Below are 80,898 nucleotides of genomic sequence, written 5' to 3' on the forward strand. Positions count from 1 at the left end.
GCGGACCGGGCGACGAGCGGCGCGCACAGGCGCTGGTCGTCTGGCTGCTGGAGCAGGCTGCCGTGGCCGGGCACTCCGCCCTGGAGGCGCCCGCGCTGCGCGCCGCGCTGGCCCAGCGCGGCGTCCCCGATCCGGACGAGGCCCTCCAGACCGCGCTCGCCGACGGTGCCGTCCTGGTCTTCCAGGACGCGATCGACACACCGGGCCGGGCCAGGCCCGCGTCCGACGACGAGGAGGAGGAAGTGCCGGTCCGCGTCCTGCTCGGGCTCGACCGGTTCGCGATGGCCGAGGAGAGCGTCGCCGACGGCCTGGCACGGCTGCTCAACACCTTCGATGCGGCGGCCGGTCCGGACACCGCGACCGAAGACGACGGCGAGCCCCGGGACCGCGACGCGGATGCTGAGCCCGCCGCCGATGACGCCCCGCAGGACGGCGCCGAGGAGCCTGTCGCCGAGGACGCGCAGAGCCCGGAGGAGTCCAGGGAGGACGGGCCTGAGGGTGCGGCGGCGCGTCCGGTGCGGCCGTCCGCGGCGGACTGGGAGGGCGCCGCAGCGGCCGCCCCGTCGCCGTCGGCCGCGGAGCTGATCCGGACCGCGGCCCGCAGCGGGCTCGTCGTGCACACCGGTGCCGAGGCGGCCCGCGCCGAGCCCGCGGCCCTGGTCGCCGCGGCCCGCGCGCTGGGCCTGCGGGCCTACGGCGCGACGCACAGCGCGAACGGCCGCGAACGGCTGGCCGGGCAGCTCGCGGAATACACCGCGCAGCCGGCCGCCCAGGACGCCGAAGCCCCCGGAGCGGCGGCGGTCACCGTCGCCGGGCTGCTCTCCGGCCAGGAAGGCCCCGGCAGGGACGCGGACGGCGCCCTGGCCCTCGATCTGCTGGTCGTGCTCGATGCGCCGCAGCTGGATCTGGAGACGGCGGCGATGCTCATCGAGTCGCTGACCGACGGGTCGCGGCTGGTGCTCAGCGGCGACCCCGGAGTCCTGTGGTCCGCCGGACCCGGCCGCCTCTTCGCCGACCTCCTCGCGGCCCGCTGCTGTCCGCAAGTGGCCTCCCGCACCCCGGACTTCGGCCCGATCGGCGAGCTGGTCTCGGGGATCGGCATCGGCGAGCTGAGCCAGGTCGATGCGCCCGGCAAGGAGGTCGTGATCGTCCCCGTACGTGACGCGCCGGAGGCGGTGCACCGTACGGTGCAGCTGGTCGCCGACTCGGTGCCGCGGGCGCTCGGCGTCCCCCCGGAGCAGACGCAGGTCATCACCGTCGGCCACGGCGGCTCGGCCGGCACCCGCGCGCTCAACGCCGCGCTCAAGGAACGCCTCAATCCCGGCCCCGGCCGCTTCGGCGGATTCGACCCGGGCGACCGCGTCGCCTACTCCCCCGCCCCCGGCCGCACCCTGCCCGGCACGGTCACCGGCGCGGACCAGGACGGCCTGCGGCTCGACTGCGGCGGCAGTGCCGTCGTGGTGCCCCGCGAACGGGTCGGGTCCGGCGCGGTACGGCACGGCTGGGCGCTCACCGCTCATCAGGCGGCCGGGATGCGCTGGCCCGCCGCGGTGGTGGTGCTGCCGGGCGACGCCGCGCGCGGCCTGACCCGGTCCTGGGTCTACACCGCGTTCAGCCGCGGCGAGCGCCACCTGTCGATCGTGCAGGGGGTGGACCAGGCATTGCCCAAGGCGGTCGCCGAGGTACCGGTCAAGGAGCGCACGACCCGGCTGCGCACCCTGCTCCAGATGCAGAGCGTCCAGGCGGCGGCCGACGCGGCAGCCGCCGGCTGAGCCCCGCCCGGCCCGCCACCGGGCCGGACACGCCGCTGCCCCGGTGTGTCGGAGGACGAATCCTCCGACGCACCGGGGCAGCGGTACGAGGTTCGGCTACCGGTTCCGGCACAAGGCGGGCGACGGCTCACGGCCGCGGCTCCCGGGGGCGCGCCCGGCCCGCCCACCCTCAGCCGGTGCTCAGCGGCCCCGCTCCAGGGGCTGCGCCGGGTCCTCTTCCTCGTCCAGCTCCTCGTCGAAGACCGCGCTGACATCGAAGCGGCAGACCACCTGCTGCGGGTCGATGTCGTCGAACGGCGCGGACAGCCACTCACCAGGTTCCGCGAGGTCATCGGTGGCCGCGACCCAGAGCGTGGAATCGCCCTCCTCCAGGCCGAACTCCTTGTGCCGGGAGGCGATCTCGTCCGGCTCGAACTCGCCGAACAGCACGCCGAGCGCGGCATACACGCTGGTGCCGACCACCGCGGCCGCCGAGCCCGACTCACCACCGCCGGCCGCCGTGTCGTCCACGGCCTCCGGATCGAGATCGGCGATGCGCTGTGCCTGATGCAACAGCCGCTGCGGCTGGGCGACCGCGTAGTCCCGCCGGATCAGAACGCTCAGCGCGCTGGGTTCCTCCGGCCCGTTGTAGGAGGGGAGATGGTCGCTCCCGGGAATCTCGAAGGGCGTGACCTCGTCGTAGGTGTCGTAGAGAAGCTCGTCGTAGACCTCGGCCGCAGCGGCGAGTTCGTCGAACGCGGCATAGACAGCGGGATCGTCCTGCCCCGAGCGGCGTTCCACCGCGTCGAGGTGACGGTCCAGTGCGGCTTTGACCGCCTCGGCGGCGGCACGTACCTCGGCAGCGGAAGGCTGCGCAGCATCAGACATAGTGCAGACGCTATCCGTACCGGGGCCGGTCCCGCACAATAGATGCGATGCCGGAATACGAATTCTGCGATGTGTACGTGCCTCGGGGGGTCTCCCGCAAGGCCGCCACACGCCTGCTGACCGACCATGCCGAGTACGGACACTGGGAGTTGGACCGACTCCGCCTCAATCCCGACGGCAGCCGCAGGGTGCGGCTGCGCCGCCGGATCATCCGCCAGCTTCGCGCCACTTGGTGACCACACATGCCGGCCGGTGACGCACCGTCGCCCCGGCGGCAGCCGACGACGGGCCCGGGGCGGACGGCCGGATGCCCTGGCACGGCAAAGCGGGCCCCGCCGGTGCGGAGCCCGCTTCGTCATGCGATGCCGGGTGTTCTGATCACCTGCGCGCGGTGCGCGCCCTGCGGTAGAGCACGGCTCCGCCGAGCAGCAGACCCGCGCTGGCCGGGATCGCGTACCCGATCGACCCGGCGCCGGTGTGTGCGAGCTCCCGCACGGGCTCCGGCGTGGCGATCTTCGTGTGCGCTGCCGTCTGCGGGTGCAGCCCCGGGGCCTTCGGTGTGGAGTGGTGCACCGGAGTGGGCGGGACGGTGCGGTGCTCCGGCGGGTTCGGCGTATCGGGGTGCTCCGGGTTGGTCGGCGGCACCTGCGCGTCGTTGGCGCAGTTGTTGCCGAAGGCCGGGTTCAGCAACCCGACGACATCGACGCTGTTGCCGCAGGCGTTGACCGGGACGTCGATCGGCGCCTGGATGCTGTTGCCGGAGGCGACGCCGGGCGAGTCCTTGGCGCCGCCCACGGCCGCGGCACCGCCGTGGTGCGCGCCTTCGTTCTTGCCGCCCTGGTCGTGGTGACCCGGGGAGGCGTGCTTCCCGCCGGAACCGTTGGCGCAGTTGTTGCCGAAGGCCGGGTTCAGCAGCCCGACGACATCGACGGTGTTCCCGCACACGTTCACCGGTACGTGGACCGGTACCTGCACGGAGTTTCCGGACGCGACGCCGGGCGAGTGTGCCGCGCCGCCGATGGCTCCCGCGTCCGCGTGGGCGAATCCCGCGCCGGCGGCGAGAATGCCGCCGGCCGCCGCCACGGTGATCAGGCCCTTTCGTGCGACCTGTCTCATAGGTTGTTCCCCTGCCTTGTGCCTTGGAGTGCGGCGGTGCGCCGTCGCCCCGCCTGCCGAAATCCCCGGCGGCTCCAGAACACGTACGACGCGTTCCGGAGCCGGCCCGGGGCAGACCCTTACGGGTTCAGGTGCAACGTCACGTGTTGATGCAGATGTTGCCGAAAGCGGGGTTCAGCAGCCCGACCACGGAGATCGTGTTGCCGCAGACGTTCACCGGGACGTGCACCGGCACCTGGATCACATTGCCCGACACGACACCCGGGGAGTGCGCGGCACCGCCCGCGGCGCCCGAGTCGGCAACGGCCAGGCCCGCGCCGGCGAGCACGAAGCCTCCGGTAAGCGCCGCAGCAGCGACGACCTTCTTGATCATTCTTCCTCCTTGTTGGCAAATGCGATCCCAGCCGCGGACCGCACACACTGCAACGAGGCACAGGGCATTCAAGCTACGAACAGATCGCGGCATTCACTCTTTTCAGCGAAGGAGGCACAAGTAGCAGACAGTTCACTCCTGTTACGGTCCGTCAGCTCTGGTCGATGAACCGGTCCAGCACCCGCACACCGAACTTCAGCCCGTCCACCGGCACCCGCTCGTCCACACCGTGGAACATGCCCGCGAAGTCCAGCTCGGGCGGCAGCTTCAGCGGCGCGAACCCGAACCCGCGGATGCCCAGGTCGTCGAAGGACTTGGCGTCCGTGCCCGCGGAGAGCATGTACGGAACGGCGCGCGCGATCGGGTCCTCGGCTCGCAGCGCGGACTGCATCGCGTCGACCAGGGCGCCGTCGAAGGTGGTCTCCAGCGCCTTGTCGGCGTGCACGTCCTCGCGCACGACGCGCGGGCCCAGGATCCGGTCGAGGTCGGCCAGGAACTCTTCCTCGTAGCCGGGCAGGAAGCGGCCGTCGACGTGGGCGGTGGCCTGCCCCGGGATGACGTTGACCTTGTAACCGGCGCCGAGCTGGGTCGGGTTGGCGGTGTTCTTGAGCGAGGCGCCGATCAGCTTGGCGATGCCGCCGAGCTTGGCCAGCGTGCCGTCCATGTCCTCCGGGTCCAGCTCGGTGCCCAGCGCGTCGCCCAGCTCGTCCAGGAAGTGCCGCAGCGTCTTGGTGACCCGCACCGGGAACTCGTAGCGGCCCAACCGCCCGACCGCTTCGGACAGTTCGGTGATGGCGTTGTCCCGGTGGATCATCGAACCGTGCCCGGCGGTGCCGTCCACGGTCAGCTTCATCCAGTGCATGCCCTTCTGCGCCGTCTCGACGAGGTAGAGCCGCAGGTTCTCGTTGACGGTGAAGGAGAAGCCGCCGACCTCGCTGATCGCCTCCGTCACGCCCTCGAAGAGGTCCGGGTGCTTGTCGACGAGGAAACGCGCGCCGTACGTGCCGCCCGCCTCTTCGTCGGCGAGGAACGCCAGCACGATGTCCCGCGGCGGCTTCCGCCCTGAGCGCAGCCGGTCGCGGACGACCGCCAGCGTCATGGCGTCCATGTCCTTCATGTCGACCGCACCGCGGCCCCACACGCACCCGTCGGCGATCTCGCCGGAGAAGGGGTGGTGGGTCCAGTCGTCGGCGTTGGCCGGTACGACGTCGGTGTGCCCGTGGATGAGCAGCGCGGGCCGGGAGCGGTCCTCGCCCTCGATCCGGGCGACGGTCGAGGCCCGGCCCTTGTGCGATTCGAAAATCTGCGGTTCGAGACCGACCTCGGCAAGCTTCTCCGCGACGTACTCGGCCGCCACGCGCTCACCGGGGCCCGAATGGTCGCCGTAGTTGCTGGTGTCCATCCTGATCAGGTCCCGGCACAGGTCGACGACCTCGTCCTCGCCGGTGACCGTACGGGACGACTGCGAGTCGCTCATGCCTGAACCTCGCTTCGCTCGACCGCGCACGCGCGGGGCGCGCACCTCTCCGTAGTTCGCTCGCGGAGCTCGCTCACACTGCCTCCTCTGTGGTTCACGGCCGCGTTGCGCTCTCCGGGGGAGTGCGGTCCGCGGCGGGGTCCACTGCCATCCTCCCCCTCCCGGCCGCTGCGCCCAAGGCCGAAATACTCCGGACATGCCCTGGTCACAGCCCCGCGCCCGGCTCCACGTGCAGGTGATCGACCACCCCGAAAGGTTTGCTATTGTTTTCCGTGTCGGAACGGCCAAGCCGGAACGGCAGACACCTTGTCCGGGTGGCGGAATGGCAGACGCGCTAGCTTGAGGTGCTAGTGCCCTTTATCGGGCGTGGGGGTTCAAGTCCCCCCTCGGACACCAGCAAGGCCCCAGTTGATCTGGGGTCTTTTGCTTTTTCCGGTGCGCCTGCGGAGGTCGGATGACTAGGGTGCGCAGGTCGGTGGAGTGCGGGAAGAAGAGGGCGGGCCGGTGCTGATCTTCGATGCGGACGACACGTTGTGGGAGAACAACGTGATCTTCGAGCGGATCATCGACGAGTTCCTGGAGTGGATGGTGCGCCCCGGGCTCGACAGGGCGCAGGCGCGGGCCGTGCTCGACGGGATCGAGGCCGCGAACGTGCTGACGCACGGCTACGGCGGCAAGGTGTTCCTGCGCAGTCTCGGGGAGTGCCTGGTGGAGCTGCGCGGGCGGGCCGCGACGGCGGCGGAGTCGGCGCGGATATCGGGGTGGGCCGCGGCGTTCGACCACAGCCGGGTGGAGCTGATTCCCGGGGTGGAACAGACGCTGGCCGAGTTGGCCGGGCGGCACGAGATGCTGATGCTGACCAAGGGCGAGGCGGAGGAGCAGCGTCGCAAGGTGGCGGCGTCCGGGCTGACCGGGCACTTCCGGGACGTGCACATCGTCGCGGAGAAGGACGTGGCGACGTACGAGGAGCTGAAGCGGGCGTATCGGCTGGTTCCGGAGGCGACCTGGATGATCGGCAACTCCCCGAAGTCGGACATTCTGCCCGCCAGGTCGGCCGGTCTGAACGCGGTGTTCATCCCGCACGACCGGACCTGGGCGCTGGAGCACGGCGACATCGACCCGGCCGACGAGAAGGTGCTGCAACTGGCGTCGTTCGGCGAGCTGTTGCAGCACTTCTGACGGCGCGGCCGCGGACCGCGGCCGGGGTGTCAGCCGCGCGGGCGCAGGCGTACGCGGGCGGTGCCCATCGGCTGGAGGGTGATGCCCGCGCCGACCGGCACGTCGTGGTCCACGGCCTCCAGGTCGTGGGCGCGCAGCAGGGTCGCCAGGGCCAGTACCGACTCCAGCATCGAGAAGTGCTGCCCGATGCAGGCCCGTGGGCCGCCGCCGAACGGGAACCAGGCGTAGCGGTGCCTGGCGGCCTCCCGTTCGGGGGTGAAGCGCTGCGGGTCGAAGCGTTCCGGGTCGTCCCACAGGCCGGGGTGGCGGTGGGTCACCCAGGGCGAGACGATCACGTCGGCGCCTGCGGGGACGGGGTGGCCGCCGATCTCGGTGGCCCGGACAGCACGCCTGCTGATCACCGGGGCCGGGGGGAAGAGCCGCATCGCCTCCTTGAGGGCCATGGTCAGTTCGGGCAGGCGTTCCAGGTCGGCGGCGGTGGCGGTGCGGTCGCCCAGGACGCGGCCGGTCTCCTCGCGGACCCGTTCCTGCTGCTCGGGGTGGCGGGCGAGGAGGTGCAGGGTGAAGGCCATGGAGGTGGCGGTGGTCTCGTGGCCGGCCAGCAGGAAGATCAGCACCTGCTCGCGGACCTCGGTCGCGTCGAGGGAGCCGTCGGCTTCGTTGCCGGCCGCCGCGAGCAGCGACAGGAGGTCGGCGCCGGCGGCCTCCGGGTCCGGCTGCCCGGTGCCCGTGGCGTCTGCTGCCGCACGCCGTTCGGTGATGATCCGGTCGCAGACGGCGGTCAGTTCGTCGATGGCGGCCCTGACCTTGCGGTTGCCGGGGGTCGGCCAGTCCCTGGGCAGGGTCAGGGGTGCGTAGGCGCGCCGGACGACGTAGGAGTTGATGACCGGCAGGCAGCGGTCGACGGCGTCGACGGCCGCTGCCACGTCCGTGCCGAAGAGGATGCGGGCGACGGTGCGCAGTGCGAGCCGGTTCATCTCGCTCATGACGTCGACGGTGGCCCCCTCGGCGGTGCGCCAGCGGTCGGCGACGGTGGCCGCCTCGGTCGTGACGGCCGCGGCGTAGCTGTCGACCCGCCGCCGGGTGAAGAGCGGCTGGACCAGCCGCCGTTGCCGGAGGTAGTCCTCGTCCTGGCTGGTGAGCAGGCCGTTGCCGAGGGCCTGCCGGACCTCTTCGTAGAGCGGGTGGTCCTTGCGGAAGTTGGCGGCTTCGGAGGCCAGGATCTGCTGGACGCCCTCGGGTGCGAAGGCCGCGTAGAAGACGCTGCGCAGGCCGGGCGGGCCGGCCTGGAGCCGTACCACGTCGCCGTGCGCGCGCTGGGCGTTCAGGAAGGCGGCGAGCGAGTCCCGCCGCAGGTCCAGCATCGAGCCGATGACGGGGAGGCCGGCCGGTCCCGGGACGGCGGGGCCGGAGGGGGCGGTGAGGGATGTCATGCCGCATACCTATCCCGAAATGCGGGCGGATACCGCGGTGTTGGCGGGATGGTGCGGGGGCGGTGGCGCCGGGGGGCGGTGGCCCGTGGGGCTGCGCGGGGCGCCCCGTAGCATGGGGGCAATGAGCTCCAAGCGTTCCGGCCGGGCGGCCGCCGAGACCCCCTGCCGGGTGACTGTCTGCCGTGGCTGCTGCTGCGGCGACGGTGCCAAGATCCCAGGTGTCGATCATGCCGGGCAGATTCCGCGGCTGCGGGCCGCGCTCGGGGGCGCCGCGCCGGTACGGGCCTCCGAGTGTCTGGACGTCTGTGATCAGGCCAACGTGGTCGTGGTGCAGCCGTCGGCCGCGGGCCGGGCGGCGGGCGGGCGGCCGGTGTGGCTGGGGCTGGTCAACGACGATGACGCGCTGGCGGACATCGCGGCGTGGATCCGCGAGGGCGGTCCTGGCATCGCTGCGCCGCCGGGGGTGCTCGATCTGTATGCGTTCACGGTGTCGCGGCGCGTGCGGGAGGCGCTGGAGAGCTGACGCCGGGCGGGCGGTCGCCTGATGTTCAGCCGGCCGGCTGGGCGGGGTGGTTGCCATCGGCCGTCGGGATGTTGGTGCCCCCTGGGGCGGGGGCAGGGCCGGGCCCCGGCAGATCGCGGACCCGGCGGACCGGGGAGCAGAGCAGGATCAGTCCGGCGAGCGGGACACCGGCGGTCGTGATCCACATCGCGGTGCGGACGCCGAGCAGCGAGCCGAGTGCGCCGCCGAGCAGGGCGCCCAGCGGCAGCGTTCCGTAGTTCAGGAAGGCGGCGCAGGCGGTGAGCCGGCCGAGCAGGTCCGGCGGGCAACGGCGTTGCTGGAAGCCCGCCTTGATGATGTTCCCGGCCACCACGCCGGCCGATACGGCGAATCCGCCCGCGACGTACAGCAGGGCTCCGGCGCCGCCGGATGTCAGCGGGATCAGCAATACGGGGCAGGGCAGCACCAGTTCGCACAGCAGGGTGGCGCGGGCGGTGCCGAACCTGTCGGCGGCCCGGCGGGCCAGGAAGGCGCCGGCCAGTCCCCCGGTGCCGGCCACGGCCAGCAGGCCGCCGACGGCGCCGGGGGTCAGGCCGGCCTCGCGGACCAGGAAGACCGGCAGCAGCGACTGGTAGCCCATGAGGGCGAGGTTGGACGCGGCTCCGAAGAGCGTCATCGGGCGGAACCACGGGTCGCGGGCGACCAGCCGCAGTCCCGCGGCGACCTCGGCCGTCAGGGAGCGCGGGCTGCGGGGACCGGCGGCCGGGCGGGGCTCCCGGTGGCGGATGCCCAGCAGACACAGCACGGACACCAGGAAGGCCGCCGCCTGGGCGAACAGACCGCCGGCCGCGCCCGCCCAGGGGATGAGGGCGCCGGCCGCGCCCCGTCCGGCGATCTGGGCGGCCGACGCGCTGCCGTGCAGGGCGGCGTTGCCCTCCGCCAGGTCGGCGGGGGCGAGGAGGCCGGGGAGGTAGGCGCTGTACGCGGTCTGGAAGACCACCGCGGCGGCGCCCGCCAGCAGGGCGAGCACGATCAGCAGGCCGATGCCGAGCCCGCCGGCGGCGGCGATCAGGGGGACGGCGGTGAACAGGGCCAGCGAGAGGGCTGCGGCGGCCAGCATCAGGGGTCGGCGGCGCACCCGGTCCACCCATACGCCGACCGGTGGGCCGATGAGCAGCCACGGGAGCCAGCTGCACGCCGCGAGCAGGCCGACGGCGAAGGTGCCGGCCCGCAGCGTGGAGACCGCGATCAGCGGCAGGGCGACGCCGGTGACCGCGGCGCCGAACTTTCCCGAGGTCTCGCCGCACCACAGCAGCCGGAAGTCCCGGTGTCTGCGCAGCAGTCCGCTCACGGCCTGTGCCCTTCCACGGCCTCGGCCAACTCCTCGTCGAGCGCCAGGAGTTGGCCACGGCTGATGTCCTCGGCGATGAAGCCTCCGTCGCGGGTCAGCAGTTCCAGGATCCGCATCCGCAGTGGGTGGGCGAGGCCGCGCAGGCTGCGGGCGTCCAGGTGGCTCACGGGGTGCCGGGTTCCCGGTGGCACCGGGCGGCGGGCTCCGCGGGCAGGTCGAGCGCCGGGTTGCGGTCGAAGAAGCCGGTCGGGCGGAGGGTGAAGCCGCTGCGGTCGACGGGCATGACCGGCCAGTCCTCCAGGCGCGGCAGGTGGGTGGGGCCGAAGGTGTGCCAGAGGGTGAGGTCGGTGGCGACGAGCGATTCGCCGGGCTGCGACCAGCGCAGGACACCGGCGCCTCCGGGGTGCTGGTTGGGGTAGTCGCCGTCGGGGAAGCGGCGTTCGGGGCGGCCGCGGGTCACCCACAGGTGCCGGGTGCCGTAGCCGACCCGGCGGGCGACGGACGAGCCGGGCCGCGCGAGGAGGGTGGGGCCCGGCTGCGGGGTCAGGGTGTAGGCGACGGGCTCGCCCATGCGGTTGCGGACGGCGGGGTTGCTGATCCGCCAGCGGCGGCCGGCGGCCGGGTCCGCGAACCGGCCGGCGTCGGCGGAGTCGGCGACCGGAGTGGCGCGGGTGGTGAAGGCGTTGCCGTGCGGATTGTCGGGGCCCATGGGGAGCGGCACCACGTCGATCTCGTCGACGGTGTTGGCGTGGCCGTCGATCGCCGGGTCCAGCCGGGCACAGAAGAGGTGCTGGTGGAAGGGCGCCTGGAGGCCGGGCGCCACCTCGGTCGCGTACGGGGTGCGCTCCCCCGGGACGCTCGCCGAAGTCTGCACCAGGCCGGTGGATTTGACCTCGAACTCGATGGTGCCGTCCTGGTAGAGGTACCAGTAGAAGCCGTAGTCGTAGTTGCCGAGGGTGGAGAGGAAGGAGACGACCAGGCGGCGCGAGCGGCGGCTTTCGGCGGCGAAGTCGTCGAACATGTTGGTGTGCTTCCACAGCAGGCCGTGGTCCTCCTCGTGGAGGCAGACGGCGTTCGGCAGTGTCTTCGGGAGGCCGTGGTCGTCGGCGACGGTCGCGTCGAGGTACCGGATCTCGCCGAGGCAGTCGCAGCCCAGGCGCAGCGCGTTGGCGTTCCGGCCGAGGGTGTATTCGCCGACGTCGAGGTAGCAGACCCAGTTGCGGGCGGGGTCCGGCTCGGCGTACGGGACGGCCATCTCGGCGAGCGAGGCGCGATGCAGGACGGGGCGCAGCCGGTCGCCTTCGCGGTACGCGAGCTGGTGCAGGACCAGGCCCTCGCGGGCGTTGAAGTCCAGTCTCAGCCGCCAGTTCTGCCAGTGCAGGACGGGGCCTTCGAGGCGGAAGGACGGGCCGTCCGGCTGGCTGATGTCCAGCGGCTTCAGGCCGGTGCGGGCGGGGCCGGTGAACGGGGCTTCGTAGCGGCCGCATTCGGCGGGCACCGGGACGGCTCCGGTGTCGATGAGGCGGATCACCCGGCCCGCGGTCAGGTCGACGTCGGCGACCAGGCCGCCCACCGGGTGTGCGAAGGGGTTGTCGGTCGCGTCGCAGCGCAGGAAGGTGAGCGAGCGGAGCATCCGGCGGCCGCGTTCCCGTGCGTGGCCGAAGTTGCCTGCGGCGAGCGGGGCGCAGATGGCGAGGGTGGTGTCGGTCAGGCCGCGTTCGGCCATGGCCTTGCGCCAGCCGGGGTCGGCCTTGACGATCTCCTCGCAGCGGTCGTTCTCCTCGAAGAGGATCGGCGGCTGCCCGTCGGTCTGCGGGTCCAGGGGCCGGTGGGCGAGCAGGGTGCGGGCGGTGACGTCGACGATCGCTTCGTGTCCTGCGCCGGTGGCGGGTTCGAGGGTGGTGACGCGCAGCCGGCGGACGACGGGGTCGCCGGTGCGGTGTGCGGTGACGGTGTGCCGGTCGGGTTCGTCGAGGAGGACGAGCGGGAAGCGGGTGGTGTCCTTCGCCTTCCCGGCGTCGCGCAGGACGGTGCGGGCGGTGCGGATCTCGTCGGCGGTCAGCGGGTCGAGGGGGTGGGCGGTGCCGTGGAGCGCGGGCATGGTCAGCGCTCCTTCGGGGCGGCGGGTTCGGACTGCGGTGCTCCGTGGGCGTCTTCGGCGGCGGCCTTCTCCAGTTGGAAGGCTTCGTTGCCGAGGCCGATCCTGGCGTGCACGGCCGGCCTGCGCACCCGCAGCACCCGGCCGTGGACGAGGCCGACGACGGCCGCGATGCCGATCAGCGACGGCAGCAGCCACCGCAGGACCGAGCCCCGGTCCGCGGCGACCAGGACGTCGAAGTCCTTGACGGCGTAGCCGAGTACGGCCAGCAGGGCGAGCGCGGCGAGGCCCGCGGCGAGCAGCCGGCCGGCCTGGGCGCGGCCCGCGCCGCGGCGGACGAAGAAGGCGATGACGGCGACGGAAGCGGTGGCCATCAGCAGGATCACGCCGAGCGCGCCGACGTTGCCGCCCCAGGTGAAGAGGGCGAGGACGGGGGTGGCGGGGTCGTCGGCCGGGGTGTCGTCGCCGAGGGTGAAGCCGAGGACGACGGCGGCGGAGATGACGGTCTGGAGCAGGGAGCCCAGAGCCGGGGCGCCGCTGGACCTGGCGGTTCTGCCGAGGGCGGCGGGCAGCAGCCCCTCGCGGCCCATGGCGAAGGCGTAACGGGCCACGACGTTGTGGAAGCTGAGCATCGAGGCGAAGATCCCGGTCACGAAGAACAGGTGCAGGGCGTCGGTGAAGGCGGTGTCGAGCCGGGGCCCGGTGAGCGAGAAGATCAGTTCAGGGCCCTCTTTCCCGGCGGCCGCGATGACGTTCCCCGGCCCGGTGGCGACGCCGATGAGCCAGGAGCTGACGGCGAAGAACACCGCGACGAACCCGACGGCGAGGAACATCACCCGGGCCACGACGGTCTGCGGGCGGCTGGTCTCCTCGGCGTAGACGGGGGCCTGTTCGAAGCCGACGAACGCGGCGACGGCGAAGCACAGGGCGGTGCCGAGCCCGGCGCCGCCGAGTGCGGCCGGGTCGAAGGCGTGCAGGGACAGGCCCTGCGGTCCCGGTGCGGCGGCGAAGGCGATGTCGAAGACGGCGATCAGGGCGACCTCGATGACGAGCAGGACGCCGAGCACCTTGGCGTTGAGGTCGATCTTCAGGGCGCCGAGCGCTCCGGTGACGGCCACGCCGGCCAGCGCGGGGATCCACCAGGCGACGGTCACCGACAGGTAGCGGTCCAGGAGCCCGGCGACCTCGAAGCCGAAGATGCCGTAGATGCCGACCTGGAGGGCGCTGTAGGCGGCGAGGGCGACGAAGGAGGCGCCGGATCCGACGGTGCCGCCGAGGCCGCGGGCGATGTAGGCGTAGAAGGCACCGGCGTTGTGGACGTGCCGGCTCATCTCGGCGTAGCCGACGCTGAACAGGGCCATGACGATGCCGAGGATGACGAACAGCAGCGGCTGCCCGACGATCCCCATGACCTGGTAGGTGGTCACCATGACGCCGGCGACGACCATCAGCGGGGCGCTGGCGGCGAGGACGGACAGCAGCAGCCCTGGTGTGCCGATCCGGCCGGCCCGCAGCGCCCGCTCCTGCCCCTTGAAGGTGCTGATCGCGTCTCCGGTGCGGCCCGGCTGCCCGGTGCCGTGCGCCGTGGCGGCGCTGCGCGTACTTCCCGAACTGCCCGTCGGCATGGCGGGGTTGTCCTTTCCGTAGGGCGGGGCGAGCGGTACCGGCCTCGGGTGCCGGGTCAGGTGGAGCGGAACGCGGTGTCGCGGGCGGCCTTGAACGCCTTGCGGGCGTCGCGGCCCGGGTACGACCAGGGTGCCGGGGTGACGTAGGGGCCGATGCGGTGGAAGAGGGCCGCGGCCTCCGCCATCCGGCCTTCGTGGAACTTGGCGTGGGCGAGGAAGTTGAGGTCGACCTTGCCGCGCGGGTGGTCCTCGCCCTCCCACTCCAGCCACCAGTCGAAGGCGGTCTTCATGGCCTGGCGGGCGCGGCGGGTGGTCCAGTGCGCGGAGGCGCCGGGGTCGCGGGGCTCGATACCGGCGGCGGCCAGGACGCGGTAGCGCTCGGCGTGGGCGACGACGGGGAGTACGGCGAGCGGGGAGTCGGCGGGGGCCTGTTCGGCCGCCCAGGCGGCGAAGTCGTAGACCTGGTGCAACGGGTCGTCGGCCGTGCCCTGTTGGTGTTCGGCGAGGCAGGCCGCCATGAGGTGGTGGGCGTGGTGGTGATCGGGGTGGCGGGCCCTGATCCGGTCGAATGCCTGCTCGCGGCTGTCGGGGGTGCCGTCGTGGCGGGCCAGCAGGAGGGAGCCGAGCCAGGGGGTGGGGTCGGCGGGCAGCATACGGGCCGCGGTCCGGCAGGCGGTTTCGGCCGTTTCGGTGTCCTCCTTGCCGTGCAGGGCGAGGTGCACGGCGGCGAAGGCGAGGAGGGTCGCGGCGTCACCGCTCTCGGGTTCGGCGAGCAGCCAGTCACGGGCCCAGGCGGCGGCGCCGGAGGCCGCGCCGAGCACGACCAGGCGGTGTCCCCTGCGGTCCCAGTCCTCGCCGGTCCCGGCGAGCAGGGTGCGTACCCGCGTCCATCTGCCGTGGGCCAACGCGTCGGCCGCCGCGGCCAGTTGGGTGTCGTCCAGGGCTGGCAGGAGGACCGGCGCGTCCTTGCGGCGGGGACGGCCCAGGGGTGGTGGCGGAGGGGTCATGGAAGAGGGGGCTCCATGACGTGCTGCACCGCGCGTTCACCTCACTGTGTGTCGTCCTTGGCGGCCGGCCGTCCGCACGGGCCCGGTCCGGCCTTCCGGCGCGGTGCCGTCACGTGCGGGGCGGGGCCGCTCGCCGGGCGGGACGGTGCGGTGCGGGCCGCCCGCGGGCCCGGGTGTCCGGCTCCGTCGTGTGACCCGCGTGTGCAGGATCCGTGGCCTGGCCCCCACCGGTTCGTCACGCACAGCAAAGCGGGCGGCACTGCCCGGCGTCAAGGCTGCGTGGCGAATGGCCGAATCCGTCAACTCCGCTTGCTTTGAGGGGTGTTGAACATCCGCTCAGGACGAGGCGCGGGCGCCCCCGGAGGAGCGCCCGCGACGCGCGGCGGGTACCGACGGGCCCCGCGGACGGCGCCGTCAGGCCACCGCCTTCGCGGCCGCCCGGCCCGCGGTGCGCCCGGAGAACAGGCAGCCGCCGAGGAAGGTGCCCTCCAGGGAGCGGTAGCCGTGCACCCCGCCGCCGCCGAACCCGGCAGCCTCGCCCGCCGCGTACACACCGGGCAGTGGTGCGCCGTCCTCGGCCAGTACCCGCGAGGAGAGGTCCGTCTCCAGCCCGCCGAGCGTCTTGCGGGTGAGGATGTGCAGCCGTACGGCGATCAGCGGGCCCGCCTTGGGGTCCAGCAGCCGGTGCGGGGCGGCGGTGCGGATCAGCCGGTCGCCGAGGTACTTGCGGGCCCCGCGCATCGCGGTGATCTGGAGGTCCTTGGTGAAGGGGTGGGCGATCTCGCGGTCGCGGGCGACGATCTCGCCGCGCAGCGCCGCCTCGTCGATCAGCGGTTCACCGGTCAGCTCGTTCATCCGGCGGACCAGCGTGCCCAGCGACCGCTCGACGATGAAGTCCGCGCCGTGGTCCATGAACGCCTGCACCGGGCCCGGCGCACCCCCGCGGGCCCGGCCGAGCACGTCGCGGATGCTCTTTCCGGTCAGATCCGGATTCTGCTCCGATCCGGAGAGCGTGAACTCCTTCTCGATGATCTTCCGGGTGAGCACGAACCAGGTGTGGTCGTGGCCGGTCTTCATGATGTGTTCGAGGGTGCCGAGGGTGTCGAAGCCGGGGAAGAGCGGCACCGGCAGCCGCTTGCCGGTGGCGTCCAGCCACAGCGGGGACGGGCCCGACAGGATCCGGATGCCGTGCATCGGCCAGATCGGGTTCCAGTTGTCGATGCCTTCGGTGTAGTGCCACATGCGGTCACGGTTGATGATCCGGCCGCCGGCCGCCTCGGCGATGCCCAGCATCTTGCCGTCCACGTGCGCGGGCACCCCGGACAGCATCCGACGCGGCGCCGTGCCCAGCCGCTCGGGCCAGTTGGCCCGCACCAGGTCGTGGTTGCCGCCGATCCCGCCGGACGTCACGATCACGGCCTGGGCGCGCAGCTCGAACGCGCCGGCCACCTCGCGGCTGCTGGGCGTGCCGCGCTCCGCGTCCGATGGCACCAGGACCTCGCCGCTGACCGTGTCCACGCTGCCCGCGCTGCGCGTCAGCCCCGTCACGCGGTGCCGGAAGCGCAGCTCGACCAGGCCGCGGTCGGCACCGGCGCGTACCCGCCGCTCGAACGGCGCGACGATGCCGGGGCCCGTCCCCCAGGTGACGTGGAAGCGCGGCACGGAGTTGCCGTGTCCCGTCGCGTCGTAGCCGCCCCGCTCGGCCCAGCCGACGACGGGGAACAGCCGCAGGCCCTGCCGGTGCAGCCAGGAGCGCTTCTCGCCCGCGGCGAAGTCGACGTACGCCTCGGCCCATTTGCGGGGCCAGTGGTCCTCGGGACGGTCGAATCCGGCCGTGCCCAGCCAGTCCTGCCAGGCGAGGGCGTGGCTGTCGCGGATCCGCAGCCGGCGCTGTTCGGGAGTGTCGACGAGGAAGAGGCCGCCGAAGGACCAGTGGGCCTGCCCGCCGATGGACTGCTCGGGCTCCTGGTCGAGGAGGATCACCTTCCGCCCCGCGTCCACGAGTTCCGCGGTGGCCGCCAGGCCCGCCAGGCCCGCTCCGATCACGATCACATCAGCGTCGTACGCCATCTCAGCTCTCCTCACCGGGGCAGGCCGGACGCCCCGGTCTGCCGTGGTGATCCGATCCTCAGCGCACCGGCCACGGCCGTCAACCACTTGCTACCGACTGGTCAGCACGTGCGCCGCGGCAGGCCGGGGTGACGACGGCCACCGCACCTCGGCCGCCGGATGGCTATCCTCAGGCACACCTCCACCCCGCGCGATACGAGGTGTGCGACGTGACGGTGATCCTGCTGGCCCTGGGCGCGGCCTGTTGTCTGGGGCTGGGCTTCGTCTTCCAGCAGGCGGCGGCGCAGCACGCCCCCGTGAAGGACTTCCTCTCCCCGCGGCTGCTGCTCGATCTGATGCGGATGCCGCGCTGGCTGGCCGGCATCGGGCTGATGGTGTGCGGCATGGCGCTCGGCGCCTTCGCCCTGGGGATGGGCGACATCACGCTGGTCGAGCCGCTGCTGGCGACGAACCTGCTGTTCGCGATGGCGCTGTCGCGGTGGCTGACCCGCCAGCGGCTCGGCCGCAGCGGCTGGGCCGGGCTGTGGCTGCTGGCCGGGGGTGTCACGGCCTTCATCGTGGCGGGCCGGCCGCACGGGGGGCGCAGCGCGGCCGATCCGCTCGTCCAGTGGCTGATCATGGGCATCGTCCTGGGCACCGCGCTGCTGCTGACGGCCTTGGCCAAGCGCGTGTGGCTGGCCCTGGAGGCGGCGCTGCTGGGTGTCGCCGCCGGACTGCTCTACGGGCTCCAGGACGCGCTGACCCGGATGAGCGGCGACCTGTTCACGCGGGGCGGCTGGGCGGCAATCGCCACCAGCTGGCCGCCGTACGCGGTCCTCGTGCTCGGGGTGACGGCGCTGCTCCTGGTGCAGAGCGCCTTCGAGACGGCGCCGCTGCGGCTGTCGCTGCCCGCGCTGACGGCGGCCCAGCCGCTGGCCGGGATCGCCTGCGGGGTCGGGTTCCTGGGCGACCGGCTCCAGGTGACCCCCGGGGCGCTGGCCTGGCAGGCGGCCGGGATCGTGGCGATCGTCGTGGGCATCGTGCTGATCGGCAGGCACCCGGCGATGCCGCCCGGCTCGGGCCGGCACCATCCGGTGCACGCGCTGCAGCCGCACTGAACCGGCGGCCTGGGCCACGCCGTCTCCTGAGCCGGTCGGCCAGGCCCCGGCCGCCCGGCTCATCCGCGTCTGGTGATTGCATGGCCCCCATGACCGATCAGCAACCGCTCGACGCGGACGAGATCCTCGACATCGTCGATGAGCTGGACCGGGTGGTGGGGCAGGCGCCGCGCGGCGAGGCGTACGCCCGCAACCTGCGGCACCGGTGCACGTTCATCCTGGTCAGGGACGCCGATGACCGAATCTTCGTGCACCGCAGGACCGCACAGAAACTGGTCTTCCCCTCGCATTACGACATGTTCGTCGGCGGGGTCGTGGGAGCCGGTGAGAGCTATGACGAAGCGGCCCTGCGGGAGGCCGAGGAGGAGCTGGGGGTCGAGGGACTCGGGCAGCCCGAGCCGCGCTTCTCCTTCCTCTACGAGGCGGACGGGCACTCCTGGTGGTCGGCGGTCTACGAAGTGCGCTGCACGCTGCCGGTGCGGCCGCAGGAGTCGGAGGTCGCCTGGCACACGTTCCTGTCGGAAGAGGAGCTGACCCGGCGACTCGACGAGTGGCCGTGGACGCCGGACGGGCTGGCGGCGTACCGGCGGCTGCTGGAGTGGCGCGCCTCCGGGAACGGCTGTTGTCCGGGGCGGCCCCGGGCGGCACGGACCGGCCGGTAGGGTTTCAGCCATGATCGACGGACTGCGGTCGCTCGGCGCGGCGGTACGGCTGTGGTTCTCGCCCGCGCGGGTCCGCGAGGAGGGCACCACTCCCGACTACCGCTTCTCGCTGGCCAACGAACGCACCCTGCTCGCCTGGCTGCGGACCGGCCTGGCGCTGGTCGGCGGCGGCTTCGCGGTGGACCAGTTCCTGCCGCGGCTGCACCCCGGAATGCGGATGACGTTCACCGTCGTCCTGCTGGCGGGCGGGGCGCTGTGCGCCGTGCGCGCGGTGAACCACTGGGTGCGCTGTGAGCGGGCCATGCGGCGCGGTACGGATCTGCCGGTCTCCCGCTTCCCCTCGCTGCTGGCCCTGGGGGTCGGGGTGCTGGCGGCGGCGATGGTGATCCTGGTCGCGCTCGGCTGGACCCGCTGACCGATGGCCACCGGAGACCGTCTCCGCGCCGGGCCGCCGGCGCCGGACGACCGGGATCCCGGGCTGCAGCCCGAACGCACCCGGCTGGCGTGGCGGCGCACCACCCTGTCCTGCACGGTCGTCACGGTGCTTGCCGCCCGGCAGCTGGCGCAGAGCCCGGCGCCGGGGCCCGGCCAGGTGGCGGCCGTGGCGCTGGCGGGGGTGGCGTGGCTGGTGTTCGGGCTGGTGGCGCACCGCCGGATGCGGGCGATGGCCGCGGGCCGGCCCCCCGGCCTGCCGCCGCGCAGCGCCCTGCTGGTGGCCGGCTGCACCATCGCCTTCGCGGTTCTGGGGGCGGTCCTGCTGCTGACGGGGCTCTGAGCGCCGACGGCTCCCGGCCGGGCCCCGCCGACCGGCCTGGAATCGGACACCGGCCCTGAGCCTCCGCCGCGCCGGGGATGACGGGCCGCAGATCACAGCGGTATCCCGGTCGGCAGGGCCGGGTGCGCCCAGCGATACGGTGACGCGACCCGCCGCTGCGGCCGGGGAGCCGCAACAGCCGCCCCGGGGCAGCGGGTGAGAACCCACCGTCTTGGAGCGACCACCGCATGACCGAGCCTCATCTCCCCGATCCCTATCTCACCGAACTGGCCGCCGGCGTCAGCGCTTTCGTCCAGCCGGACGGCGGCTGGTGCCTGAACAACGCCGGTGTGGTGACCGACGGCTCCACGACACTGCTGGTGGACACCGCGGCCACCGAGCACCGGGCGCGGCTGCTGGCCCGCCTGATCGCGGAGACCGGTGCCCCGGCCCCGCGTACCGTCGTCAACACCCACCACCACGGCGACCACACCTACGGCAACTCGGTGTTCACGCCGGAGGCGACGGTCATCGGGCACGCCGCCTGCCGCAGCGAACTGCTCGCCGCCGGGCTCCAGTTGCACGCGGTGTGGCCGGATGTGGACTACGGCGACACCCCGCTGACGCCGCCGTCGGTGACCTTCACCGACACCCTCACCGTGTACGTCGGCGACATCGAGGTGCAGCTGATCCACCCCGGCGTGGCCCACACCCCGGGCGACACCGTCGTCTGGCTGCCGCAGCAGCGCATCGTCTTCACCGGGGACCTGGTCTTCAACGGCGGCACCCCGTTCCTCTTCATGGGCTCGCTCGCCGGGTCGCTGCGCTCACTGGAGCTGCTGCGCTCGCTGGACGCGGTGACGGTCGTGCCCGGCCACGGTCCGGTGACCGGGCCCGAGGTGTACGACGGCATCGAGCGCTATCTGCGGTACGTCGACACGCTGGCACGGCAGGGCATGGCCGCCGGGCGGACGCCGCTGGAGGTGGCCGGGGACGCCGACCTCGGGCCGTTCGCCGAACTGGCCGAGAGCGAGCGGCTGGTGGCCAATCTGCACCGGGCGTACGCGGAGCTGGCGGGCGGTGAGCCGGGGGCGCCGCTGGATGCGCTGGTGGCCTTCGGGGACATGACGGCGCTCAACGGCGGGGTGCCGATGGCCTGCCACGCCTGAGATTCCGCGACGGCTGCGCGGGCCCCGGGCCGGGGTCCGCGCAGCCGCGCGTGACCGACGCCCCATGCGCCACCACTGGACTCCATACCGACTAGTCGGCATGATCGTGCCCAGCGGCTGCCACCGTCCGACGTCCGACCGTCCACTCCGTACGGAGGAGCACGATGAGCAAGGGCACCCCTCCCCCACCGGGCGAGACTCCCCCCGGTCTCGACCTGGAGCGTCTGCGCGCGCACCTGGAGCGCGCGCGGCCTGGGCTGACCGCGGGACCGCTGCGCGCACAGCTGATCGAAGGCGGCCGGTCCAACCTCACCTACCGCGTCGCCGACGGCGCCTCCTCCTGGGTCGTGCGCCGCCCGCCGCTGGGCCATGTGCTCGCCACCGCGCACGACATGCGGCGCGAGCACCGGGTGATCAGCGCGCTGCACAGCACGCCGGTGCCGGTCCCCGAAGCGCTGCTGCTGTGCGAGGACGAGTCGGTCATCGGCGCGCCCTTCTACGTGATGGAGCTGGTCGAGGGCACGCCGTACCGCACCGCCGAGCAGCTGCGGCCGCTGGGCGCCGAGCGCACCCGCGCGGTGGTGCTCTCGCTCGTCGACACCCTCGTCGACCTGCACGCCGTCGACCCCGAAGCGGTCGGCCTGGGCGACTTCGGGCGCCCCGACGGCTTTTTGGAGCGTCAACTGCGGCGCTGGGGCAAGCAGTTGGCGGCGTCGAAGAACCGTGACCTGCCGGGCATCGACGAGCTGCACGAAACGCTGGGCCGGGCGCTGCCCGCCTCGCCCACGCCGGCCGTCGTGCACGGCGACTACCGTCTCGACAACGTCCTCGTCGGCGCCGACGACACCCTCAAGGCGGTCCTGGACTGGGAGATGTCCACCCTCGGCGATCCGCTGACCGACCTCGGGCTGCTGGTGATGTACAGCTCGGACCTGGGCCTGCCCGCCTCGCCGGTCAGCACCACGAGCGGCGCTCCCGGCCACCCCGCACCGGCCGAACTGATCGAGCGCTACGCCGCCCGCTCCGGCCGGGACACCTCGGACATCGCCTGGTACACGGCCTTCGCCTGGTTCAAGCTCGCCGTGATCCTCGAAGGCATCCACTACCGCTTCACGCTCGGCCAGACCGTCGGCGCCGGTTTCGACCGGATCGGCGAGCTGGTGCCCGTGTTCATCGACCGCGGACTGACCACCCTCAAGGAAGGCTGAGGCACCCATGGACTTCGCATTCGACGCCAGGACGGAAGAACTCCGCGAGCAGCTGCTGGCGTTCATGGACGAGCACGTCCTGCCCGCCGAGGAGACCGTCCACGAGCAGCGGGCGCACCTCGCCTCCCCCTGGGACACCCCGGCGGCCGTCGAGGAGCTGAAGGCCGAGGCGCGGCGGCAGGGATTGTGGAACCTCTTCCTGCCGGACGCGGAGCACGGCGCAGGGCTGACCAATCTCCAGTACGCGCCGCTGGCCGAGATCACCGGCCGCAGCCCGCAGCTGGCGCCGACCGCGCTGAACTGCGCGGCGCCCGACACCGGCAACATGGAGGTGCTGGCGCAGTTCGGCAACGACGCCCAGAAGAAGCAGTGGCTCCAGCCGCTGCTGGCCGGCGAGATCCGGTCGGCGTTCGCGATGACCGAGCCCGATGTGGCGTCGTCGGACGCGACGAACATCGAGACGCACATCGCCCGGGACGGCGACGAGTACGTCATCAACGGCCGCAAATGGTACATCTCCGGCGCGATGAACCCGCTGTGCCAGATCTTCATCGTGATGGGCAAGACCGACCCGGACGGCGAGGACATCCGCCGCCAGCAGTCGATGGTGCTGGTGCCGCGCGACACCCCCGGCCTGACCGTCAAGCGCGCCATGCAGGTCTACGGCTACGAGGACCACTACCACGGCGGCCACGCCGAGGTGGTCTTCGACGACGTACGGGTGCCGGCCGGCAACCTGATCGGCGAGGAGGGCGGCGGATTCGCCATCGCCCAGGCCCGGTTGGGCCCGGGGCGGATCCACCACTGCATGCGGCTGATCGGCACGGCCGAGCGCGCCATCGAGCTGATGTGCAGGCGGGCCGTGGCGCGTACCGCGTTCGGCAAGCCGCTGGCCCAGCAGGGCGTGGTGCAGGAGTGGATCGCGGACGCGCGGGTCGCGGTGGAGCAGCTGCGGCTGCTGGTGCTGAAGACCGCCTGGCTGATGGACACCGTCGGCAACAAGGGCGCGCACACCGAGATCCAGGCCATCAAGATCGCCACCCCGCGCACCGTCGTGGACATCCTCGACAAGGCGGTGCAGCTGTACGGCGCGGGCGGGGTCAGCCAGGACTTCCCGCTGGCCGAACTGTGGGCGGGCGCGCGCACGCTGCGGCTCGCGGACGGCCCGGACGAGGTGCACCAGCGCTCGCTGGCCCGGCGCGAGCTGAAGCGGTACCGGTAACGGGACGGCGACGGGCCCCGCGGAGCGTTCCGCGGGGCCCGTCGTTCCGCCCGCCTACGGACGCAGCGCGCGCAGCAGCAGATCGGCGAGGTGGTCGGCGACCTGCTGCGGGGTGAGCGGGCCGCACTCGCGGTACCAGGTGCCGAGGTGGTGGACCGAGCCGAAGTGGTAGTCCACGACGAGGTCGGCGGGGATGTCGGCGGCGAACACGCCGGAGCGCTGGCCCTCTTCGACCAGTGCCCGGAACCGCTCGTGGTAGCGCCGCCGTTCGGCCCGTACCTGCTTGTCCTTCTCCGGTCCGAGATGGTGCATCGAACGGAAGAAGATCTTGGTGTCGTCGAGGTTCTCGATGGTGGTGACCACGACGTCGGCCGCGGCGTCCCGCAGCCGCTGCTCGACCGGGGCGTCGGCGCCGGCGAAGTGGTCCAGGCGCTCCTGCTGGAGGCGCAGCACCCGGCCGTAGACCTCGTGCAGCAGGTCGTCCTTGGAGCCGAAGTAGTGGTAGAGCGCGCCCTTGGTGACGCCCGCCGCGTCGACGATCTCCTGGACGGACGTGCGGTCGTAGCCCTGCTCGGCGAAGAGCCTGGTGGCGGTGGCGAGCAGCCGCTGGGCCACCGGCTTCGTGGTGCCGCCGGTGCCGCCGTCCTTCGTGCCGGCCATCGCCCTCACCTGTTCCTTCGTCCGTACGTGGTTCTTCCGGGAGCCGGCCGCGGGCCGCCGGGTCAGGCGCCCTCGCGCAGCTCCCGTCGGAGGATCTTGCCACTCGTGGTCTTCGGCAGCTCGGGCAGGATCTCGACCTCCCGGGGATATTTGTACGCCGCCAGCCGTTCCTTGCAGTAGCCGACCAGCTCGGCGGGGTCCGGGTCGCTGCCGGGCCGCAGGCTGACGTACGCCTTCACCGACTCCCCGCGGTAGGCGTCGGGCACGCCGACGACCGCCGCCTCGCGCACCGCCGGGTGGGTGTAGAGGACGTCCTCGACCTCCCGGGGCCAGACCTTGAAGCCCGAGGCGTTGATCATGTCCTTCTTGCGGTCGACGACGTAGAGCCAGCCGTCGCGGTCCATGAATCCGATGTCCCCGGTGCGGAGTTCACCGTCCGGCAGGGCCTCGGCGGTGGCGTCGGGGCGCCGCCAGTAGCCGGGCACGACCTGGGGGCCGCGCACCGCGATCTCGCCCTGCTCGCCGAACGGCACGTCCCGGCCGTCCTCGTCCATGATCCGTACAACGGTGTCGGGGCCCGGCACACCGACCGCGAGGGTGCCGGAGACCTTGTCGACCGGGGCCCGCTTGCCGGGCGGGACACTGGCGCACGGGGCGGTGCACTCGGTCAGCCCGTAGCCGTTGTGCAGGTAGGGGCCGAAGCCGGAGCGGAAGGTCTCCACGAGGGCGGGCGGCAGCGGCGCGCCGCCGGAGGACAGCGTCGCGAACGACGCGAAGTGCTCACGGGTGACTGCGGGGTGCGCCATCAGGGCCATGTACGCGGTGGACGGGCCGACCGTGAAGGCGGGGCGGTGCTCCAGGAAGGCGTCGAGCACCACACCGGCCTCGAAGCGGTAGGCCAGCGCGAGGGTGCCGGTGTTGGCGAAGGAGGCGGCCAGTTCGCAGACCATGCCGGTGATGTGGAAGAGCGGGGCGAGCGCGAAGTAGGTGGCGCCTTCGGCCACGCCCAGGCCGGTGCGCTGGCGTTCGGCGTTGTAGGTGATGTTGCCGTGGGTGTTGGTGGCGCCCTTGGGGGTGCCGCTGGTGCCCGATGTGTAGCTGATCAGCGCCACGTCGTCGGCGGTGAGGGCGGCGTCTTCGGGCACCGGGTGGAGCGTTCCGGCCGCCCGCGCCACGGTCAGCAGGTCGTCGGCGCCCTCCCGCGGCCCGAGCCGCTCGCCGCGCAGCACCCGGGTGTCGTCGCGGGTCTGGAGCCCCGCCTCGCAGGCGGTCAGCGCGATCCGTACGGAGGGGGCCTCGGCGGCGGTGGCGCGGAGGAAGGCATCCCAGGTGCGGTCGGCGCAGACGACGGCGGTGACCTCGGCGTCGTGCAGGATGTGCGTCATCTCGCCCGATTTATACATGGGGTTGACCGGCACGACCACGCCGCCGGCCTTCCACACACCGAGGACGGCGAGCACGAAGTGCGGGGTGTTCTGGAGCATGACGGCCGCCCGGTCGCCGCGGCGGAAACCGCGCCCGGCGAGGTGGGCGGCGACGCCGTCGGAGAGCGCGTCGGTCTCGGCGTAGGAGAGCCGGCCGTCGAAGTAGGCGAGCGCGGTGCGGCCGGGCGCCCGGCGCACCGCGTCACGGAAGGCGTGCAGCGTCGAGGCGGGCGGCCGGACGGGGGCCCGCTGCGCGTCGTTGAGCTGCGTCAGCCACGGCTTGTCCTGGTACGAGGTCATCGGGTGCGGCCCTTTCTTCCTGATCGCCTGATCGTCCCTGGGGCACGTCCGGGGTGGCCGGTCCTGCGTACCGGCCACCCGGCCGCTGCCGCTACCGCGCGTCGCGGCCCTCGGCCTGCTCCAGCTTGCGCTGGAGGTGGTTCATGCCGCCGAGCCAGCGGTCGGGTTCGGCGGCGCGCGCGGTGTAGTAGCCGGCGACCTCCGGGTGCGGCAGGACCAGGAAGCGGCCCTCGTGCATCGCGGCGAACAGCGCGTCGGCGACGTCCGACGGTTCGACGGCGGTGGGGGTCAGCACGAGATCGCCCGCGGCGCCGGTGGCGGCCAGCATGTCGGTGCGTACGCCCTGCGGGCAGATCGCGTGCACGTCGATGCCGCGGTGCCGGTAGGTCAGCGACAGCCACTCGGCGAAGGCGTACGCGCCGTGCTTGGTGACGCTGTACGGCGCCGCGTCGACCATGGTGAGCAGGCCCGCGGCGGACACCGTGGAGACGAACCGGCCGCTGCCGCGCGCCAGCCAGCCGGGCAGCAGCTCGCGCGCCGCCCGCACGTGCGCCATGACGTTGACGTCCCAGGCCAGCGCCCAGTCCTCGTCGGGCGCCTCGGGGCCGCCGCCGGTGCCGACCCCGGCGTTGGCGCAGAAGATGTCGACGGCGCCGCCGAGCGCCTCGCGCGCGGCGGGCACGATCGCGGACGCGTCGCCGGGCACCGCGACGGCGCCGATCTCCTGCGCGGTCCTGGCGGCCTTGGCCGCGTCGAGGTCGTTGACCACCACCCGGGCGCCTTCGGCGGCGAACCTGCGGGCCAGCGCCGCGCCGATCCCCCCGCCCGCTCCGGTCACGACGACGGCCTGGTCCCGTACGGCTTCCACGCTGGTCTCTCCCTCGGTCGCTCTCGGCTCGCCCCGCAGACTAACCAGTCGGTATGTCGGAAAGGAAGAGCCCCGGGCACCGGCGGCCGGGATCGTTCCCCGGCGGGCCCCTGAGCGTTAGCGTGCGCACGGCACGTCGTTCCCACCGATCACGGAGGTGCGCAGATGGCCCTGTCGCGACGCGTTCTGCTCGGACGGCTGGCGGCGACCGGAGCGGCCGCAGCCGCGGTCGGCACGGGCGCCGGCCCGGCCCGCGCCGCGCGGCGGCCCCCCGGCGGCCGGACGGTACGCACCGGCTTCGACCGGCTGGCCGCCGACGGCTACCGGCTCCTGGACGGGCAGCGGACCGGCATCGTCACCAACCCCACCGGTGTCACCCCGGACCTGCGGCACATCGTGGACGTCATGCACGCCGACGACCGGGTACGGCTGACCGCCGTCTTCGGCCCCGAGCACGGCTTCCGCGGCACGGCGCAGGCGGGCGGCTCGGAGGGCCGCCACGACGACCCGGCGACCGGCCTCCCCGTCTACGACACGTACGACAAGAGCGGCCGGGAACTCGCCGGCATCTTCACCGAATCCGGCGTGGACACCGTGGTGTTCGACATCCAGGACGTCGGCGCGCGCTTCTACACCTACATCTGGACACTGTACGACTGCATGGTGGCCGCGGCCCTGGCGGGCAAGCGGTTCGTGGTGCTGGACCGGCCCAATCCGGTCACCGGGCGCGCGGCCACAGGACCGGTGCTCGACCCGGCCTACGCCTCGTTCGTCGGCCGCGCGCCGATCGCGCAGGCGCACGGGATGACGGCGCTGGAGCTGGCCCTGCTCTTCAACGGCCGGTTCGTGCCGAAGGCCGCCGGGCGGCCGGTGCGGCTGGAGACCGTCTCCATGACCGGCTGGCGGCGCGGTGACTTCTTCGACGCGACGGGGCTGCCGTGGGTGCCGCCCAGCCCCAACATGCCCACCGCGGACACCGCGCTGGCCTACGCGGGCACCTGCCTCTTCGAGGGCACCAGCCTCTCCGAAGGGCGCGGCACCACCCGGCCGTTCGAACTCCTGGGCGCGGACGGCATCGACCGCAGGTGGGCCGAGGCGGTGAACGCGCTCGGGCTCGCCGGGGTCCGCTTCCGGGAGGCGTACTTCGCGCCGACGTTCTCCAAGTTCGCGGGGAAGACCATCGGCGGGGTCCAACTGCACGTCCACGACCGGGAGTCGTTCGACCCGGTCCGCACCGGCATCGCGCTGCTGGTCACCGCGAAGCGGGTGTGGAGCGGCTTCGCCTGGCTCCCGGACCACATCGACCGGCTGACCGGCTCGGCGCAGGTACGGACGATGATCGACGCGGGCGCCGGCACCGACGACGTGGTCGCGGCCTGGCAGCAGGACCTGGCCCGCTTCCGGGTCGTGAGGACCCGCTGTCTGCGCTACCGCTGACCCCACATCACCGTGCCGTGACCCGGCCGGCAGGTCTGCCGGTGATGCCGCCCCCCGGCACCCGCCTTCGTCTCACATAACAGGACGAGCCATTCCATCTATTGACTGCGCCGCACACCGGCCATGAGCATGCCGCTCGTGCGAACTGATGCGACACCAGCGAAGACAGCGCCGGGAGCGGCGGATACGGCGGCCGGCGAGGAGGCCGGCAGCAGCGAGAGTCTGCGCCGGGTGGCCGTGGCCTCCTTCATCGGGACGGCCATCGAGTTCTACGACTTCTACATCTACGGCACCGCCGCCGCACTCGTCCTGAACCAGGCGTTCTTCCCGACCCTCGACCCGGTGAACGCCACCCTCGCGTCGTTCTCCACCTACGCGGTGGCGTTCGCCGCCCGGCCGCTCGGTTCGCTGGTCTTCGGGCACTTCGGCGACCGCATCGGCCGCAAGTCGGTGCTGGTCGTCTCGCTGCTGATGATGGGCCTTTCCACCGCGTTCGTCGGCCTGCTCCCCGGCTACGGCACGCTGGGCATCTGGGCTCCGCTGCTGCTGATCCTGCTGCGCTTCGTGCAGGGCATCGGCCTGGGCGGCGAGTGGGGCGGTGCGGCACTGCTGGCGGTCGAGCACGCGCCGCGCAAGCGCCGCGGGCTGTACGCCGCCTTCCCGCAACTCGGCCCGTCCGTCGGGTTCTTCGCGGCGACCGGGGTGTTCTGGGCGCTGTCCGCGGGGCTCGACGACGCCGCGTTCCGCTCGTGGGGCTGGCGGGTGCCGTTCCTGCTGTCGTTCCTGCTGGTCGGCGTGGGCCTGTTCGTCCGGCTGAAGATCAGCGAGACGCCGGTCTTCACGAAGGTGCTGGACGCGCAGGAGGCGAGCCGGGCCCCGGCCCTCGACGTGTTCCGGCGGCATCCGCGGGAACTCCTCCTGGGCGCCGGCGGCATGATCATCGCGTACGGCCTCTTCTACACCGCGACCACCTACTGCCTCTCCTACGCCACCGGCACCCTCGGCGTCTCCCGCAACACCATGCTCGGCCTCTCCCTGGTCGCCTGCCTCTTCCTGGCGGCCGGCACCTGGCTCGCCGCGACCCGCTCGGACGCCGCGGGGCGCCGCAAGCTGATCCTCGCGGGCACCGGCCTGGCCGTGGTGTGGGGTCTGGTCCTCTTCCCGCTGCTGGACACCGGGCAGCCGGTGCTGATCGCCCTCGGCATCGGCGGCGCACTGTTCTGCATGGGGGTCGTGTACGGGCCGATGGGCGCCTATCTGCCCGAGCTGTTCGGCCCGACCGTGCGGTACTCGGGCGCCTCGCTCGCCTACAACCTGGGCGGCGTGCTGGGCGGCGCGGTCGCGCCGCTGTTCGCCACCCGGCTCCAGTCGGCGTTCGGTTCCGCGTCGGTGGGCTGGTACGTCAGCGCGATGGCCGTGATCTCACTGCTGTGTGTGCTGGCGCTGCCCGAGACCCGGGAACGCGAACTGGCCTGAGCCGGACGGCTCCCCGTACGGATCCGCCCGTACGGGGAGCCGTCCCGTTCCTACCGGTGCGAGGGGAATTCCACGACCTGCTGGTAGGTCGGCCGGTTCTGCCAGCTGATGGCGTCGTGGGTGAGGCCGCCCACCGCACGCTGGACGATGGAGTCCGCGCACCACTGGTCGCCTGCCTTGCAGCCGTCGTCGCCCGGGTAGACCTGCTCGGCCGTCCTGCCGCTCGCCTGCCTGAGCGTGTCCAGCAGGGTGTCGCGGCAGGCGGCGAGGTCGCCGTTGCCGCAGTACGGCTCGGCGAGCGGGCCCTGGACCTTGTCGCCGAGCACCGCGCGCAGGTCCTTGTCGGCGTAGCTCCACCAGCCGTACTGGAACGCCGATCCGGCGTGCGCGCCGGTCGGTCCGTGGCCCGCCGACGGCGACTCGTCGATGGCGAGGTTGGCGCCCAGCGCGTCGTAGAGGTCGCCGCCGAGGCCCGGCTTGAAGGCGCCCTCGATCATCAGCGGCCACCAGGCGTCCATCAGCCGTACGGCGTCGGGGTGGGTGTAGGTGTGCGAGCCGGCGCTCGTCTCGCGGCGCTGGGCGCCGTCCTTGCGCCAGGAGTCCAGCTGCTGCACCGCCGTCTTGAGCTTCGGATCGGTGATCGGCTTGCTGTTCAGCACCCGCAGGAGCTGTGGCAGTACGTCCTCGCCGCGCAGGTCGGTGACGGCGGCCTCGGACATCGCCCGGGTCAGCGCGGCGCGCGTGACGCCGCCCTCCTTGGTGAGGGCTGCGACCCGGTCGTCGAGCAGGTCGGCGCGGTGCACCGAGCCGTTGCCGAAGCCCGCCGAGTCGTAGTCCTTGGCCTGCTTGTTGTTCCAGGAGATGTAGTAGTCCTGGTTCACCGACTGGGGGTGCTGGCCGGGCGGTGTGTAGTCGGTGGTGTTGGCCTTGGGGTCGTAGCCCCGCCACTCGTACTTCGGGTCCGCCTTGATGGGCAGCGCCGGGTCGACGTCCGGGTTGCGGACCGGGTTGAGGCCGCTGTTGTAGTAGGCGATGTCGCGGGAGTCGGCGTAGAACCAGTTGAAGGCGTAGCCGATGTGCTGGGCCGCCTTCTGGAAGGTCGCCGCGTCGCGGACGTACGAGGGGTCGTTGAGCATCTGGAAGCCGATGATGGAGTCGGCTTCGTGGCGGTAGGTGCTGCGCAGCGCCGTGTAGGCGACGGGCTTGCCGCCGATGGTGGCGCGGTGCGTGACGGTGCCGTACTTGGTGCGGAAGACCTGCATCCGGTACGAGCCGGCGGCGGTCGGGTCGGCGATGGTCGGCTTCCAGGAGTTGGTGCGCTCCAGCTTCTCCATCGGGACGCACGCGCCGTGGTAGCGGTAGGAGGTGGACTCCTTGGTGGCCGGTGAGCCGTCCTTGTTGCACAGGTCGACGGCGTAGGTGTCGGTGATGTCCTGGCCGGCCGATGTGGCGCTCCAGGCGTAGTCCTGGCCGCGGCCGAGCTGGACGTACATGCCGACCCCCGCGAAGGACGCGCCGCGGGCGCTGATGCCGGGGCCCTGGATCTCCTGGAGCATCAGCAGCTGCGGGGCGAAGTAGCCGGTCTGCGGGCCGAAGACGGCGACGGGATGGCCGCTCGCGGTGTGCTTGCCCGACACCAGGAGCGCGTTGGACATACCGCGGTGCTGGGTCGGGTCGAAGCTGCCCTTGGGCAGTACCCCGTCCTTGAACATCCCTTCCAGCTTGCGGTACTTCTGCGGCGCCTTGACCGGGTGCTGTGCGGGCTTCTTGTCTCCGGCCGCTCCGGTGCGGTCGAAGACCAGCGGTTCGGAGGTGACCGAGTCCGCGTCCGGCAGCGCGGTGCCCTGGGCCTTGGACGGCTTGACCGCATACGGGAAACTCTGGCCGTCGTGCAGGGTCTTGGCGGCCTCGGGGTCGTTGCGCTCCCGGAAGGACTCCCAGACCTCGGTGCCCTTCGTGACGCCGTACTTCTGCTGGGCGGAAAGCAGCGCGAGGGCGGACGGGACCTCACCGCCGCCGCCGTTGCCGAACAGGCCGCCGACGACGGAGGCCAGCGAGATCAGGTCGGTGAGCTTGAACGGCGCGATCTCACCGGCGTTGGTGATCGCGTCGACGTGTCCGGTCAGGACGTACTCGCCGGGGAAGTAGCGGCCGTTCTTGGACTGTTCGCGGTAGGCGTTGATGCCGTCGACGTACGCCTGGGCGTCGTCCATGGCCTGCTTGCCGCGGGCTCCGTTGGTGTCGCGGATCCGGTCCACCTGGGCCTGGAGGTCGGCCTCGGTGTACGGGGCCTGCGGCCAGAACTGCTGCTCCAGGCCCTGGTTGGCGAGGGCGCCGCCGGCGAAGGAGGTGAGTTCGCCGCGGCCGATGTGGCGGAAGAGGTCCATCAGCCAGAGGCGGTCCTGGCCCGCGGCGTAGCCCGCGCCGTACTCGGTGCCGTACCGGGTGGTGCCCTTGATGTGCGGGACGCCGGTCTTCTTGTCCCGGGTGATCGTCACGTCGTCGCGCGGTGCGGTGACCTTGGCGACCTGGTCCTTCGGGACGCCGAAGGAGGCGTCGTTGAAGAAGTCGGTGAGGGTGTCGTCGGTGAGCGACTGGTAGCCGCTCGCCAGGGCGCCGTACGGGGCGAGTTGGTCGGTGGAGTGCGCGGGGTGGGTGCCGAAGACCTTGCCGGCGAGGATCTCGGCCAGGGTCGCGTTGCCGTTGGCGCCGGGCGGCAGGATGTCGGCGCACTGGCCCTGGCAGTAATCGGTGGTGCCGGTCGGTCCGTCGGCCGCGGCCGCGGTGGGGGGCGGTGCCAAGAACGTGGCACCCAGGGCGAACAGGGCTGCCGCGGCGGCGGTCCTGAGCCTTCCGGTACGTCGTCGCATTCCTGCTCCTCGAAGGGGGTTCCCCCTGCTCTTCAAGAGCTCGGGGAAGAGTGCGCCGGACGTTACCGCCGGTTACTCGCCACCGGAAGATGAACAACAGTCACGTTTTCCCCCTCCCCCCACAGGGACACCCGCGACGCCCCGATCCCGCTCTCGCCCGAAACCGCAAGAAAATTCGATGGATCCAGTCGGCGGTCCGGTACGTCCATTCCCTGTCCAGTCGGGTCCTCCCCACGGAGGTGGGATGAAATTGGCCGGTTTCAGAGCTCTCGCGGAACAGGTCCGCAATCCGCGACTCGTCGCGGCCCAGCGGCGAACCGCCCTGCGCAAGTGCCTGGAGCGCTTCGCCCCTTACGGGCACCGCGCGACCTGGCACCATCTGTGCACACGGGCCGGGATCACCCCCCAGGACCGTGACCCCGACCCGGAACGGCTGATGGCCGCGCTCGCCGAGCTGGAGGAGGCACGCACCCTCTGGCTGGCGTACGAGGCGCAGTTCGCCACCCGGCGCAGGCGGGAGAAGCACGACGGCATCCGGCAGCCCAGCGCGATCGACGACTGGCACCGGCGCACCTGGGGCGGCTGCGACATCGTGCCCTGCGCCGCGCCGCACCGGCACCCGGCCGCCCGGCTCGCCGTCGTGCTGCACAGCATGATCACGGCGATGGAGTCCGGCAGGCCACGGCGGAACTGCCCGGTGTGCGGCGGCAGCCGCTTCAACTGGCGTACGGACACCACTGGTTGCCCCGAGGCCGGCCCCGTGTGCGGCGGCTGCGGAGTGGTCGCCCCGGCCGGCATCCTCACCCGCGAGGCACTGACCGCCGCCGGTCCGGGCGACGACGCGGCCGCGGCCGGACGGCTCCCGGCGTACGCGGCGGCCTGACCGGGGCACGGCAGGGACGGCCGACGTGCCCTCTGCGGGCGGGCGCGCCCGTCCGGGCGGCACGGTCCGCCCGGGGCGGCCGGTTCCGTCGGACGGCCGGGCGCCGTTGTCAGACCCTTGCGGCACTATCGAGGCATGATGCAAGCCTGTCTCAACGGGCCCCGGACCGCGGCGGATTCCGGAGCGGTCCCCCTGTCGCCCGCCGCGCTCGCCGAGGCCGCGCGGCGCGCCGTCGCGGCCGGCGCCGAGGACGTCCATGTCCACCCCAAGACCCCCTGCGGCACGGATTCCCTCTCGCCGCGCGTCCTCGCCCCGGTACTGGAGGCGATACGCGCGGCGGTCGACGTACCGGTGGGGGTGACGACGGGGGCGTGGGCCGAGCCGGATCCCGCCCGCCGGGTGGCGCGCATCCGGGCGTGGACGGCGCTGCCCGACCACGCGTCGGTGAACTGGCATGAGCCGGGCGCCGATGAGGTGGCCGCCGCTCTGCTGGCGCGCGGCATCGGCGTCGAGGCCGGCGTGTGGTCCGGCACGGCGGGAGCGGAGCACTTCGCCCGCTCCGCGCTGGCGCCGCGGGTCCTGCGGGTGCTGGCCGAGGTGACCGACACGGACCCCGCGTCGGCGCCCCGGACCGCACAGGCGCTGCTGGCGGCCCTGGCGGGCATACCGCACGGCCGCCCGGTGCTGCTGCACGGCTGGGACGGCGGGGCCTGGCCGGTACTGCGACTGGCCTGCCGCCTCGGCCTGGCCACCCGCATCGGGATCGAGGACACCCTGCTGCTGCCCGACGGCGCCCCCGCGACCGACAACGCTCAACTGATCGTTTCCGCACAGCAGTTGGCGTATGTCACCGCCGGTGAGGGCGGACGAGGCTGACGCGGCCGCCGCGGAACCGGGCCCCGCCCACGCTCCGGCGCCGCCGCCGGACGGCATCCGGGCGGCCGTTCCCCACGCCCCGGCGCGGCCTTTACGATCTCGCCGGGAACTGAAACAACTGTTCACGGGCCGTCCCTCGCCGGCGGCGGCCCGACCGCCGGTGCGGCAGCAGGGCCGTACGGGCACGCACGAGAGGGTGAAGTCCATGGCCGAGCTGCACGATCTGACTGCACTCGAACAGGCCGGGAGCATCAGGTCGGGGGCGCTCTCTCCCGTCGAACTGACCGAGCACTACCTCGCGCGGATCGAGCGGCTCGACGACACCCTGGGGGCGTTCCTCACCCGCACCCCGGAGATCGCCCGCAAACAGGCGGCCGAGGCGGAGAGCGAGGCCACCGCCGCCCGCAGAGAGGGCCGCGCGCTGCCGCCGCTGCACGGCGTACCGGTGCCGGTGAAGGACCTGTCGCAGGTCGCCGACGTGCGCTGCACGATGGGTTCGCGTGCCTTCGCCGACCACATCGCCCCGGCCGACGACCACGTCGCGGGAAAGCTCCGCGCGGCCGGCACGATCCTGCTCGGCAAGACCAACACCCCCGAATTCGGCCTCCCTTGCTACACCGAGAACGCCCTGGCGCCGCCCGCCCGCACCCCGTGGGACCTGGAGCGGTCGGCGGGCGGTTCGAGCGGCGGCGCGGCCGCCGCCGTCGCCGGGGGCCTGGCGCCGCTCGCGCACGCGTCCGACGGCGGCGGTTCGATCCGTATCCCGGCCGCGGCCTGCGGCCTGTTCGGCATCAAGCCCAGCCGCGGCCGGGTCAGTTCGGGGCCGCTGCTGCACGACATCACCGGCCTGAGCACGTCGGGGCCCCTGGGCCGTACGGTCGCGGACACGGCGGCGCTGCTGGACGTCCTGTCCGGCCCGATGCCGGGCGACCCGTACACCGCACCCGCACTGCCGCCCGGCGAGACCTTCGCCGCACAGGCCGGACGCGACCCCGGGCGGCTGCGCATCGCGGTGCTCGCGGACGCCCCCGTCCCCGGCATCGACGTGCACGACGACTGCCGGGCAGCCGTCGCCGGGACCGCCGCACTGCTGTCGGAGCTGGGCCATCAGGTCGAGGAGCTGTCCCTGCCCGCCGACGACGGCCTCCTGCAGTCCTTCACCCGCGTCTGGTCGGTGATCGCGGCGATGCGCCCGGTGCCGCCGGAGCGCGAGGAACTGCTGATGCCGCTCACCCGCCATCTGCGCAAGCGCGGCGGCGAGGTGACGGGCACAGATCTCGCGGGCGCGCTGCACGCGTTCCGGATGCTCGCCCAGACCGTCGCCGACGGCCTGATGCCGCCCGGCGGCGGATACGACATGATCCTCTCGCCGACGGTCGCCGCGCCGGCGCCGAAGATCGGCGCGCTGCGCAACGACGCCGACCCGCGGGCCGAGTTCGCCGCCATCGGCGCGTTCACGCCGTTCGCCGCGCTCTACAACGCCACCGGTCAGCCCGCGGTCAGCGTGCCGCTGCACTGGACCGCCGCCGGCCTGCCGATCGGCGTGATGTTCGGCGGCCGGTACGGCGACGAAGCCGGGCTGATAGCCCTGGCGGCGCAGCTGGAGCAGGCCAGGCCCTGGGCGGCGCGCAAGCCGTCCCTGTGGTGACCGGCCCGCGCCCCCGCTACGGCTCGCGCGGCTCCGTCCCGCCGCGGGGCGCGGTGCACGGGCCGGTGGCCGCCGGCCCGCCGGAGCCCTCCGCGTCCTCGGCCGGGCCGCAGCCGCCCGCGGCCGTGCGTCCGGTCCGTGCCCCCTTGCCCGCGGTCACGGGGTCCTTGGCGGTCCGGTCGACGCGCAGCCGCCGGGCGCCGGGGCCCTGTTCGCCGAGGTTGTCGTAGGGGTTGGACAGCGCGCAGCGCTCCAGCGAGAGGCAGCCGCAGCCGATGCAGTCGGTCAACCGGTCCCGCAGTTCGACGAGTTGACTGATCCGCTCGTCGAGTTCGGAGCGCCACACCTCGGAGAGCCTGGCCCAGTCGTCGTGGTTGGGGGTGCGCTCGTCGGGCAGCTCGGCGAGCGCGTCCCTGATCACCGCGAGCGGGATCCCGACCCGCTGCGCGGCCCGCACGAAGGCGACCCTGCGCAGCGCGTCACGGGTGTAGCGGCGCTGGTTGCCGGCCGTCCGGGTGCTGCTGATCAGCCCCTTGGACTCGTAGAAATGCAGCGCGGACACCGCGGCCCCGCTGCGCGCGGAGAGCTGGCCGACGGTGAGTTCATGAACCTTGAACGGAAGCTGAGGCACGGCTCAACCCTAGGCGGTGTCGTGAAATCCGGCCGCCCGCCCGGATCACCGGCATCCGTTGACAGCGGGTGCCCGCACTCAGCATGCTGAGCAAGCGCTTAGTGAACGCACGGACGCGGCGGAGCGGGTGTCCGGCGCGCGGATCCTTCAGGAGGCAGACGGAGATGGCAGAGCCCCGAGTGTTTGGATCGCTCGACGAGCTGCGGGCCGCGGTCGGCGAGGACCTGGGCACCACCGACTGGCTGGAGATCGACCAGAAGCGGATCGATCTGTTCGCCGAGGCGACCGGCGACCACCAGTGGATCCACGTCGACGAGGAGAAGGCCGCGGCCGGACCGTTCGGCACCACCATCGCGCACGGTTACCTGACGCTGTCGCTGCTGCCCGCGTTCGTCCCGCAGCTGATGCGCGTCGACAACGTGAAGATGGGCATCAACTACGGCACGAACAAGGTGCGTTTCCCCGCCACCGTCCCGGTCGGCTCCCGGCTGCGCGCCACCGCCAGGATCGCCGAGGTCACCGAGGTCACCGGGGGTGTGCAGCTCGCGACGACGGTGACGATCGAGCGGGAGGGCGGCGACAAGCCGGTCTGCGTCGCCGAGGCGGTCAGCCGCTTCTACCTCTGAGCCGTGCCGTGCGGCGCGCCGGACGGGCGAGCCGCACGGCGCCACCGCCCGCTCCGGCCGGCCGCGCTCAGGCCACGTCGGCGCCCACCATCCGCAGCACCAGGTCCGCGTACAGCGCGCCGACCTCGTCGGGGGTACGCGGCCCGTCGGCGGCAAACCACCGGGCGACGTCCACGCACAACGACAGCACGGCGAGCGTGGTGCCCGGCACGTCGTCGGCCTTGAACTCCCCGCTGTCCGCGCCGTCCTGGATGATCTGGCGCAGCAGCCGGTCGGTCCTGCGGCGCTGGCCGGTGATCTCGGCGTAGTGCTCGGGGCCGAGCGCCTGGAGTTCGTACTGGATGACCCGGGCGGTGGTGTGGTGTTCGGCGTGCCAGCGGGCGAAGGTCCGCACCGCGCCGGTCAGCCGCTCGGCGGCGCTGCCGCCCGCGCCGGCCGCTGCGCCCATGATGCGCAGCGCCTTCTCGTGGCCGATGCCGCTGATGCGGTAGAGCAGCTCTTCCTTGGTCTTGTAGTGGATGTAGAGCGCGGCGGGGCTCATCCCGGCCCGGCCGGCGATGTCGCGGGTGGTGGTGGCGTGATAGCCGCGCTCGGCGAACGCCTCGACGGCGGCGCCGACCAGCCGCCGTGCGGCATCCGGAGTCACGTCGGCCCACTCCTCGCCGGTCTGCGCCGCCCCCTGCGCCTCCGCGTCCATCGCACACCCCGCTTCTCGGCCCGCCGCGGGCCTTCCGCCGACGGATCGCACACCTTACCGCGCCACTGAGCGCACGCTTAGGAACGCCCGGTGCGCCCGTGGGACCACGCGCCGCGCGGCAGGGCGCATCAGGCACGGGCCCAGAAGGCCGGGACGCCCGTCAGCGCGCGCCCTGTGACCAGCTTCCGGATCTGGCTCGCGCCCTCGTACAGGGTCATCACACGGGCGTCGCGCAACAGCCTGCCGACGGGGCACCCGTCGATGTGGCCGGAGCCGCCGTACTCCTCGGGGACGGTGAGCCCCAGGAAGCCGACCCCGCCGAGTTTCCCGACGATGGCGCGGTCGACCTGTTCGGCGCGCGGTCCCAGCCGACGGCGTGCGGGGTGATCCCGCGGTCGACGAAGTCCTTGACGAGCCGCTGGACGGCGGGCGGGCGGGCGCGGCGGATCCGCGGAGCCGCCATAATTAGCGCTGCTAGTTTTCCGGGAGCGGCCTCTACCATGTGCGGCATGGCCCGTCCCCGCAAGCCCCTGCTGAGCCGCGAGCGCATCGTCACCACCGCGCTGGCGCTCATCGACGCGGAAGGGCTCCCGGCACTCTCCACCCGGCGGCTGGCCTCGGAACTCGGCGTGAGCGGGCCCTCGCTCTACAACCACTTCACGACCAAGGACGAGATCCTCGACGCGGTCGCCGACACGGTCATCGCGAAGGTCGACGTGTCGACCTTCGCGGCCGGCGGCGACTGGCGGGCCGGGCTGCTCGACTGGGCCCGCTCCTACCGCGCGGCGCTCGCCGCCCACCCGCACATCGTGCCGTTCCTCGCCCAGGGGCCGGGCCGCCGCCCCGCGGGCCTGAAGATGGCCGACGCGGCCTTCGGCGGCATGGTCGACGCGGGGTGGCCGCCGGGCACGGCGACCCGGGTCTGCGCGATGGTCCGCTACTTCGTGGCCGGCTCCGCCCTCGGCTCGTTCGCCCTCGGCTTCGTCGACGACCCGAGCGCCTACGATCCCGCCGACTACCCCCATCTCGGCCGGGCCCACCTCCTGGCCGAGCACCAACGCCGGGTCGACGAGGGGGCGTTCGAGGCCGGCCTGCTCGCACTGATCGACGGGCTCGCCCTGCACCACCCCGGCCTCACCCCGCCGCCCGGATAGCGCGGCACCCCCGCCCTGCGACGGCGGGGCGGGACCGGACCGCGCGATGACGCCGCCGACCGCAGCACGCCCCCTCACCGACAGACCCGCCCCACCTCCACTACCCCACACGTACCTTGCACCCCACCCGTAACATTCACAGGTCATAGATGTAGAGTGCACCAGTCCCTGACGGGCAGGGGCAGCGTCAGGGAGCGGGAGGCGCCATGCGCCAGCTGGCAACGGTCGAAAGCCGTGACACCACAGGGCGATGGCAGCCCTTCGCCGTCGAAGTGCTGCGCGGCCAGGCGCAGGTCGACTTCCTGCCGAGTGCGCTCACCGGCGCCCTCTTCTCCGTCGCACTGTTCGCCGCGGGCTGGGAGTACGGCCTCTACGGGCTCATCGGCACGGCGGTCGGGACGGCCACCGCCCGCCTGCTGGGTGTCACCGAGAGCCGGATCACCACCGGCCTCGAAGGGTTCAACGCCTGCCTGGTGTCGGTCGGATTCGCGGTCTTCCTCGGTGCCGACCACTTCTCGACGGTGCTGCTCGCGCTGGCCGGCAGCGCGGTGGTCACCGTCGTCACCGGCGCCGTCGCGCGGGTGCTGGCGACCTGGGACCTGCCGACCTTCACCCTGCCGTACTGCCTGATGGCGAGCGCCATGACGATCGCGGCGCCCGGCTTCGAACGGGTCTGGCACCACGGCACCGGCCTGGCCGCGCTGACCCATCCCGCCGGCGGCCCCGTCGCGCTGAGTCCGACCGACCTGTGGCACGCCTTCTTCGCCAACTTCGCCCAGATCTTCTTCATGCCGCAGTGGTACGTCGGGCTGATCTTCCTGATCGGCATCTTCACGGCCAGCCGCCTCGCCGGTGCGATGGCCTGCGTGGGCAGCGCGGTGGGCATCCTCACCTCCTGGATGCTGGGCGCGCCCGCAGCGGAGGTGGCCGAGGGCACCATGGGCTACAACGCGGTGCTGGTCGCGATGGCGCTGTGCGGGGTCTTCCTCGTCGCCGACGCCTGGAGCCTGGGCTACGCGGTGGCCGGCGCGGTCGCGGCCACCGGACTGAGTTCGGCGATGGCCGCCCTCTTCGCGCCGTCCGGCGGCCACACCTTCACCTGGCCGTTCGTCCTGGTCACGATGGTCTTCCTGGTGGCCGCGCCGACCTTCCCGCGGCTGCGCAGGACCGGAGCCGCGCCGGCGGACGCCGCCTGAGCGCACATCGCCTGGCGGCCATCCGTCAGTACACGATCAGGGCCCGGCCGCCCCTGCCCGCGAGCATCGCGTCGAAGGCGTCCGGGATGCCGTCCAGGCCGATCCGCTCGGTGACCAGCGCGGAGAGGTCGAGCGCCCCGCTGCGGACGTGCCCGGCGATGACCGGCAGGTCCTGGGCGGGGTCACTGTTGCCGTAGACACAGCCGGACAAGGTGCGGCCGAAGTAGAAGAGTTCCAGCGCCGAGAAGGTCACCTGCTGGTCCTGGCCGCCGATGCCGACGACGGTGGTCCGGCCGCCGCGGCGGGTGGACGACCAGGCGGTGCGGATGGTCTGCGCGCGGCCGACGCACTCCACCGCGACGTCGGCGCCGTGCCCGCCGGTCAGCTTGCGGATCCGCTTGGCGGTGTCCTCGCCCGCCACCACGAACTCGGTGGCCCCCGCCGAGCGGGCCAGCTCCTCCTTCTCCGCCGAGACGTCCACCGCCACGATCGGGCCCGCGCCCGCGATCCGGGCCGCCTGGAGCGTGGCCAGGCCGACCCCGCCGACGCCGAACACCGCGACCGACTCGCCGGCCCGCACCCGGGCGCTGTGGTGCACGGCGCCCCAGCCGGTCAGCACGGCGCAGCCGAGCAGCGCGCCATCGGCCAGCGGCACGCCGTCCGGCAACGGCAGCGCGGCCGTCGCGGGCACCACGGTCTCCTCGGCGAAGGCCGCGGTGCCCAGGCCCGGGTAGAGCGGGCTGCCGTCGGCGGCGAGCGTGGCGTACGGGACGCTCGCCGCGGCGCCCGCGTGGGCGCAGAGCCAGGGCTCGGCGAGCCGGCAGAAGTGGCAGTCGCCGCAGGACGGCGCCCAGTTGAGGACCACCTCGTCGCCGGGCACCACCCGCGTCACCCCCTCGCCGACGGCGGTGACCGTGCCCGCGCCCTCGTGCCCCAGGACGGCGGGCGCGGGCTGGCGCAGGGTGCCGTTGGAGAGCGAGAGGTCGGAGTGGCAGACACCGGCCGCGGCGAGCCTGATCCGGACCTGCCCGGGGCCGGGATCGGGCAGGTCGATGTCGGTGAGCTGCAACGGGGCGTTGACGGCGGGCAGTACGACGGCGCGGACCACGGGTTCTCCTCGGTGCGGAGGCGGGCGGGACGGGCGGGGGCGGCGCAGGCCCCGCCGGATCAGATCAGAACTGCAGCGACTTCGTCTGGAGGTACTCGGCCAGGCCGTGCGGGCCCAGCTCCCTGCCGATGCCCGACTGCTTGTAACCGCCGAACGGGGCGAGCGGGTTGAAGCGTCCGCCGTTGATGTCGACCTGCCCGGTCTCCAGGCGGCGGGCGAAGGCCACGGCCTCCGCGTCGTCGCCCGCCCAGACCGCGCCGGCCAGGCCGTAGACCGTGCCGTTGGCGATGCGGACGGCGTCGTCCTCGTCCTCGTAGCGCAGGATCGACAGCACCGGGCCGAAGATCTCCTCCTGCGCGAGGGTCATGTCGGGGGTGACGTCGGCGAAGACGGTGGGCGAGACGTAGTAGCCGTCCGGGCGTGGCGCGTCGGGGCCGCCGGCGACGAGGCGGGCGCCCTGCCCGATGCCCTGCTCGATGTAGCCGCGCACCCGGTCCCGCTGCCCGGCGCTCACCACAGGGCCGATCCGCTCGCCCGGGACGTACTTGGCGGCCGCCGCCGTGGCCAGCTCCACGGCCTCGTCGTACTGTTCCGCGTGGACCAGCATCCGGGTCCAGGCGCTGCACGTCTGGCCGGAGTTGGCCATCACATTGGCGACGCCGACGGCGACCGCCCTGGCGAGGTCGGCGCTCGGCAGGATCACGTTGGCGGACTTGCCGCCCAGCTCCAGCGCGACCCGTTTGACGGCGGCACCGGCCAGCGCGCCGATCTTCCTGCCGACGGCGGTGGAGCCGGTGAAGGACACCAGGTCCACCCCTTCGTGCCCGGCGAGCGCCGCGCCGGCTTCCGGGCCCAGGCCGGTGACGAGGTTGAAGACACCGGCCGGGACACCCGCCGCGTCGGCGCACTCGGCGAACAGCCGGGCGACCAGCGGGGTGTCCTCGGCCGGCTTGAGCACGACCGTGCAGCCCGCCGCGAGCGCCGGGGCGACCTTGGCGACGATCTGGTGCAGCGGGTAGTTCCACGGGGTGATCGCGCCGACCACGCCGACCGGTTCGAGCAGTACCGTCGAGTTGCCGATGCGCTCCTCGAAGGCGTACGAGGCGGCCAGTTCGGCGTACGAACCGCAGACGGCGACGGGGATTCCCGCGTGCACGGTGCGGCTGAAGGCGAGCGGCGAGCCCAGCTCCGCCGTGACGGTCTCGGCGATCTCATCGGCGCGGGCGGCGAGTTGGTCGCGCAGTGCGGTCAGCAGGGCGGCGCGGGCGGCGGGTGCGGTGGCCGCCCAGCCCGGCAGAGCGGCGCGCGCGGCCCGGACCGCGGCGTCGACGTCCCGGTCCGATCCGGCGGGGACGGTGGCGATGACCTTCCCGTCGGCCGGACCGACGACCTCGATCGTGCCGCTGCCCGCCGCGGGCCGCCAGCTTCCGTCGATGTACATCCCGTCGTGCTGCTTCACGTCGTGGTCCTCCCGGGCCTGCTGGTGCGCGTCGCCCCAAACTAGCGCCGGTAGTTTTTCGGCGCCAGAGCATCCGGGCGCGGGGCGGCGGTGCCGGCGCGTTCTTCCCCAAGCTCTCCACCACGTTCGAGCAGGGGAGACCCAATCCCCCGGCGCGAGGGCCCGGTAGGCGGGCACAACACCAGGTCACGCGGAAGAGTGTGGTTCCGCTCCGGGCGGGCCCTCCGGCGGCCGTGCGCCCGCCCATCGCGGCGCCTCCTCGCCGCCCAGATAGCGCCCCAGGTAGGAGCGCAGCAGCTCCTTCGTCTCGGTGACGATCGCCGGGTCGCCGCCGGGATCCGCCCGGAAGGCGAGCTGGAGCAGGGCGTCCGCCGCCTCCACGCCGACGAGGAAGGCGGTACGCAGCCGTTCGTCGGCCGCGTCGACGCCGAGCCGTCCGGCGAGCAGGCCCAGCAGCCGGTCGGCGACCGCGTGGTTGGCCTGCCGGGACGTGCGCGGCGCGGGGACGGTGAACTCGACCAGGGCGAAGCCGGGCACGGTCCGCTTCATCGCGAGGTATTCGTCGACCACCACGTCCATCGCGCGACGCCAGGCGACCGGCCCGCCCGGTGCGGCCAGCCGCTGGGTGATGCGGTCCGCGTAGGTGTCGAGGTTGCGCCCGGCCAGCGCCTCGGCCATCGCCCGCTTGTTGGGGAAGAAACGGTAGACGGAGCCGATCGGGACCTCGGCGCGGCCGGCCACGGCGCGGGTGCTGAGGCCCTCGTACCCGGACTCCTCCAGCACCTCGGCGCAGGCGTCGAGGATGCGGGCCAGGCGCTGGGCGCTGCGACGCTGGACGGGGACGCGGCGGAGCGGAGTGGGCTGCTGCACGGTTCCATCCTGCCCGCCGGGCGGGCGGGTTGACACGGTCGCCCGGATGCCGGTGCCGCGCGGCGGTTCGCGGCCGGGGGCGGGGGCGCGGGGGCCGGGGCGGCGCACAGTGGGGCGTCGGCCGGGTGCGGAGCGCCGATATCCGGCCAGGCGGGCCGGGAGTCTCCGTTGACGGCCTCCGGAGTCAATCCTAATGTCTTGCATAGGATTCCTTGAGCGGCGGGAGCGCGCGATGACAGGCACAGGCACGGAGCGGGCAGGGAAGACCACCACCGGAGCACCGGAGGAGCTGTCGTACTCCACCGGATTCGGCAACGAACACAGCTCGGAAGCGGTCGCCGGCGCCCTGCCCGAAGGCCGCAACTCCCCGCAGCGCGCCCCCTTGGGCCTGTACGCCGAGCAGCTCAGCGGCTCGGCCTTCACCGAACCGCGCGTGCACAACCACCGCTCCTGGCTCTACCGCATCCGCCCGTCGGCCGCGCACCCGCCGTTCGTCCGCGCCCCGCAGCGCGCGGTCCGCTCGGCACCGTTCACCGACTGCGCCGCCGACCCCAACCGGCTGCGCTGGAACCCGCTCCCCGAGCCGTCAGGACCGGCCGACTTCCTGGACGGCCTGTGGACCCTCGGCGGCAACGGCGACGCGACCCGGCGCACCGGCATGGCGGTACATCTGTTTCACGCCAACTCCCCGATGACCGACCGGGTGTTCAGCGACGCGGACGGCGAGCTGCTGATCGTGCCGGAGCGCGGCGCGCTGCTGCTGCGCACCGAGTTCGGGCTGCTGCGGGCCGCGCCCGGTGAGGTGGCGCTGATCCCGCGCGGCGTCCGCTTCCGCGTCGAACTGCCGGACGGCAGCGCGCGCGGCTACGTCTGCGAGAACTACGGCCGGCCCTTCCAGCTGCCCGACCTCGGCCCGATCGGCGCCAACGGCCTGGCCAACGCAAGGGACTTCCGTGCCCCCGTGGCCGCGTACGAGGACGTGGAGCGGCCCGTCGAGGTCGTCAACAAGTTCTGCGGCAACCTCTGGTCCGCGACCTACGACCACTCACCGCTCGATGTCGTCGCCTGGCACGGCAACCACGTCCCGTACGTCTACGACCTGCACCGCTTCAACGTCATCGGCTCGATCAGCTACGACCACCCGGACCCGTCCATCTTCACCGTCCTCACCTCGCCTTCGGACACCCCGGGCCTGGCCGGCGTGGACTTCGTCGTCTTCGCGCCGCGCTGGCTGGTCGGCGAGGACACCTTCCGGCCGCCCTACTTCCACCGCAACGTCATGACCGAGTACATGGGCCTGATCGAGGGCGCGTACGACGCCAAGGCGGAGGGCTTCGTGCCGGGCGGCGGGTCGCTGCACAACATGATGTCGGCGCACGGGCCCGACCGGGAGACGTACGACCGCGCGAGCGCGGCCGAGCTGAAGCCGCAGAAGATCGACGACGGCCTGGCCTTCATGTTCGAGACCCGCTGGCCGCTGACGCTCACCGAACAGGCCCGCGACGCCGGACACCTCCAGCGCGGCTACGACGGCGTATGGCAAGGTCTCCAGCGCCACTTCCGCCCGTGACGCCGGGCCACACTCTGCACACCGGGGAACGCTCTGTGACCACCTTCGCCCCCGACTCGCTCGCCCTGAACCGCAAGCTGCCGCTGTGGTACCAGGTCTCGCAGTCGCTGCGCGCCTCCATACTGGGCCGCTCCCCCGACGCACCGCTGCGCCTGCCGACCGAGGACGCGCTGGCCGTGCACTACGGCGTGAGCGTGCTGACCATGCGCCAGGCGCTCAAGGAGCTGGAGACGGAGGGCCTGATCAGCCGCCACCGGCGCCGCGGCACGTTCATCGAGCCGAGCGCCCTGCGCGGCGCCCCGGTGCGGCTGCTGGGTTCGGTGGACGCCATCGTGGCCCAGCAGTCCGGCATGAGCACCGAGCTGCTGGAGCACGGCAGCACCCCCCTGCCGTCCGAACTGTCCGAGTATTTCCCGGACATGACGGAGGTGGCCGGCTACCGCAGGCTGCGCAGCGACGAGGAGACCGGCGAGCCGACCAACCACGCGCGCAACTACGTACGCCCCGACGTCGCGGCCCGTATCGACCTCGCCGACCTGGCGCGCTGGCCGATGACGAAGGTACTGCGGGACGCGGTGGGCATCCGCATCAGCCGGATCACCGACACCGTCGAGGCCCGGCTCGCCGACCCCGAAACCGCCGCGCTGCTCCAGGTGCCGCTGCTCAGCCCGATCCTGCACTACACCGGCATCACGTACGACGAAGCGGGCCTGGCGGTCGACGTCGCCCGGATCCACTACCGCGGCGACCGCTTCTCGTTCACGGTCACCATGGACGCCCACTGAGCCGCGCGGCCTCAGATCCGCTCCAGGCTGCGGCCGGTGGCGCGCGGCCCGAACAGCGCCACGTCGAGGCAGAGCAGCACCATCAGGACGGCGGAGCCGGTGAAGACGCCGACCGCGCCGATGTCGGTGAGCACGCTCAGCGCGACGAACGGCAGCACGACCGAGGTGAGCCGGGACAGCGAGTAGGCGATGCCGATGGCGCTGCTGCGCAGGCCGGTCGGGAAGATCTCGGTCTGGTAGACGTGGAAGGCGTTGGAGAAGACGTTGCTGCACACCGTCAGCAGGAAGCCGAAGGCGACGATGGCCCAGGGGGCGGCGGCGAAGCCGAAGGCCAGGCCGCAGGCGGCGATGCCGAGCGCCGACGCGATGATCAGCGTCCGGCGCTCGATGCGGTCGATCAGGGGGATGGAGAGCGCCGCGCCGATCGGGTAGCCGCTGAAGCCGAGCGCCGCGTACAGCAGCGAATCGGTGACCGTGTAGCCCTTGGCGGTGAGCACGACCGGGGCCAGTGAGCCGAAGCCGTAGTAGCCGACGGTCTGGAGCACCTGGAAGACCCACCACATCAGCGTGCGCCGCCGCAGGTCACCGCGGAACATCTCGCCCAGCGGCACCCGCCGCTCGGGCACCGAATCCGTCTCCGGGACGGACGGCAGCGTCCCGCCGGTCTCCCGCGCCACCCGCTCCTCGATGTCCCCCACGATCCGCTCCGCCTCCGCGTCACGCCCCTGGACGGTGAGCCAGCGCGGCGATTCGGGGAGCCGGCTGCGCATCAGCTGGATGAAGACGGCGCCCAGCGCGCCGGCGATCAGCAGCCAGCGCCAGCCGGCCAGGCCCAGCACCTGGTGCGCGGCCACCAGCCGGGCGCCGAGCAGGGCCGCGACCGGGACGCCGACGAAGCCGAAGGTGTAGGCGTAGGCGACGTAGCGGCCGCGCACCGCGCGCGGCAGGAACTCCGCGAGGTAGGTGTCCACCAGCACCAGTTCGGCGCCGAGCCCCAGGCCCGCGAGGAAGCGCAGCACCAGCAGCGATCCGAGGTCGGGCGCGAACGCGGACAGCAGCGAGAAGAGGGAGTAGGCACCGAGGTTGACCAGGAACATCCGGCGCCTGCCGAGCCGGTCGGCGAGCACCGACAGGACGTTCGCGCCGACGAACATCCCGAGGAACCCGGCGGCGATCACCCAGGATTTCGCCGTGTGCCCGAGGTGCCACTGTTCGGCGAGCACCGCGGCCAGCACCCCGCCGAGGAAGATCTCGTAGAGGTCGAAGAAGGCGCCGATGCCGACGGTGAGCGTGAGGCGGCGGTGCCAGCGCGAGCCCGGCAGCCGGTCGAGCCGTGCGGCGGCCCGGGTGCCGGCAACGGTGGTGTCCGTCAAGGCGGTCCTCCCCTGAGAAGATCCCGGCGCACGGCGGAGGGCGGCACCCGCACCGTGCCTCCGGCGTACGGCGAGGACCGTACCCCCCAAGATCAGCCGGCGGAAGCCCGCCCGCTGCCGGGCCTCCGGGCAGCGGGCGGGACCTCGGCGGGGCCCGGCGCGAGGCGCCCTGCCCTGGTTACGATGCCGGGGTCAACCGAACGGTCCGGGAGGGGCTCCGCGTGACGGCGAAGCAGGACGCGCCACGGCTGTCCGAACTGCTGCCCTGGTCCGTTGCGCCACTGCGGCCCGGCCGCTCCTGGGTGATGGCGCCCGACCCCGCGGTGCTGCGCAGCCGCTGGAAGGCGCTGGTCGGCGCCGCGGACCCGGCCGAACGCGCCCGGCTCGTCGGCCCGTCCAGGGCCCGTACGCTGCACTCCGCCGTCGGCCAGCTCCCCGGCCAGGCCACCGCCACCGGACGCCTCGCACGGGCGGACGGCGCCTGCCCCGAGCCGGTACGGATCACCCACGGACCCTTCGACCAGCAGTGGTTGCTGCCCGACCACCGGCTGATCGACGCCGCACGGCCGGAGTTGTGGCGGGTGGCGGACGGGCGCCAGCTCTTCGCCGTGGAGTGGGCCCAGGTGCCGCAGGCCCCCGGCCCGGCCGTGGTGTGTTCCGCGGTGCTGCCGGACGGCCGCTCGCCGGCCGGCCGCCCCGGCCGGATCCGCCCCCTGTACCGCAGGCCGGGCGGCCGGGAGCCGAACCTCGCGCCGGGCCTGGCCGGGCTGCTCGCCGACCGGCTGGGCCACCGCGCCGACCCGGCCGACCTGCTCGCCTGGATCACCGCGTGCTGCCACCACTCCCCCGAAGGCTGCGTGGTGCCGCTGACCGCGGACCCGGAACTCTGGGAGCGCGGAGTCGCCCTGGGCGAACAGCTGTTGTGGCTCCAGACCCGCGGCGCGCACGACCGCGGCGGCCCGGCGGGCGAGCGGCCCCGGATGCCCGGCGGCCGCCGCCCGTACGTACGGGCCGCGCTGCCCGCCCGCGGCCTTCCGCAGACCCTCGGCTACGACCCGGACGAGGAGGCGCTGCTGCTCGGCACCGGCCGCATCGCACCGGTGCCGGCCGGCGTCTGGGAGTTCCACGCCGGCGGGGTGCGCGTCCTGGAGACGTGGTTCGCCGCGCGATCGGGCGCGGACGCGGACGAGGCGGCGGGGCTCGCGGCGCTGCGGCCCACGGCCTGGCCGCAGGAGTGGACGTCGGAGCTGCTGGAGCTGGTCACCGTGCTGGCGCTGCTGGCCGAACTGGAGCCGTGCCGCGCGGAGTTGCTGCAACACACGGCGGACGGGCCGCGGATCGGCGCCGACGCACTGCGGGCGGCGGGCGTCCTGCCGCCTCCGGACGCCGCGCGCCGCCCGGCGTCCGTCCTGGACCATCAGGAGGAAGGCCCGGAGGGGCAGTTCGCGCTGCTGTGAGCCGGGCCGCGCGCCCGGCCGCTCATCGTCCCTCCGGCTCCGGCCCGGCCGACCCCGCGTATCCGTCCAGCACTCGCCCGATCACCCGGTCGAACACCTCGTCCGCCGCGGGCACGCTGCTGTCCGCGAACACCCGCGCGAGCCGCGGGTGGCGCCCGTCGGCGACGATCCGGGCGAGGTATCCGGCCTGCGCGGCCCGGTGCTGTTCGAGGGTGTGCCCGGACTCCTTGGCCCGCTCGGCAGTGGCGAGTTCGGACGAGGCCATGGAGATGACGGTGCCGTTGACCATCGCGATCAGCTCCATCTTGAGCCCGTCGTCGAGCCCGCTGTCCGCCAGCGCCGCGAGGGCGAACTCCAGGTAGCTCAGGGCGTTGGGGCCGAGGAAGTTGTGCGACAGCACGGCACCGGCCAGCCAGGGGTGCCGGCGCATCATGGCGCGTTCCTGGTGGGCGAGTTGCAGCAGATCGGCACGCCAGTCGCCGGACGGCTCGGCGGGCAGCTCGTACTCGCCGCCGACCAGATCGACCATCAGGTCGACCAGATCACCCTTGCTCGGTACGTAGTTGTACAGCGACATCGTCGCGCAGCCCACCGCCGTCGCCACCCGGCGCATCGACACCGCCGCGAGGCCGCCCTCGTCGGCGATGCGCACCGCGGCGGCGGCGATCTCGTCACGGGTGAAGGCGGGACGGGGGCCACGGCCGGTGCGCTCGGGGCGCGCCCAGATCACGTCGGGTCCGGCCGCGCGGCCGCTTGCTGCCATGAATCGATCACCTCACCCACCATCCTAGTTACGTACACCGTACGTCGTGGGGTACGGTGCCGCCATGACTTCTACGTACGCCGTACATAGTGAAGGTCTGGAGAAGCGCTTCGGCGCGGTCCACGCGTTGCGCGGACTGGATCTGGCGGTCCCCGAAGGCAGCATCTGCGGGCTGCTCGGCCCCAACGGAGCCGGCAAGACGACCGCCGTCCGCATCCTCACCACCCTCAGCACCCCCACCGCAGGCACCGCCCGCGTCGCCGGACACGACGTCACAGGCGATCCCCGCGCGGTCCGCCGCAGCATCGGCCTCACCGGGCAGTACGCCTCCGTCGACGGGGACCTGACCGGCCGGGAGAACCTGCGGCTCTTCGGCAGGCTCCAGGGCCTGCGCGGCGCCGCAGCCCGCCACCGGGCCGACGAACTGCTGGAGCGCTTCGCACTCACCGACGCCGCCGACCGCCCGTCGCGCACCTATTCCGGCGGTATGCGCCGCCGGCTCGACCTCGCCGCCTGCCTGCTCACCGAGCCGCCGGTGCTCTTCCTTGACGAGCCGACCACCGGCCTGGACCCGCAGAGCCGGGAATCCATCTGGGAGGGCGTGCGCCAACTGACCCGTGGCGGCTCGACCGTGCTGCTGACCACGCAGTACCTAGAGGAGGCCGACCGGCTCGCCGACGAGATCGTCGTCATCGACCACGGCACGGTCACCGCCACCGGCACCCCGGACACCCTCAAGGCCGCGATCGGCTCCTACGTCGAGGTGGTGGTGCGCAGCACCGAGGCGCTGCCGGACGCCGGGCGGGTGCTCGGCGCGCTCACCGGCGGCGAACCGGTGCTCGACCGGGCCGCGGCCACCGCCGGCGCCGCCACCACCGATCCGGCGCTCACCCTGCCCCGCGTGGTGCGCGAACTGGACGCCGCCGGGGTCGCACTGCTCGACGCCACGGTGCGCCGCCCCACCCTCGACGAGGTGTTCCTGCGGCTGACCCGCCGCACCACGACCGACAAGGAGACCGCGGCATGAGCGACCTCACCGCCACCCTCGGCAGTTCCCCGCGCGATGCCATCGCGATGCTCGGCCGCTATCTGACCCGCATGCGGCACGCCCCCGGCATGCTGGTCATCACCCTGGTGGCGCCGCTGGCGATGCTGGTGCTGTTCGGCTACCTCTTCGGCAGCGCGATCGGCATTCCGGGCGGCGGCAACTACCGCGAGTACCTGGTGCCCGGACTGTTCGTCTCGGTCGCCGCGAACGGCATCCTCACCGGCATGATCTCCACCGCCCAGGACCAGCAGCGGGGGGTCATGGACCGGTTCCGCACCCTGCCGATGAGCCGGTTCGCCGTGCCGTTCGGGCAGACCGCGTCCGAGGTCCTGGTGGCGGCGGCCGGGCTGCTGCCGCTGGCGCTCGCCGGGCTCGCGGTCGGCTGGCGGGTGCGCGGCACGGCGGGTGCGGCGCTCGGCGCGTTCGCCCTGCTGCTGCTCTTCCGCTGGGCCGCCGCGTGGATCGGCCAGTACCTCGGCATGCTCGCCAAGAGCGAGGAGACGGCCGGTCAGCTCGCGAGCCTGACGTTCATGCTGCCGATGGTCTCCAACACCTACGTGCCCACCGAGGGCATGCCGGGCTGGCTGCGCTTCCTGGCGGACTGGAACCCGATCAGCTCGGTCGTCGCCGCCTGCCGCGAGCTGTTCGGCAACGCGGCACCCGTGGCCGCCGCCGATGCCGCCTGGCCGCTGCACCATCCGGTCACCGCGGCGCTGCTCTGGTCACTGCTGCTGCTCGCCGTCTTCATCCCGCTCTGCGTCCACAGGTACACGCACACCGACCGCTGAGCTGCGCCGGGCGGGGTGCCGGGGCCGGCGCCGCACGCAAGAAAACCACCCGTCGCGAAGAACGGGTGGTGAGGGCGGGGAGCCGCCCCGGGCCTGACGAGCGATCGGATCGCCGCGCCACGCCGGGACGGCGCGGTCGCCGGGGTGTCCGCCTCAACCGTGGGTCAGCTGTGGCCGCCGAACAGCGAACGCCGCAGCCTGCGCAGCGGCGCGAACAGCGACACCCGTGCGCCGCGGCTCCGCCTCGTGCGCGAGTGGTCACGAGCCGTCAGCTCCTGCATCAGCGAGGTAGCACCCTGGGCCTCGCGCTGCGGGATGGCAGGGCCGCCCAGCACCGCGAGATGACGGTCGAGGCGCGCACTGGACGCACCGCTTTTGCATGTGATGGCAGGGACTCGCGCCCTGCTGCGCACTGTTATCTGTTCCATGACTCTCCCCACCCTACGAGGGCACCCGGCCCCGGGCAGGGTAACCCTATCTCTCCTGGAGGACACACGTGCAGACCGGCCAACGGATTCACCTGCCCCAGCATGACGTTGACGGACACCCTACGGAACACCCCGTACAGGGCTGCCATCAGGGCGAGTTGGCCCACCATGGCCCGGTTCCTGGTGGTTGACGCACAGGGGGAGGACCCGGACGGCAGGCCCTCCCCCACGGCGGCGAGCGGCGGACTACACCGCGGAGCCGAACACCGGAAGGTAGCCGTCCGACTGCCCGGCGGCGGTGGGGTGGTACGACTCGTCGACCGGCACCGTGACACTGTGCAACCACGGGTCGCCCGAGCAGAGTTCGTGGCCGGCGAAGGTGGAGTTGACGTCGGCGAAGGTGAAGCCGTGGTCGGCGGCGCGCTTGGCGGTGACGGTGTTGATGCTGTCGGCCGCACCGTTGATCGCGCTGCGGGACTTCTCGGAGAGGCCGACGGAGCAGCTACCGCCGATCTTGTAGAAGTGCGGATAGCCGAGCACCACCACGTGCGCGGACGGGGCCTTCTGCGCAATCGCGCCGTACACCCCGTCGAGCTGTCCCGGCAGGGTTTTGTCGATGTAGTCGACGGCCTGTGCCACCCGGGCGAGGCAGGCGCTCTCGCCCTGGAGCGCACAGGTCGTCATGGTGTCGGCGAACCCGGCGTCGTTGCCGCCGATGCTGATGCTCACCACACCGGTCGAGGCGCTCAGTGGCCCGAGCTGGCCGCTGGTCACGTCACCCGTGCGAGCGCCGGAGCAGGCGACGAAGTCGAAGGACGAGGGCGAATGGGCGGCGGCCCACAGGGCGGGGTACGCCTTGGTGCTGCGTTTGCAGCTGCCGCTGCCGCTGTCGTAGCTGCCGGAGCCGACGCCGGCCGCATAGGAATCGCCGAGTGCCACATAGCCGGTGGCCAGGGGTCGTTCGGCGGATACGGCGGCGCTCGCGCCGGTCAGCGCGAGCGCCAGGGTGACGAAGAAGGCGGATGCCATCGCCGCAATACGGGACAGTCTCATGGAACCTCCCCAGAGGCAGGATCTCTGCCAACTCCGTGGTAGCAGGACTCACGGGTAACCGGAAGCGTTCATGTCAAAAGTCGTGGAGAGTTCACGGCAAATCCCCCCATCCGTGGGGGTGTTCGTACGCCGTTCGGCGGCGCCCCCACCACTCCCATCCGCCCCACGTTCCCCCGACGCCGCCCCTCCGTCCCGTCCGTCGCGATATTCCGTGTACGCGGCGGCCGGTCTGGCGGATCATGGCGGCATGAGTGCCGACCCCGTCCCGCCGAGTGCCGCCGAGAAGTCCCTGCCGCTCCGCCTGACCATGGACGACAGTGACTCGCCTTCCGACGTCGTGGACGCCCTCTTCCTGGGGCGGTTCGCCAACGGCGACCAGCCGTACTCCCGCAGCCGGTCGGTGGACCGGGTGAGGTCCGGCCACACCCTGCTGCCGCCGGGCAGCACGGTGCTCCGCTCCGCACGCGACGACGACCGCAGCGCCACCCTCGCGGAGGGCGCGGGGTTCACGGTGCTGGTCTCCCGCTGGAACCGCGGCGCGGACGTGACGGTCACCGCCGTCAGCGACCAGCTCGCCGAAAAGGTGCTCGGCCAGGCGGCCGACGGCGCCGAGGACGAGCCGGAACCGCAGCCGGAGAACGTCCCCATGGGCTTCTGGTACCTCTCGCCCCGCCGCGGGCCGCACCGCACGAGCCGGCAGATCTCGGCGGGCACCTGGGAGGAGGTCCGCGGCAACTACACCGCCCCGGTGGCCGGCGCGCTGGACACGCTGATGAAGGTGGTCCCCGAGGAGATCTCCGGACGGCTGCTGTTGCTGCACGGCCCGCCCGGTACGGGCAAGACCTCGGCGCTGCGTACCCTGGCCCGCTCCTGGCGTGACTGGTGCCAGGTGGACTGCGTGCTCGACCCGGAGCGGCTGTTCAACGACGTCGGCTACCTCATGGACATCGCCATCGGCGAGGACGACAGCACCGGCAAGGGCCGCTGGCGGCTGCTCCTGCTGGAGGACTGCGACGAGCTGATCCGCGGCGAGGCCAAGCACACCGCGGGCCAGGCGCTCTCCCGGCTGCTCAATCTCACCGATGGGCTGCTGGGCCAGGGCCGCAACGTCCTCGTGGCGGTCACCACCAACGAAGACCTGGAGCGCATGCACCCCGCGGTGGTCCGCCCAGGCCGCTGCCTGGCCCGCATCGAGATGGGCCCGCTGACCCGTACCGAAGCGGTCGGCTGGCTCGGCACGGAAGAAGGGGTCGGCCGCGAGGGCGCCTCCCTCGCCGAGCTGTACGCCCTGCGCCGGGGCACCCGCCCGGCCTCCGTCCCGTCCCAGGACGCCGGCCAGGACGCCGGGATGTACCTGTAAGTCCCGCCCCCTCCCGCGGGTCGGGCCGACCGCCCGCGGGCAGCGGCGGGCCGGAATGCCACAATGCCTCCATGAGCACCAACGTCTTCTTCGACATCACCATTGACAACGAGCCCGCCGGACGCATCGTCTTCAAGCTGTACGACGACGTCGTCCCCAAGACCGCCAAGAACTTCCGCGAGCTGGCCACCGGCGAGCACGGCTTCGGCTACGCCGGCTCCAGCTTCCACCGCGTCATCCCGGAGTTCATGCTCCAGGGCGGCGACTTCACCCGCGGCGACGGCACCGGCGGCAAGAGCATCTACGGCGAGAAGTTCGCCGACGAGAACTTCCAGCTCAAGCACACCAAGCCGTTCCAGCTGTCGATGGCCAACGCCGGCAAGAACACCAACGGCTCGCAGTTCTTCATCACCACGATCGTCACCTCCTGGCTCGACGGCAAGCACGTCGTGTTCGGCGAGGTCGTCGAGGGCCAGGACCTGGTGACCCGGATCGAGTCGCTGGGCTCGCAGAGCGGCGCCACCAAGGCGAAGGTCACCATCGCCGAGTCGGGCACCCTCCCCGCCTGAACCCCCGCATTCCGCTGAGGCCACGGGCCTCGGCCACCACGAGCGCGCCTCCCGGCCACCGCAGGGAGGCGCGCTCGGTCGTTCCGCGGCGAACCCCGCGCCCACGCACGGGAGTTCCACCCCCCATAACCCCGCAGAACGGACCCACGGCGCGCCGACGGCCCCCGGCGGAACGGCAGATGCCCCTCAATGGCACCCCACCCTGGGCCGTCGGGGGGTTTTCTGATCTGATGTCACCGGCGTCGAGAGCCATCTCCGTCGAGGTGGTCACCGCCCGCTTCGGCGTGTCCACGCCGGTTCCGGACGCCACCCCCCACCCGGTGCCACAGGGCGAGCGCACGGCCCTCCTGTCGAAGACGCCCTTGGCACCGTTGCACCGAAGGGAAATTCTTTGCACAAGAGAAAAGTAAAGCGATGGCTGCCTGCGACAGTACTCGGCGGCACCCTCGCCGCAGGCGCTTTCGCTTTCCTGCCCTCCCTCGCCCAGGCACAGAACGAGGACGGCCCCAAGGCATCGAGCGCGCAGGCCGATTTCGCCGCAGCCGCCGCGGAGTTCAAGGTTCCGCTCGGCGTTCTGCTGGGCGTCGCCCATGAGGAGTCCGGCTGGCAGCAGCACACCGGTTACAGCAACACCGGCGGCTGGGGCCTGATGAACCTCACCGACGTGACGCCGAAGATGGTGGCCGGCGGCGCGGCAGGCGCGGCCGGGCGCGCCGACCTCAGCTCGTTCACCGACCACCCCGAACTGCACACCCTGCGGACCGCGGCGAAGCTGACCGGCGTCTCCGCCGACCGGCTCCGGAAGGACCGCAAGGACAACATCCGCGGCGGCGCCGCCCTGCTCGCCGCGTACCAGAAGCAGCTCACCGGCGGCACGTCCGACGACCCCTCGCAGTGGACCGCCGCCGTCGCCAAGTACAGCCGCCTGACGGACAAGAAGGCGGCCACGTCGTACGTCGACAAGGTCTTCGCCGCCATCACGTCCGGCGCGCAGCAGAAGTCCGCGAACGGCCCCTCCGTCAAGATGCAGGCCGAGCCGGCCGCGAAGCCGGCGGCCGGGCAGTTCGGCAAGCTCAAGCTGAAGGACACCTCGTCCCCCCAGGCCGAGTGCCCGCCGGAGATGACCTGCCGGTTCATCCCCGCGGCGGCGTCCAACGGCCAGGTGTCCGACCGCCCGGCCAACGGCATCGAGATCACGCAGATCATCCTGCACACCACCGAGGGCTCGTACGACAACGCGATCAAGACCTTCCAGACCGCGGGCGGCGCCTCGTCGCAGTACGTGATGAAGTCGTCGGACGGCTCGGTCACCCAGATGGTGCCCAACAAGGACATCGCGTTCGGTGACGGTAACTACGACAGCAACCTCCACGCGGTCCAGATCGAGCACGAGGGCTTCTCCGCCCAGGGCGCCGACTGGTACACCCCGGCCGTGTACGAGCAGACGGCGACGCTCGTGAAGTACCTGGCGGCGCGGTACCACGTGCCGCTTGACCGCCAGCACATCCTCGGCCACGACAACGTGGCGGGGCCCTCGACCGACACCGTCTCGGGCATGCACTGGGATCCGGGCAACGGCTGGGACTGGACCCGCTTCATGCGGGTGCTCGGCGCCCCGATCGACGACGGCGCCCGCGGCGTCGGCCCGATCGGCACCGCGGTGACCATCACCCCGGGCTTCGAGGAGAACCAGCAGACCCACACCGTCTGCCCCGAGGACGACCCGTCCGGCAAGGTCAAGACCTGCGGTCCCGTGACGGCTCCGTCGAGCGCCCTGTTCGTGCGCAGCGCCCCCCGGGACGACGCGCCGCTCGTCCTCGACCCGGTCATCCACGGCGGCAAGGACGAGACCGGCGGCACCGACCGCGTCTCCGACTGGAGCACCACCGTCCAGGCCGGCCAGAAGTTCGTCGTCGCCGACCGGCAGGGCGACTGGACCGCCATCTGGTTCGACGGCCAGAAGGGCTGGATACACAACCCCGGCGGGAAGAACACGACTCCCGCCGTGGGCGTGCACCTGATCAAGGCGGCCGGCGCCACCGCCGCACCCGTGTACGGCACCGCGTACCCGGACCCCGCCGAGTACCCCAAGGGCATGTCGCCCTCGAAGCAGGACCCGCTGACCGGCAAGAACTACGCGATCCCGGCCGGGCAGAGCTACGTCGCCGACCAGCCCCCGGTCGGCAGCGCGGACTTCTCCCCCTCCAGCGGGACGGTCGTCAAGGGCGCCAAGCGCTACTACACCGTCCAGTTCAACCACCGGTACGTCCTGGTGAACGCCGCCGACGTCACGGCCACGGAGACCCCGCGGCACTGACAACGGCACAGCACACGCGGACGCCCGGGACCATCAGGTCCCGGGCGTCCGTGTCCCGCCGCGCCCCGGTCTCCCGCGCGCTCAGCCGCGGGCGGGCGCCGCCGCTCAGGTGCCGGGCTTGTGCCCGTAGACGAACACGCGGTTGCCGACGGACAGCAGCTTCCAGTACGCCTTCGCGTCCGCCGTCCTCATGTTGATGCAGCCGTGCGAACCCGGCGCCGACCAGACGCTGCCACTGATCGCGTGGAACGCCTCGCCGCCGTCGAAGAACTGCGAGTACGGCATCTTGCTGTGGTACAGCGACGACACATGGTTCTTGTGCCGCCAGTAGACCTTCTTCAGCCCGGTGCGCGTCTCGTCGCCGTTGCGGCCCGTCCGTACCGGGACCGGGTGCTTGACGAGGTGGCGGCCGTTCTGGATCCAGCTGATCTGCCGGGTCAGGTCGACACACGCGATGCGCCCCCGGTTGGTGGGACACCGGCCCGCGCGGTTCGGGTTCTTCCACGCGCTCTGCTGCTTCTTGACCACCTGCATCACCTTCCAGGTGGCAGGTCCCGCGTAGCCGTACTGCGGGTAGATGCCGTGCGCCACCTGGAACGACCGGATCGCCCGGCAGTCCCCGACCGACTGCCGGCCGTCGGCCTTGCGCCCCAGGAACTTCTCGGCCTGCTTCTGGTACGGGCCCCGAAGACCGCCGCACCAGGACGACGACGAGGAAGCCGCCTGCGCGGGCACGGCCTGAAGCCCGGCCAGCAGCGGCGCCAGCACCGCACCTGCTATGCCGTACGCGGCCATCCGGCCCCGACGGCCCATTCGAGAACTCGTCATGCAACCCCACCCTCGACTCGACGCCCAGCAGGCGTACTTGGCGTACCTTCACGGTGGCGCGGAGTGAGGCGCTGCCGCCCGCACCGTCCGCGCGACGCCACAGTAGACCGTTATGTGGCGGCCAACCGGTCAGGGGAAGATTTGTCGGCCATCGGGTCAGCCGGGAAGCCGTTGGGCGTACAGGGCCTCACCCGCGGCCGCCGGATGGCTTGAACGCGGTGTGACAGCTGCTCTTCCAGGTCAACTTTGGTGCTATCGACTGCATTCAGCCGTGCTGCACAGGCCAGGCTTCTTGGGGCAGAAGTTAACGGGGGGTCAGACGGGGGGCCTGCCCGATCTGTCGCGTATACCCACAACAAGGGGCGTTGGCTGCGCTCACACCCACCGCCGGGCTGCCCGTGGCCCCATACGCGACACACAGGAGAGAACATGCAGGCATCACGACCGGTTCCGCAGCACTTCGCTCCCGCCCTCTCCCGCCATCCCAACGTCGCCCCGGCCGGCACATGGCGCATCCTCGTCGTCGACAGTGACGAACGTTCCGCGCAGGACCTGACACGCAGTCTTCAACGTCACAGACATCAGGCCAGAGCGGTCACCACGGGAGCAGCGGCACTCCGTGAACACCTCGACGCCGACGTCGTGATCCTCAACCTCGATCTCCCCGACATCGACGGGCTGGAAATCTGCCGGTCCATCGCCACGGCGAGCGATACGCCGGTCCTCGCGGTGACCGACCACGGAAGCGAACTGGACTGCGTGCTGGGCCTCCAGGCGGGCGCGGACGACTACCTGGTCGAGCCGTACGGTTTCCGCGAACTCTTAGCACGGGTCGACGCCGTGATGCGCCGGGCCCGCCCCAAGCCCGAAGCCGCACCGAGCATGCAACTCGGCCCCCTGGTCATCCAGCAGGCCACGCGTACCGTGGAACTGCACGGACGCACCGTTCCGCTCACCCGTAAAGAGTTCGAGCTGCTCCAGGTGCTGGCGTCCCCTCCCGGCGAGGTCGTCCCCCGGCGGCACATCCTCCAGCGCATCTGGCACGACACCGACATCAGCCGCAGCCGCACGATCGACACCCACATCACCAGCCTGCGCCGGAAGCTCGGGTCGCCCGACTGGATACTGACCGTCCGGGGCGTCGGGTTCCGTCTGGTGCAGATATGAGCCGCGCCGTGCGGGCCCGTGCGGTGCCCCCGGCGTCCGGCGCCGAGGCGCGCGGCCTCAGCGGGACGGGCCTGAAGGTGCGGCCTTGGGGGAAGCGCCGCCGTCCCGGGCCGGCGCCGGACAGCTGGTCTCCCGGCCCGTCAGGCACTCTTCCAGGAAGGCCAGGACCCGCAGATGGTAGCTGCGGGCCGCCCGCCCCAGGCTGATGTTGTGTCCCGCGCCCGCCAGGTGTGCGGTGCGTACCACGGGTGACGCCAGCCGTGCCGCCATCGCCTCCACCGTGGCCGCATCGCACCGCCACCAGCGTTCGTGTTCGGCGAAGGTGAAGCGCACCGGGACCTGTACGGTGCACGCCAGCTCGGCGTATCTGCGCGGCCAGTCCGGGATCTCCGCCGCCTCCTTGCCGGGAATCGGCGCGACCAGATACTGGGCGAGCCGGAAGGTGCCGGGCGGGTAGAGGGACAGCGGGCCCCAGTGCAGGCCACGGGAGCGGCGGCCGCCGGACCCGGTCAGCAGCCCGGGTTCGACGGCCCAGCGGTCGCTGATGCCGGAGACGTCCACTCCCAGGAGTCCGCCGTCGTTCCAGCCTGCCGCGGTGGACAAGGCGACCTTCCCGCCCAGGGAGTGGCCGACCAGGAAGAACCCCGCCCCTGTGGGAAGGCGGCGCGCGTAGTCGGACAGTGCCTGCCGTACCCGGACCGCCTGTTCGGCGAGTCCCGTTCCGTCGGGGACCTGCCGCGCCGACGCCCCGTACCCGGGCCGGTCCAGGGCGAGCGCCGCGTACCCGTGGGAGGCCGCGAGGGAGAGCAGGGAACCGGCCGGATCGGCCCGCCCGTGGAAGTAGCCGGCGCGCATGCCGCCGCCGTGCAGCGCGACCAGCACGGCGCGGGGGACGGATGCCTCCGGAAGGGCCAGCAGCCCGGAGAGGGTGAGGCCGCCCGCGTCCGCCTCGATGCCGCGGACCGGGTCATCGTCCCGGGCCGCCGGCATCGGCGGGTTCGAAGAGCGCTGCGTCATGACAACTCCACATCGTCGGCCGGTACGTCCGGCCAGGGCCGGTCAGCGGGAGAGCAGCTCCCGGGTCTTCGCATCGAGCCTCCGCGCGTCGTTCAGGTCGAAGGACGCGTCGTCCAGGCTCATCTGCCACCCTTCCACGAACGCGGTCACCGGATCGGCCGGCGGAGCGTCCAGGCACGCCATGACCGGCACGATCGCCGTCTCCGGCGACTTCGCGATCCTCTTCAGCCGTTCGACGTGCGCCCTGGTGGGCGCGTCGTATTCGCCGGAGAAGCTGGAGGAGACGCTGCCCGGGTTGAACAGGACGTACCGGGTCCGCGCGATGGCGCCGTATTTGTCCGCGAAGGCGACACCGAGCAGGTCGTTCGCCTTGCCGCCCTGCATCTGGGCATCGACCCCGTCATAACCCCGGGTGAATTCCAGGTCGTGCCAGTGGATTTCACCGACCGGTGAGCCGGGCCCCGCCACATTCATGATGACCGGCTGCGGTGCCTTCTCCAGTACGTCGCGCAGTCCGTAGCTGAGGAGATAGCGGCTCAGGTAGAAGAGCGCGAGGGTGGCTTCGTAGCCCTCGGCCGTCTCCCGTCGCGGGGCGAGGAAGTGCCGGGCGCACAGCACGAGGGCGTCGACGGCGGGAAGGTCCGCGGTGATCTGCCGGATGACTCTCTCGTTCTCGCTGATCAGGCTCAGGTCGGCGCGGATGAAGGAGGCCCGTGCGCCGGCGCCGATCTCCTCGGCAGCCGCGAGGAAGGACTCCCCCTTCCGCTGATCGCGTCCGATGATGACGGCGGCGTCGCCGCGCTTCAGGTAGGCGAGGGCGATGGCCCTGCCCATCCCGTCGGTGCCGCCCTGGACCACGATGTGCTTCACGCGGATCTCCCAGCTCTCGTTGCATGACGCAGCGTCGCGTCGGGTTCAACTTAGGGATTCCGGAGCCCAGTTCGCAACCACAGTAGACATTTTATTGAACCGCATGGTTCATATTTGCCGCCTCGTTCGTACACGTGCTCTCGCCCGCCCCTCACCCGGGTGTCCCCGCCAGCACCGCGCGGCCGGGCACCTTCCGCTTCGCCGCACCGCCCGCGACCTCGCGCAACGGCGCACGGCCGGGAACCCGTACGTGCGCGGAGAGAGCCAGCCGGGACAGGACGGGAACGGTGAACGTCAGCCCCTCGCGGCACGTGTGAAGTTCCACGGAGTTCGACGCGACGAGGGACTCCACCAGGCGGTTGAACTCCCCTGTCCGCTGACCGGAGTGCGCCATGGCCCGCAGCAGTTCCGGTTCACGCACCGGTCCTGGCAGCCGGCACAACAGGGACAGCAGCTCCCGCTCGGCCTCCGGCAGCCTGAGATGGGCGTTGCCGAGCCGCACGAGGGAGTCTCGCTGCGGGCCCTGGAGAAGGGTCAGCCTCTGGGTGACCTCCCGGGCGCGGCACAGCAGGTCGCGGACGAGCAGATCCGACCGAGCCGCAAGCCGCTCTCCCAGCGCACGGATGGCCAGCGGCAGCCCGTCGTACAGCCGGACCAGCTCCGCCGCCTCCGACCGCTCCCGCGCGAGGCACCGCGCAGGGGCGGCCATGCCGAGGAGTGCCACTCCCTCGTCCGCACTCATCCCCTTGAGCGGGACGCGGGTCACCGCACCGGGCAGGCCGTCGAGGCGCCAGCGCGAGGTGACGACCACCGCGCAGTCCGGGCTGCTGGGCAGCAGCGGCAGCACCTGCCCGCGCGAGAGCGCGTCGTCGAGCACCACCAGCATCCGGCGCTCCGACGTCCAGCTCCGGAAGAGCCGCGCCAGGTCCTCCACCGCCTCCGGCAGGCGCCGGCCCGGATGTCCCGACGACAGGAGCAGCGAGGTCAGCGCGTCCCGGCCGGAGACCGGCGTGCCGTCGGGACGGTGCAGCGTGGCGAAGAGCTGGCCGCCGGGATAGTGGGGCCGTAACAGGTGGGCGGCCTGAACCGCCGTCGCGGTCTTGCCGATTCCGACTCCGCCCGTCACCACGACCACCCGTACCGCAGGCGGCGTGCTCGCTGCTGCGCTGCTCGGGCCGCCCGCCGCGACGATCTCCGCCACCTCCGGCCCGCGCCCGACGAAGTCGGCTCTCCTGGGCGGGAGTTCGGCGGGCACGATGGCTCGTACCGCCTCTTCGACCGGGACGTCGGGGCGGCGTTCGGGCACCAGGGCATCCTCCAGGACGCCCCGCTGAAGATCCCTGATCTCCGCCGACGGCTCCATGCCGAGTTCACCGACCATCGCCGTGCGCAGTCGCCGGTAGGCGTCGAGCGCCACCTGGCGGTGGCCCGAGTGCGCTGCAGCCCGCATGAGCTGGCCGGCGAGCACCTCGTTGAGCGGATGGTCGATCGTCAGACCCTTGAGTTCGCTGAGCAGCTCACGGTGTCTGCCGAGTGCCGTGTCGGCCTCGATCCGCTGCTCAAGGGCCGCCATGCGAAGGTCTTCCAGCCTGGCCTGATGCGCCGAGAGCAGCACCCCGGCCGCCGTGCCGGACAAGGCCGGTCCGCGCCACAGCGCGAGTGCCGCACGGTAGGCGTCGGAGGCCGGGCCGGCTCGTCCCGCGCTCAGTGCGGCCCGCCCCTCGGCGCAGAGCTCCTGGAAGCGCCACAGGTCCAGCTGCCCCTTGCCGACCCGAAGCCGGTACCCGCGCTGCTCCGTCTCCACCCACGAGCTTTCCCCGCCGCCCTCCCGCAGCGCCTTGCGTACGTGGTAGATGTACGTCTGGACGGTCTTCCGGGCCAGCTTCGGGGGAGTCTCGCCCCACAGTTCCTCCACCAGACTCTCCAGCGGCACCACCTGATTGGCGCGGACGAGCAGCAGTGACAGCACCTGACGGCTCATGGGTGCGGCAGGTTCGCAAGCCCCCCGGCCCCCGCGTATTTCCACCGGTCCGAGAACGGAAAAGTGCATGAATTCCCCCGTCTGATATCGCAGTTACCGTTCGGGACTCCTGCGGCCCTGCGCCGTATCGCGCCGACCGCAGGGACAGATCGTCTGCAACGTGTGCGGGCGGGCCCCGGACTGCACGCGGAGTGGCCTCATCCGGCCGGGCTCGTGAGCGTGCGGCGGTGGGTGTAGCGGGCTCCCGCGTCGCCGCCGCCCGCTGCCTCCAGCAGCGGCTGGATCACCTCGTCGATGTGCTCGGCGGCCTCCTTCTCGGATGCCCACTCCGAGAGGACGAGCACGCTGCCGCCGTCCAGGCTGACGTGGAAGTTGGCGGCTATCGCGCCCGGGTAGGCGCGCTCCTCCCCTTCCGCGTCCTCCTCGGCTGCCAGCAGGCCGTCGATCCACTGACGCGCGGCCTCCACACCGGCCATCGGGAAGACGGCGGCGGGGAAGCACTCCGGTACCGGGGCCGGATCGGTGATCGCGCCGCCCCGGACGACACGGTAGAGCTGGAAGGGCACGGCTCCCTGGGACCGGGCGCCGGTGACGTCCCGGTGCGGCGCCCCGCGCGAGATGCTGCCCTCCTGGCGCAGCGAGGCATGCAGCGCCTCGCGGGAGGACCACTGCGCGTAGAGCAGTACGGAGTTGCCGTCCGTGCTGGTGTAGCAGCTGGCGGACACCAGCTCCGCGGGCCACTCGTGCGACTGCCAGTGCGAGGTGACGGCGGCAGTCACGGACCGCTGCCCCTCGGGGCCGCCTGTAGTGATCATTTCCACGAGCACGGCATCCACGTCTTTACGGTCGATCAGCGGTAGGGCATCGGGAAGGTGAGACATGCTCGACTCCTCGCTTGAAGATTCGGGAAAGGTGCCGCGGATTCCATCCTCGGATGGCACATCGATGATTTCCACAGCGGCGGATGAATGGTTGGAGACAGAAGAACAAATCCCTCGGAGAATCCCCTGGGAAATGTCAAATCAATGTCAAGGAAACCGCATCGGATGGCCCCGGTTCCTCACACAGTGATGCTGCGATGGAGGTGGTAGCGCTTGAACCCGATGGGTCGCACTCCCGGAACATCGCCGCTGACCCGCATGGTCGTCACCCGCGTCGCGCTGTCCAGGAACGCAAGGTGCGCGTCGTCGGAGGTCCATTCCGCGTAGTTGAGGACGCGCGTGCCGTCGATGCTGGCATGGAAGTTGGCTGAGAGCATGCCGGGCGACTGCTCGGGCGGCATCCCGTCGAGCGCTTCGACCAGGGAGCTGACGACCCTCTCCTGCCGTTCCGCGCCGTCGACATCGAACGTCGCGATGACGACACAGGCGGGCGAACCGGAACTGCCCGGCGGCAGCACGCTCCTGGTCAGGCGGTATTCCACCGATCCGGCCCCGGCCCGCTCGTGAAACGAGCGCACGAAGAGCTGAGCGGAATTCCCGCCGGCGCACTGCACGTAGGTCAGTACCGTGTCCTCTTCCACACTCAGGTAACAGCTGAAGGAGAGAATTCCCGCGGGCCACGGAACGCTGCTCCATTCCACGGCGGTCCGTTCCAATTCCCGGTGTGCGTCCGCCCTGTTCGGCACATGACGCTGGCCGACGAAGACGGTGGCCGCATCCGCACGCCGCAGATCCGGTCCGTCCAGCACGGTGAGTTCACTCATGCCACTTCACTCTTCCTTCGCACTCATCGCTGGTAAGAGAAATCGATCCGGGCTCGGACGTCAGCCCCGAGCGCGCTTTTCCGCGGCCTCGGGCCGTAGTGGTGCGGGCCCGGTCAGCCCGGTCAGCGCGGTCAGCAGGCCCACCGCGCTGACGACGGTGATGAGCAGCAGCGCGGGCCGGTAGCCGTGGCCCACCGTCAGCAGCAGTGCGACCAGCGGAAGCATCAGCACACCGCCGAGCTGCACTCCGGTCTGGTAGAGGGGCACGGCCGAACCTCGCTGCTCGGGCCGGATGGTTGCCGTGGCCTGCATGTTCAGCGCCGCGAAGGCGAGCACGAAACCCGTCTCGACCAGCAGCAGGGCCGGCAGGACCGCGGCCCAGTACGAGTCGGCCGGGGCACGCCACAGGTAGAAGGCGCAGCCTGCGAAGGGCGCGAGCGCGCCCAGGGCTATCAGCCGGCCGGTGCCCCACCGGGCGACGAGGCGCCCGGCGAAGGGGGCGGCCACCATCAGGGGAGCACAGGCCGGGAGCAGGGCCAGGGCGCACTGCCACGGCGACCAGCCAAGCCGCTGCTGGAGTTGGAAGGTGACCTGCAGCAGCAGGCCGACGTAGGTGCCGTTGAGGGTGGCCGCGCCGATCGCCGACCGCAGCAGCCGTGCGTCACGGAGCAGTGCCGGCTTCAGCCGTGGCGGGCGCCCGTCGGGGTCGTGCGGGATGATCCGCAGCGCACAGATCAGCAGGGCGAGGGCGACAGGTGCCGGAAAGAAAAGCGTCCAGCGCCAGCTCGATGCCAGCAGGGCCGCGGAGAGCAGCAGTCCCCCGGTGAAACCGGTGGCACCGAACAGGGAATAGACGGAGACGGCCTTGCGCTGCTGGGGGCCGTCACGGAAGGCCGTGCTGATGATGGCCAGTCCGGTGGGCGCGGTCAGTGCGGCGCAGCAGCCTTTGACCACGCGGGTCGCGATGAGCAGCAGCTCGCTGTCGGTCATCCCGCCGACCACCGATGCGAGGGCGAAGACCGCCATCGCACCCAGGTAGGCGCGTCGTCTCCCGCACCATGCGGTGATCCGGTTGCCCAGGAGCAGCAGGGCGGCGAAGCCGAGGGCGAATCCGCTCATCAGGCACTGGACCGCGAGCAGGGGCATGCCGACGGCGTCGCCGATCGTCGGGAGGGCGACGAGCACCACGGACACCTCGACGGCGTCCAGGAGCATGTTCCCCGACAGGATGCACAGCAGGGCCCACTGCCGGGCGCCCCACGGCGTGGACTGTGCGGCCGCGCCGTGGGCGTTGATCGTGCTGTTCGCTGTCATGTTCGTCAATCACCGTCTCGGGTCAGGTGCGTTACTGCGGCGCGGGCCGGGGCCGGGGCGGCGCCCGCGTGCCGTCAGCGGTGGTCCCGGTGCCAGGCCCGTGGGTCCGCGAAAGCCGGTGCGCGTTCGGGCCTGCGCCAGCGGGCCCCCGGCACGCCGGGCACCGGGGAGCCGTCCGGCGCGGTGTCACGGACGGCAGCCGCGCGGGCCATCAGGACCACGGTCACCGCGGCCAGTTCCTCCTCGTTCGGGCTGCCCCTCTCCACCCGCAGCAGTTCCTGCCGGGCGGCGCTGTCCGCCGCCGGGGCCCCGGTCACTGCGGTGGGTTTCCGTGCTTGCGCCGCGGCAGGTCGGAGTCCTTGGTCCGCAGCATGGCGAGTGAGCGGATCAGCACCGAGCGGGTTTCCCTCGGGTCGATGACGTCGTCGACGAGGCCGCGTTCCGCCGCGTAGTAGGGGTGTACCAGCTCCTTCTTGTACTCCTCGATCTTCTGCCGGCGCATCGCTTCGGCGTCGTCGGCGGCGGCGATCTCCCGTCGGAAGACCACGTTGGCGGCGCCCTCCGCGCCCATGACGGCGATCTCGTTGCCGGGCCAGGCCAGCGCGATGTCCGCGCCGATCGAGCGGGAGTCCATCACGATGTAGGCGCCGCCGTACGCCTTGCGCAGGACCACCGAGATGCGCGGCACCGTCGCGTTGCAGTACGCGTACAGCAGCTTCGCGCCGCGTCGGATGATGCCCTCGTGCTCCTGACGGACGCCGGGGAGGAATCCGGGGACGTCGACCAGGGTGACGAGGGGGATGTTGAAGGAGTCGCAGAACTGGACGAAGCGGGCGCCCTTTTCGGATGCCGTGATGTCCAGTACACCGGCCATCGTCGCGGGCTGGTTGGCGACGATGCCCACCGTCTCGCCGTCCATCCGCGCCAGCGTGCACACGAGGTTGGGTGCCCAGGTGGCGTGCACCTCCATGTGCTCGCCGTCGTCCACGAGTTCCTCGATGACCAGGCGGATGTCGTAGGAACGGCCGGCGTCGGCCGGTACGAGTTCGTGCAGCGCCTCGCCCGGCCGGTCCGCCGGGTCCGCGCCGCGTACGGACGGGGGCAGTTCACGGTTGTTGGCGGGCAGCAGGCACAGCAGGTAGCGGACCTCGGCCAGGCAGGTCTCCTCGTCGTCGTAGACGAAGTGGGCGACGCCCGAGACACCGCTGTGGACGTCCGCACCGCCCAGCCCGTCCTGCGATATCTCCTCGCCCGTGACGGCCTGGACCACATCGGGTCCGGTGATGAACATCTGGGAGATCCCACGAACCGCGAAGACGAAGTCGGTGAGCGCCGGCGAGTAGGCAGCGCCTCCCGCGCACGGCCCCAGCATCACGCTGATCTGCGGGATGACCCCGGAGGCCCGGGTGTTGCGGCGGAAGATGCCGCCGTAGCCGGCCAGGGCGGAGACCCCTTCCTGGATGCGCGCTCCGGCACCGTCGTTGAGCGAGACGAGGGGGGCGCCCGCCGCGACGGCCAGGTCCATGATCTTGTGGATCTTCTGGGCGTGGGCTTCGCCGAGCGCGCCGCCGAAGATGCGGAAATCGTGGGCGTAGACGAAGACCGTACGGCCCTCCACCTTTCCCCATCCCGTCACCACCCCGTCGGTGTACGGGCGCTTCGCCTCCAGCCCGAAGCCGCTCGCCCGGTGTCGCCGCAGCGGTTCCACCTCGGTGAAGCTTCCCTTGTCGAGGAGGAGGTCGATCCGTTCCCTGGCGGTCAGTTTGCCTTTGGCGTGCTGCCGTTCGGTGGCTCGGGGGTCAGGTCCCTGGTGGACGAGTTTCTTCAGCTCGGCCAGCTCGGTCAGCTCGTCCGACGGGTCCGAGAGACCGGCCGTCCGGGCCGGCAGTTCCGCGGTCGTCATGCTGCGGGTGCTCCCTTCTCGCCTCGGTTCACGGCCCTCACCAGGCCAGCCGCTGACCGGTCGGGGTGCCGTCCTCCCCCAGGAAGACCGCCGTCGGTCCGCCGTCCTCCAGGGTTGCCAGCAGCACGGGGATCCGCGCGCCCTGTTCCGGCGTCAGGTATCCCTGGTGATCGTTGATGTCGGTCGCGCAGAAGCCCGGGGAGACGGCGTTGACGAGGATGCCTTCGTCGCGCAGTTCGTTGGCGTAGGTGAGGGTGACGGCGTTGAGTGCGGCCTTGGACGTGCCGTAGTCCAGTACCGCGGGAAAGGTGCCCTTCGGGAAGACTCCCGAGGGGTCGTTCCGTTCCGCTGCGTAAGTCAGGGATCCGACGAGGCTACTGACGTTGACGATGCGGGCGGCCTGCGAGCGGCGCAGCAGCGGCAGCATCGCGTGGATCACGGCGATGACGCCGAAGACGTTCGTCTCGTAGGTGCGGCGTACCACGCTCGGCGGCGTCTCGCTGGGCTTGACCACCGGAGCACCGGTGCCGGCGTTGTTCACCAGGATGTCGAGGTGGCCCTGCTCCTCTTCGATGCGCTTGGCGGCGAGCGCGACGGAGGACTCGTCCGTGACGTCGAGTTGCACGAAGTGGACGTCGAGGCCGTCCGCGCGCAGGTCACGCTCCGCGTTCCGGCCGCGGTCGGCGTTCCGGGCGCCGAGATAGACACGGTGGCCCAGCTCGCCGAGGCGCCGGACGATCGCGCGCCCGATTCCCTTGTTGGCACCGGTGACGAGCGCGATGCGGGGGCTGTTGGTTGTCATGCTGGTCTTCCTCTTTCGCGGGGTGCGTCATCTGGTCGGCTCATGGGGCCAAGGGGCAGCCGGGCGAGGGCGGTTGCTCAGCCGAGGAGGGTTCCGCCGCTGGCATCGACGAACGAGCCGGTGATCCAGCGCGCTTCGTCGGTGGCCAGGAACGTCACCACGTCGGCGACGTCACCGGCGTCGCCGACCCGGTTGAAGGCGGAGACCTGTGCCATCTGCTCCACGGCCTCCGGGATGTCGAAGACCGGCCCGCCGTTGTCGGTGATGCCCGGAGCGACGCTGTTGACGGTGATCCGGCGAGGGGCCAGGTGCTTGGCCAGGTGAAGCGATATCTGCTCGATGGCGCCCTTGGTCATCGAATAGGCCACCTGCTCGGGTACGGCGGTCCGGGTGAGGGCGGACGAGATGTTGATGACACGTCCGCCGTCGGGCATGTTCTTCAGCGCCCGCTGCACGATGAGGTACGGCGCTTTGGCGTTCACGGCGAAGTACCGGTCGAGCTGCTCGGGCGTGACGTCCTCGGGAGGAATGCCGTCCGCGCCGGTGACCGCGGCGTTGTTCACCACGATGTCGAGCGCGGTCCTTCCGGTGCGCTCCTTCAGGCCGCGCTCCAGGCCGACGAAGAGTTCGTGCACGTCACCGGGGACTCCCAGCTCCGCACGGACCGGGAAGGCCCGGCCTCCTTCCTTCTCGATCAGGGCGACGGTCTCCTGTGCCGCGAGGTCGTTGGTGGCGTAGTGCACGGCGACCAGGGCGCCCTCGCGGGCCAGCCGCACCGCCGTGGCGCGGCCGATACCCCGGCTGGAGCCGGTGACGAGCGCGGTCTTGCCAGTGAGCCTGTCCATCGTGGAACTCCCGTGTGCTGGAAGGGTTCGGGTGAGGTCCCGGCGCGCTGCGGGAGGCGCCGGCGGCGTGTCCAGGCCGCTGATCATCAGGGCGAGGTGGCGGCGGACGACGTCCATGGCCAGGAGTTCGCCGAACACCTCCCGCATGCCGTCCACTTCGGGCCCGCCGAAGAGCAGCGCTGCCTGGGCCTGGATATTGGTCAGGGCCCGCGCGCCGACCGGGTGGCGCTCCGCTTGGTAGTCGTCCAGGCAGCTGTCCGCGGCCTCGCCGGTGATCTCGGCCACGAGCTTCGGAGCGAGACCGGCCGCGTCCTGCAGCCCAAGGTTGAGTGCCTGCCCGCCGACGGGCATCTGGGTGTGGGCCGAGTCTCCGGCCAGGAACACCCGGCCGTGACGGTAACGGGCCGCCTGGTGGCGGGTGTTGTCGAAGCTGTTGAGCCACACCGCTGTGCCGGTGCTGATGTCCTCGCCCGTCACCCGCTCCCAGGCCGCGGCGACGTCGGCGAAGTCCGGCTCTCGCGTGCGCGCACCGGGAGGCCGGGTCCGGTCGTGCACCATGAGCCGGGTCACGCCGCCACCGCGGTGGTGGGCGGTGGCGGTGCCGTCCGGATACCTCTTCAGGCGCCGCTCGGGGATGTCGATGCCCCGCACATCGGCCCTGAGCATCTGCCGGGTGGCGTCCTCCCGCGTCACATCGAAGCCCGCCAGCTGCCGCACCGTGCTCCGCTCCCCGTCGCATCCCACGGCGTACGCGGCGGTGAAGCGGCGGTTCCGCCCGTCGGGGCCGACCGCGGCGACCTCCACCCGGTGGTCGTCCTGCATCAGCCCGACGACCCGGTGGCCCCGGAGGATCTCGGCGCCCAGGCCGGTGGCCCACTCCTCAAGGACGGGTTCGAGGCGGCTCTGCAGGCACTCCCACTGACCGGCGTACACGTGGCCGGGCGCCGCTTCCGCCAGATCGAGCGGGATCCCGCCGAAGTGGCCGCGCCCGCCGTCCGGTACGTTCCCCAGCCGGTCGAGGATGCCGAGGTCGGCGAAGATCTCCATGGTTCTGGCGTGCAGGATCGACGCCCGGGACTCGGCGGTCGGCTCGGGCAACTGCTCCAGCACGACGGTCCGGGCACCGCCGGCGCTCACCTCCCCCGCGAGCAGCAGGCCGACGGGGCCGGCGCCGACGACGAGAACGTCCGCGTCCGCTGCGTCTCCCATCGCTCAGCGCCGCGCTTCCGCGAACGCCTTGGCGTGCCCCAGCGTTGCGCGGCTGTTCGTGCCCAGCGCCTCGCGCAGAAACGCGCGCGCTTCGGGCACGCCGGCGTCCGGGCCCAGGATCCGGCCGATGTTGTCGGTGTTGATCACCACAGTGTGCTGGGACGTCGCGGTGGTGACGCCGTCGCTGCCCTCGTCGAACCGCCAGAATCCGGTGTGCAGGGTCATCAGGGCGGGCAGCGTGGTCTGCTTGTACGCGATCTTGTGGTGCGGGAAGCAGACCCTGACCGACTCCGTGGTGTGCGTGGAACCGTCCTTGGCGCTGGTGTCCATGCGCAGTATTTGGACACCAGGGTCGTCCTCGGTCAGCGAGACGCCAAAGACGTGCGGCAGCCGCTCGGTCCACAGCTGGGCCTCGTTGATGAAGTCGTACACGTCCTTGGCCGAGCCGTTGATCCGCTCGCTGTCCTCGAAGGACAGCGTCAGCTCGGCGGAGTGCGCGGCCAGCTCCACGTTCGCTTTCAGGGCGGCGAGTTCGCTGCGGCTGTTGCGGTCCACGGCCTGGTCGATCCACTCCAGGCCCGCGGGGTCGTCGTCAATGGCGCGATAGGTGTGCAGCAGGCGCACCCGGGACTCGGCCTCCCCCCGCGGCTCGACGATCCAGGTGCCGCTCATCCGGGCCACGGGTGGGGCGGAGACTTCCTGGCCGAAGGTGATGCGCAGGCCGTCCGGGTCGAGCCGACGGCGCGACGTCCAGTTCTTGGCCTGACCGTTGGCCGTGGCCCATATCCGGATGCGCTCGTCGTCACCGCTGCTCTCCACCCGGTCCACGTACACGGACGGGGGGAAGAGCCGGGGCCACTGCTCCACGTCCGCGAGGTGGCGGTAGACCTCCGCGGCGGGGGCGGACATGGTGATCTCGTGCTCGACCTCGCGGGGCGCCTGTTCGGTCATGTTCGTCTCCTTGGCTGGGTTGGGTCTTCGGGTCCGTCCGGGGTCAGAAGTTGCCCAGGCCGCCGCAGACGTTGAGTGCCTGCGCGGTGATGGAGGCCGCCGTGTCGGAGGCCAGGTAGCCGACCAGGCCGGCGACTTCCTCGGGGGTGGAGTAGCGGCCGAGCGGGATCTTGGCCGTGAACTTCCGCAGGATCTGCTCCTCACTGGCCTCGTAGGCCGCGGCATAGCCCTGGCGCACCCGCTGCGCCATCGGGGTCTCCACATAGCCGGGGCAGACGGCGTTGACGGTGATCCCGGTGGGGGCCAGCTCGTTCCCGAGTGCCTTGGTGAAGCCCACGACGCCGTGCTTGGAAGCGGAGTACGGCGCTCCCAGGACGACACCCTGCTTACCCGCGGTGGAAGCGATGTTGATGATGCGTCCCCGGGTCTTGTCCCGCATTCCCCCGGCGGTCAGCACCTCCCGCGTCATCCGGAAGACGCTGTTGAGGTTGGTGTTGATGACGTCGAACCACAGCTCGTCCGCGATGTCGGCGGTGACGCCGCCACCGCTGCGCCCCGCGTTGTTCACCAGGACGTCGATGGTCCCGAAGCGGCTGACGGCTGCCCCGACCAGTGCCTCGACGTCCTCCTTCACACCGACGTCGGCGGCCTTGCCGTCCACCTCAAGTCCCGCGCCCTGAAGCTCCTTCACCGTTCGGGTCACGGCATCATCGGTGCGTGCGCAGACGAAGACCCGGTGGCCCTGTTCGGCCAGCAGCCGGGTGGTCGCCAGGCCGATGCCGCTGGTGGCACCGGTCACGAGAGCAACCTTGGATGCGTCCTGCTTCATGCTGTGTCTCCTGGAATCGGTCCGGGGCGCGCCGCGGAACCGCGCGGCGCGCGCCGGGACATGCGATGGGGATGCGGCAGGGGGATTCAGACGGCCTGGGCGGACGACAGGCGCTCGTTGACGAGGGAGAGCAGCGCACGGGGCGTGCGGGCGTCGGCGAATGCCTCTTCGTCGAGGCTGATCCCGTACTCCCGCTCGATGCGGCCGGCGGTTTCGAGCATCGCCAGGGATTCGTAGCCCAGCGCGTCGAACTCCGAGTCGAGAATGTCTGCGTCGAGGTCGACGCCCTCGTCGGCACCCGCGCCCTCGCGCAGGATGGACTTGAGGTCGTCGAGGGTGAAGGGGTTCGCGGGCATGGGAAGTCCTTTCTCGGAAATGCAGGGGTGGCGGTCTGTCGCGGATCAGGGCCGTGGTGCGCGCACCACGACCGCGGAGTTGAATCCGCCGTAGCCGCGCGCGAGCACCAGCGCGGTGCGCACGGGCGCACTGCGCGGCGATCCGGACACCAGGTCGAGGTCGTAGTGTGCGGAGAGCGCGGTGTGCACGGTCGGGGGGATCACGCCGTCCCGGATGCTGAGGCAGGCGGTGGCCACGTCCAGGGGTGCCGCACCGGAGTACAGGCGCCCGGTCATGGTCTTGGGAGCGGTGACGGGCACCGCCCGCGGGCCGAACACCTTGGTCAGCGCCTCGGCTTCGGCGCGGTCGAGTTCGGGGACCGCGGCCGCGTCCGCGAAGACCACGTCCACCTCGTCCGGTGCGGCGTCCGCGTCCGCCAGCGCCTGCTCGACGGCCCGCTGCAGCCCCGGGCCGCGGCTGCTGCCCGGTGGCGGGTCGAAGGTGGCGGCATGGCCGGCGATCTCGGCGTAGATCCGCCGTGCGCCGCGGGCACGGGCGTAGTCGGCGTCCTCCAGGATGAGCAGCGCGCCGCCCTCGCCCGGGACGTGCCCCGCGGCGTCGTCGTCGAAGGGCAGGTAGGCGCGCCGGGGATCGCTGCTGCGGCTGATCCGGTCGCTCGCGAGCTGGGCCACCCAGCCCCAGGGGCAGATCGAGGCATCGATGGCCCCGGAGACGATCAGCGGTGTGCCCTTGCGGATCTGCCGACGGGCCTGCGCTATCGCGTCCAGGCCGCCGGCCTGGTCGCTGACGACGACGCCGCTGGGGCCGCGCATGCCGTTGCGGATGGAGATCTGGCCGCTGTTGACGGCGTAGAACCAGGCGAAGGACTGATAGGCGCTGACGTAGCGGCCGCCCTTGCTCCACAGTGCCTGCAGCTCTCGCTGGCCGAACTCGAAGCCGCCGGAGTGACTGGCCGTGATCACGCCCATGTCGTACTCGGGCAGGGTCTGCGGTACGACACCGGCGTCCTCCAGCGCCCAGTCGGCGCCGACCAGGGCGATCCGGGTCATCCGGTCGGTCTGGGGCAGCAGCCTGCCGGGCAGATGGTCCTCGGCGACGAATCCGCTGATCTCGCCCGCCAGCTGCGCCGGGTAGGAGGACGGGTCGAAGCGGGAGACCCGGCCGATGGCGCCGCGGCCTGCCAGCACGGCCGACCAGTAGGGCTCCAGGCCCAGGCCGTTGGGCGCCGCCACGCCGAGCCCGGTCACCACGGTGGCGGGGGTCATCGTTTCCTCCTGTCGGGCCGGGCGAGCACCACGGCGCTCTGGAATCCGCCGAACCCGCTGCCGACGGACAGCACCGTGTCGGTGCGGTGTTCCCGGGCGGTGAGGGGGGTGTAGTCCAGGTCGCACTCCGGGTCCGGGGTGTGCAGGTTGGCCGTGGGCGGCACGACGTGGTGCTCCATCGCCAGCGCGGAGGCGGCGAGTTCGATGGACCCGACGGCACCGAGGGAGTGCCCGACCATGGACTTGATGGAGCTGACCGGAGTGCGGTGGGCGGCCTCGCCCAGGCTGAGTTTGAACGCCGCCGTCTCGTGGCGGTCATTCTGTTTGGTGCCCGAGCCGTGCGCGTTGATGTAGTCGATGTCCTCCGGGTTGATACGGGCCTCCGCCATGGCGACGCGTATCGCCTCGGCCATCTCCTTGCCATCGGGGCGCAGTCCGGTCATGTGGAAGGCGTTGGAACGCGTCGCGTATCCGGCGATCTCCGCGTAGATGTGGGCACCCCTGCGCCGGGCGCTCTCCCCGTCCTCCAGCACGAACACGGCCGCGCCCTCGCCCAGTACGAAGCCGTTGCGGCTGGCGTCGAAGGGCCGGGAGGCGTGTTCGGGGTCGTCGTTGCGCGGGGTCGTTGCCTTGATCGCGTCGAAGCAGGCCACGGTGATCGGCGAGATCGGCGCCTCCGTTGCGCCGGCGACCATGACATCGGCGCCGCCGTCCCTGATCACCTCGGCCGCGTAGCCGACCGCGTCGAGACCGGACGTGCAGCCGGTGGAAACCACCGTCGCGGGCCCCTCCGCACCCACGGCCCAGGCGACCTCGGCGGCGAAGGAACTGGGGACCATGTAGTTGTACAGGTGGGGAACGGCGTACTCGTGGTCGACGAGTTCCCGCCGTCCGCCGTCGCTGACCGTCCGGTATTCCTCGTCGAGGCCCGTGGTGGCGCCCACGGCACTGCCGATGGTCACGCCCATCCGGCCCGGATCCAGCGTGTGGAACGCCAGACCGCTGTCGGCCGCCGCTTCGCGCGCCGTGACCACCGCGAGCTGCGCCGCGCGGTCCATGCGCCGTATCTCCTGGGGGCTCAGCCCGGACGCCTCGGCGTCGAAGTCGACTTCGGCGGCGATCTGGGAGCGGAAGGCGGCGGGGTCGAACAGGGAGATCCGGCGGGTGGCCGTACGCCCGTCGGTGAGGAGCTGCCAGAATCCCTTGGTCCCCGTGCCTCCCGGTGCGGTGACACCGATGCCGGTGACGACGACCTGGCGGCCGTGGCCGGTACTCACTCGGCGCTCCAGTGGTAGAAGCGCTGCGCCATCGCGTCGGCGGGCGAGCGCCAGGTCGCCGGGTCGTACGCCTCGATGAACGGCTTGAGGTTTTCGCTGATGCCGACGAACCGCGGGTCCGTCTTGGCTTCCTCGATGCGCTCCCCGCCGTTCTCTCCGTCGAAGTCCTGGAGGTGGAAGTAGAGGCCCCGGTACGAGAAGAGTTCCCGTCGGCGGGTGCCCATCCGATGCGGCATCTCGGTGCCGTCGAAGGCGGAGAAGATCCGGGCCACCTCTCCCGCGGATCCGGGTTCCATCCGGGCGACAATCAGTGTGCTGTGCATCTTCAACCTCTCTGCGCGTGGTCTCGTCGGTTCACAGGGCGTGGCCTCATGCGGCGCGGGTCCGCGCCGTGACGCGCTGCCGGGCCGGGCCGAACCAGCGCTCCAGGGCCATGGGCAGGTCGTGGTGGCTGCCGGGCGCGGCCCAGGCGACGTGGCCGTCCGGGCGCAGCAGTACCGAGCTGACGCCGTCGAGTTCGCTGCCTGCGGAAACGCTTTGCGGGACGGCGGTGATGATGTCGACGCGGTCCGCCCAGGCTGTCGCGCGCCGCCGCAGCTGCGGGGTGTCGGCCAGATCGAGCAGCACGCCCCGTCCGGGATGGAGGAGTTCGGTGTGGGAGACGGTGCGGCTCCCCCGCAGCAGCTCCAGGCGCGGCATCCGCCTCCCCAGCAGCGGGCTGCTGCCGTTCCCGGTGTCGTAGCGGATGTCCAGGCCGCCGGCCTTGGCCGCGAAGTGCCGGGCCACCTCTTCGTACTGCGTCAGCTCGGTCAGGATGTCGCGCAGCGGCTGCACATCCTCGCTGCCGAGGATGAGCAGGCTCTGGGCGCGGGTGTTGGCGAGCAGGCGGCGGCCGACTTCGTGGCGTTCGCTGTGGTAGGTGTCCAGGAGTGCGGGACCGGCGGTTCCGTGCAGGACGGCGGCGAGCTTCCAGCCGAGGTTCACCGCGTCCTGGATGCTGGTGTTCATCCCCTGCCCGCCGGCCGGAAGGTGGATGTGAGCGGCGTCTCCGGCCAGCAGCACGCGGCCGCGGCGGTACTCGGTGACCTGCCGGGTGGCGTCGCCGAAGGCGCTCACCCACACGGGTTCGGCGTGCGAGATGTCGATGCCGGTGAGCCGCTTCCAGACGTCGGCCACCTCCGCGAAGGGGGGCGGCCCGGTACGCCGCCGTGGTGGTGCGCCGTGTTCTGCGACGATGACGCGGTGGATGCCGTCGCCGAGGCGTGCCGTCATGACCATGCCGCCCGTGACGCGGTCCGCCACCATCCGCGGCTCCAGGTCGACGCCCCGTATGTCGGCGAGGAAAAGCTCTGTCGTGGCCGCGGTGCCGGGGAAGTCGAAGCCGACCGCCTTGCGCACACTGCTGCGACCGCCGTCGCATCCGGCCAAGTAGCGGCTGGTCAGCACCTGTTGACCGGCCGGGCCGCGCACCTGTACGTCGACGTGGTCGCCGTTGTCGGTCACTGCGACGAACTCGTGGCCCCGGCGGATGTCCGCGCCGAGATCACGGGCCCAGGATTCCAGCACGGATTCGGTGACGGACTGCGGCACCGTCCTGGCGGCCTGTTCGCCGCCGCCCAGGACCGCGAAATCGAGCGGAATGCCGCCGAAGTGCCCCTGGCTGCTCGTCTCGATATCGCCGAAGCGGGGCAACAGGCCACGCTGGTCGAATACTTCCACGGTGCGGGGGGTGAGTCCGATACCGCGGGACTCTCCCGTGCGCCGTTCGAGCCGGTCGAGAACCACCACGTCCACTCCGGCCAGGCGCAGTTCTCCGGCAAGCATGAGCCCGGCAGGCCCCGCTCCCACGACAATGACGGAAGCGTCCATGTCAGTCTCCTTACTGGCAGCACATCGCATGCTCTTCGACAGCCGATTCATGAGCGGGCCGCCATGGCCTTTGCTCAACGCTCTTTGCGCCCCATCACCAGAACGTCGTCCACTGCGTCCAACGGGCCGATCGTCGCGGGCCGGAAGCCGGCTTCCCTGAGCCAGGTGTGGCATTCCGTGACCGAATACTCGCCGCCGCCGGCGGACCATACGAGCATGATCAAGGCGGCCATGGAGGCGGAGAGCGATGCCCTGCTATTGCTGATCATGGGGTCGTAAATGATGACCGCGCCGCCCGGCCGCACCGCGTCATACGCCTTGCGCAACAGCTTGCGGCGCTCTTCCGTACCCCAGTTGTGGAGCACATGCCCGAAGATGAGCACATCGGCTTCGGGCAGTGGATCGGAGAAGAAATCACCACCGTGAAAGGTGACCTTTTTCTCGCTGCCGAGTGCGGCCATGTGCGCCGCGAAGTCCCCCTCGATCTGCGGCAGATCGAATACTCCGGCCGTCAGGTGCGGGGCCTGCCGGACGAGGTGGTGTGCGACGCTTCCGCGGGCCCCGCCGACGTCGATGAACGAGCGGTAGCCGCTCCAGTCGAGGTCACCGAGGCGTTGCAGGAGCACGGAGGTGTTCACGTCCATGCTCTCCAGGAAGGCTTCCTTCGTCTCCTTGTCACGGTAGAGACTGTCGTAGGGACTGCCTTCGAGCGCGCTGCGGTTCTGCGGCTTCCCCGTGCGCAGCGCCGTCCCGAGACCTTCCCAGGCCGGGTTCAACTCGCGCTCACAGAACCGGAGATAGCCCCCGATGAATTCCGGACGCCCTCGTACCAGATACCGTTCGGCGGCGGCCGAATTCCGGAACGTTCCGTCCTCGTCGGCCCGCAGCAGACCGAGCCCTGCCAAGGCCATCAGGAAGTCATTGGCTCCGGGCATGAGGAAACCGAATCGCTTGCCCAGTTCCTCGGCTGTGGCCGACGCCCCGGACAGTTCGGTGAAGAGGTCGGACTCCGCCGCGGTAAGCAGGATCTTCGTCTGCCAAAAACCGGTCAGAATTCCCATGACATGACCGATGGACGGCTCTTCCGGCTCCGGAACAGAAGTGTTCTGGTCGCTCATGCAAGGCTCTCCAGGAGTAGCAGGACAACGCCGGGACCGCACTGCTGCGGGCCTGAGCGTCGGTTCCTGCGGATCCTCGCAGCGTCCGTCCAAGGAACGACCAAGAACCGTTCAACGTGAACGGGGAGTCACCAGCACGGACAATCGGCGATCAGCCGGAAACGTCCTGGACGGCCTTGCGGCAAAAAGCCGGTGCTGCATGTTTCGTCAAGGCCGGCCCGGATACGCGTCGGAGTGCCCCACCGGTTCCGCCGGGGCACTGCGCGCCCCGCACGGACCGCGGCGGAAATGCCGAAGGCCGGCACCGCACTGGAGTCGGGCCGGCCTTCGGATCTGCATCTTCGTTGTGCCCTCAGCGACGGCCGCGGGCCGAGCCCGGGAACGTCAGCTCACCGGGGACGTGGGCGACGCGCCGTGCTCCTCCCGCCGCTCCCCGGCCGGTGTTTGCCCCGGCTCGTCCCCGGCGGACGCGTCGTCCGGCGCCGCGTCCGGCGTCTCGGGGCGGCCCGGCAGGAGCGAAGCCGCGGCGACGATGACGACGGCGACCGCGCACACGAACCAGTAGACGCTCCGGAACCCTCCGATCCCGGAGCCGAGGTCCGCCGCCGGGCCCGTGCCGGTGCCGGTGACCGCCAGGATCAGGGCGACGCAGGCGACGCCGAGCGCGCCGCCGAGCTGGTTGAGGTTGTAGACGACGGAGCTGCCCTGCGGCACCTTCTCCGGCGGCAGCGTCCGGTACAGCGACCCCATGGTCGGCGCACCGACGCCGCCCAGCCCCATACCGATCGCGAACGCGGCCAGGGCCGACCACACTTCGCTGCTGTCCGGACCGATACGGGTGAGCGCGACCGCCCCGAGCGCCGCCACGAGCGCTCCCCCGCGGACCAGACTGCGCGCCCCCAGCCGGTCGCTCAGCCGCCCGGCGAGAGGCATGGCGAGCGCCGAGCCCAGCCCCAGCGGCGCCACCAGCAGGCCGGCCGCGCGAGCGCCGTGCCCGTGCAGCACCTGGTAGTACAGCGGCAGGGCGAACAGCCCCGCGAAGGTGGCCAGTCCGACCAGTCCCTGGACGGTGACGCTCGCGGCGAAGCTGCGGCTGCTGAACAGCCGGACGTCGATCAGCGGCTCGTGCCGCCGGGTACGCAGTGCGTGCAGGACGTACCCGACGAGCAGCACGATCCCTCCGATGAGGGGGATGAGCACGGACGGTGCGTCCAGCCGGCCGCGCTCGCCCGCCTCCGTGAGGGCGAGCACGATCGCCGCGAAACCGGGAGCCATCAGCACGGCGCCGAGGAGGTCGAGCCGCGCGGCGGACTTCTTCCCGGCAGGCACACCGGCCGGGATCACCCGCAGCGCGAGCAGGACGGCCACGATCCCGATGGGCAGGTTGATGTAGAACATCGAGCGCCAGCCCAGCGATTCGAGGACGACCCCGCCCAGCACGGGGCCGAGCACCGGTCCGAGCGAGAGAACGACGCCCATCATGCCCATCACGCGTCCGGCCCGGCCGGCTCCCGCCGCGCGGGCCAGGATCACCAGGACCAGCGGGTCGACCACACCGGCGCCGACGCCCTGGACGACGCGGAAGGCGACCAGGCTCCACAGGTTCCAGGCGAGCGCGGAGGCGAGTGAGCCGGCCAGGAACAGCGTCAGCCCGAACAGCCAGAGCTTCTTGACGCCGAACCGGCCGACGGCCCAACTGGTGACCGGAATGGTGACGGTGAGCGCCAGCAGATAGCCGGTCGAGGCCCAGCTGATGGCGCTCAGCGTGGTATGGAACTCCTCGGCAAGGGTGTCGGCGGCGACGGTGACCATGGTGCTGTCGAGGATCCCCATGATCCCGCCCAGCAGGGTGACGCCGATGAGCCGTAACAGCCCCGCGTCCAGGCGGTCATCTCTGACTTGAGACATCACTTTCCCACTCCGTTGAGCGCGGTATTCCACACACCGCTGAACCAGGCGGTTCAACATAACGACCCGCCAGGTCCGCCCGCAACCAGTCGGCCCACACTTTTGAACCGGACGGTTCATTTATCGGGGCGAGGCGATAGAGTGGCAGGGTGAACCGAGCCAAAACCCCAGCCCCGGCCACCGAGTTGAGCAGGCGCGGCGTGCCGCGCGGGCGCGTCGACAAGCGGCAGGCGATCCTCCAGGCCGCGTTCAAGACGTTCGCCCGCGAGGGGTACGGGCAGTCCTGCGTACGGGAGATCGCCGCCGAGGCAGGCGTGGCCAAGCCCACCATTTACAACCACCTCGGCGACAAGGAGACCTTGTTCCGCGAGGCGATGCGGGCCGCCGCAGGCCGCACGGTCGGCCAGGGCCTTGCGGCACTCGACCAGCTGCGCGACGTGCAAAACGACGTGCGCGCCGGGCTGGAGGACGCAGGGCACCGGCTGCTGCTGCACCACTGCGACGAAGAGTCCCAAGCGCTCCGCCGGCTGCTGCACGCCGAAGCGGCCCGGTTTCCCGAACTGCTGGAGCTGATCCAGCAAGAGAGCGCCCGGCACCTCCACGACGCCCTCGCCGACCGCCTGGCGCGCCTCGCGCTCTCCGGCCTGCTGCGCACGAACGACCCCGACCTCGCCGCCGAGCAATTCCTCGCGCTGCTCACGGGCCCGATGGAGCTGCGCTCCCGCCTGGGCACCCGCAAGGTCCCCGACGCCGAACTGCGGGCGGTCGGACGGTCCGCGGTCGACACCTTCCTGTGCGCCTACGCCCCTGGATCCGTCGACGCGTAGCCGAGGCCCCGCCCCCGGACGCAGCGGCTGAGGGCCGGCTCGCGAGCGCCTGCTCAGTCCTTGATTTCGCAGATGATGGCGCCGGAGGTGAGGGCGGCGCCGACTTCGGCGGTGAGGCCCTTGATGGTGCCGGCGCGGTGGGCGTTGAGGGGCTGTTCCATTTTCATGGCTTCGAGGACG

General features: G+C 72.0%; 74 protein-coding genes, 1 tRNA gene and 2 pseudogenes. 30 read left to right on the top strand and 47 right to left on the bottom strand.

All coding sequences use genetic code 11. The features are described 5' to 3' along the window. The coding region (locus LIU39_RS21545) for an ATP-dependent DNA helicase (RefSeq protein ID WP_227048459.1) at nt 1-1,772 on the top strand (1,772 nt) is incomplete at its 5' end. A gap of 180 nt (nt 1,773-1,952) precedes the next feature. On the opposite strand, the gene LIU39_RS21550 is transcribed toward LIU39_RS21545, so the two are convergent. Next, nucleotides 1,953-2,639, bottom strand: a complete 687-nt coding sequence (locus LIU39_RS21550; RefSeq protein ID WP_227048460.1) for a hypothetical protein — start codon at nt 2,637-2,639, stop codon at nt 1,953-1,955. A gap of 47 nt (nt 2,640-2,686) precedes the next feature. On the opposite strand from LIU39_RS21550, the gene LIU39_RS21555 reads away from it, so the two are divergent. Next, on the top strand, nt 2,687-2,875 hold the full coding sequence (locus LIU39_RS21555; RefSeq protein ID WP_018537156.1) for a DUF5703 family protein: 189 nt from the start codon (nt 2,687-2,689) through the stop codon (nt 2,873-2,875). A gap of 142 nt (nt 2,876-3,017) precedes the next feature. On the opposite strand, the gene LIU39_RS35310 is transcribed toward LIU39_RS21555, so the two are convergent. From LIU39_RS35310 to LIU39_RS21570, 3 genes are all read right to left on the bottom strand, one after another. After that, a complete protein-coding gene (locus LIU39_RS35310; RefSeq protein ID WP_227048461.1) occupies nt 3,018-3,755 on the bottom strand; it encodes a chaplin in 738 nt (245 codons plus the stop codon). Nucleotides 3,756-3,894: 139 nt separating this feature from the next. Beyond that, nucleotides 3,895-4,128, bottom strand: a complete 234-nt coding sequence (gene chpH, locus LIU39_RS21565) for a chaplin ChpH (RefSeq protein WP_227048462.1) — start codon at nt 4,126-4,128, stop codon at nt 3,895-3,897. Nucleotides 4,129-4,279: 151 nt separating this feature from the next. Next, on the bottom strand, nt 4,280-5,605 hold the full coding sequence (locus LIU39_RS21570; protein WP_227048463.1) for a M20/M25/M40 family metallo-hydrolase: 1,326 nt from the start codon (nt 5,603-5,605) through the stop codon (nt 4,280-4,282). Nucleotides 5,606-5,913: 308 nt separating this feature from the next. Between LIU39_RS21570 and LIU39_RS21575 the strand changes: the two genes are divergently transcribed. Both LIU39_RS21575 and LIU39_RS21580 read left to right on the top strand, forming a co-directional pair. After that, a tRNA-Leu gene (locus LIU39_RS21575) sits at nt 5,914-6,001 on the top strand. A 108-nt stretch (nt 6,002-6,109) separates the two neighbouring features. Beyond that, on the top strand, nt 6,110-6,784 hold the full coding sequence (locus LIU39_RS21580; RefSeq protein WP_227048464.1) for an HAD family hydrolase: 675 nt from the start codon (nt 6,110-6,112) through the stop codon (nt 6,782-6,784). 29 nt (nt 6,785-6,813) lie between these two features. Here LIU39_RS21580 and LIU39_RS21585 read toward each other — a convergent pair whose 3' ends face one another. Then, on the bottom strand, nt 6,814-8,217 hold the full coding sequence (locus LIU39_RS21585; protein WP_227048465.1) for a cytochrome P450: 1,404 nt from the start codon (nt 8,215-8,217) through the stop codon (nt 6,814-6,816). Nucleotides 8,218-8,338: 121 nt separating this feature from the next. Between LIU39_RS21585 and LIU39_RS21590 the strand changes: the two genes are divergently transcribed. Beyond that, nucleotides 8,339-8,740: a (2Fe-2S) ferredoxin domain-containing protein gene (locus tag LIU39_RS21590; RefSeq protein ID WP_227048466.1), complete on the top strand. Its 402-nt coding sequence runs from the start codon at nt 8,339-8,341 to the stop codon at nt 8,738-8,740. 25 nt (nt 8,741-8,765) lie between these two features. Here LIU39_RS21590 and LIU39_RS21595 read toward each other — a convergent pair whose 3' ends face one another. From LIU39_RS21595 to LIU39_RS21620, 6 genes are all read right to left on the bottom strand, one after another. Next, nucleotides 8,766-10,070 carry an MFS transporter gene (locus LIU39_RS21595; RefSeq protein WP_227048467.1) on the bottom strand — a complete coding sequence of 435 codons (1,305 nt, stop codon included), beginning with the start codon at nt 10,068-10,070 and terminating at the stop codon, nt 8,766-8,768. Continuing rightward, nucleotides 10,067-10,237 carry a hypothetical protein gene (locus LIU39_RS21600; RefSeq protein ID WP_227048468.1) on the bottom strand — a complete coding sequence of 57 codons (171 nt, stop codon included), beginning with the start codon at nt 10,235-10,237 and terminating at the stop codon, nt 10,067-10,069. The genes LIU39_RS21595 and LIU39_RS21600 overlap by 4 nt, the downstream gene beginning before the upstream one ends. Continuing rightward, nucleotides 10,234-12,171 (bottom strand): primary-amine oxidase, encoded by a 1,938-nt coding sequence (locus tag LIU39_RS21605; protein WP_227048469.1) that lies wholly within the window; start codon nt 12,169-12,171, stop codon nt 10,234-10,236. The genes LIU39_RS21600 and LIU39_RS21605 overlap by 4 nt, the downstream gene beginning before the upstream one ends. 2 nt (nt 12,172-12,173) lie before the next feature. Then, nucleotides 12,174-13,793, bottom strand: coding sequence for an APC family permease (locus LIU39_RS21610; protein ID WP_227048470.1), 1,620 nt, complete (start codon nt 13,791-13,793; stop codon nt 12,174-12,176). A 56-nt stretch (nt 13,794-13,849) separates the two neighbouring features. Next, nucleotides 13,850-14,800, bottom strand: coding sequence for a hypothetical protein (locus LIU39_RS21615; RefSeq protein WP_227048471.1), 951 nt, complete (start codon nt 14,798-14,800; stop codon nt 13,850-13,852). Nucleotides 14,801-15,214: 414 nt separating this feature from the next. Further along, nucleotides 15,215-16,870, bottom strand: coding sequence for an FAD-binding dehydrogenase (locus LIU39_RS21620; RefSeq protein WP_227048472.1), 1,656 nt, complete (start codon nt 16,868-16,870; stop codon nt 15,215-15,217). Between the two features lie 209 nt (nt 16,871-17,079). Here LIU39_RS21620 and LIU39_RS21625 point away from each other — a divergent pair, with 209 nt between their 5' ends. The 7 genes from LIU39_RS21625 (at nt 17,080) to LIU39_RS21655 (ending at nt 22,982) form a co-directional block, all read left to right on the top strand. After that, on the top strand, nt 17,080-17,967 hold the full coding sequence (locus tag LIU39_RS21625; RefSeq protein WP_227048473.1) for a DMT family transporter: 888 nt from the start codon (nt 17,080-17,082) through the stop codon (nt 17,965-17,967). An 89-nt stretch (nt 17,968-18,056) separates the two neighbouring features. Continuing rightward, on the top strand, nt 18,057-18,629 hold the full coding sequence (locus tag LIU39_RS21630) for an NUDIX hydrolase (RefSeq protein WP_227048474.1): 573 nt from the start codon (nt 18,057-18,059) through the stop codon (nt 18,627-18,629). A 10-nt stretch (nt 18,630-18,639) separates the two neighbouring features. After that, nucleotides 18,640-19,044: a YidH family protein gene (locus tag LIU39_RS21635; RefSeq protein ID WP_227048475.1), complete on the top strand. Its 405-nt coding sequence runs from the start codon at nt 18,640-18,642 to the stop codon at nt 19,042-19,044. 3 nt (nt 19,045-19,047) lie between these two features. Continuing rightward, the gene (locus tag LIU39_RS21640; protein ID WP_227048476.1) at nt 19,048-19,404 is read left to right on the top strand and encodes a DUF202 domain-containing protein; all 357 of its coding nucleotides are present in this window, start codon (nt 19,048-19,050) and stop codon (nt 19,402-19,404) included. Between the two features lie 227 nt (nt 19,405-19,631). Beyond that, complete coding sequence (locus LIU39_RS21645) at nt 19,632-20,552, top strand: MBL fold metallo-hydrolase (protein WP_227048477.1); 921 nt, start codon at nt 19,632-19,634, stop codon at nt 20,550-20,552. A gap of 164 nt (nt 20,553-20,716) precedes the next feature. Further along, on the top strand, nt 20,717-21,760 hold the full coding sequence (locus tag LIU39_RS21650; RefSeq protein WP_227048478.1) for a phosphotransferase family protein: 1,044 nt from the start codon (nt 20,717-20,719) through the stop codon (nt 21,758-21,760). A gap of 7 nt (nt 21,761-21,767) precedes the next feature. Next, on the top strand, nt 21,768-22,982 hold the full coding sequence (locus tag LIU39_RS21655; RefSeq protein ID WP_227048479.1) for an acyl-CoA dehydrogenase family protein: 1,215 nt from the start codon (nt 21,768-21,770) through the stop codon (nt 22,980-22,982). A 54-nt stretch (nt 22,983-23,036) separates the two neighbouring features. On the opposite strand, the gene LIU39_RS21660 is transcribed toward LIU39_RS21655, so the two are convergent. The 3 genes from LIU39_RS21660 to LIU39_RS21670 all read right to left on the bottom strand — a co-directional run bounded on the left by LIU39_RS21660 (nt 23,037) and on the right by LIU39_RS21670 (nt 26,234). Continuing rightward, entirely contained in the window at nt 23,037-23,642 is a 606-nt protein-coding gene (locus LIU39_RS21660; RefSeq protein ID WP_227048480.1) for a TetR/AcrR family transcriptional regulator, read from the bottom strand. A gap of 62 nt (nt 23,643-23,704) precedes the next feature. After that, complete coding sequence (locus LIU39_RS21665) at nt 23,705-25,366, bottom strand: AMP-binding protein (RefSeq protein ID WP_227048481.1); 1,662 nt, start codon at nt 25,364-25,366, stop codon at nt 23,705-23,707. Between the two features lie 91 nt (nt 25,367-25,457). Beyond that, nucleotides 25,458-26,234, bottom strand: a complete 777-nt coding sequence (locus tag LIU39_RS21670; protein WP_227048482.1) for an SDR family oxidoreductase — start codon at nt 26,232-26,234, stop codon at nt 25,458-25,460. Between the two features lie 165 nt (nt 26,235-26,399). Here LIU39_RS21670 and LIU39_RS21675 point away from each other — a divergent pair, with 165 nt between their 5' ends. Further along, nucleotides 26,400-27,671: an exo-beta-N-acetylmuramidase NamZ family protein gene (locus LIU39_RS21675; protein ID WP_227048483.1), complete on the top strand. Its 1,272-nt coding sequence runs from the start codon at nt 26,400-26,402 to the stop codon at nt 27,669-27,671. A 129-nt stretch (nt 27,672-27,800) separates the two neighbouring features. Then, nucleotides 27,801-29,147 carry an MFS transporter gene (locus tag LIU39_RS21680; RefSeq protein WP_372463998.1) on the top strand — a complete coding sequence of 449 codons (1,347 nt, stop codon included), beginning with the start codon at nt 27,801-27,803 and terminating at the stop codon, nt 29,145-29,147. A gap of 50 nt (nt 29,148-29,197) precedes the next feature. Here the strand turns inward: LIU39_RS21680 and LIU39_RS21685 are convergent, their stop codons facing one another. Beyond that, nucleotides 29,198-32,017: a penicillin acylase family protein gene (locus LIU39_RS21685; RefSeq protein WP_227048485.1), complete on the bottom strand. Its 2,820-nt coding sequence runs from the start codon at nt 32,015-32,017 to the stop codon at nt 29,198-29,200. Nucleotides 32,018-32,267: 250 nt separating this feature from the next. Between LIU39_RS21685 and LIU39_RS21690 the strand changes: the two genes are divergently transcribed. The 3 genes from LIU39_RS21690 to LIU39_RS21700 all read left to right on the top strand — a co-directional run bounded on the left by LIU39_RS21690 (nt 32,268) and on the right by LIU39_RS21700 (nt 35,424). Next, entirely contained in the window at nt 32,268-32,900 is a 633-nt protein-coding gene (locus LIU39_RS21690) for a hypothetical protein (RefSeq protein ID WP_227048486.1), read from the top strand. Nucleotides 32,901-33,035: 135 nt separating this feature from the next. After that, on the top strand, nt 33,036-33,776 hold the full coding sequence (locus tag LIU39_RS21695) for a 3-keto-5-aminohexanoate cleavage protein (protein WP_227048487.1): 741 nt from the start codon (nt 33,036-33,038) through the stop codon (nt 33,774-33,776). 205 nt (nt 33,777-33,981) lie between these two features. Next, the gene (locus LIU39_RS21700) at nt 33,982-35,424 is read left to right on the top strand and encodes an amidase (RefSeq protein WP_227048488.1); all 1,443 of its coding nucleotides are present in this window, start codon (nt 33,982-33,984) and stop codon (nt 35,422-35,424) included. A gap of 16 nt (nt 35,425-35,440) precedes the next feature. Here the strand turns inward: LIU39_RS21700 and soxR are convergent, their stop codons facing one another. Continuing rightward, nucleotides 35,441-36,055, bottom strand: a complete 615-nt coding sequence (soxR, locus tag LIU39_RS21705; protein ID WP_227048489.1) for a redox-sensitive transcriptional activator SoxR — start codon at nt 36,053-36,055, stop codon at nt 35,441-35,443. Between the two features lie 164 nt (nt 36,056-36,219). Here soxR and LIU39_RS21710 point away from each other — a divergent pair, with 164 nt between their 5' ends. Next, nucleotides 36,220-36,681: a MaoC family dehydratase gene (locus LIU39_RS21710; RefSeq protein WP_227048490.1), complete on the top strand. Its 462-nt coding sequence runs from the start codon at nt 36,220-36,222 to the stop codon at nt 36,679-36,681. 67 nt (nt 36,682-36,748) lie between these two features. Here the strand turns inward: LIU39_RS21710 and LIU39_RS21715 are convergent, their stop codons facing one another. The 3 genes and pseudogenes from LIU39_RS21715 to LIU39_RS35640 form a co-directional block, all read right to left on the bottom strand. Next, a complete protein-coding gene (locus LIU39_RS21715; protein WP_227048491.1) occupies nt 36,749-37,378 on the bottom strand; it encodes a TetR/AcrR family transcriptional regulator in 630 nt (209 codons plus the stop codon). 128 nt (nt 37,379-37,506) lie between these two features. Then, nucleotides 37,507-37,659, bottom strand: a pseudogene (locus LIU39_RS21720) (acyl-CoA dehydrogenase family protein); the annotation flags it as partial. 27 nt (nt 37,660-37,686) lie between these two features. Next, nucleotides 37,687-37,746 (bottom strand): annotated as a pseudogene (locus LIU39_RS35640) (hypothetical protein); the annotation flags it as partial. Nucleotides 37,747-37,887: 141 nt separating this feature from the next. Here LIU39_RS35640 and LIU39_RS21725 point away from each other — a divergent pair. Then, complete coding sequence (locus tag LIU39_RS21725; RefSeq protein ID WP_227048492.1) at nt 37,888-38,532, top strand: TetR/AcrR family transcriptional regulator; 645 nt, start codon at nt 37,888-37,890, stop codon at nt 38,530-38,532. Nucleotides 38,533-38,738: 206 nt separating this feature from the next. Further along, complete coding sequence (locus LIU39_RS21730; protein ID WP_227048493.1) at nt 38,739-39,728, top strand: urea transporter; 990 nt, start codon at nt 38,739-38,741, stop codon at nt 39,726-39,728. A gap of 25 nt (nt 39,729-39,753) precedes the next feature. Here LIU39_RS21730 and LIU39_RS21735 read toward each other — a convergent pair whose 3' ends face one another. The 3 genes from LIU39_RS21735 to LIU39_RS21745 form a co-directional block, all read right to left on the bottom strand. Then, a complete protein-coding gene (locus tag LIU39_RS21735; RefSeq protein WP_227048494.1) occupies nt 39,754-40,836 on the bottom strand; it encodes a Zn-dependent alcohol dehydrogenase in 1,083 nt (360 codons plus the stop codon). A 64-nt stretch (nt 40,837-40,900) separates the two neighbouring features. Beyond that, nucleotides 40,901-42,295 (bottom strand): aldehyde dehydrogenase family protein, encoded by a 1,395-nt coding sequence (locus LIU39_RS21740; RefSeq protein ID WP_227048495.1) that lies wholly within the window; start codon nt 42,293-42,295, stop codon nt 40,901-40,903. 186 nt (nt 42,296-42,481) lie between these two features. Beyond that, the gene (locus LIU39_RS21745) at nt 42,482-43,165 is read right to left on the bottom strand and encodes a TetR/AcrR family transcriptional regulator (protein ID WP_227048496.1); all 684 of its coding nucleotides are present in this window, start codon (nt 43,163-43,165) and stop codon (nt 42,482-42,484) included. A 232-nt stretch (nt 43,166-43,397) separates the two neighbouring features. Here LIU39_RS21745 and hmgA point away from each other — a divergent pair, with 232 nt between their 5' ends. Together hmgA and LIU39_RS21755 are read left to right on the top strand one after the other, a co-directional pair. Beyond that, on the top strand, nt 43,398-44,735 hold the full coding sequence (gene hmgA / locus LIU39_RS21750; RefSeq protein WP_227048497.1) for a homogentisate 1,2-dioxygenase: 1,338 nt from the start codon (nt 43,398-43,400) through the stop codon (nt 44,733-44,735). Nucleotides 44,736-44,770: 35 nt separating this feature from the next. Further along, nucleotides 44,771-45,520 (top strand): GntR family transcriptional regulator, encoded by a 750-nt coding sequence (locus tag LIU39_RS21755; protein ID WP_227048498.1) that lies wholly within the window; start codon nt 44,771-44,773, stop codon nt 45,518-45,520. A gap of 11 nt (nt 45,521-45,531) precedes the next feature. Here LIU39_RS21755 and LIU39_RS21760 read toward each other — a convergent pair whose 3' ends face one another. Then, nucleotides 45,532-46,893, bottom strand: a complete 1,362-nt coding sequence (locus tag LIU39_RS21760) for an MFS transporter (protein WP_227048499.1) — start codon at nt 46,891-46,893, stop codon at nt 45,532-45,534. A gap of 221 nt (nt 46,894-47,114) precedes the next feature. Between LIU39_RS21760 and LIU39_RS21765 the strand changes: the two genes are divergently transcribed. Further along, entirely contained in the window at nt 47,115-48,350 is a 1,236-nt protein-coding gene (locus LIU39_RS21765; RefSeq protein WP_227048500.1) for a type ISP restriction/modification enzyme, read from the top strand. A 22-nt stretch (nt 48,351-48,372) separates the two neighbouring features. On the opposite strand, the gene LIU39_RS21770 is transcribed toward LIU39_RS21765, so the two are convergent. Next, complete coding sequence (locus tag LIU39_RS21770; protein WP_227048501.1) at nt 48,373-49,113, bottom strand: TetR/AcrR family transcriptional regulator; 741 nt, start codon at nt 49,111-49,113, stop codon at nt 48,373-48,375. A gap of 64 nt (nt 49,114-49,177) precedes the next feature. Here LIU39_RS21770 and LIU39_RS21775 point away from each other — a divergent pair, with 64 nt between their 5' ends. Next, nucleotides 49,178-50,140, top strand: coding sequence for an ATP-binding cassette domain-containing protein (locus LIU39_RS21775; RefSeq protein ID WP_227048502.1), 963 nt, complete (start codon nt 49,178-49,180; stop codon nt 50,138-50,140). Continuing rightward, nucleotides 50,137-50,949, top strand: coding sequence for an ABC transporter permease (locus LIU39_RS21780; RefSeq protein WP_227048503.1), 813 nt, complete (start codon nt 50,137-50,139; stop codon nt 50,947-50,949). Before LIU39_RS21775 ends, LIU39_RS21780 begins: the two co-directional genes overlap by 4 nt. Nucleotides 50,950-51,113: 164 nt before the next feature. Here the strand turns inward: LIU39_RS21780 and LIU39_RS21785 are convergent, their stop codons facing one another. After that, nucleotides 51,114-51,377, bottom strand: coding sequence for a hypothetical protein (locus tag LIU39_RS21785; protein WP_227048504.1), 264 nt, complete (start codon nt 51,375-51,377; stop codon nt 51,114-51,116). 246 nt (nt 51,378-51,623) lie between these two features. Further along, the gene (locus LIU39_RS21790; protein ID WP_227048505.1) at nt 51,624-52,430 is read right to left on the bottom strand and encodes an SGNH/GDSL hydrolase family protein; all 807 of its coding nucleotides are present in this window, start codon (nt 52,428-52,430) and stop codon (nt 51,624-51,626) included. A gap of 247 nt (nt 52,431-52,677) precedes the next feature. Between LIU39_RS21790 and LIU39_RS21795 the strand changes: the two genes are divergently transcribed. The 3 genes from LIU39_RS21795 (at nt 52,678) to LIU39_RS21805 (ending at nt 56,676) form a co-directional block, all read left to right on the top strand. Then, nucleotides 52,678-53,790 (top strand): DUF5925 domain-containing protein, encoded by a 1,113-nt coding sequence (locus LIU39_RS21795; RefSeq protein WP_227048506.1) that lies wholly within the window; start codon nt 52,678-52,680, stop codon nt 53,788-53,790. A 71-nt stretch (nt 53,791-53,861) separates the two neighbouring features. Then, nucleotides 53,862-54,359, top strand: coding sequence for a peptidylprolyl isomerase (locus LIU39_RS21800; RefSeq protein WP_227048507.1), 498 nt, complete (start codon nt 53,862-53,864; stop codon nt 54,357-54,359). A 391-nt stretch (nt 54,360-54,750) separates the two neighbouring features. After that, nucleotides 54,751-56,676 (top strand): N-acetylmuramoyl-L-alanine amidase, encoded by a 1,926-nt coding sequence (locus LIU39_RS21805; RefSeq protein WP_227048508.1) that lies wholly within the window; start codon nt 54,751-54,753, stop codon nt 56,674-56,676. Between the two features lie 105 nt (nt 56,677-56,781). Here the strand turns inward: LIU39_RS21805 and LIU39_RS21810 are convergent, their stop codons facing one another. After that, nucleotides 56,782-57,504, bottom strand: a complete 723-nt coding sequence (locus LIU39_RS21810) for a L,D-transpeptidase family protein (RefSeq protein ID WP_372463996.1) — start codon at nt 57,502-57,504, stop codon at nt 56,782-56,784. Between the two features lie 429 nt (nt 57,505-57,933). Between LIU39_RS21810 and LIU39_RS21815 the strand changes: the two genes are divergently transcribed. Then, nucleotides 57,934-58,671: a response regulator transcription factor gene (locus LIU39_RS21815; RefSeq protein ID WP_227048509.1), complete on the top strand. Its 738-nt coding sequence runs from the start codon at nt 57,934-57,936 to the stop codon at nt 58,669-58,671. 57 nt (nt 58,672-58,728) lie between these two features. Here the strand turns inward: LIU39_RS21815 and LIU39_RS21820 are convergent, their stop codons facing one another. The 19 genes from LIU39_RS21820 to LIU39_RS21910 form a co-directional block, all read right to left on the bottom strand. Then, nucleotides 58,729-59,688 carry an alpha/beta hydrolase gene (locus tag LIU39_RS21820; protein WP_227048510.1) on the bottom strand — a complete coding sequence of 320 codons (960 nt, stop codon included), beginning with the start codon at nt 59,686-59,688 and terminating at the stop codon, nt 58,729-58,731. Between the two features lie 42 nt (nt 59,689-59,730). Then, nucleotides 59,731-60,558: an SDR family NAD(P)-dependent oxidoreductase gene (locus LIU39_RS21825; RefSeq protein WP_227048511.1), complete on the bottom strand. Its 828-nt coding sequence runs from the start codon at nt 60,556-60,558 to the stop codon at nt 59,731-59,733. A 151-nt stretch (nt 60,559-60,709) separates the two neighbouring features. Continuing rightward, nucleotides 60,710-62,539 carry an AfsR/SARP family transcriptional regulator gene (locus tag LIU39_RS21830; RefSeq protein WP_264483093.1) on the bottom strand — a complete coding sequence of 610 codons (1,830 nt, stop codon included), beginning with the start codon at nt 62,537-62,539 and terminating at the stop codon, nt 60,710-60,712. A gap of 197 nt (nt 62,540-62,736) precedes the next feature. Next, complete coding sequence (locus LIU39_RS21835) at nt 62,737-63,420, bottom strand: hypothetical protein (RefSeq protein WP_227048513.1); 684 nt, start codon at nt 63,418-63,420, stop codon at nt 62,737-62,739. 179 nt (nt 63,421-63,599) lie between these two features. After that, nucleotides 63,600-64,244 carry an antibiotic biosynthesis monooxygenase family protein gene (locus LIU39_RS21840; protein ID WP_227048514.1) on the bottom strand — a complete coding sequence of 215 codons (645 nt, stop codon included), beginning with the start codon at nt 64,242-64,244 and terminating at the stop codon, nt 63,600-63,602. Nucleotides 64,245-64,304: 60 nt separating this feature from the next. Then, a complete protein-coding gene (locus LIU39_RS21845) occupies nt 64,305-65,558 on the bottom strand; it encodes an MFS transporter (RefSeq protein ID WP_227048515.1) in 1,254 nt (417 codons plus the stop codon). A gap of 74 nt (nt 65,559-65,632) precedes the next feature. Further along, entirely contained in the window at nt 65,633-65,875 is a 243-nt protein-coding gene (locus tag LIU39_RS21850) for an acyl-CoA carboxylase subunit epsilon (protein ID WP_227048516.1), read from the bottom strand. Beyond that, entirely contained in the window at nt 65,872-67,461 is a 1,590-nt protein-coding gene (locus LIU39_RS21855; protein ID WP_227048517.1) for an acyl-CoA carboxylase subunit beta, read from the bottom strand. The genes LIU39_RS21850 and LIU39_RS21855 overlap by 4 nt, the downstream gene beginning before the upstream one ends. Nucleotides 67,462-67,498: 37 nt before the next feature. Next, nucleotides 67,499-68,263 carry an SDR family oxidoreductase gene (locus LIU39_RS21860; RefSeq protein WP_227048518.1) on the bottom strand — a complete coding sequence of 255 codons (765 nt, stop codon included), beginning with the start codon at nt 68,261-68,263 and terminating at the stop codon, nt 67,499-67,501. 77 nt (nt 68,264-68,340) lie between these two features. Continuing rightward, nucleotides 68,341-70,317: an SDR family oxidoreductase gene (locus LIU39_RS21865; protein ID WP_227048519.1), complete on the bottom strand. Its 1,977-nt coding sequence runs from the start codon at nt 70,315-70,317 to the stop codon at nt 68,341-68,343. A 3-nt stretch (nt 70,318-70,320) separates the two neighbouring features. Then, entirely contained in the window at nt 70,321-71,268 is a 948-nt protein-coding gene (locus LIU39_RS21870) for an aromatase/cyclase (protein WP_227048520.1), read from the bottom strand. A 43-nt stretch (nt 71,269-71,311) separates the two neighbouring features. After that, nucleotides 71,312-72,097 carry an SDR family NAD(P)-dependent oxidoreductase gene (locus LIU39_RS21875; RefSeq protein WP_227048521.1) on the bottom strand — a complete coding sequence of 262 codons (786 nt, stop codon included), beginning with the start codon at nt 72,095-72,097 and terminating at the stop codon, nt 71,312-71,314. A gap of 86 nt (nt 72,098-72,183) precedes the next feature. Continuing rightward, nucleotides 72,184-72,453, bottom strand: a complete 270-nt coding sequence (locus LIU39_RS21880) for an acyl carrier protein (protein ID WP_227048522.1) — start codon at nt 72,451-72,453, stop codon at nt 72,184-72,186. A gap of 45 nt (nt 72,454-72,498) precedes the next feature. Continuing rightward, nucleotides 72,499-73,719, bottom strand: a complete 1,221-nt coding sequence (locus LIU39_RS21885; RefSeq protein WP_227048523.1) for a ketosynthase chain-length factor — start codon at nt 73,717-73,719, stop codon at nt 72,499-72,501. Continuing rightward, nucleotides 73,716-74,996, bottom strand: coding sequence for a beta-ketoacyl-[acyl-carrier-protein] synthase family protein (locus LIU39_RS21890; RefSeq protein ID WP_227048524.1), 1,281 nt, complete (start codon nt 74,994-74,996; stop codon nt 73,716-73,718). Before LIU39_RS21890 ends, LIU39_RS21885 begins: the two co-directional genes overlap by 4 nt. Beyond that, entirely contained in the window at nt 74,993-75,319 is a 327-nt protein-coding gene (locus LIU39_RS21895; RefSeq protein WP_227048525.1) for a TcmI family type II polyketide cyclase, read from the bottom strand. Before LIU39_RS21895 ends, LIU39_RS21890 begins: the two co-directional genes overlap by 4 nt. Nucleotides 75,320-75,365: 46 nt before the next feature. Beyond that, entirely contained in the window at nt 75,366-76,865 is a 1,500-nt protein-coding gene (locus LIU39_RS21900; RefSeq protein WP_227048526.1) for an FAD-dependent monooxygenase, read from the bottom strand. 74 nt (nt 76,866-76,939) lie between these two features. Further along, nucleotides 76,940-77,983 carry a methyltransferase gene (locus LIU39_RS21905; RefSeq protein ID WP_227048527.1) on the bottom strand — a complete coding sequence of 348 codons (1,044 nt, stop codon included), beginning with the start codon at nt 77,981-77,983 and terminating at the stop codon, nt 76,940-76,942. Nucleotides 77,984-78,367: 384 nt separating this feature from the next. Further along, the gene (locus LIU39_RS21910) at nt 78,368-79,891 is read right to left on the bottom strand and encodes a DHA2 family efflux MFS transporter permease subunit (RefSeq protein WP_227048528.1); all 1,524 of its coding nucleotides are present in this window, start codon (nt 79,889-79,891) and stop codon (nt 78,368-78,370) included. Between the two features lie 149 nt (nt 79,892-80,040). Here LIU39_RS21910 and LIU39_RS21915 point away from each other — a divergent pair, with 149 nt between their 5' ends. Further along, on the top strand, nt 80,041-80,718 hold the full coding sequence (locus tag LIU39_RS21915) for a TetR/AcrR family transcriptional regulator (RefSeq protein WP_227048529.1): 678 nt from the start codon (nt 80,041-80,043) through the stop codon (nt 80,716-80,718). A gap of 53 nt (nt 80,719-80,771) precedes the next feature. On the opposite strand, the gene LIU39_RS21920 is transcribed toward LIU39_RS21915, so the two are convergent. Beyond that, on the bottom strand, nt 80,772-80,898 hold a 127-nt coding region (locus LIU39_RS21920), incomplete at its 5' end, for a biotin/lipoyl-containing protein (protein ID WP_227048532.1).

The organism is Streptomyces pinistramenti, assembly GCF_020564935.1.
GTDB classification, from domain to species: domain Bacteria; phylum Actinomycetota; class Actinomycetes; order Streptomycetales; family Streptomycetaceae; genus Streptomyces; species Streptomyces pinistramenti.

Bases quoted from the DNA above. Each gene is read 5' to 3' on its own strand.
- LIU39_RS21685 (WP_227048485.1), bottom strand. From the start codon at position 32,017: ATGCGACGACGTACCGGAAGGCTCAGGACCGCCGCCGCGGCAGCCCTG.
- LIU39_RS21835 (WP_227048513.1), bottom strand. From the start codon at position 63,420: ATGTCTCACCTTCCCGATGCCCTACCGCTGATCGACCGTAAAGACGTG.
- LIU39_RS21775 (WP_227048502.1), top strand. From the start codon at position 49,178: ATGACTTCTACGTACGCCGTACATAGTGAAGGTCTGGAGAAGCGCTTC.
- LIU39_RS21615 (WP_227048471.1), bottom strand. From the start codon at position 14,800: ATGACCCCTCCGCCACCACCCCTGGGCCGTCCCCGCCGCAAGGACGCG.
- LIU39_RS21830 (WP_264483093.1), bottom strand. From the start codon at position 62,539: ATGAGCCGTCAGGTGCTGTCACTGCTGCTCGTCCGCGCCAATCAGGTG.
- LIU39_RS21815 (WP_227048509.1), top strand. From the start codon at position 57,934: ATGCAGGCATCACGACCGGTTCCGCAGCACTTCGCTCCCGCCCTCTCC.
- LIU39_RS21875 (WP_227048521.1), bottom strand. From the start codon at position 72,097: ATGAAGCAGGACGCATCCAAGGTTGCTCTCGTGACCGGTGCCACCAGC.
- LIU39_RS21605 (WP_227048469.1), bottom strand. From the start codon at position 12,171: ATGCCCGCGCTCCACGGCACCGCCCACCCCCTCGACCCGCTGACCGCC.
- LIU39_RS21885 (WP_227048523.1), bottom strand. From the start codon at position 73,719: ATGACCCCCGCCACCGTGGTGACCGGGCTCGGCGTGGCGGCGCCCAAC.
- LIU39_RS21610 (WP_227048470.1), bottom strand. From the start codon at position 13,793: ATGCCGACGGGCAGTTCGGGAAGTACGCGCAGCGCCGCCACGGCGCAC.
- LIU39_RS21645 (WP_227048477.1), top strand. From the start codon at position 19,632: ATGACCGAGCCTCATCTCCCCGATCCCTATCTCACCGAACTGGCCGCC.
- LIU39_RS35310 (WP_227048461.1), bottom strand. From the start codon at position 3,755: ATGAGACAGGTCGCACGAAAGGGCCTGATCACCGTGGCGGCGGCCGGC.
- LIU39_RS21785 (WP_227048504.1), bottom strand. From the start codon at position 51,377: ATGGAACAGATAACAGTGCGCAGCAGGGCGCGAGTCCCTGCCATCACA.
- LIU39_RS21845 (WP_227048515.1), bottom strand. From the start codon at position 65,558: ATGACAGCGAACAGCACGATCAACGCCCACGGCGCGGCCGCACAGTCC.
- hmgA (WP_227048497.1), top strand. From the start codon at position 43,398: ATGACAGGCACAGGCACGGAGCGGGCAGGGAAGACCACCACCGGAGCA.
- LIU39_RS21810 (WP_372463996.1), bottom strand. From the start codon at position 57,504: ATGACGAGTTCTCGAATGGGCCGTCGGGGCCGGATGGCCGCGTACGGC.
- LIU39_RS21620 (WP_227048472.1), bottom strand. From the start codon at position 16,870: ATGGCGTACGACGCTGATGTGATCGTGATCGGAGCGGGCCTGGCGGGC.
- LIU39_RS21725 (WP_227048492.1), top strand. From the start codon at position 37,888: ATGGCCCGTCCCCGCAAGCCCCTGCTGAGCCGCGAGCGCATCGTCACC.
- LIU39_RS21730 (WP_227048493.1), top strand. From the start codon at position 38,739: ATGCGCCAGCTGGCAACGGTCGAAAGCCGTGACACCACAGGGCGATGG.
- LIU39_RS21665 (WP_227048481.1), bottom strand. From the start codon at position 25,366: ATGACCTCGTACCAGGACAAGCCGTGGCTGACGCAGCTCAACGACGCG.
- LIU39_RS21795 (WP_227048506.1), top strand. From the start codon at position 52,678: ATGAGTGCCGACCCCGTCCCGCCGAGTGCCGCCGAGAAGTCCCTGCCG.
- LIU39_RS21660 (WP_227048480.1), bottom strand. From the start codon at position 23,642: ATGGCCGGCACGAAGGACGGCGGCACCGGCGGCACCACGAAGCCGGTG.
- LIU39_RS21655 (WP_227048479.1), top strand. From the start codon at position 21,768: ATGGACTTCGCATTCGACGCCAGGACGGAAGAACTCCGCGAGCAGCTG.
- LIU39_RS21900 (WP_227048526.1), bottom strand. From the start codon at position 76,865: ATGGACGCTTCCGTCATTGTCGTGGGAGCGGGGCCTGCCGGGCTCATG.
- LIU39_RS21590 (WP_227048466.1), top strand. From the start codon at position 8,339: ATGAGCTCCAAGCGTTCCGGCCGGGCGGCCGCCGAGACCCCCTGCCGG.
- LIU39_RS21790 (WP_227048505.1), bottom strand. From the start codon at position 52,430: ATGAGACTGTCCCGTATTGCGGCGATGGCATCCGCCTTCTTCGTCACC.
- LIU39_RS21650 (WP_227048478.1), top strand. From the start codon at position 20,717: ATGAGCAAGGGCACCCCTCCCCCACCGGGCGAGACTCCCCCCGGTCTC.
- chpH (WP_227048462.1), bottom strand. From the start codon at position 4,128: ATGATCAAGAAGGTCGTCGCTGCTGCGGCGCTTACCGGAGGCTTCGTG.
- LIU39_RS21905 (WP_227048527.1), bottom strand. From the start codon at position 77,983: ATGAGCGACCAGAACACTTCTGTTCCGGAGCCGGAAGAGCCGTCCATC.
- LIU39_RS21870 (WP_227048520.1), bottom strand. From the start codon at position 71,268: ATGACCGAACAGGCGCCCCGCGAGGTCGAGCACGAGATCACCATGTCC.
- LIU39_RS21855 (WP_227048517.1), bottom strand. From the start codon at position 67,461: ATGACGACCGCGGAACTGCCGGCCCGGACGGCCGGTCTCTCGGACCCG.
- LIU39_RS21555 (WP_018537156.1), top strand. From the start codon at position 2,687: ATGCCGGAATACGAATTCTGCGATGTGTACGTGCCTCGGGGGGTCTCC.
- LIU39_RS21710 (WP_227048490.1), top strand. From the start codon at position 36,220: ATGGCAGAGCCCCGAGTGTTTGGATCGCTCGACGAGCTGCGGGCCGCG.
- LIU39_RS21880 (WP_227048522.1), bottom strand. From the start codon at position 72,453: ATGCCCGCGAACCCCTTCACCCTCGACGACCTCAAGTCCATCCTGCGC.
- LIU39_RS21800 (WP_227048507.1), top strand. From the start codon at position 53,862: ATGAGCACCAACGTCTTCTTCGACATCACCATTGACAACGAGCCCGCC.
- LIU39_RS21840 (WP_227048514.1), bottom strand. From the start codon at position 64,244: ATGAGTGAACTCACCGTGCTGGACGGACCGGATCTGCGGCGTGCGGAT.
- LIU39_RS21640 (WP_227048476.1), top strand. From the start codon at position 19,048: ATGGCCACCGGAGACCGTCTCCGCGCCGGGCCGCCGGCGCCGGACGAC.
- LIU39_RS21680 (WP_372463998.1), top strand. From the start codon at position 27,801: ATGCCGCTCGTGCGAACTGATGCGACACCAGCGAAGACAGCGCCGGGA.
- LIU39_RS21550 (WP_227048460.1), bottom strand. From the start codon at position 2,639: ATGTCTGATGCTGCGCAGCCTTCCGCTGCCGAGGTACGTGCCGCCGCC.
- LIU39_RS21860 (WP_227048518.1), bottom strand. From the start codon at position 68,263: ATGACAACCAACAGCCCCCGCATCGCGCTCGTCACCGGTGCCAACAAG.
- LIU39_RS21700 (WP_227048488.1), top strand. From the start codon at position 33,982: ATGGCCGAGCTGCACGATCTGACTGCACTCGAACAGGCCGGGAGCATC.
- LIU39_RS21910 (WP_227048528.1), bottom strand. From the start codon at position 79,891: ATGTCTCAAGTCAGAGATGACCGCCTGGACGCGGGGCTGTTACGGCTC.
- LIU39_RS21585 (WP_227048465.1), bottom strand. From the start codon at position 8,217: ATGACATCCCTCACCGCCCCCTCCGGCCCCGCCGTCCCGGGACCGGCC.
- LIU39_RS21630 (WP_227048474.1), top strand. From the start codon at position 18,057: ATGACCGATCAGCAACCGCTCGACGCGGACGAGATCCTCGACATCGTC.
- LIU39_RS21675 (WP_227048483.1), top strand. From the start codon at position 26,400: ATGGCCCTGTCGCGACGCGTTCTGCTCGGACGGCTGGCGGCGACCGGA.
- LIU39_RS21770 (WP_227048501.1), bottom strand. From the start codon at position 49,113: ATGGCAGCAAGCGGCCGCGCGGCCGGACCCGACGTGATCTGGGCGCGC.
- LIU39_RS21635 (WP_227048475.1), top strand. From the start codon at position 18,640: ATGATCGACGGACTGCGGTCGCTCGGCGCGGCGGTACGGCTGTGGTTC.
- LIU39_RS21895 (WP_227048525.1), bottom strand. From the start codon at position 75,319: ATGCACAGCACACTGATTGTCGCCCGGATGGAACCCGGATCCGCGGGA.
- LIU39_RS21780 (WP_227048503.1), top strand. From the start codon at position 50,137: ATGAGCGACCTCACCGCCACCCTCGGCAGTTCCCCGCGCGATGCCATC.
- LIU39_RS21865 (WP_227048519.1), bottom strand. From the start codon at position 70,317: ATGGGAGACGCAGCGGACGCGGACGTTCTCGTCGTCGGCGCCGGCCCC.
- LIU39_RS21695 (WP_227048487.1), top strand. From the start codon at position 33,036: ATGATGCAAGCCTGTCTCAACGGGCCCCGGACCGCGGCGGATTCCGGA.
- LIU39_RS21820 (WP_227048510.1), bottom strand. From the start codon at position 59,688: ATGACGCAGCGCTCTTCGAACCCGCCGATGCCGGCGGCCCGGGACGAT.
- LIU39_RS21715 (WP_227048491.1), bottom strand. From the start codon at position 37,378: ATGGACGCGGAGGCGCAGGGGGCGGCGCAGACCGGCGAGGAGTGGGCC.
- LIU39_RS21570 (WP_227048463.1), bottom strand. From the start codon at position 5,605: ATGAGCGACTCGCAGTCGTCCCGTACGGTCACCGGCGAGGACGAGGTC.